Source organism: Polynucleobacter sp. MWH-UH2A, from assembly GCF_018687195.1.
Lineage (GTDB): Bacteria > Pseudomonadota > Gammaproteobacteria > Burkholderiales > Burkholderiaceae > Polynucleobacter.
The window spans coordinates 917,276-1,032,618 of record NZ_CP061321.1 but is presented as its reverse complement, the minus strand read 5'-3'; the positions used below and the strand labels follow the sequence as shown (position 1 = coordinate 1,032,618).

111 protein-coding genes and 8 tRNA genes (2 of these 119 running past the window's edge) are annotated in these 115,343 nt (G+C 45.1%); 49 read left to right on the top strand and 70 right to left on the bottom strand.

Going from position 1 to position 115,343, the window contains the following annotated elements:
• The 9 genes from ispD to IC571_RS05390 all read left to right on the top strand — a co-directional run.
• Positions 1 to 152, top strand: partial view of a 2-C-methyl-D-erythritol 4-phosphate cytidylyltransferase gene (gene ispD / locus IC571_RS05430; protein WP_215315292.1) — the final stretch only. The gene continues 595 nt to the left of window position 1, outside the view; only the last 152 of its 747 coding nucleotides appear in the window; its start codon lies off the left edge, out of view; its stop codon occupies positions 150 to 152.
• A 10-nt stretch (positions 153 to 162) separates the two neighbouring features.
• Positions 163 to 666 (top strand): 2-C-methyl-D-erythritol 2,4-cyclodiphosphate synthase, encoded by a 504-nt coding sequence (gene ispF / locus IC571_RS05425; RefSeq protein WP_215315290.1) that lies wholly within the window; start codon positions 163 to 165, stop codon positions 664 to 666.
• 79 nt (positions 667 to 745) lie between these two features.
• Positions 746 to 832 (top strand) — tRNA-Leu (locus tag IC571_RS05420).
• 57 nt (positions 833 to 889) lie between these two features.
• Entirely contained in the window at positions 890 to 2,227 is a 1,338-nt protein-coding gene (gene tig, locus IC571_RS05415) for a trigger factor (protein ID WP_215315288.1), read from the top strand.
• 25 nt (positions 2,228 to 2,252) lie between these two features.
• The gene (clpP, locus tag IC571_RS05410; protein WP_215315286.1) at positions 2,253 to 2,882 is read left to right on the top strand and encodes an ATP-dependent Clp endopeptidase proteolytic subunit ClpP; all 630 of its coding nucleotides are present in this window, start codon (positions 2,253 to 2,255) and stop codon (positions 2,880 to 2,882) included.
• Positions 2,883 to 2,916: 34 nt separating this feature from the next.
• Positions 2,917 to 4,275, top strand: a complete 1,359-nt coding sequence (gene clpX / locus IC571_RS05405) for an ATP-dependent Clp protease ATP-binding subunit ClpX (protein ID WP_215315284.1) — start codon at positions 2,917 to 2,919, stop codon at positions 4,273 to 4,275.
• Positions 4,276 to 4,464: 189 nt separating this feature from the next.
• Positions 4,465 to 6,897 carry an endopeptidase La gene (gene lon, locus IC571_RS05400; protein WP_215315282.1) on the top strand — a complete coding sequence of 811 codons (2,433 nt, stop codon included), beginning with the start codon at positions 4,465 to 4,467 and terminating at the stop codon, positions 6,895 to 6,897.
• A 111-nt stretch (positions 6,898 to 7,008) separates the two neighbouring features.
• Positions 7,009 to 7,084, top strand: a tRNA-Val gene (locus tag IC571_RS05395).
• Between the two features lie 109 nt (positions 7,085 to 7,193).
• On the top strand, positions 7,194 to 8,657 hold the full coding sequence (locus IC571_RS05390) for a peptidylprolyl isomerase (RefSeq protein ID WP_215315280.1): 1,464 nt from the start codon (positions 7,194 to 7,196) through the stop codon (positions 8,655 to 8,657).
• Between the two features lie 8 nt (positions 8,658 to 8,665).
• Here IC571_RS05390 and IC571_RS05385 read toward each other — a convergent pair whose 3' ends face one another.
• Entirely contained in the window at positions 8,666 to 9,322 is a 657-nt protein-coding gene (locus IC571_RS05385) for an arylesterase (RefSeq protein WP_215315278.1), read from the bottom strand.
• A gap of 2 nt (positions 9,323 to 9,324) precedes the next feature.
• Here IC571_RS05385 and IC571_RS05380 point away from each other — a divergent pair, with 2 nt between their 5' ends.
• Genes IC571_RS05380 through IC571_RS05370 form a run of 3 tightly spaced genes read left to right on the top strand, consistent with a single transcriptional unit; the run spans position 9,325 to position 14,825 of the window.
• Positions 9,325 to 9,999 carry an ABC transporter ATP-binding protein gene (locus IC571_RS05380; protein WP_215315276.1) on the top strand — a complete coding sequence of 225 codons (675 nt, stop codon included), beginning with the start codon at positions 9,325 to 9,327 and terminating at the stop codon, positions 9,997 to 9,999.
• 21 nt (positions 10,000 to 10,020) lie between these two features.
• Positions 10,021 to 14,058: a phosphoribosylformylglycinamidine synthase gene (gene purL, locus IC571_RS05375; RefSeq protein ID WP_215315275.1), complete on the top strand. Its 4,038-nt coding sequence runs from the start codon at positions 10,021 to 10,023 to the stop codon at positions 14,056 to 14,058.
• 2 nt (positions 14,059 to 14,060) lie between these two features.
• Complete coding sequence (locus IC571_RS05370; protein ID WP_251373230.1) at positions 14,061 to 14,825, top strand: spermidine synthase; 765 nt, start codon at positions 14,061 to 14,063, stop codon at positions 14,823 to 14,825.
• Positions 14,826 to 14,912: 87 nt separating this feature from the next.
• On the opposite strand, the gene IC571_RS05365 is transcribed toward IC571_RS05370, so the two are convergent.
• The 3 genes from IC571_RS05365 to IC571_RS05355 form a co-directional block, all read right to left on the bottom strand.
• A complete protein-coding gene (locus tag IC571_RS05365; RefSeq protein ID WP_215315273.1) occupies positions 14,913 to 17,498 on the bottom strand; it encodes a bifunctional aconitate hydratase 2/2-methylisocitrate dehydratase in 2,586 nt (861 codons plus the stop codon).
• A 134-nt stretch (positions 17,499 to 17,632) separates the two neighbouring features.
• On the bottom strand, positions 17,633 to 17,821 hold the full coding sequence (locus IC571_RS05360; RefSeq protein ID WP_215315271.1) for a superinfection immunity protein: 189 nt from the start codon (positions 17,819 to 17,821) through the stop codon (positions 17,633 to 17,635).
• Between the two features lie 5 nt (positions 17,822 to 17,826).
• Positions 17,827 to 18,273, bottom strand: coding sequence for a DUF2147 domain-containing protein (locus IC571_RS05355; RefSeq protein WP_251373228.1), 447 nt, complete (start codon positions 18,271 to 18,273; stop codon positions 17,827 to 17,829).
• A gap of 82 nt (positions 18,274 to 18,355) precedes the next feature.
• On the opposite strand from IC571_RS05355, the gene IC571_RS05350 reads away from it, so the two are divergent.
• From IC571_RS05350 to ftsB, 4 genes are all read left to right on the top strand, one after another.
• Positions 18,356 to 20,017 carry a CTP synthase gene (locus tag IC571_RS05350; RefSeq protein ID WP_215315269.1) on the top strand — a complete coding sequence of 554 codons (1,662 nt, stop codon included), beginning with the start codon at positions 18,356 to 18,358 and terminating at the stop codon, positions 20,015 to 20,017.
• Between the two features lies 1 nt (position 20,018).
• The gene (gene kdsA, locus IC571_RS05345) at positions 20,019 to 20,882 is read left to right on the top strand and encodes a 3-deoxy-8-phosphooctulonate synthase (RefSeq protein WP_215315267.1); all 864 of its coding nucleotides are present in this window, start codon (positions 20,019 to 20,021) and stop codon (positions 20,880 to 20,882) included.
• Positions 20,883 to 20,943: 61 nt separating this feature from the next.
• Positions 20,944 to 22,230, top strand: coding sequence for a phosphopyruvate hydratase (gene eno, locus IC571_RS05340; protein ID WP_215317759.1), 1,287 nt, complete (start codon positions 20,944 to 20,946; stop codon positions 22,228 to 22,230).
• A gap of 14 nt (positions 22,231 to 22,244) precedes the next feature.
• On the top strand, positions 22,245 to 22,550 hold the full coding sequence (ftsB, locus tag IC571_RS05335) for a cell division protein FtsB (protein ID WP_215317758.1): 306 nt from the start codon (positions 22,245 to 22,247) through the stop codon (positions 22,548 to 22,550).
• Between the two features lie 6 nt (positions 22,551 to 22,556).
• On the opposite strand, the gene IC571_RS05330 is transcribed toward ftsB, so the two are convergent.
• Positions 22,557 to 23,522 (bottom strand): Hsp33 family molecular chaperone HslO, encoded by a 966-nt coding sequence (locus tag IC571_RS05330; protein WP_215317757.1) that lies wholly within the window; start codon positions 23,520 to 23,522, stop codon positions 22,557 to 22,559.
• Positions 23,523 to 23,577: 55 nt separating this feature from the next.
• Between IC571_RS05330 and gltX the strand changes: the two genes are divergently transcribed.
• The 4 genes from gltX to IC571_RS05310 all read left to right on the top strand — a co-directional run bounded on the left by gltX (position 23,578) and on the right by IC571_RS05310 (position 25,366).
• The gene (gene gltX / locus IC571_RS05325) at positions 23,578 to 24,981 is read left to right on the top strand and encodes a glutamate--tRNA ligase (RefSeq protein WP_215317756.1); all 1,404 of its coding nucleotides are present in this window, start codon (positions 23,578 to 23,580) and stop codon (positions 24,979 to 24,981) included.
• Positions 24,982 to 25,062: 81 nt separating this feature from the next.
• Positions 25,063 to 25,138 (top strand) — tRNA-Ala (locus IC571_RS05320).
• A gap of 35 nt (positions 25,139 to 25,173) precedes the next feature.
• Positions 25,174 to 25,249 (top strand) — tRNA-Glu (locus tag IC571_RS05315).
• A gap of 40 nt (positions 25,250 to 25,289) precedes the next feature.
• Positions 25,290 to 25,366 (top strand) — tRNA-Asp (locus tag IC571_RS05310).
• Between the two features lie 55 nt (positions 25,367 to 25,421).
• On the opposite strand, the gene IC571_RS05305 is transcribed toward IC571_RS05310, so the two are convergent.
• From IC571_RS05305 to IC571_RS05295, 3 genes are all read right to left on the bottom strand, one after another.
• Positions 25,422 to 25,907 (bottom strand): hypothetical protein, encoded by a 486-nt coding sequence (locus IC571_RS05305; protein WP_215317755.1) that lies wholly within the window; start codon positions 25,905 to 25,907, stop codon positions 25,422 to 25,424.
• 16 nt (positions 25,908 to 25,923) lie between these two features.
• Positions 25,924 to 26,934, bottom strand: coding sequence for a TolC family protein (locus IC571_RS05300; RefSeq protein WP_215317754.1), 1,011 nt, complete (start codon positions 26,932 to 26,934; stop codon positions 25,924 to 25,926).
• Between the two features lie 208 nt (positions 26,935 to 27,142).
• On the bottom strand, positions 27,143 to 28,033 hold the full coding sequence (locus tag IC571_RS05295; protein WP_215317753.1) for a carboxylesterase: 891 nt from the start codon (positions 28,031 to 28,033) through the stop codon (positions 27,143 to 27,145).
• A 45-nt stretch (positions 28,034 to 28,078) separates the two neighbouring features.
• Between IC571_RS05295 and IC571_RS05290 the strand changes: the two genes are divergently transcribed.
• On the top strand, positions 28,079 to 28,528 hold the full coding sequence (locus IC571_RS05290) for a DUF4118 domain-containing protein (RefSeq protein ID WP_215317752.1): 450 nt from the start codon (positions 28,079 to 28,081) through the stop codon (positions 28,526 to 28,528).
• A gap of 62 nt (positions 28,529 to 28,590) precedes the next feature.
• The gene (locus IC571_RS05285; protein ID WP_215317751.1) at positions 28,591 to 28,836 is read left to right on the top strand and encodes a hypothetical protein; all 246 of its coding nucleotides are present in this window, start codon (positions 28,591 to 28,593) and stop codon (positions 28,834 to 28,836) included.
• 12 nt (positions 28,837 to 28,848) lie between these two features.
• On the opposite strand, the gene IC571_RS05280 is transcribed toward IC571_RS05285, so the two are convergent.
• Positions 28,849 to 29,703, bottom strand: a complete 855-nt coding sequence (locus IC571_RS05280) for a M48 family metallopeptidase (protein WP_215317750.1) — start codon at positions 29,701 to 29,703, stop codon at positions 28,849 to 28,851.
• Positions 29,704 to 29,707: 4 nt separating this feature from the next.
• Complete coding sequence (locus IC571_RS05275; RefSeq protein ID WP_215317749.1) at positions 29,708 to 30,313, bottom strand: hypothetical protein; 606 nt, start codon at positions 30,311 to 30,313, stop codon at positions 29,708 to 29,710.
• A 146-nt stretch (positions 30,314 to 30,459) separates the two neighbouring features.
• Between IC571_RS05275 and hyi the strand changes: the two genes are divergently transcribed.
• From hyi to IC571_RS05250, 5 genes are all read left to right on the top strand, one after another.
• Positions 30,460 to 31,239 carry a hydroxypyruvate isomerase gene (hyi, locus tag IC571_RS05270; protein ID WP_215317748.1) on the top strand — a complete coding sequence of 260 codons (780 nt, stop codon included), beginning with the start codon at positions 30,460 to 30,462 and terminating at the stop codon, positions 31,237 to 31,239.
• A gap of 29 nt (positions 31,240 to 31,268) precedes the next feature.
• The gene (gene glxR / locus IC571_RS05265) at positions 31,269 to 32,168 is read left to right on the top strand and encodes a 2-hydroxy-3-oxopropionate reductase (protein ID WP_215317747.1); all 900 of its coding nucleotides are present in this window, start codon (positions 31,269 to 31,271) and stop codon (positions 32,166 to 32,168) included.
• 13 nt (positions 32,169 to 32,181) lie between these two features.
• The gene (locus tag IC571_RS05260) at positions 32,182 to 32,775 is read left to right on the top strand and encodes a YqiA/YcfP family alpha/beta fold hydrolase (protein WP_215317746.1); all 594 of its coding nucleotides are present in this window, start codon (positions 32,182 to 32,184) and stop codon (positions 32,773 to 32,775) included.
• A 96-nt stretch (positions 32,776 to 32,871) separates the two neighbouring features.
• Positions 32,872 to 33,441: an HNH endonuclease gene (locus IC571_RS05255; RefSeq protein ID WP_371742901.1), complete on the top strand. Its 570-nt coding sequence runs from the start codon at positions 32,872 to 32,874 to the stop codon at positions 33,439 to 33,441.
• Between the two features lie 43 nt (positions 33,442 to 33,484).
• A complete protein-coding gene (locus IC571_RS05250; protein WP_251373517.1) occupies positions 33,485 to 34,462 on the top strand; it encodes a DUF3108 domain-containing protein in 978 nt (325 codons plus the stop codon).
• On the opposite strand, the gene IC571_RS05245 is transcribed toward IC571_RS05250, so the two are convergent.
• The 6 genes from IC571_RS05245 to mltG all read right to left on the bottom strand — a co-directional run bounded on the left by IC571_RS05245 (position 34,459) and on the right by mltG (position 39,470).
• Positions 34,459 to 34,986: an ion channel gene (locus IC571_RS05245; RefSeq protein WP_215317744.1), complete on the bottom strand. Its 528-nt coding sequence runs from the start codon at positions 34,984 to 34,986 to the stop codon at positions 34,459 to 34,461. The two genes, IC571_RS05250 and IC571_RS05245, sit on opposite strands and share 4 nt — an antisense overlap.
• 70 nt (positions 34,987 to 35,056) lie before the next feature.
• Entirely contained in the window at positions 35,057 to 35,767 is a 711-nt protein-coding gene (locus tag IC571_RS05240; RefSeq protein ID WP_215317743.1) for an ankyrin repeat domain-containing protein, read from the bottom strand.
• A 2-nt stretch (positions 35,768 to 35,769) separates the two neighbouring features.
• Positions 35,770 to 36,558, bottom strand: coding sequence for a TatD family hydrolase (locus IC571_RS05235; protein ID WP_215317742.1), 789 nt, complete (start codon positions 36,556 to 36,558; stop codon positions 35,770 to 35,772).
• Between the two features lie 43 nt (positions 36,559 to 36,601).
• Positions 36,602 to 37,750 (bottom strand): DNA polymerase III subunit delta', encoded by a 1,149-nt coding sequence (locus tag IC571_RS05230; RefSeq protein ID WP_251373515.1) that lies wholly within the window; start codon positions 37,748 to 37,750, stop codon positions 36,602 to 36,604.
• Positions 37,747 to 38,379 carry a dTMP kinase gene (gene tmk / locus IC571_RS05225; protein ID WP_215317741.1) on the bottom strand — a complete coding sequence of 211 codons (633 nt, stop codon included), beginning with the start codon at positions 38,377 to 38,379 and terminating at the stop codon, positions 37,747 to 37,749. Before tmk ends, IC571_RS05230 begins: the two co-directional genes overlap by 4 nt.
• A gap of 23 nt (positions 38,380 to 38,402) precedes the next feature.
• Positions 38,403 to 39,470 (bottom strand): endolytic transglycosylase MltG, encoded by a 1,068-nt coding sequence (gene mltG / locus IC571_RS05220; protein WP_215317740.1) that lies wholly within the window; start codon positions 39,468 to 39,470, stop codon positions 38,403 to 38,405.
• Positions 39,471 to 39,490: 20 nt separating this feature from the next.
• Between mltG and IC571_RS05215 the strand changes: the two genes are divergently transcribed.
• Both IC571_RS05215 and IC571_RS05210 read left to right on the top strand, forming a co-directional pair.
• Positions 39,491 to 40,495 (top strand): folate-binding protein YgfZ, encoded by a 1,005-nt coding sequence (locus tag IC571_RS05215; RefSeq protein WP_215317739.1) that lies wholly within the window; start codon positions 39,491 to 39,493, stop codon positions 40,493 to 40,495.
• 17 nt (positions 40,496 to 40,512) lie between these two features.
• Positions 40,513 to 41,370 (top strand): NRDE family protein, encoded by an 858-nt coding sequence (locus IC571_RS05210; protein ID WP_215317738.1) that lies wholly within the window; start codon positions 40,513 to 40,515, stop codon positions 41,368 to 41,370.
• 16 nt (positions 41,371 to 41,386) lie between these two features.
• Here IC571_RS05210 and IC571_RS05205 read toward each other — a convergent pair whose 3' ends face one another.
• Positions 41,387 to 41,869: a PaaI family thioesterase gene (locus IC571_RS05205; RefSeq protein WP_215317737.1), complete on the bottom strand. Its 483-nt coding sequence runs from the start codon at positions 41,867 to 41,869 to the stop codon at positions 41,387 to 41,389.
• 54 nt (positions 41,870 to 41,923) lie between these two features.
• Here IC571_RS05205 and IC571_RS05200 point away from each other — a divergent pair, with 54 nt between their 5' ends.
• The 5 genes from IC571_RS05200 to IC571_RS05180 all read left to right on the top strand — a co-directional run bounded on the left by IC571_RS05200 (position 41,924) and on the right by IC571_RS05180 (position 45,553).
• Positions 41,924 to 43,390, top strand: coding sequence for a YdiU family protein (locus IC571_RS05200; protein ID WP_215317736.1), 1,467 nt, complete (start codon positions 41,924 to 41,926; stop codon positions 43,388 to 43,390).
• Positions 43,391 to 43,421: 31 nt separating this feature from the next.
• Positions 43,422 to 43,835, top strand: a complete 414-nt coding sequence (gene msrB / locus IC571_RS05195) for a peptide-methionine (R)-S-oxide reductase MsrB (protein ID WP_215317735.1) — start codon at positions 43,422 to 43,424, stop codon at positions 43,833 to 43,835.
• A gap of 35 nt (positions 43,836 to 43,870) precedes the next feature.
• Positions 43,871 to 44,419, top strand: coding sequence for a septation protein A (locus IC571_RS05190; protein WP_215317734.1), 549 nt, complete (start codon positions 43,871 to 43,873; stop codon positions 44,417 to 44,419).
• Positions 44,416 to 44,700, top strand: coding sequence for a BolA family transcriptional regulator (locus IC571_RS05185; RefSeq protein ID WP_215317733.1), 285 nt, complete (start codon positions 44,416 to 44,418; stop codon positions 44,698 to 44,700). The genes IC571_RS05190 and IC571_RS05185 overlap by 4 nt, the downstream gene beginning before the upstream one ends.
• 61 nt (positions 44,701 to 44,761) lie before the next feature.
• The gene (locus tag IC571_RS05180; RefSeq protein WP_215317732.1) at positions 44,762 to 45,553 is read left to right on the top strand and encodes a peptidylprolyl isomerase; all 792 of its coding nucleotides are present in this window, start codon (positions 44,762 to 44,764) and stop codon (positions 45,551 to 45,553) included.
• Between the two features lie 15 nt (positions 45,554 to 45,568).
• Here the strand turns inward: IC571_RS05180 and IC571_RS05175 are convergent, their stop codons facing one another.
• The 4 genes from IC571_RS05175 to IC571_RS05160 form a co-directional block, all read right to left on the bottom strand.
• Positions 45,569 to 46,732, bottom strand: a complete 1,164-nt coding sequence (locus IC571_RS05175; protein WP_215317731.1) for an MFS transporter — start codon at positions 46,730 to 46,732, stop codon at positions 45,569 to 45,571.
• 14 nt (positions 46,733 to 46,746) lie between these two features.
• Positions 46,747 to 47,862 carry a chorismate synthase gene (gene aroC, locus IC571_RS05170; RefSeq protein ID WP_215317730.1) on the bottom strand — a complete coding sequence of 372 codons (1,116 nt, stop codon included), beginning with the start codon at positions 47,860 to 47,862 and terminating at the stop codon, positions 46,747 to 46,749.
• 43 nt (positions 47,863 to 47,905) lie between these two features.
• A complete protein-coding gene (locus IC571_RS05165) occupies positions 47,906 to 48,361 on the bottom strand; it encodes a CBS domain-containing protein (RefSeq protein ID WP_215317729.1) in 456 nt (151 codons plus the stop codon).
• Positions 48,362 to 48,439: 78 nt separating this feature from the next.
• Positions 48,440 to 49,288 carry a YhjD/YihY/BrkB family envelope integrity protein gene (locus tag IC571_RS05160; RefSeq protein ID WP_215317728.1) on the bottom strand — a complete coding sequence of 283 codons (849 nt, stop codon included), beginning with the start codon at positions 49,286 to 49,288 and terminating at the stop codon, positions 48,440 to 48,442.
• Between the two features lie 19 nt (positions 49,289 to 49,307).
• On the opposite strand from IC571_RS05160, the gene wrbA reads away from it, so the two are divergent.
• From wrbA to IC571_RS05140, 4 genes are all read left to right on the top strand, one after another.
• Complete coding sequence (gene wrbA, locus IC571_RS05155; RefSeq protein WP_215317727.1) at positions 49,308 to 49,907, top strand: NAD(P)H:quinone oxidoreductase; 600 nt, start codon at positions 49,308 to 49,310, stop codon at positions 49,905 to 49,907.
• Positions 49,907 to 50,305, top strand: a complete 399-nt coding sequence (locus IC571_RS05150; protein WP_215317726.1) for a DUF2069 domain-containing protein — start codon at positions 49,907 to 49,909, stop codon at positions 50,303 to 50,305. Before wrbA ends, IC571_RS05150 begins: the two co-directional genes overlap by 1 nt.
• Positions 50,295 to 51,713, top strand: a complete 1,419-nt coding sequence (locus IC571_RS05145; RefSeq protein WP_215317725.1) for an FAD-binding oxidoreductase — start codon at positions 50,295 to 50,297, stop codon at positions 51,711 to 51,713. The genes IC571_RS05150 and IC571_RS05145 overlap by 11 nt, the downstream gene beginning before the upstream one ends.
• Before the next feature lie 90 nt (positions 51,714 to 51,803).
• On the top strand, positions 51,804 to 51,989 hold the full coding sequence (locus tag IC571_RS05140; protein ID WP_015420997.1) for a hypothetical protein: 186 nt from the start codon (positions 51,804 to 51,806) through the stop codon (positions 51,987 to 51,989).
• A 74-nt stretch (positions 51,990 to 52,063) separates the two neighbouring features.
• On the opposite strand, the gene IC571_RS05135 is transcribed toward IC571_RS05140, so the two are convergent.
• From IC571_RS05135 to IC571_RS05095, 9 genes are all read right to left on the bottom strand, one after another.
• Positions 52,064 to 52,960, bottom strand: a complete 897-nt coding sequence (locus tag IC571_RS05135) for an alpha/beta fold hydrolase (protein ID WP_215317724.1) — start codon at positions 52,958 to 52,960, stop codon at positions 52,064 to 52,066.
• Positions 52,961 to 52,994: 34 nt separating this feature from the next.
• Positions 52,995 to 53,678 carry a DUF3313 domain-containing protein gene (locus IC571_RS05130; RefSeq protein ID WP_215317723.1) on the bottom strand — a complete coding sequence of 228 codons (684 nt, stop codon included), beginning with the start codon at positions 53,676 to 53,678 and terminating at the stop codon, positions 52,995 to 52,997.
• A gap of 22 nt (positions 53,679 to 53,700) precedes the next feature.
• Positions 53,701 to 54,090 (bottom strand): hypothetical protein, encoded by a 390-nt coding sequence (locus IC571_RS05125; RefSeq protein WP_215317722.1) that lies wholly within the window; start codon positions 54,088 to 54,090, stop codon positions 53,701 to 53,703.
• Positions 54,091 to 54,094: 4 nt separating this feature from the next.
• Positions 54,095 to 54,829 (bottom strand): amino acid ABC transporter ATP-binding protein, encoded by a 735-nt coding sequence (locus IC571_RS05120; RefSeq protein WP_215317721.1) that lies wholly within the window; start codon positions 54,827 to 54,829, stop codon positions 54,095 to 54,097.
• A gap of 39 nt (positions 54,830 to 54,868) precedes the next feature.
• Positions 54,869 to 55,537 (bottom strand): amino acid ABC transporter permease, encoded by a 669-nt coding sequence (locus IC571_RS05115; protein WP_215317720.1) that lies wholly within the window; start codon positions 55,535 to 55,537, stop codon positions 54,869 to 54,871.
• 31 nt (positions 55,538 to 55,568) lie between these two features.
• Positions 55,569 to 56,351, bottom strand: a complete 783-nt coding sequence (locus tag IC571_RS05110; RefSeq protein ID WP_215317719.1) for an amino acid ABC transporter permease — start codon at positions 56,349 to 56,351, stop codon at positions 55,569 to 55,571.
• A 51-nt stretch (positions 56,352 to 56,402) separates the two neighbouring features.
• Entirely contained in the window at positions 56,403 to 57,317 is a 915-nt protein-coding gene (locus IC571_RS05105) for an amino acid ABC transporter substrate-binding protein (RefSeq protein ID WP_371742900.1), read from the bottom strand.
• A gap of 149 nt (positions 57,318 to 57,466) precedes the next feature.
• Positions 57,467 to 57,543: transfer RNA gene (locus IC571_RS05100), tRNA-Arg, on the bottom strand.
• A 38-nt stretch (positions 57,544 to 57,581) separates the two neighbouring features.
• Positions 57,582 to 57,658 (bottom strand) — tRNA-Pro (locus tag IC571_RS05095).
• Positions 57,659 to 57,718: 60 nt separating this feature from the next.
• On the opposite strand from IC571_RS05095, the gene IC571_RS05090 reads away from it, so the two are divergent.
• Complete coding sequence (locus tag IC571_RS05090) at positions 57,719 to 58,087, top strand: hypothetical protein (RefSeq protein ID WP_215317718.1); 369 nt, start codon at positions 57,719 to 57,721, stop codon at positions 58,085 to 58,087.
• Positions 58,088 to 58,166: 79 nt separating this feature from the next.
• Positions 58,167 to 60,254, top strand: coding sequence for a TonB-dependent receptor (locus IC571_RS05085; RefSeq protein WP_215317717.1), 2,088 nt, complete (start codon positions 58,167 to 58,169; stop codon positions 60,252 to 60,254).
• Positions 60,255 to 60,257: 3 nt separating this feature from the next.
• On the opposite strand, the gene IC571_RS05080 is transcribed toward IC571_RS05085, so the two are convergent.
• From IC571_RS05080 to IC571_RS05060, 5 genes are all read right to left on the bottom strand, one after another.
• Positions 60,258 to 61,682 (bottom strand): alkaline phosphatase, encoded by a 1,425-nt coding sequence (locus IC571_RS05080; RefSeq protein ID WP_215317716.1) that lies wholly within the window; start codon positions 61,680 to 61,682, stop codon positions 60,258 to 60,260.
• Positions 61,683 to 61,728: 46 nt separating this feature from the next.
• On the bottom strand, positions 61,729 to 63,072 hold the full coding sequence (gene glmM / locus IC571_RS05075) for a phosphoglucosamine mutase (protein ID WP_215317715.1): 1,344 nt from the start codon (positions 63,070 to 63,072) through the stop codon (positions 61,729 to 61,731).
• 53 nt (positions 63,073 to 63,125) lie between these two features.
• Positions 63,126 to 63,983, bottom strand: coding sequence for a dihydropteroate synthase (folP, locus tag IC571_RS05070; RefSeq protein ID WP_251373513.1), 858 nt, complete (start codon positions 63,981 to 63,983; stop codon positions 63,126 to 63,128).
• Positions 63,984 to 64,001: 18 nt separating this feature from the next.
• Entirely contained in the window at positions 64,002 to 65,879 is a 1,878-nt protein-coding gene (gene ftsH / locus IC571_RS05065; protein WP_215317714.1) for an ATP-dependent zinc metalloprotease FtsH, read from the bottom strand.
• A 147-nt stretch (positions 65,880 to 66,026) separates the two neighbouring features.
• Positions 66,027 to 66,701 carry an RlmE family RNA methyltransferase gene (locus IC571_RS05060; RefSeq protein ID WP_215317713.1) on the bottom strand — a complete coding sequence of 225 codons (675 nt, stop codon included), beginning with the start codon at positions 66,699 to 66,701 and terminating at the stop codon, positions 66,027 to 66,029.
• 126 nt (positions 66,702 to 66,827) lie between these two features.
• On the opposite strand from IC571_RS05060, the gene IC571_RS05055 reads away from it, so the two are divergent.
• A complete protein-coding gene (locus tag IC571_RS05055; protein ID WP_215317712.1) occupies positions 66,828 to 67,412 on the top strand; it encodes a YhbY family RNA-binding protein in 585 nt (194 codons plus the stop codon).
• Between the two features lie 27 nt (positions 67,413 to 67,439).
• On the opposite strand, the gene IC571_RS05050 is transcribed toward IC571_RS05055, so the two are convergent.
• The 7 genes from IC571_RS05050 to gloB all read right to left on the bottom strand — a co-directional run bounded on the left by IC571_RS05050 (position 67,440) and on the right by gloB (position 77,258).
• Positions 67,440 to 67,913, bottom strand: coding sequence for a DUF4149 domain-containing protein (locus tag IC571_RS05050; RefSeq protein WP_215317711.1), 474 nt, complete (start codon positions 67,911 to 67,913; stop codon positions 67,440 to 67,442).
• Entirely contained in the window at positions 67,913 to 68,389 is a 477-nt protein-coding gene (gene greA, locus IC571_RS05045) for a transcription elongation factor GreA (RefSeq protein WP_215317710.1), read from the bottom strand. Before greA ends, IC571_RS05050 begins: the two co-directional genes overlap by 1 nt.
• Positions 68,390 to 68,444: 55 nt before the next feature.
• The gene (gene carB, locus IC571_RS05040; protein ID WP_215317709.1) at positions 68,445 to 71,708 is read right to left on the bottom strand and encodes a carbamoyl-phosphate synthase large subunit; all 3,264 of its coding nucleotides are present in this window, start codon (positions 71,706 to 71,708) and stop codon (positions 68,445 to 68,447) included.
• Positions 71,708 to 72,895, bottom strand: a complete 1,188-nt coding sequence (gene carA, locus IC571_RS05035; RefSeq protein WP_215317815.1) for a glutamine-hydrolyzing carbamoyl-phosphate synthase small subunit — start codon at positions 72,893 to 72,895, stop codon at positions 71,708 to 71,710. Before carA ends, carB begins: the two co-directional genes overlap by 1 nt.
• A 232-nt stretch (positions 72,896 to 73,127) precedes the next feature.
• Entirely contained in the window at positions 73,128 to 75,011 is a 1,884-nt protein-coding gene (locus tag IC571_RS05030; RefSeq protein ID WP_215317708.1) for a propionate--CoA ligase, read from the bottom strand.
• 28 nt (positions 75,012 to 75,039) lie between these two features.
• Complete coding sequence (locus IC571_RS05025) at positions 75,040 to 76,455, bottom strand: transglycosylase SLT domain-containing protein (RefSeq protein WP_215317707.1); 1,416 nt, start codon at positions 76,453 to 76,455, stop codon at positions 75,040 to 75,042.
• A complete protein-coding gene (gene gloB, locus IC571_RS05020) occupies positions 76,455 to 77,258 on the bottom strand; it encodes a hydroxyacylglutathione hydrolase (protein WP_215317706.1) in 804 nt (267 codons plus the stop codon). The genes IC571_RS05025 and gloB overlap by 1 nt, the downstream gene beginning before the upstream one ends.
• Positions 77,259 to 77,265: 7 nt before the next feature.
• Here gloB and IC571_RS05015 point away from each other — a divergent pair, with 7 nt between their 5' ends.
• The 5 genes from IC571_RS05015 (at position 77,266) to dnaQ (ending at position 83,783) form a co-directional block, all read left to right on the top strand.
• Entirely contained in the window at positions 77,266 to 78,084 is an 819-nt protein-coding gene (locus IC571_RS05015) for a class I SAM-dependent methyltransferase (protein ID WP_215317705.1), read from the top strand.
• A 26-nt stretch (positions 78,085 to 78,110) separates the two neighbouring features.
• Positions 78,111 to 78,557 carry a ribonuclease HI gene (gene rnhA, locus IC571_RS05010; protein ID WP_215317704.1) on the top strand — a complete coding sequence of 149 codons (447 nt, stop codon included), beginning with the start codon at positions 78,111 to 78,113 and terminating at the stop codon, positions 78,555 to 78,557.
• Positions 78,558 to 78,667: 110 nt separating this feature from the next.
• On the top strand, positions 78,668 to 79,975 hold the full coding sequence (locus IC571_RS05005) for an efflux RND transporter periplasmic adaptor subunit (RefSeq protein ID WP_215317703.1): 1,308 nt from the start codon (positions 78,668 to 78,670) through the stop codon (positions 79,973 to 79,975).
• Positions 79,972 to 83,070 (top strand): efflux RND transporter permease subunit, encoded by a 3,099-nt coding sequence (locus IC571_RS05000; protein WP_215317702.1) that lies wholly within the window; start codon positions 79,972 to 79,974, stop codon positions 83,068 to 83,070. Before IC571_RS05005 ends, IC571_RS05000 begins: the two co-directional genes overlap by 4 nt.
• Positions 83,070 to 83,783, top strand: coding sequence for a DNA polymerase III subunit epsilon (gene dnaQ / locus IC571_RS04995; RefSeq protein ID WP_215317701.1), 714 nt, complete (start codon positions 83,070 to 83,072; stop codon positions 83,781 to 83,783). Before IC571_RS05000 ends, dnaQ begins: the two co-directional genes overlap by 1 nt.
• Here dnaQ and IC571_RS04990 read toward each other — a convergent pair.
• The 3 genes from IC571_RS04990 to IC571_RS04980 are packed head-to-tail and all read right to left on the bottom strand — an operon-like array spanning position 83,776 to position 87,675.
• Complete coding sequence (locus IC571_RS04990; protein WP_215317700.1) at positions 83,776 to 85,842, bottom strand: glycosyltransferase family 41 protein; 2,067 nt, start codon at positions 85,840 to 85,842, stop codon at positions 83,776 to 83,778. The genes dnaQ and IC571_RS04990 overlap by 8 nt on opposite strands.
• Before the next feature lie 18 nt (positions 85,843 to 85,860).
• On the bottom strand, positions 85,861 to 86,952 hold the full coding sequence (locus tag IC571_RS04985) for a tartrate dehydrogenase (RefSeq protein WP_305848878.1): 1,092 nt from the start codon (positions 86,950 to 86,952) through the stop codon (positions 85,861 to 85,863).
• Positions 86,953 to 87,012: 60 nt separating this feature from the next.
• Entirely contained in the window at positions 87,013 to 87,675 is a 663-nt protein-coding gene (locus IC571_RS04980; protein WP_215317699.1) for a SprT family zinc-dependent metalloprotease, read from the bottom strand.
• 104 nt (positions 87,676 to 87,779) lie between these two features.
• Here IC571_RS04980 and IC571_RS04975 point away from each other — a divergent pair, with 104 nt between their 5' ends.
• The gene (locus tag IC571_RS04975) at positions 87,780 to 89,090 is read left to right on the top strand and encodes an amidase (protein WP_215317698.1); all 1,311 of its coding nucleotides are present in this window, start codon (positions 87,780 to 87,782) and stop codon (positions 89,088 to 89,090) included.
• Between the two features lie 6 nt (positions 89,091 to 89,096).
• On the opposite strand, the gene IC571_RS04970 is transcribed toward IC571_RS04975, so the two are convergent.
• The gene (locus IC571_RS04970) at positions 89,097 to 90,029 is read right to left on the bottom strand and encodes a Bug family tripartite tricarboxylate transporter substrate binding protein (RefSeq protein ID WP_371742910.1); all 933 of its coding nucleotides are present in this window, start codon (positions 90,027 to 90,029) and stop codon (positions 89,097 to 89,099) included.
• 71 nt (positions 90,030 to 90,100) lie between these two features.
• Positions 90,101 to 91,222, bottom strand: a complete 1,122-nt coding sequence (locus IC571_RS04965; protein WP_215317696.1) for an NADH:flavin oxidoreductase/NADH oxidase — start codon at positions 91,220 to 91,222, stop codon at positions 90,101 to 90,103.
• Between the two features lie 154 nt (positions 91,223 to 91,376).
• Between IC571_RS04965 and IC571_RS04960 the strand changes: the two genes are divergently transcribed.
• Positions 91,377 to 92,897, top strand: coding sequence for a CoA-acylating methylmalonate-semialdehyde dehydrogenase (locus IC571_RS04960; protein ID WP_215317695.1), 1,521 nt, complete (start codon positions 91,377 to 91,379; stop codon positions 92,895 to 92,897).
• Positions 92,898 to 92,982: 85 nt separating this feature from the next.
• On the opposite strand, the gene IC571_RS04955 is transcribed toward IC571_RS04960, so the two are convergent.
• The 22 genes from IC571_RS04955 to rpsO all read right to left on the bottom strand — a co-directional run bounded on the left by IC571_RS04955 (position 92,983) and on the right by rpsO (position 113,942).
• Entirely contained in the window at positions 92,983 to 93,471 is a 489-nt protein-coding gene (locus IC571_RS04955; RefSeq protein WP_215317694.1) for a DUF1178 family protein, read from the bottom strand.
• A gap of 76 nt (positions 93,472 to 93,547) precedes the next feature.
• Entirely contained in the window at positions 93,548 to 94,147 is a 600-nt protein-coding gene (locus IC571_RS04950) for an NUDIX domain-containing protein (protein WP_215317693.1), read from the bottom strand.
• Between the two features lie 159 nt (positions 94,148 to 94,306).
• Complete coding sequence (gene nuoN, locus IC571_RS04945; protein ID WP_215317692.1) at positions 94,307 to 95,806, bottom strand: NADH-quinone oxidoreductase subunit NuoN; 1,500 nt, start codon at positions 95,804 to 95,806, stop codon at positions 94,307 to 94,309.
• Positions 95,807 to 95,816: 10 nt separating this feature from the next.
• Positions 95,817 to 97,283 carry an NADH-quinone oxidoreductase subunit M gene (locus tag IC571_RS04940; RefSeq protein ID WP_215317691.1) on the bottom strand — a complete coding sequence of 489 codons (1,467 nt, stop codon included), beginning with the start codon at positions 97,281 to 97,283 and terminating at the stop codon, positions 95,817 to 95,819.
• Positions 97,284 to 97,307: 24 nt separating this feature from the next.
• Complete coding sequence (gene nuoL, locus IC571_RS04935; RefSeq protein ID WP_215317690.1) at positions 97,308 to 99,362, bottom strand: NADH-quinone oxidoreductase subunit L; 2,055 nt, start codon at positions 99,360 to 99,362, stop codon at positions 97,308 to 97,310.
• Between the two features lie 2 nt (positions 99,363 to 99,364).
• Complete coding sequence (nuoK, locus tag IC571_RS04930) at positions 99,365 to 99,673, bottom strand: NADH-quinone oxidoreductase subunit NuoK (protein ID WP_114638655.1); 309 nt, start codon at positions 99,671 to 99,673, stop codon at positions 99,365 to 99,367.
• On the bottom strand, positions 99,670 to 100,317 hold the full coding sequence (locus tag IC571_RS04925; protein WP_215317689.1) for an NADH-quinone oxidoreductase subunit J: 648 nt from the start codon (positions 100,315 to 100,317) through the stop codon (positions 99,670 to 99,672). The genes nuoK and IC571_RS04925 overlap by 4 nt, the downstream gene beginning before the upstream one ends.
• A 21-nt stretch (positions 100,318 to 100,338) precedes the next feature.
• A complete protein-coding gene (gene nuoI / locus IC571_RS04920; RefSeq protein ID WP_215317688.1) occupies positions 100,339 to 100,830 on the bottom strand; it encodes an NADH-quinone oxidoreductase subunit NuoI in 492 nt (163 codons plus the stop codon).
• An 11-nt stretch (positions 100,831 to 100,841) separates the two neighbouring features.
• Positions 100,842 to 101,915 (bottom strand): NADH-quinone oxidoreductase subunit NuoH, encoded by a 1,074-nt coding sequence (nuoH, locus tag IC571_RS04915; protein WP_215317687.1) that lies wholly within the window; start codon positions 101,913 to 101,915, stop codon positions 100,842 to 100,844.
• A gap of 8 nt (positions 101,916 to 101,923) precedes the next feature.
• Positions 101,924 to 104,236, bottom strand: a complete 2,313-nt coding sequence (nuoG, locus tag IC571_RS04910; RefSeq protein ID WP_215317686.1) for an NADH-quinone oxidoreductase subunit NuoG — start codon at positions 104,234 to 104,236, stop codon at positions 101,924 to 101,926.
• A 31-nt stretch (positions 104,237 to 104,267) separates the two neighbouring features.
• Complete coding sequence (nuoF, locus tag IC571_RS04905; protein ID WP_215317685.1) at positions 104,268 to 105,566, bottom strand: NADH-quinone oxidoreductase subunit NuoF; 1,299 nt, start codon at positions 105,564 to 105,566, stop codon at positions 104,268 to 104,270.
• Positions 105,563 to 106,069 (bottom strand): NADH-quinone oxidoreductase subunit NuoE, encoded by a 507-nt coding sequence (nuoE, locus tag IC571_RS04900; protein ID WP_215317684.1) that lies wholly within the window; start codon positions 106,067 to 106,069, stop codon positions 105,563 to 105,565. The genes nuoF and nuoE overlap by 4 nt, the downstream gene beginning before the upstream one ends.
• 23 nt (positions 106,070 to 106,092) lie before the next feature.
• Positions 106,093 to 107,346, bottom strand: a complete 1,254-nt coding sequence (locus tag IC571_RS04895; RefSeq protein WP_215317683.1) for an NADH-quinone oxidoreductase subunit D — start codon at positions 107,344 to 107,346, stop codon at positions 106,093 to 106,095.
• A 3-nt stretch (positions 107,347 to 107,349) separates the two neighbouring features.
• A complete protein-coding gene (locus IC571_RS04890) occupies positions 107,350 to 107,949 on the bottom strand; it encodes an NADH-quinone oxidoreductase subunit C (RefSeq protein ID WP_173955647.1) in 600 nt (199 codons plus the stop codon).
• A 3-nt stretch (positions 107,950 to 107,952) separates the two neighbouring features.
• Positions 107,953 to 108,435 carry an NADH-quinone oxidoreductase subunit B family protein gene (locus IC571_RS04885; protein WP_011902891.1) on the bottom strand — a complete coding sequence of 161 codons (483 nt, stop codon included), beginning with the start codon at positions 108,433 to 108,435 and terminating at the stop codon, positions 107,953 to 107,955.
• A gap of 5 nt (positions 108,436 to 108,440) precedes the next feature.
• Positions 108,441 to 108,800 (bottom strand): NADH-quinone oxidoreductase subunit A, encoded by a 360-nt coding sequence (locus IC571_RS04880; RefSeq protein ID WP_068948474.1) that lies wholly within the window; start codon positions 108,798 to 108,800, stop codon positions 108,441 to 108,443.
• Positions 108,801 to 108,907: 107 nt separating this feature from the next.
• Positions 108,908 to 108,992 (bottom strand) — tRNA-Leu (locus IC571_RS04875).
• 85 nt (positions 108,993 to 109,077) lie between these two features.
• Complete coding sequence (secG, locus tag IC571_RS04870; RefSeq protein ID WP_215317682.1) at positions 109,078 to 109,422, bottom strand: preprotein translocase subunit SecG; 345 nt, start codon at positions 109,420 to 109,422, stop codon at positions 109,078 to 109,080.
• Between the two features lie 20 nt (positions 109,423 to 109,442).
• Positions 109,443 to 110,201 (bottom strand): triose-phosphate isomerase, encoded by a 759-nt coding sequence (gene tpiA / locus IC571_RS04865; protein ID WP_215317681.1) that lies wholly within the window; start codon positions 110,199 to 110,201, stop codon positions 109,443 to 109,445.
• Between the two features lie 17 nt (positions 110,202 to 110,218).
• On the bottom strand, positions 110,219 to 111,217 hold the full coding sequence (locus IC571_RS04860; protein ID WP_215317680.1) for an NAD(P)H-quinone oxidoreductase: 999 nt from the start codon (positions 111,215 to 111,217) through the stop codon (positions 110,219 to 110,221).
• A gap of 32 nt (positions 111,218 to 111,249) precedes the next feature.
• Positions 111,250 to 113,403 carry a polyribonucleotide nucleotidyltransferase gene (gene pnp, locus IC571_RS04855; RefSeq protein WP_215317679.1) on the bottom strand — a complete coding sequence of 718 codons (2,154 nt, stop codon included), beginning with the start codon at positions 113,401 to 113,403 and terminating at the stop codon, positions 111,250 to 111,252.
• A 269-nt stretch (positions 113,404 to 113,672) separates the two neighbouring features.
• Positions 113,673 to 113,942: a 30S ribosomal protein S15 gene (rpsO, locus tag IC571_RS04850; protein WP_068323724.1), complete on the bottom strand. Its 270-nt coding sequence runs from the start codon at positions 113,940 to 113,942 to the stop codon at positions 113,673 to 113,675.
• Positions 113,943 to 114,167: 225 nt separating this feature from the next.
• On the opposite strand from rpsO, the gene IC571_RS04845 reads away from it, so the two are divergent.
• On the top strand, positions 114,168 to 114,764 hold the full coding sequence (locus IC571_RS04845; protein ID WP_215317678.1) for a hypothetical protein: 597 nt from the start codon (positions 114,168 to 114,170) through the stop codon (positions 114,762 to 114,764).
• A 21-nt stretch (positions 114,765 to 114,785) separates the two neighbouring features.
• Here the strand turns inward: IC571_RS04845 and IC571_RS04840 are convergent, their stop codons facing one another.
• Positions 114,786 to 115,343 carry the final stretch of a 2-isopropylmalate synthase gene (locus IC571_RS04840; RefSeq protein ID WP_215317677.1) on the bottom strand. Its footprint extends 990 nt past the window's final position, so 558 of the gene's 1,548 nt are visible here — the last part of the coding sequence; the start codon falls outside the window, past its right edge — the gene reads right to left on this strand; it ends in the stop codon at positions 114,786 to 114,788.

Genomic DNA, 115,343 nt, shown 5'->3' with positions numbered 1-115,343 from the left:
AGGAGGCCATTCGTCAAGAGTCTGATGTGACGGATGAGGCGAGCGCGATGGAGCTAGCTGGCGAGAAACCGTTGTTGATTGAGGGCGCAACCCGAAATTTCAAAGTGACGCACCCCGCAGATTGGGATCTCATGCAACTCTTATTGAGCTAAGCTATTTGATATGACGCAAACAAATATTCACATTCCCCAATTTCGTATTGGTCAGGGTTATGACGTTCATGCCTTGGTTGCTGGCCGTAAGTTAATTTTAGGTGGCATTCACATCCCTTATGAAAAAGGTTTGCTAGGTCACTCTGATGCCGATGCCTTATTGCATGCATTAACCGATGCTTTATTGGGGGCTGCGGGTCTCAATGATATTGGCCAATTATTCCCGGATGATGACCCTCAATTTAAAGATATGGATAGCCGGATTTTATTGAGAGCCGCTTTGCAAAAAGTGCAAGCGGCTGGCTACCATGTGGGCAATGTTGATGCCACCATCATTTGCCAAAAGCCAAAACTAGCGGGATATTTGCCTGAAATGCTTCGAAATATCGCTACTGACTTGGCCGTAACTCCCAGCCATATCAACCTCAAGGCTAAAACTAACGAATCCCTAGGGCATTTGGGGCGGGGTGAGGGTATCGCCGTCCATGCGGTGGCTTTGCTCTATAAGGCCTAAAACCGTCTCTAAAACCCTAAACATTGTAGAATTACGGTCTTTAGAGTGAAGTTTAAGCTTGGCAGTGTTTGCGGAATTCGCGAGGATGGCGAAATTGGTAGACGCACCAGGTTTAGGTCCTGACGCCAGAAATGGTGTGGGGGTTCGAGTCCCCCTCCTCGCACCACAAGATTACTACTTGGCTTGGACTTCATATTTCCTGATCTTCAATTAAGAGACGAGAATGGCTGTGCAGATAGAAAATTTAGGTTCTTTAGACCGCAAGATGACTTTGGAGTTTGCTCGCGCTGATTTGGCAAAAGCACGCGAAGCAAGATTGGCTAAAGTTGGTAAGACCATGAAAATGGCTGGCTTTCGTCCAGGTAAAGTTCCTAAGAACATGGTTGAAAAGCAGTATGGTATGCAAGTTGATTTTGAACTTCAGTTCGACAAAGCATCTGAACTCTTTTTTGAGCACAGCAAAAAAGAAGGCATTGCGTTAGCAGGTCAACCACGCCTTGAGCCTAAAAGTGAGTTAGATGCCGACACGATTGTGTTTGACGCTTTCTTCGAAGTATTGCCCGAGGTGAAGATTGGTGATTTCAGCAAAGCGGAAGTAGCTAAGTACACAACTGAAATTGGCGACGCTGAAATTGATCGTGCGCTCGATGTATTGCGTAAGCAGCAAGTTCACTATCATCCACGTGGCGAAGCAGGTCCTCATGGTGATGGCGGAGCAAATACGGCCGCACAAAACGGTGACCAGGTGGTGATTGATTTCGTAGGCAAAATTGATGGCGTTGAGTTTGCAGGCGGTAAAGCAGAAAACTTTGAATATGTTTTAGGCGAAGGACGCATGCTTCCGGAATTTGAAGCGGCCACTTTAGGGCTAAAGGCTGGCGAGAGCAAATCATTCCCATTGAGTTTTCCAGCCGACTATCACGGCAAGGATGTTGCAGGCAAAACAGCCGAGTTCACCATTACAGTGAAATCTGTCAACTGGGCACATTTGCCAGCAGTTGATGATGCATTTGCACTCTCTTTAGGTGTTGCTGAAGGTGGCGTTGCTAAGATGCGCGAAGAAGTTAAACAGAATTTAGATCGCGAAGTAAAACGTCGCATCACTTCTTTATTAAAAAATGATGTGATGGATAAACTCAACGAATTATGCGAGTTAGATGTTCCTAAATCTTTGGTGTCGTCTGAACAAGAGCGTTTGGTTGAAGGTGCCCGCCAAGACCTTATGCAGCGCGGTGTTCCAAATGCAAAAGACGCACCAATCCCACCGGAGATTTTTGCTGAACAAGCACTGAAGCGTGTGCGTTTGGGCTTAATTTTGGGTGATTTAGTAAAGCAAAACAACTTGGCGGCTACGGCAGACCAAATTAAGGCAGAAATTGATGAGCAAGCTGCAACTTACGAAGATCCAAAAGAAGTGGTACGTTGGTTCTATAGCAATCCAAGTCGTTTAAAAGATATTGAGAACTTGGTGCTTGAAGACAACGTCATTAAGCATTTCACATCACTTGCCAAGGTAAATGAAAAAGCAATTAGCTTCGAAGAATTAAGCAAGCTAAACTAATTCAATTATTAAAAAGGGGTCTTAAATGAGTCAAAGCCATTTACAAGCTGAAAGTCTAGAGCCAAAAGGTCTGGGTTTGGTTCCGATGGTTATTGAGACCTCTGGTCGTGGTGAGCGTGCTTACGATATCTACTCACGTCTTTTGCGTGAGCGCGTTGTGTTCTTGGTCGGGGAAGTTAACGATCAGACAGCCAATCTTGTTATTGCCCAATTATTGTTTTTGGAAAGCGAAAATCCAGACAAAGATATTTCTTTGTACATTAATTCACCTGGCGGCTCGGTTTCTGCGGGTTTAGCTATCTATGACACCATGCAGTTTATTAAGCCGCATGTGAGCACCTTGTGTATGGGCATGGCTGCAAGCATGGGTGCTTTTTTATTGTGCGCAGGTGAAAAAGGTAAGCGCTTTGCATTACCAAATTCACGAGTAATGATTCACCAGCCATTGGGTGGTGCACGTGGTCAAGCTTCCGATATTGAAATTCAAGCTCGTGAAATTTTGTATTTGCGTGAGCGCCTCAACAAAATTTTGGCTGATCGCACTGGTCAATCAATTGAAACCATTGCTAAAGATACAGATCGCGATAACTTCATGTCTGCTGAACAAGCTCGTGAATATGGTTTGATCGATACGGTTATCGAAAAGCGTCCTTAAGCAAATCTATTTAAATACTCTTTGGGTAAATACATTGAGCGATACAACAGCAAATTCTGGCGATAAGGTACTGTATTGCTCTTTCTGCGGCAAGAGTCAGCACGAGGTAAAAAAGCTGATTGCCGGTCCATCTGTATTTATCTGTGATGAGTGCATTGATCTTTGCACCGATATTATTCAAGAAGAAATTGCTAAGCTTCCTAAAGAAGAGGGCGATGATTCTTTGCCTACGCCACATCAAATTCGTGAGAACTTAGATCAATACGTCATTGGTCAGGATCAGGCGAAAAAGACCTTGGCTGTAGCTGTGTACAACCATTACAAGCGTTTGCAGTATTTGCCAAAGCCGAAAAAAGAGAAGTTGGATAAAGATGGCAAGCCTGTGGAGGCAACCGATAAAAAAGAATCTAAGGCACCTGCAAAAGCAATCGTTGATGGCGTTGAGTTAGCAAAGAGCAATATTCTGTTGATTGGACCTACGGGCTCTGGTAAGACGTTGTTAGCCCAAACATTAGCTCGTATGCTGGATGTTCCCTTTGTGATGGCTGATGCAACGACCTTAACTGAAGCTGGTTATGTTGGTGAGGATGTAGAGAACATCATCCAAAAATTACTACAAGCTTGTGATTACAACGTAGAGAAAGCCCAGCGTGGCATTGTTTACATTGATGAGATTGATAAGATTTCACGTAAATCAGATAATCCATCCATTACCCGTGACGTATCAGGTGAGGGAGTTCAACAGGCTTTATTGAAATTGGTTGAGGGCACCATGGCATCGGTGCCACCTCAAGGTGGACGCAAACATCCTAACCAAGATTTTCTGCAGGTTGACACCACTAATATTCTTTTCATCTGTGGTGGTGCATTTGATGGCTTAGAAAAGGTCATTCAACAACGTACCGCTAAGACGGGTATTGGTTTCAATGCAACCGTTCCTGGTAAAGATGACCGCGGTGTAAGCGATCTATTGCTAGAAGTTGAGCCAGAAGACTTGATCAAGTTCGGCTTAATTCCAGAGTTGATTGGTCGCTTGCCAGTGGTGGCCACTTTGGCACAACTGGATGAGGCAGCATTAATTGCCATTTTGACCGAGCCAAAAAATGCACTGGTAAAGCAATATCAAGCCCTTTTGACCATGGAAGGCTCTGAGCTCGAGGTGCGCCGCGAAGCCCTCTCTGCAATCGCGAAGAAGGCTATTGCGCGCAAAACAGGCGCTCGCGGCCTAAGATCTATCCTAGAAGGTTCTTTAATGGATGTGATGTACGACCTGCCTTCTTTAAAGAATGTTCAAAAAGTCGTTATTGATGAATCTTGCATTGCTGAAGGTGGAAAGCCACTTTTGGTCTATAAGCAGGACTTAGAGCAGCCTGATTTAAGCAAAAAAGCTTAAATTCTTAGGGTTTTCGCTATTTTTTGGGCATTTTTGCCCATTTTTCGCACTTTTTTCCCTTGAATTTCTAAAACTACTACCCATATAGGTAGTATGCTACTCAAGAATATTGTCTCTATTTAGTGGTTCAGCAACATAAAAATACTAGATAGGACGCTTGAGGATTAATTACTTGGAGGAATTGCCTTTATGCCTGGCCACTTATTACTACCCTCTGAACCGATTCAATTGCCATTGCTCCCATTAAGGGATGTCGTGGTGTTTCCTCATATGGTGATTCCACTCTTCGTGGGACGTCCAAAATCCATCAAAGCGCTTGAAGCTGCCATGGAGACTGGAAAAAATGTTCTGTTGGTAGCTCAAAAAACTGCTGCTAAAGATGAGCCGGGAATTGAAGACCTCTATGAGGTTGGTTGTATTGCCAATATTTTGCAGATGCTGAAATTGCCAGATGGAACTGTAAAGGTTCTTGTTGAAGGCGTGCAGCGTGCTGAAGTAAGTCAAATTGAAGATAGTCTTGGATATTTCAATTGCGAAGCTACTCCTACTGCGATCAACGCAGTTGATGCGCATGAGACAGAAGCCTTGCGTCGTGCCATCATGGCGCAGTTCGATCAATATGTGAAGCTAAATAAGAAAGTGCCTCAAGAGATTCTCTCTTCTTTAGGTGGTATTGATGACCCAAGCCGTTTAGCAGACACTATCTGTGCACATTTGCCGGTTAAGCTTGAGCAAAAGCAGAAATTGCTTGAGATGACAGATGTCGTTGCGCGTCTCGAAAGTCTCTTGGCAGACCTTGAAAGCGAAATCGATATCCTTCAAGTGGAGAAGCGCATCCGTGGTCGTGTAAAACGCCAGATGGAAAAGAGTCAGCGCGAGTACTACTTGAATGAACAGGTCAAAGCCATTCAAAAAGAGTTGGGAGAAGGTGAAGAGGGCGCAGATCTTGAGGAGCTAGAGAAGCGCATTAAAGCTGCTCGTATGCCTAAGGAAGCACTTAAAAAGGCCGAGTCTGAGCTTAAGAAACTAAAGTTAATGTCACCAATGTCTGCAGAGGCCACCGTGATACGTAACTTTATTGATACGCTCGTTAATCTTCCATGGAAGAAAAAGACCAAGATCAATAACGATCTGTCTAATGCCGAAAAGGTATTAGATGAAGATCATTATGGTTTAGATAAAGTTAAAGAGCGCATCTTGGAATATCTCGCGGTCCAACAACGAGTTGATCGCGTTAAAGCTCCAATCCTTTGCTTGGTTGGGCCTCCTGGTGTAGGTAAGACCTCTTTGGGTCAATCCATCGCGCGAGCAACTAACCGCAAGTTTGTGCGCATGGCCTTAGGTGGTGTGCGAGATGAATCTGAAATTCGTGGTCACCGTCGAACCTACATTGGGTCTATGCCTGGCAAGATTTTGACTAGCCTTACAAAAGTAGGCGTCCGCAATCCATTATTCCTTTTGGATGAAGTTGATAAGATGGGTATGGACTTCCGCGGAGACCCTGCTAGTGCTTTGCTGGAAGTATTAGATCCTGAGCAGAATCACACTTTCCAAGATCACTATGTTGAGGTGGATTTTGACTTATCAGATGTGATGTTTGTAGCGACCTCGAATTCATTAAATATTCCTGGTCCATTACTGGATCGTCTGGAGATTATTCGTCTAGCGGGCTATACAGAGGATGAAAAGACAAGCATTGCTGTTAATTATTTAATTCCAAAACAAATCAAAAATAATGGTTTGAAGAAGGATGAGTTAAAGATTGAAGACAGTGCTGTACGCAATATGATTCGCTACTACACGCGCGAAGCTGGCGTACGTTCTTTAGAGAGAGAAATCAGCAAGATCTGCCGTAAGGTAGTGAAGTTACTGCTGTTGAAGAAAGAAGCTGCTCCAGTGGTTGTTAATGCTGAAAATTTGGAGAAGTTCTTGTCGGTACGCATGTTTGACTTCGGTTTAGCAGGCAAAGAGAACCAAGTAGGGCAAGTTACAGGACTTGCGTGGACTGAGGTCGGTGGCGATCTTTTGACGATCGAGGCTGCTGTGATGCCAGGTAAGGGTGTGATCACTAGAACGGGTTCGATTGGCGATGTCATGAAGGAGTCTGTTGAAGCTGCTCGTACAGTGGTTCGTTCACGAGCAAGAAGACTTGGCATCGAAGATGAATCATTTGAGAAGAAAGATATCCACATTCACTTCCCAGATGGTGCTACCCCTAAAGACGGTCCGTCAGCAGGTATTGCGATCACTACAGCTTTGGTTTCAGTTTTCACAGGAATACCGATTCGATCTGATGTAGCTATGACGGGTGAAATTACCTTACGTGGCGAAGTTCTGCCTATCGGTGGCTTGAAGGAAAAATTGCTGGCTGCGCATCGTGGTGGAATCAAATTGGCCTTGATCCCCGAGGAAAACGTAAAGGATTTGATTGATATTCCAGATAACGTCAAGAATGCAATTGAAATTGTTCCTGTGCGTTGGATTGATAAGGTATTGGAACTGGCCTTGGAACGTATGCCAGAGTCGCTTCCAGAGCTCACGCCTGAGGAGTTGGCTAAGAAGGCCGCTGAAGCAAGCAAAGCTTCTGAGGCTGCCGCGTCGAGTAAAGTGCTTAAGCACTAGGCACCTATTTAGAGGATTTATGCGCCAAGCCTAGCTGTTAAACAAGCTGGGTTTGGCGGGTTTTCATCAAAAAATCCACGCTTAGGTTACAATCTCACCTGTAATGTTTTGGGGCGCTTAGCTCAGTTGGTAGAGCGTCTGCCTTACACGCAGAATGTCGGGAGTTCGAGCCTCTCAGCGCCCACCAAAATTTACCATTGAAGCCTGTTCTGGGCTTTCTCCTCTGAATCCTGATTAGCCTAGTAAAATCTCATAGTTGTGCACCTTATTGCCTAACTTTACTAGCGAAATAATTCATGTTTGATACCGTTCGTAAGCATCAAAAAATTCTTCAATTAGTTTTGATGCTGTTCATCGTCCCATCTTTTGTGATGTTTGGAATTTCCAGTTATTCCAGTTTTATGGATAAGGAAACAGACTTGGTGAAGGTAAGTGGTAAGCCTATTACCGCTCAAGAAGTGGATAACGCAGCCAAACGACAAGCTGAGAGAGTTGGAGGCAATTTACAGATTGCGCAAAGCCTGCAATTTCGTCAGGCCATATTAAATGAATTGCTCCAACAGAGAATTCTAGGTTTTGCCGTGCAAAATTTACGCTTACAGGTTGGCAAGGAAGCGCTGATTAAAAGCTTGCAGAGTATTCCGCAAATTCGTGCCTTGTATCGTCAAGACGGCAGTTTTGATGATGTTCGTTTTAAACAGTTACTCGCCAGCAATGGTTTAAATGAAGAGCAATTCTACGCAAGCCAAGCATTTGATTTGAAGATTAACCAGCTAGTGAACTCTGTTGCGCGGACTGAAATTGGCACCCCTAAATTATCTGAAATCATCTCCACGCTTTATGAAACCGAGCGTCAAGTTCAGTCTTTATCTTTTAATGCAAAGGATTATTTGAGTAAGGTAAATCCTTCACAAGAAGAGCTGCAGGCTTTTTATAACGCCAACAGTAAATTATTTGAAAGCCCTGAGTTTGTTGATGTTGAATATATTGTTTTAAAGGCTGACCCCAAGGAGGACGCCAAGGCATTTAGCGAGAAGGCAGATCAATTTGCGAATATGACCTATGACCAATCTGACAGCTTGAAGCCGGCTGCCGATAAGCTGAAATTAACAGTTCAAAGTCAAAAGGGCATGACGCGCTCTGGTCCATCTGGCGTATCCAAAGACCATCCTTTGGCAAATCCCAAAGTAGTTCAAGCTCTTTTTGGTGATGAAGCGCTTAAAAACAAAAGGAATACTGAAGCCGTTCAAACTGCACCTGGTGTATTTGTATCGGCACGCGTTGTTACTTTTCATCCGGCGCAAATACTCCCGTATAAAGATGTTGCAAGCGAAGTAAAGCGACAAGTTAGTCAGCGTGCGGCAGAAAAATTGGCTGTTGCTGCAGCTGCTGAGAAGTATTCTGCACTCGAAAAAGACCCAAAAAATGCGTCTGGATTTACTGCGCCAGTCTGGGTATCTCGCAACAAGCCTAACAATTTAGTTGGTTTGGCCATGGACGATGTAATGTCTATTAACCCTGATAAATTCCCTGCCGTGGTTTCAGTAAATAATCCTGGTGTGGGAGCAACACTGTATCGGGTTGATCAAGTTCGTCAGCCGAGTGGAGCGGATGCCAAAGTGCATAAGGCTCAAGCCCAACAAATACAGGCTTTAGCAGCTCAGTCTGAGTTTGCTGGATTCATGGCTTACTGGCGCGATGCAGCTGGCGTAAAAGTGATTAACCCACTTAAGCCTATGTCTAGTAGCTCCGGAAGCTAATCTAGTTGTTACTTTCGCAGTAATAGTGATTGATATGGGGCCATAGCGCCCCATACGTTTTTTAAAAGGATGGGTTGAGCATCCACATTCGGGTGAATATTGTCTGACTGAAATAACTCCTTATGCTGAGCAACACCCTCTAAAAAGAATGGCAGTAATTGAACGGCTTCCTGCGAGGCTAATGCTGGGTACAGATCTTTAAATTGCTTGGCATATTGTTGACCGTAGTTTGGTGGGATTTGCATTCCAAATAAAAGGACTTTTGCGCCTGATTTTTTTGAGAGGAGAATCATTTTGCGCAAATTCTCCTTGGTTTGTTCTATCGTTAGACCGCGCAGAGTATCATTTCCACCCAACTCTAAAAATACAATCGATGGTTTTTTCGCTTGCAAGAGAGAAGGCAGTCTTGTTAAGCCACCTGAGCTAGTCTCACCACTAATGCTGGCATTAAACACAGACCAGGGACTCTCGTTTTTGCGCAGATCCTGTTCGAGAAGCCTGACCCAGCCAGTTCCTCGTGGCAAGCCATATTCAGCAGAAAGGCTATCCCCCATGATCAGAATGGTGGGGTTGGCATGCACCCAAGAGCTTAGGATAAATAACAGGCAAAATAGACCAATTAAGGTACATTTTTCAATTAGTTTGGTTATCTGTTTTTGATGCATACATGAATATTTCTGCTAAAGCCCTTATTGCCAATCAACTTGGTAAAGCAGTTTTATCAAGCGATGGTGTTCTGCCTATTTTGCACGACATTAACTTTGCCGTTAATCATGGCGAAAGTGTAGCCATTACCGGAGCCTCTGGCTCTGGAAAAAGCACCTTACTTGGTTTGATGGCTGGCTTAGATCTACCCAGCTCAGGACATATTTCATTAATGGGTCAAAATCTGAATGAGCTGGATGAAGACGGTAGGGCAAAGTTACGCGGCACCCATGTAGGATTTGTATTTCAGTCATTTCAATTGCTATCCCATCTGACGGCTTTAGAGAATGTTGCCTTACCGGCCCAAATGCAAGGCCTTCAAAACGCCATTCCTGAAGCGCAAGCTTGCCTTGAAAAGGTGGGGCTTGAGAGTCGCTTCTCTCATTTTCCCAAGACGCTTTCGGGGGGTGAGCAACAGCGTGTAGCGCTTGCAAGAGCCTTTATATGTAAACCCAAGATTTTATTTGCTGACGAGCCTACTGGAAGCCTGGATGAAGTCAGTGGTAAGCGGGTAATTGACCTCCTTTTTGACTTAAACCAGGCAAACCAATCCACCTTAATTCTGGTTACCCATGATCCCGCCTTGGCCGGCAGGTGCCAGCGCCAAATTCACCTCCAGGGCGGTCGTTTAGCGTAGGTAAAACCTTATAATCTAGGGATGTCCTTTTTTCACTTTTTGCCTGGCGCCACTGCGCTTTCTGCCTTCCGTCAACAACGTCTCTTAGCATCCTTGAAAGCTCAAGGAGTGGAGCTTGAAGCTATTGAAGCGCAGTTTCTGCACTTCATTTGGTCTGAGCAAAAGATCGGCTTGGATAAGGAAGAGGTCCTTAAGAATTTGCTGACCTATGGGCAAGCTTTTGCCTCTGAAATTTCTGCAGGCAAATCCTGGTTTGGAAAGGGATCTGGCGATATTCAAGGCGCGATTGTTGTACCCCGTTTTGGCACCGTATCACCTTGGGCTAGTAAGGCTACTGACATAGCTCAACAATGCGGTCTAGATATTTTGCGTATTGAACGTGGCATTCAATTTGCATGGAAGTCCAAAAAAACTCTAAACCCTGAACAACATCAACTCGTTTTAGCTGCGATTCACGATCGTATGACAGAGTCGGTGATTGAAGAGGTTGAATCTGCAAATCAGCTCTATCAAACATTGGATGATCGTCCTTTGTCTCGTATACCAGTCTTGAAAGAAGGTAGAGCAGCATTGGATAAGGCTAATCAAGAGCTTGGTTTGGCATTGTCAGGTGATGAAATATCTTATCTTGCTGAAAACTTTGTGCGCCTCAATCGCAATCCTAGTGATGTAGAGTTGATGATGTTTGCGCAGGCCAATAGTGAGCACTGCCGACACAAGATTTTTAATTCCAGCTGGACTATTGATGGCGAGGATCAAGACAAATCCTTATTTGCCATGATTCGAAATACCCATCAATTGCAACCAGAGGGCACGATTGTTGCTTATTCAGATAACTCGGCAATCATGGCTGGTTGTGAAGCGGAAACTTGGGCTCCTCAAGGTAACGATCATCATTATGTGAGAGATACTCGTTTAGTTCATACCTTAATGAAAGTTGAGACGCACAATCATCCAACTGCGATTGCGCCATTTCCTGGCGCTTCAACTGGAGCGGGTGGTGAGATTCGTGATGAAGGCGCTACGGGAATTGGTGGGCGCCCCAAAGCAGGATTGACTGGCTTTTCTGTCTCTAACTTGAATATTCCGGGCACCAATCTCCCATGGGAAAAAGAGCAGTACGGTAAACCAGAACGTATTGCAACGCCATTGCAAATCATGACTGAAGGCCCTCTGGGCGGTGCTGCATTTAATAATGAATTTGGTCGACCCATTCTTGGTGGTTATTTCCGTGTATTTGAACAAACCCTTGGTGGTTTGCGTCGTGGCTATCACAAGCCCATCATGATTGCTGGCGGCATCGGCAGTATTGACGCCATTCATACGCACAAAAAAGAGATTCAATCTGGCCATTTACTGATTCAGCTTGGAGGTCCTGGCATGCGCATTGGTATGGGCGGTGCAACTGGTAGCTCTGTTGCTACTGGCACCAATACCGCAGATCTGGATTTTGATTCTGTCCAACGCGGTAACCCAGAAATGGAGCGTCGCGCTCAAGAAGTCATTAATGCCTGTCGTGCATTGGGTGATCAAAACCCAATTGTGTCCATTCATGACGTTGGTGCTGGTGGATTATCGAATGCTTTCCCTGAATTGGCTGATGGCGCAGGGCTAGGCGCCCAATTCAAGTTACGCAGCGTACCGCTTGAGGAGAGCGGTATGAGTCCAGCGGAGATCTGGTGTAATGAGTCTCAAGAGCGCTATGTATTGGCAATCGACGCTAAAGACTTAGAGTTATTTAAGTCATTTTGCGAGCGGGAGCGCTGCCCATTTGCGGTAGTTGGAGAGGCAACCCAAGAGCGTCAGTTGCGACTCTTGGATTCTAAGCAGGCTTCTGGATCAGACGATGCCTTACCGATTGATATGCCAATGGAAGTGCTGCTTGGTAAGCCTCCACGCATGCATCGCGACGTAAAGCGTGATTTGCAATCTTTTTCGGAGCTGGATGTCACCGATGCTGATTTAGCTCAATCAATTGCCTGGGTTCTTCAGCAACCAACAGTAGCAAGCAAATCATTCTTAATTACGATTGGCGATCGCACTGTAGGCGGCTTAAATGCTCGTGATCAGTTTGTTGGTCCATGGCAAGTTCCTGTAGCGGACTGTGCCGTCACTATGATGGATTACAAAGGCTATTGCGGTGAAGCAATGTCGATGGGTGAACGCACCCCGGTTGCGGTTATCGATGCTCCGGCAGCAGCTCGTATGGCTGTCGGCGAGTCAATTACCAACTTATTGGCTGCTGATATTGCAAACCTAGAAGGCGTCAAGCTGTCTGCAAACTGGATGGCCGCCTGTGGTTCGCCCGGTGAAGATGCAAAACTGTATGACTCAGTAAAAGCAGTTGGCATGGAGCTTTGTCCAGCCCTTGGAATTTCCATTCCAGTGGGTAAGGATTCCTTATCGATGGCAACCGAGTGGAAAGAAGGTAATGAGGCTAAGAAAGTGGTCGCGCCAGTTTCCTTGATCATTTCTGCATTTGCATCTGTAGGTGATGTTCGCAAAACGACAACACCATTGCTTAAACTGAACAACCCAGATGGCTCTCCCTTAGAAACTGAATTGGTTTTGATTGATTTGGGCCGTGGTAAAAACCGGATGGCCGGCAGCATTTTGTCTCAAGTCTTAAATCAATCTGGCGATACTGCCCCCGATCTTGATCACCCGGAAGACCTTAAGAATTTAGCTTCAGCCATCATTGAACTTCGTAAAGAGAATCGATTGCTTGCCTATCATGATCGTTCTGATGGCGGATTACTGGCTTGTGTAGCGGAAATGGCTTTTGCATCCCATACTGGCATTTCGATTAATGTCGACATGATTGCGGTTGATGTAGGGCAAGAACCTGATCATGGAGATGCCAAGAATTGGGCACAACAAGTTTCTGGTCGACGTCATGAGCAGACTATGTGCGCCTTATTTAACGAAGAGCTCGGCGCTGTTATTCAAGTTCGTAGAGATGATCGTGATGCGGTATTCACTACATTACGTAAGCTTAACTTAAGTGCATTTAGCCATGTCATTGGCAAACCCAACGCCAATGGTCGTATTGAAATCTGGCGTGATGCAAAGAGTATCTTTGCTGAACCACGTGAAGTACTGCAAAAGATGTGGACTAATACGAGCTATCAAATTGCCCGTATGCGCGATAACCCAGCATGTGCGGATTCTGAATTTGCGCTGTTAGACAATCTTGCAGACCCTGGCATGTCTCCCAAATTAAGTTTTGATATTGCAGATGATATTTCTGCGCCATTTATCAATAAGAATGCAAAACCCAAGGTAGCCATCTTGCGAGAGCAAGGAGTGAATTCCCATGTGGAAATGGCCTATGCCGTTCATTGGGCAGGCTTTGATAGTTACGATGTCCATATGTCAGACCTCTTAAGTGGTAAAGCAAGGCTGGATGACTTCCGAGGTTTGATTGCCTGTGGCGGATTTAGTTATGGCGACGTTCTCGGGGCCGGAGAAGGTTGGGCAAAAACCATTTTGTTTAACCAGCAATTACGCGATCAATTTATCAACTTCTTTAACCGACAAGATAGTTTTGCTTTGGGTGTCTGTAACGGATGCCAAATGATGAGCAATCTTTCAGGAATTATTCCGGGTGCTGAAGCTTGGCCAAAATTTACCCGTAACCAATCTGAGCAATATGAAGCTCGCTTAGTAATGGCTGAAGTATTGACCTCTCCATCGATCTTTACTCGAGGAATGGAAGGCAGTCAGTTACCAATCGCAATTGCCCATGGCGAAGGATTCGCTAATTTTAGCCAGCAAGGCAATTTGGCCCAGATCCAAAATCAAGGCTTGGCTGCACTTCGCTTTGTTGATCATGCGGGTAAGCCAACTGAAGTGTATCCAATGAATCCCAATGGGTCACCTCGCGGCTTAACTGGCGTTACTACCCCTGATGGACGATTTACGGTCATGATGCCTCATCCTGAGCGGGTCTTCCGGACTGCCCAAATGAGTTGGTGTCCACCAGAATGGTTGAATACGCCTGACGGCGCTAGTCCTTGGATGCGTTTGTTCCGCAATGCACGCGTTTGGGCTAATTAAATATGCTCGCAATGGAGCCTGTAACGTTTTCTGAAAGTGGCGGTATTCGGTATTTGCATTTTGGAACAGATTTAATTCAAGGTGCAATGCGCATTCGTGATCCCGATGAAATTTATCTAGAGTACAACCAGCAGATGATGGCTTGGCTTTTGTTTCTTGAGACAAAGCCCGGAATGAGGGTTGCCCAACTCGGGCTTGGTACAGGTGCGCTCACTAAGTTTCAACATCGCTATTGCCCAGCAGTAAAAACAACGGTAGTGGAATTGAATCCTGCAGTGATTGTCTCTGCACGCTCCATGTTCTCAACCCCGGATGACGATCGTAGACTTGAAACATTACAGACTGACGCCAAAGTCTTTGTCAAATCCACTAGTCATAAGAATCAGTTTGATGCTGTGCAGGTTGATTTATATGACGCCATATGCGATGGGCCGGCAGCTAGCTCGCTTGATTTCTATAAAGGCTGCTTCAATATTCTCAAAAGTCCTGGCGTAATGACAGTAAACCTTTTTTCACGGCATAAAAGTTTTGACGTCAACCTAAAAAATATCTGTGAAGCCTTCGATGATAGGGTATTGCTGTTCCCTGAGTCGCATGATTGCAATGTGGTGGCTATGGCATTTAAAGGTCCAAAGTTAGAGGTCGAATGGAAAGATGTTGCCAAGCGTGCCAAATTAATAATGGAAAAAACCGGTTTACCAACAAAAGATTGGGCGCCTGGTCTTAGCCGTGCCAACGCTCGTCAAGAGGGCAAGCTCAGTATTTAAATGGTGCCTATAAGCCACGGTAAATAAAAAGGCGATCATTAGATCGCCTTTTTAATGTCTGCCCGAAAAACGTTGGGCTAGAGACTCTTAAACGCTAACAGTATCCGCAACTTCACTAAATGACTTGATCTTGTCAAAGTTCATATAGCGATAGACTTCAGCTGATTTCGCATTGAGTGACTCTACTTGCTCAAGGTATTCCTTAGGTGTCGGTAAGCGACCCAAGAGGGCAGCAACAGATGCTAATTCAGCTGAGGCTAAAAATACTCGTGTATCAATGCCGAGACGATTTGGGAAGTTACGTGTAGATGTTGAAACCGCGGTAGAGCCTTTGCGAATCTGCGCTTGATTGCCCATGCAAAGTGAGCACCCTGGGGTTTCCATACGAGCGCCAGTGCGGCCCAAAATACCGTAATAACCTTCTTCGGTGAGAACCATTTGATCCATCTTGGTAGGAGGCGCAATCCACAAGCGAGTTGGGATATCGGATTTACCTTCAAGCACTTTACCGGCAGCACGGAAGTGGCCAATGTTAGTCATGCAAGAGCCAATGAATACCTCATCAATTTTCTCACCAGCAACTTCAGAGAGGAATTTCACATCATCTGGGTCATTAGGGCAGGCCAAGATTGGCTCTTTGATATCGTTCATATCAATTTCAATGATCTCGGCATAGTCTGCATTCGCATCAGCCTTGAGCAATTCAGGTTTAGCAATCCATGCCTCCATTGCCTTGATGCGACGACCCAAAGTGCGCTTATCTTCATAACCATTGGCAATCATCCACTTCATCAATGTGATATTAGATTGCATGTATTCGATAATTGGCTCTTTGTTCAATTGAACTGCACAACCACCTGCAGAGCGTTCTGCAGAAGCATCAGAAAGCTCAAATGCTTGCTCAACCTTCAGATCGGGCAGACCTTCGATTTCTAAAATACGGCCAGAGAAAATATTTTTCTTGCCTTGTTTCTCAACGGTCAACAAGCCTTTCTTAATTGCGTAGAGAGGAATAGCGTTTACCAAGTCGCGCAATGTAATTCCAGGCTGCATCTTTCCTTTAAAGCGAACCAATACTGACTCAGGCATATCCAATGGCATGACACCAGTTGCTGCGGCAAAGGCAACTAAGCCTGAACCAGCAGGGAAGGAGATGCCGATTGGGAAGCGTGTGTGACTATCGCCACCAGTTCCGCAGGTATCCGGTAGGAGCAAGCGATTAAGCCAGCTATGAATAACACCATCACCTGGGCGCAATGCAACGCCACCACGATTAGTCATAAATGCTGGCAATTCATGGTGAGTGCGAATATCGACTGGTTTTGGATACGCAGATGTGTGGCAGAAGGATTGCATTACTAAATCTGCTGAGAATCCTAAGCAGGCCAAATCCTTCAACTCATCGCGAGTCATTGGGCCAGTTGTATCTTGAGAGCCCACAGTAGTCATATGCGGCTCGCAGTAAGTGCCCGGGCGAACGCCTTGTCCCTCTGGCAAGCCACAAGCACGACCAACCATCTTTTGCGCCAAGCTGAAACCTTTTTTATTGTCAGGAGGGCTTACTGGTACACGGAATTCAGTAGAAGCAGGTAAACCGAGGGCGGCACGTGCCTTTGCAGTTAAGCCACGACCAACGATTAATGGAATACGGCCACCAGCACGTACTTCATCAAAAATCACTGGAGACTTCAGAGAAAAAGTGGCGATTTCTTTACCATCTTTAAATGCTTTGCCTTCGTATGGACGCAATTCGATTTCATCGCCCATATTCATTTGAGATACATCTAATTCGATTGGCAATGCGCCAGCATCTTCCATGGTATTAAAGAAGATAGGAGCAATCTTGGTGCCCAAGCAAACACCACCAAAACGTTTATTAGGAACAAATGGGATATCTTCACCAGTCCACCACAACACAGAGTTAGTTGCGGATTTACGAGAAGAGCCTGTACCGACTACGTCACCAACGTAAGCGATCAAATTCCCTTTCTTTTGCAAAGCCTCGATTTGCTTCATCGGGCCGCGCACACCAGCTTCATCTGGTTCGATACCGGCACGAGGATTCTTGAGCATGACCGTTGCATGCAAGGGGATATCTGGACGACTCCAAGCATCAGGTGCTGGGGAGAGATCGTCAGTATTAGTCTCACCGGTAACCTTAAATACAGTCAGCTTCATGCTTTCTGGAACAGCGGGGCGGCTGGTAAACCACTCAGCGTCAGCCCAACTCTGCAATACAGCCTTGGCATTTGCATTGCCTTTTTCAGCAAGTTCCTGAACATCATGGAAGTAATCAAACATCAACAAGGTTTTCTTGAGGGCGGCAGCCGCAGCAGCGCCACATTCAGCATCAGATAGAAGCTCAACCAATGGTTTGATGTTGTAGCCACCAAGCATTGTGCCTAGTAACTCTGTTGCTTTAATACGTGTAATTAATGGCGACTTTTCTGTACCTTTGGCTACTGCATCTAAGAACTCAGCCTTGACCTTTGCGGCTTCATCGACACCTGCTGGAACGCGATTGGCAATAAGCTCAACTAGCTCGGCTTCTTTGCCTGCCGGAGGGCTCTTGAGTAACTTAACTAATTCAGCTACTTGATCTTTGGTAAGTGGAAGAGCGGGAATGCCGAGGGTGGCACGTTCTGCAACTTGGGCGTTATAGGCGTCTAACATGGTGGTTCCTATGCGGTAAAAGTGATCAATAGAAAGGCCAAAAGGGTATTTTTACCCAATTGAGGCCATTATAGTTGCTAATTTAAGTCTTATATAAGAGTTTAAACCCTAAGCATTTTTAGGGAAAAGCTGCCTTAAACAATGCCTTCCTCTTTCAGGGCCCAAACCAAGGCTACAACCCAGCCAATTAGGGACCAGCCCAAAAACAAGTTTAAGGCAAATATGGCTCCTGTATTAGCCCGTTTCTTATTGAATGCAACAGCAAAAGGCAGGAAATAAAAGAGGGATAGGATCGTGACTAGGACGGCAAATAGCAGGCGCATAGACTCTATTTCTCGCGAACCCATGTTTGAGTTCTGCCTAATAGGGGTATGCCTATATAAGCCCTGAGATCCAATTTAGATCCCTGGTCCTTTAATTTCATTTCTGCGCGATAGATTTCACCGTCGTCCGGGTCCAGAATATGTCCACCAGAGTAGCTTTCACCCTGTTTTTTAAGGTCAGAAAGGATTTCCATCCCCAGAATTGACTTATCCTTTCTGGAATCGGTGCATTTTTCACAAGTCGGGGATCCTGATGTATCCAGCACCTTGGTAATAACGCCTGAAAAAACTCCATTTTTTTCACTGATTTGGACTAAGGCGGCTGGTTGATTTGTTTCATCATCAAAGGTTTTCCATGTGCCCACAATCGAGTCCATGGTCTGCGCCAATGCAACACCCCCCAAACCAATCAGAGCGGAAAAAAGGAGGAGGGAAGCCGTTTTTTTCATCATATAAATACATATTACCCCGTTTTAAAACCAATAATTACCCACGTCTATCGTTATAATTACTTTTTCCAACAGAGCTTAAGCGATGACCAAATACGTTTTTGTCACTGGTGGTGTGGTTTCTTCTTTAGGGAAAGGAATCGCAGCTGCCTCGCTTGCCGCGATTCTCGAATCCCGCGGCCTGAAAGTCACCCTCCTAAAATTAGACCCCTATATCAACGTTGACCCGGGCACAATGAGCCCACTGCAACACGGTGAAGTTTTCGTTACCGAAGATGGCGCTGAAACCGATTTAGATTTAGGGCACTACGAGCGCTTTGTTTCCGCAAAGATGCGTAAGAGCAATAACTTCACTACAGGTCAGATTTATGAATCTGTCATTAGTAAAGAGCGTCGTGGTGAGTATTTAGGGAAAACCGTTCAAGTTATTCCACATATTACTAACGAGATTCAGGCTTTTATTGAGCGTGGTGCAAAAGCAAGCCATGATGGCAAGGCAGATATCGCCATTTGCGAAATTGGTGGAACGGTCGGTGATATTGAATCACTCCCATTCCTGGAGGCGGCTAGACAGATGAGCCTGCGTCTACCGGCACATAGCTGCGCATTCGTGCACTTGACGCTAGTCCCTTATATCAATAGCGCTGGAGAATTAAAGACTAAACCAACGCAACACTCTGTTCAGAAGTTAAGGGAAATTGGCATTATGCCGACGGTGTTGCTCTGTCGTGCGGATCGCCCAATACCAGATGACGAGCGTGCAAAAATTTCTCTTTTCTCAAATGTAAGAGAAGAGGCTGTTATCTCTGTTTGGGATGTCGATACCATCTACAAGATTCCTGAAATGCTTTATTCCCAGGGTATGGATGATCTCATCTGCCGTGAGTTAGAGCTAAATGCTAAACCTGCCGATCTTTCCGTTTGGGCAAACTTAGTCTATGAGCTTGCCAATCCAAAACACGAAGTCACCATTGGCATGGTTGGAAAGTATGTTGAACTCACAGAGTCTTATAAGTCTCTGATCGAGGCGTTGCGCCATGCTGGCATCCATACACATACAAAAGTAAACATCAACTACATTGATTCCGAGCAAATTGAGAAGGATGGGGTGGGGTGCCTGAAGGACTTAGATGCAATTTTGGTTCCCGGCGGCTTTGGCAAGCGTGGTACAGAAGGCAAGATCTCTGCCATTCGGTATGCACGTGAGAATCATGTCCCTTACTTAGGTATCTGCCTGGGCATGCAATTAGCGGTCATTGAGTTTGCTCGTCATGTTGCCAATATTGCTAAAGCAAATAGCACTGAGTTTGATGCTGAAACAGATAGTCCGGTGGTTGCCTTAATTACTGAATGGCTAGATCGTGAAGGTCGTGTTGAAAAGCGCACTAATGATTCTGATTTGGGTGGAACAATGCGTCTTGGCTCGCAGCGCTGTCCAATCAAGCCAAATACACTTGCCAATCGAATTTATGGTGCTGAAGTGAATGAGCGTCATCGCCATCGCTACGAAGTAAATAATATTTACGTGCCAAAACTTGAACAATCTGGCTTGGTCATCTCTGCAAGAACACCAAATGAATCATTGCCCGAGATGATGGAGTTGCCTGAATCCATGCATCCATGGTTCTTTGGCGTTCAATTCCATCCCGAGTTCACATCTACGCCTCGCGATGGCCACCCCCTCTTTTCAGCATTTATTAATGCGGCACTTGTTCATCAAGATGCCGCACTGAAACAGGTAGCCTGAGATGAGCGCTTTCAAGCTTTGTGGATATAACGTTGGCTTAGATCAACGTTTTTTCCTAATTGCCGGTACTTGTGTAATTGAGTCAGAGCAGTCTGCTATTGATGTTGCGGGACAGCTAAAGGAAATTACATCCTCTCTCAATATCCCATTCATTTATAAATCTTCTTTTGATAAAGCGAATCGTTCATCCGGAAATTCATTTCGCGGGCTGGGAATGGATAAGGGCCTCGAGATACTTGCGAAAGTCAAAAAGCAGATTGGTGTTCCCGTCTTAACTGATGTTCATGATATTGCCGAGATCACACCAGTCGCAGAAGTGGTGGATGTTCTTCAAACACCTGCATTTCTATGTAGACAAACTGACTTCATTCGCGCCTGTGCGCAAAGTGGTAAGCCAGTCAATTTCAAAAAAGGGCAATTTTTGTCCCCCCATGAAATGCTCAATGTAATTGATAAGGCAAGAGCTGCGGCGGCCGAGAAAAATCTTCCTGATCAATTCATGGTTTGTGAGCGAGGCGCATCATTTGGATACAACAACCTGGTATCTGACATGCGCAGTCTTGCGATTCTGCGCGAATCCAATGCACCAGTTGTATTTGATGCTACTCATTCAGTTCAGCTGCCCGGCGGACAAGGGAGCTCTAGTGGCGGCCAACGAGAATTCGTGCCTGTATTAGCTCGTGCAGCTGTTGCAGTTGGCATTAGCGGTTTGTTTATGGAAACCCATCCCGATCCTACTAAAGCACTTTCGGACGGTCCAAACGCGGTACCACTCAAACACATGAAGGAATTACTAGAGTCCTTGCTGTCGATTGATCAGGTAGTGAAATCCAGCAATTCATTTTTAGAAAATAGTTTCAAGTAGTTAATTCGAATAATTACGTTTATTAGATACCCAATTTCATATTGTTTTAAGGAGAAGGTGCATGAGCGCCATTGTTGACATCATTGGTAGAGAAGTTCTAGATTCACGCGGCAACCCAACAGTGGAGTGTGATGTATTGCTGGAGTCAGGGGTAATGGGTCGCGCAGCTGTACCTTCAGGTGCATCTACTGGTTCACGCGAAGCAATTGAATTACGGGACGGTGACAAATCACGCTATTTAGGTAAAGGTGTTTTAAAGGCTGTTCAAAATATCAATGTGGAAATTGCGGAAACCATCCTTGGATTGGATGCCAGTGAACAAGCATTCCTAGATAAAACCTTAATTGATTTAGATGGGACTCACAATAAGGCACGCCTTGGCGCTAACGCCACTCTCGCGGTATCAATGGCTGTTGCTAGAGCCGCTGCAGAAGAAGCTGGCTTGCCTTTGTATCGTTATTTCGGTGGTTCGGGCGGCATGCAATTACCCGTTCCTATGATGAATATTGTGAATGGCGGTGCGCACGCAAATAACAGTTTAGATATTCAAGAGTTTATGGTGATGCCAGTAGGTGCTGAGAGCTTCCGCGATGCACTCCGCTGTGGCGCTGAGATTTTCCATGAGCTTAAAAAGATTATCGGCTCACAAGGCATGCCAACGACTGTCGGTGATGAAGGTGGTTTTGCTCCAAACTTCAAGAGCAATCATGAGTGCTTGCAAACCATTATGAAGGCAATCGAAGGCGCAGGATATCAGGCCGGAGAAGATGTTGTGCTGGCACTCGATTGTGCGGCTAGCGAGTTTTATAAAGATGGTAAGTATCATTTATCTGGTGAAGGCTTGCAGCTAAACTCTAGCGAATTCTCCGACTATTTAGGCACATTAGCTGACCAATTCCCAATCGTGTCGATTGAAGATGGCATGCATGAAAGTGATTGGGATGGCTGGGCTGATATCACCAAGAAGCTTGGCAAAAAGATTCAGTTGGTTGGGGATGATCTTTTTGTAACCAATACGCGTATTTTGAAAGAAGGAATTGAGAAGGGTATTGCTAATTCCATTCTGATCAAAATCAATCAGATCGGTACATTAACCGAGACTTTTGCTGCGATTGAAATGGCGAAACGTGCGAATTACACCGCAGTTATCTCACATCGCTCTGGCGAAACGGAAGATAGCACTATCGCAGATATTGCAGTAGGTACCAATGCTGGCCAAATCAAGACGGGCTCACTATCTCGCTCTGATCGTATTGCTAAGTACAACCAACTGCTGCGCATCGAAGACGATTTAGGGGATGTGGCGACTTATCCAGGTAAGTCTGTTTTTTATAACCTCAGCCGCTAATACACTCGTTATTTATGCGTATTGTCATCTACTCCATGCTGGTATTGCTAATAGCAATCCAGTTTCCGCTTTGGCTCGGTAAGGGTGGATGGCTAAAAGTTTATGAAATGGAGAAGCAAGTAGAGCTTCAAGAGGCTAAAAATAGCCTCTTGGCTCTTCGTAATGCCAAGCTTGCTGGCGATGTCAAAGATCTAAAAGATGGAACTCGTGCGATTGAAGAGCGCGCGCGAGTAGAGCATGGTCTCATCAAAGAAGGTGAGTTTTTCGTACAAATTTTGCCTGCAGATAAATCTAGCTCTACACCTGCCACAAAACAATAGCTCGATCTAATGGCCCTTTGATGGGGGCCTTGTGGCGTCGCTTAATAAGTCTGTTTTAAAGACCTGAAGGCAATCAACCGCATCAAAGCGATATGGTTTTGCGCAAAAATCACAAATGGTCTCAACGGAACCACGTTCTTCGAGAATCCCTTGCACCTCATCTTCGCCAAGCATTCTGAGTACATCTGCCACTTTGTTGCGCGAGCAGGTGCAGGCAAATCGTATCGGTCGCACCGGGAAGCTTCTAACGCCATATTCCATGGACTCCTCCAGGAATAGTCGTCTTAAGATGGTTTGAGGTGGCAAAGTAAGTAATTCGTCATGGGTGATGGTCTCTCCAAGCGTCTGAATGCGAGACCAGCCTTCTGCTGCTAGTTGCGGGTCAAGATGGGCATGTCCACCTGAATCAGGCAAGCGTTGTAATAGTAAACCACCAACATTCGTATCATTTGAGCTCAGCCAAATTCGTGTATCTAATTGCTCAGAATTTTGCATATAAAGCGCGATTGCTTCAGCAGCATTTGCAACTGGTTTTAGCACATCGCCGTCATATTCTTGAAGGGCAACAATTCCTTGGTAGGGTGCTTGCCCTGGCTCTCGATCAGCAGGATCTAAAGTAATGACTAGTCGCCCAGAATTGCTGGCATCTAATAGCTCACCTAGGGTAGCTTTATCGTTAATTTGAGATACATCAACAGACAGCTTTACGGTAGCACGCATGCTGAGATCGGATTTGCACTCAACTACTAGAAGCTGAATTGGACCCTTACTTTGGGCCTGAATTATTAGGGTGCCATCAAATTTGAGGCTAGCGCTAAGTAGGGTGGCGGCAGCAACGAAATCACCGAGAATTTTACGTACTGCAGGGGGGTCATTGCGACGCTCAAGGACGGCTTGCCAGGCAGAGCCGATAGAAACAATTTCCCCTCGAACTGGGGCGCCATCACAAATAAATACAAGAAGCTCATTCATGAGTGAAAGTATCCACTTTTTTTGAAATTGCCGTTCAATATGCCGACCTGAGATAATGCGGTTTATGCATATTCGTACACGCTTTGCCCCCAGTCCCACGGGCTTTATACATTTGGGAAACCTTCGTAGCGCACTTTACCCGTGGGCATTTGCTCGTCATAACAAGGGTGACTTCATTCTACGAATCGAAGATACCGACTTAGAGCGATCTTCTCAAGAAGCCGTTGATGTGATTATCGAGGGTATGGCCTGGTTGGGCATGGATATTGATGAAGGTCCTATTTATCAAATGCAGCGGATTGATCGCTATCGTGAAGTGATCAAGCAAATGCTAGATGCAGGATTAGCTTATCCCTGTTACATGAGCGAAGAAGAATTGAACCGTCTTCGCGATCAGCAAATGGCAAATAAGGAAAAGCCACGTTACAACGGCTTATGGAGGCCTGAGTCAGGAAAAACATTGCCGGCCATACCCGATGGCGTATTGCCAGTCATTCGCTTTAGAAATCCCATTGGAGGATCAGTTATCTGGAATGATGCAGTGAAGGGTCAAATTGAAATCTCTAATGATGAGTTGGATGACCTTATTATTGCCAGGCCAGACGGAACGCCTACTTATAACTTCTGCGTTGTTGTAGACGACCTTGATATGAAGATTACACATGTCATCAGAGGTGATGATCATGTAAACAACACACCAAGACAAATCAACATCATGAAAGCGCTTGGTGGCACACCGCCAATCTATGCCCATTTGCCAACAGTCCTCAATGATGCCGGTGAAAAGATGAGCAAGCGTAATGGTGCAATGAGCGTGCGTGATTACCAGAAAGCTGGTTATTTACCGGAAGCAATCTTGAACTACTTAGCTAGATTAGGTTGGTCTCATGGCGATGCTGAAGTGTTTACTAAGGAGCAATTTGTAGGCTGGTTTGACCTTGAAAGTCTTGGCCGATCCCCTGCACAGCACAACCCTGAGAAATTACTTTGGCTAAATCATCAATATATTCAAAATGCAGATGCAGCGAAGTTAGCGGAAGTAACAAAGCCATTTGCTCACGAGTTGGGAATTGATACCGAACATGGGCCAGACTTTGTTCAAGTTGTTGGGTTGCTAAAAGATAGAGCGAACACTTTGATTGAAATTGCAGAGGGCTCAAAACTTTTTTATCTGCCAGCACCGCAACTAACATCCGAACAAATTGCAGAAAATATTCCTGAGGCAATCAAACCTGCATTGAATGATTTGATTGAGGCGATTAAAACTGCAGAGCCAAGCAAGGAGTCTTATGGCGCTGCATTTAAACAGGTATTAGCTAAGCATCAACTCAAAATGCCCGCACTTGCGATGCCCGTTCGTTATGGCTTATTTGCCACCACCCAAACGCCAGCAATTGATGCTGTCTTGGTTGTATTGGGGAAGGAAGAGGTGGTAAATAGGCTCTCCAGGCTTGTCTAGTGGGTAATTTGCGCAGTTGCACAAAAATAGGCTAAAATCTTGGATTGTTTTGATTCTCTTGTGGTTTTATTGCGAGATTTCGGGGGTATAGCTCAGCTGGGAGAGCGCTTGCATGGCATGCAAGAGGTCAGCGGTTCGATCCCGCTTATCTCCACCAAGATTTCAGAACAAAAGACGTACAAAGTAGTCTAGGTCCCCATCGTCTAGAGGCCTAGGACATCACCCTTTCACGGTGAGTACGGGGGTTCGAATCCCCCTGGGGACGCCAAATTTTTTGGCTCATGTAGTTGCAGTACCTGATGTTATTTGGAGCGGTAGTTCAGTTGGTTAGAATATCTGCCTGTCACGCAGAGGGTCGCGGGTTCGAGTCCCGTCCGTTCCGCCAAATTCATATTAAAAAGCCTCCCAAGTGGAGGCTTTTTATTTAATAGCTCCAGATATTATTGCGACGTTGGTGAGGTGCTCGCAAAGTTATTGCTATCCGTAGGGCCGCCTGGTTTTGTAGACTGATTGGTTGATTTGTCATAACTTCCTGATATTGAGTTGGCCGAGGGTTTAACAGCAACAGTTTGAGTTGTAGTTTTGTTTGCAGTAGCAGGAGTGGACGTAGAAGTAGTTGCGGGTGATGAGACTACCTTGGTCGAACTTGTGCTTGTGGTGGATGCAACAGAGCTGGGGCTAACGACGGGTCTTGCTGTTGCAGCAATGGTTGCCGATGTTTTTGCTGCTGCCGCAGCCGCAGCTGCTTTTGCTGCTGCCGCAGCCGCAGCTGCTTTTGCTGCTGCCGCAGCCGCAGCTGCTTTTGCTGCTGCTTGTTGTTGAGCTAAAGTCTGGGATTCCGCAGCCAATACTGAAAAACTCATGGCTGCAAATGAAATTGCCGACAGAAAAGCAACTTTCTTAAAGAAACTATCAATTGATTTCATTTGCTACCTTTCTGTTTCAATTCAGGCTCGGGACTTCAAAATTGCCGCCCAATCGTTCCAATAGTATCAGCGTTTTCGCATGAATGGCTCTAGCCTCTATCAGATCTCCTTCGGCCTCTCGATACCTTAAAATGCTTGATATACCACCATTTTTTTGGCTAATTGCCTGTTTAAAGGCTAAATTCGCATTTTTTAATCGTTCCTGAGCTGACTCATATTGCAAATAAGTTTGGTTAATCTCAGTCAGTATCTTAGTTTTTGTAGAGCTTAAGTTAATTTCATGCTCTGTAACGGTGTTGGATGCAACCAAAACATCAGAATTGTCTACAAAGCCATTGCCTAGAGGTACCGTCAAAATAAAACTAAACGATTTCTGGGATCCATATCCTATTCCACTCGATGTATAGGGCGGCGTTTCAGTGTAGTAAACACCTGGCATAAAGTCGATATTTCGATTTGCTTGCACCAACTCCAAATTCGCGGATGCAGATTCAATGGATGCTCTATTGGTGGATACATCCGGCCTTTTTTCAAGAGCATGCACTACTAGCTCGCTAACGTTAAATTTCTTAGGCGCAATATTGAGGTTGCCAACAGGGAGTGGAAGGGCCTTATCGGTCTCGCCCAAGTAATTTAGCAATCCGTATGAAAAGAACTTCAAATCATTATTGAGAACTTTTTGAGCTGAAATAAATTCATCCTTGAATCTAGTTGCGTCGCCAGTTTTAATGGAATTTAATTGCTCAATTGCCCCTTGGTAGGATTGCCAAAGTAATTTAGTGCGCAAGGCATCAATGTAATTAAAAATCGCTTGTGTTTCTACGGATCGCGATTCATTCACCATTTCAGCAAGTTGTCGATTGGCCTCAGCTTTCGCATACGCTTCTCGAGCCGAACGTTTACCCCATCCCTCAATAGTTACGGTCGCCCCAAATGTATTCGAAGAGGGATTGGTATAGCCAATGTATGGTTGTTGTGTATAGATACTTCCTTTTGAATAGGTCAGCAGGGGACTTAGATGTGGCATGCCAGCCTGCTTTGCGACAGCCGATGCAGAATCTGAGTTCAGTTTTTTAACCTTAATGTTCGAATTTCTTTCATTCAATTCACTCAGGTAGGAGGGAAGTGTTATTGCTTGAAAGTTTGTGCCCTGTGTTTTAAATGGGGGCAAATTTTGACCGTTTGCAACAGAATAAAATGTTGCAAAACAAAAACCGATTATCAGACTTGAAAGTTTATATGACACGTTGATTAGTCAATCGGTTTTTAATAATTAAATTCGGAGTGTTGTAATTTAGAGTCTTTGCCAAAGTTGATCTCTCATTACATTGCGCGATGAAGTTAATTACTTCATTAGCAACAATTTCTCTTTCATTATCTACGGTAATCATGTGATACGAATTACCAAGCCAAATAACTCTTCTGGTTTCAGATGAAATTCCATGAAGGATAAGATCTGGATTTTTTGGTGACGCAGTCTCATCATCAATTGCATGAATAATTAATGTATTAGCCGTGATCTCGCCTAATGATTTTTTTGCATCTTTGATTAATTGGAGTGATTGATAAAGATGCTTGGCAGGCAAATGGGCGGCCCCTAACTCGCTAACATTATTAGCTAGTACGGCCTTTCGGATATGACGCCTTAATTCTTTATTCTTTACACCAAATGGCTCTGATTCCTTGTAATGCCAATTTCGTATTCCAATCTTATATATGAGGGAAAGAAAAGGGTAGTACCAGGGAACTGACCATCCATCAAAAAACAGCACTGGCGACAAAAGACATAAGCTTTGAATTTTCTGATTCCTGCTAGCAACAGAAATTGCTAAGGTTGCCCCCATGCTGAGGCCCACGAGCGAGATAGCCTCATGACTTTCCTGCAAATCCGTTACCAATTGATCTACAAACTCAATCCATTCTGGGTAATCAGTTAGGGCGGTATGCGCCGAATAACCGGGTATTTTAGGAATTACATAGGTTAAATCAGATTGCTGCAACAAGCGAGGAATTGCACCCATCTCTAGAGCTGACCCACAAAGGCCTGGAAGCAAAACTACTGTATGCCCCGTTTTACCTTGATAGAATGATTCGAATTGTTCTTTTTTACTTGATAAATCGCTCATACGGGTGCTTAAATTGGCCCATTTAATAAGACTTCATTATTACCCATGAAAATACTAAATTCGAGACGGTGGGCAAAAAGTGGCGCTGAAGCCTACTTCTTTGCAGTATTCGGGGTTTTTGTTGCATTTTGCATACGTTTTAGCTTGCACGGGTTTTTGCAGGCCAATATTCCCATGACATTTTTTATCCTAAATACTATTGTCATCGCTCTTTTTTATGGCTATGTGCCCAGTATCTTGACAATTGTTTTGTCGGTTCCTTTGGCCTTCTTTTTCTTTGTCCCACCATTTGACTCATTTGATGTGCCGACCCCGCAGGACGGATTTGTCTTTGCTTCTTATATCCTCATTGCCTTGATAGCCGTTGGAATTGTTGAATGGCTTCAACGCGAGCGTTACAAAGCCGACCTTACGAGTAGAGTAAGCAACAGCAATTTCCAGTTGCTTAGCGAGGCTAGTAGTGCAATCAAAAGGGCAAAAAACCAAATTTCTTAAGAATATTGCATATTTTGTGCCGTATTAATGCAAATCCCTGTGAACTATGTCAGAATGCTGTAATGCACAAAATTTCAGCAATCCTGATTTCTCTATTGGTAGCTATGCCGGCCTATTCGGCAGGGTTGGGATTTAATCCGTTTGACGCCAAATCTCCAACATCCGCTACTGGGAGCGTTAAACCAAACCCAACTGCACCTGCACCTGCAGCTCCAGTGGCACCAAAGACTACACCTATCCCACCAGCAGCCCCTGCCAGTCAAACTAGCCAAGCTCCAAATCCTGCTGGCGCGCAGAACAAAAAATAATTAGAAACTCAACTACTTCTTTTGTTTTTGGATGAATTGATTTGTATTTTGATTATTTGCAGCTAAATATAACGGCTCTACAGCCGGCATTAGCTCTCTAAGCTGTTCTATCCTGGTATCGCCAGAAGGGTGGGTAGATAAGAACTCAAACTTACCTTTACCCTCTGTAGCTTTATTCATCTTCTGCCAAACGCTAATAGCGGCCCTAGGGTTATATCCCGCTCTGGCCGCAAGCTCCAATCCAATGGCATCCGCTTCTGATTCATTTTGGCGTGAATTTGGCAAGACAAGAATATATTGAGCCGCTTGATTGGCGGCACTAACGGCGGACCCGTAAGGCCCTGCAACTGCCATCGCAATATTCGCAACTGCGCTTTGAGCCATGGCTTGTGACAAACGCTCTCGACCATGCTCTCTTAGAGCATGGGCAATTTCATGCCCCATGATGGCGGCGATTTCATCATCATTCAGATTTAATTTTTCTATTAAACCGGTATAAAAAGTAATCTTCCCGCCGGGGGCGCAAGTTGCGTTGAGTATCGGCGCATCAATCAGAACAAGCTGCCAATTCCACTGTTGTGTGTCATCTCGAAAAACGCTTGTTTGAGAAATCAAACGATTCGAAATGGCTTTGAGTCTGTCATAAGCTGGCCCAGATGTAACGAGTATATTTTTTTCTTTAGCCTTTTGATTCTGCTCGTTATAACTAACAGCAGAAAGGCGATCAACTTCAGATGCTGATACCGCCAAGAATTGTGATCGATTAATACCAACTGCTCCTGACCTTGTTGAATTTGCGCAGGCCAGAAGCAGGGTAGATAGGGTTAAACTAATTAATACCTTACAGCAAACAACCAATAACCGCATTCAATTACTTCTTAGGCGCAGTAATCGAGGCAGCCATAGCGTCGTAATAGATCACCTTCACTTGCTCGCCAACATTGACGTCAGCTAACAGGGCAGGATTTTTAACCGTTACAGTCGTGATTTTTCCGCTAGGCCCTTTAACAGACACTAGCTTTTTTTCACGATTCACTTCAACGATATCGGCAACGATGGTTGTTTTATTTGCGATCGTTTCAGATGGCTTTTCATTTGCCTTTGAGCTTGTGACTGTGTTGGTCTCCACCTTGCTACGCACACCATCACTTTTTGTTTTTATCAACTCAATGGCAACTGCAAGTTGATAATTCACATTAAGGTGATCGCCTTTTTTAATCTGATTGAAATTAGTAATTTCAGGACCTGCAACAAACTTAGATTCACCTTCTTTATTCTTAAAGGTGATAGTGCGGGTCTTTTTATCAACCTTAACAACATCGCCTTCATATAGGGAGTAACTATTGTCGACGACAGCAGCATCAATCACCATTGGCTTGCTGGCTGCAGGAGTTGCATTCGGTTGCGCAACAACCAAAGTTGAGATAGTCGATGCCGCTATAAGCCCTAAGGAGGCTTTGATCAATTGAATATTCATTCTGTTCCTTATAAGTAAACGATCTTGCTCACAATATTAGCGCAATTTTATTCAAAAACAGTGATTACGGACCTTTATTTAGGCTCAGGATGAATATCTCTATCTTTGTTAAGATTCTTGCTTAATCTGTATATCAAAGGGACCCAATGCCACAGTTTGCCGCCAATCTCACCATGCTTTTTAATGAAGTTCCATTTTTGGAGCGCTTTGAAAAGGCGGAAAAGGCAGGCTTTCAGGCTGTTGAGTTCCTTTTTCCTTATGCGCATTCCGCTCAAGAGATTAAAGATCAACTGAGCAAAAACCATTTGCATTTAGTGCTGCATAATTTGCCAGCTGGGGACTGGGATGCTGGTGAACGAGGTATTGCCTGTCACCCAGATCGGGTTGAAGAGTTTCGCAAAGGAATTGCAAAGGCGATTGAATATGCCAAGACCCTTGGTGTAAGCCAGCTAAATTGCTTGGCAGGAAAAACTCCTGATGGCGTTAAGCCCGAGCTTGTGCGCGCTACCTTTATTGAAAATCTACGCTTTGCCGCCTCAGAATTAAAGAAGGTAAATTTACGCTTGCTAATCGAGCCAATCAATACCTACGACATTCCCGGATTCTATTTATCTAGAACTGCTCAAGCGATAGAAATCATGGATGATGTGGGTGCGGATAACCTGTATTTGCAATACGATATTTATCATGCTCAACGCATGGAAGGCGAGCTAGCAAATACTATTCAAAAATATCTGCCACGTATTGCCCACATTCAACTTGCTGACAATCCCGGTCGCAATGAACCAGGCACTGGCGAGATTAACTATCGTTACCTCTTCGCGTATCTCGACCGCATGGGCTACAAGGGATGGATTGGCTGCGAATACAAGCCCGCAACTACCACTGAAGCAGGTCTTGGCTGGACAAAACAACTTACTTCTTAATATATAAAACACCTACAGTCGGAGACGTCATGAGTAATCAATTAAAACTAGGATTTATTGGCCTTGGCATTATGGGGGCGCCAATGGCAAGCCATCTTGTAAATGCTGGACATGCTGTCTTCATTAACACGCGCAGCAAAGTTCCTGAGTTGCTAGCGAAATCCAATGCAAAACAGTGCTCAAGTCCAAAAGAAGTTGCACAGAATGCGGACATCATTTTCACAATGGTCCCCGATACACCAGATGTTGAAAAAGTTCTGTTTGGAGACAATGGTGTGGCTGCTGGATTGAGCAAGGGGAAGGTTGTTGTGGATATGAGCTCTATTTCCCCAATCGCCACTAAAGAGTTTGCTAAAAAAATCAATGCGCTTGGCTGTGATTATCTCGATGCACCCGTATCTGGCGGAGAGGTAGGCGCAAAGAATGCGACCTTATCGATCATGGTAGGAGGTGATGAGGGCGTTTTCAATAGGGTCAAACCTATTTTTGATCTGATGGGAAAGAATATCAATTTAGTTGGCGGTAATGGCGATGGACAAACGGCAAAAGTTGCCAATCAAATTATTGTTGCCCTTAATATTGAGGCAGTCGCTGAAGCGTTGTTATTTGCTTCCAAAGCAGGTGCTGATCCAACTAAAGTTCGCCAAGCTTTAATGGGTGGTTTTGCTGGTTCAAAAATCTTAGAGGTTCATGGTGAGCGCATGGTAAAGCGCACCTTTGACCCAGGTTTTCGTATTGAGCTTCATCAAAAGGATCTTAATTTGGCTCTTAATAGCGCTAAGTCACTTGGCGTATCTTTACCGAATACCGCTACAGCGCAAGAACTATTTAACTCTTGTTCAGCACATGGTGGAAAAGGGTGGGACCACTCTGCAATGGTTAAGGCCCTAGAAATGATGGCGAATTTCGAAGTGGGGCAGAAGTCTTAATTGAAGTGTACTTATGAGTAAAACATTATTAGTTTATTTGCACGGATTTCGCTCGTCGCCTCGCTCTAGTAAGGCAGTAATGACAGGCGAGGGAATTAATGCCATATCAACCTTAGACAATCCCATTCAATGGTATTGCCCGCAATTGCTTGCTTCACCAAAAGAAAGCATGGCGATGGTTGAAAAACAGATTCAGGAATCTGGTGCTGATCAAATGGTGGTGGTGGGCTCCTCACTGGGCGGATTTTATGCAAATTACCTCGCTGAAAAATATAATTGCAAGGCAGTTCTTTTAAATCCAGCAGTGCGGGCTGCCAGAGAACTGGCACCCCATGTTGGCATGATGACCGCTTATGACAGTGATGAGCCTTTTGATTTTCGCTCTGAATATATCGACGAGCTCAAAGCATTGCAGGTAGAAAAGATTACCAATCCATCCCGTTACTTTTTAATTGCCGCAAAGGGCGACGAGCTTTTGGATTGGCAAGAAATGGTTCACTTTTATCCTGGCGCAAAACACTTGGTACTGGATGGCAGTGACCATGGAATTGCCGACTATGCGGACCACCTTCCGCGGGTTCTGGAATTTATCTCAACCCAGCCTTAGCTCTTTCTTGATTGCTTTTTGCTTATTCGGTAATATGAGCAAAATGACCGTTTTCACTTTCATATAGATAGGGTGGCGGCCTGGAAAGGAGAGATTGTGCTGAGCATCTTGAAATTAGACGCTGGTGGAATTCCCCAAGGCTGGGTGAATGCAGAAGAAGCTACTAAGCATTATGCAGAGAGCAGCGTTCTTTGGACTTTAGGTGATCCCATCATGCGAATGCGTGGCGGCATCTCTCGCAGTAGCGGCACACAATCTATTATTGAACTCCATTCCATCATTGCTGTTAAAGGCAGCTCCAAAATTAATCTTTTCGATGTAGTTCCGGTAATTACTAAACACAAACTTTTCAAACGTGATCGGGGGCTCTGCGCATATTGCGGTGACTCCATTCATGAGAGTGGCGCGGAAGCAGAGCACATTATTCCAAATAGTAGGGGTGGAAAATACTCTTGGATGAATCTAGTTATTTCCTGTAGACCATGCAACCAGCGGAAAGGCAATCGAACGCCCGAACAAGCGGGAATGAGTCTGCTGTATACGCCTTATTTGCCTAGCCTTTATGAGGACATGATTCTGAAAGGACGCAATATCTTGGCGGATCAAATGGACTTTTTAGCTGCTAATCTCCCAAAAAATAGTCGTCTACTTGAAGCTCTGATTTAGAGCCGATTCTTTGCTAGTATCGCAGTCCAGCATGAATGTTTTTATGAGTACATCCCTTCGCAATCATTCCTTGCGCATTTTCTCGATTGCTTTGCTCTTATCCATATTGGGTCACTTCATTTTATTTTTCGGATTACCCTTCATTACCTTTGGAGGAAATCCAGATCCCTCAGAAGATTTAATCATCAGATCAGAATTAAAAACCGAACCTCCGAAACAAATCCAAATAGCCAAAGCCCCAAAACAAAACCCCCCAAAAACGAATAGAGCTAGTAGCTTAGAGAATGACTCATCACTAAGCTCGAACACGCAATCTGGATCACTAAATCAACCCGGTGTTCTGTTCAAACTCCCAGAATCCGGGACCCTTTATTACGACTCCTTTGTTGATGGGCAGAAGTTGCAAACTGGTGAGATTGATTGGGTTGTAGATGGCAATTCTTATCGCCTTCATATCAACATACCGTATGCATTTGTGGGTCCGTTCGTCTTTGAATCTAGAGGAGCTGTTGATTTATTTGGAATCGCTCCCGCTATATATTGGACGCAACGTGGTACTAAGGCGCCACGCTATTCACGCTTTGATCGAGATGGTAGTGGAGGAGGGCAGATGTTTTTTTCTGAGAAACCGGAATTCACACCTAGCATTGTTCCTGGTACCCAGGATCGCTTTAGCCTCATGTTTCAGTTGGCATCATTACTTAATGGGGACGCCAAAATAGACGATCCAGGCACGATTCGTTCTATACCAGTGGTCGATTACAACACGCTAGATCAATGGCATTTCAAAAGCTACGGTGAAGCAAACAACGAAGATATACCCAGTCTAGGTAAGTCCGTTAATCGGCATTATGCATTAATGCAAAGAGAAAATGATCCTTATAAACGCCAAGTAGATATATGGCTGGCTAAGGATCTTGAATGGCTTCCTGGTCGCATTCGTTCTCTAGAAGCAAATGGACGAATACTTGAGTTGGTCTTTAAGCAAAAGAATCCGGTGGCGACCAATCGGCAACTCTAGAATCCTGAGCCTGACTTTGGGTTCTGATTCTGACGGTTATGGCCCAATAATGCGCCCATCATGGTGTAAAGAGCTGCACCCGACATCGATACCGCAAATATCCCTGAAAAGGAAATAATGATGGGCAATATTCGCCATTGCTCGGTGAGTTTATAGTCGCCATAACCAACGGTTGTATACATTTCACCGGCAAAGTAAAAAGTCTGCGGATTGGTAGGAAATACCTTAAGTGCGACACAAATATAGGCCCAAACAACGATTTCGGCTAAATGAATTGCGATTACTAGCAAGATTGCAATGAAATACGACAGAAAACTAGCGCCATAGATCCGGCGTCTTGTCATGACATCATCAATGGCGTGAAATGCTCCAGCAATACCTAACACTGCTATTGCATGGATTGCCAGCATCAGGCAAGCCAACATCACCACAACCCAGATCTGCCCATTGCCCATATCCAAATTGATTTCGTTGAACAGGGTAGCAAAGCTTGGAAGGTCTGTATTTTGAATAAAGCTAAACATGGTCATTGGCTAGAGGTATTCCGACATAAATATCTTATTTGACATAATAATGATTATACGCAAATATTATTTATGAGGATTTCGTAGAGAGTTGCTTCTGAGGTCCAGGATATGGCTGTTTGTATAGCTTTTGCCAGCGTGATTTGAGTCCATCAGCAATCCAAGGTTTGTCGTAGATTTCGGCGATATCAATTGCTGAGAATCCTTGAGTATTGCGCAATCGAATATCTGCGCCATTTTCCAATAGGAAACGAATGAGATCCTCATTACCTGACTGAACGGCCATCATCAAGGGTGTTGTCCCATTTAACGCGTTGGAGTCGACTACAGCACCGTTTGCCACCAGGAACTTGGCGACATCTAGATTCCCCTTGGCACAAGCATAATGCAATGGAGTCCAGCCGATATGATCTATGCGAGCCTTGTTCTGTAAGACGAGAGTTTTCACTATAGGCAAGTCTCCCTCAATTGAAGCCATCATGAGAGGTGTTTCGCCATACTTATTTGACAAATCAACGTCAATATTGCGATTCTGAAGCAATAACTCAGTCACTTTGGTAGACCTATCTTTGATGGCCAAAACAAGCATAGGATTACCCTTTGCATCAACTGTATTTGGGCTAACACCTTTAGAAATAAGGGTTTTGACCTCAGAAACGTCATCAAACCTAGCCGCCTTAGCAAAATCTTCAGCCTGATCATTTGTTTGTGCGCCTATTTGAAAGCTGGAAATGGCAATAAGGAGTCCAAAACACAGGGATTTATTTCTAAGTAAATACATTATTAAAGGCTTCCATCTATATGAAAACATTGATTAAAATTAATTGAAGTTTGCTCTGCAAGTGTCTCCACTGAAACCCCCTTTAGATCTGCTACAAATTCACCCACTTTTGATACCCAAGCGGGTTCATTCGTTTTGCCGCGATGCGGAATGGGCGCCAAATAAGGAGAATCCGTTTCAATCAGCATTCGATCTAGAGGGATCTGCCTGCAGGTCTCCTGGAGGTCTTTCGCACTCTTAAATGTCACTATTCCCGAGAAAGAGATATAAAAACCTAATTCCATAGCTTGTTTAGCTACCTCATAACTTTCGGTGAAGCAATGCATTACCCCGCCGATTTGATCGGCGCCCTCTTCTTTCATGATCTTGATGGTGTCAACTGAAGCTGAGCGTGTATGAATGATTAATGGCTTTTTTGTTCTTCGTGCGGCCTGAATATGGGTTCTGAATCGGTCTCGCTGCCAATTCATGGATTCGTAGCTTCGATCACCCATACGATAGTAATCAAGGCCTGTTTCGCCTATGGCAACGATTTTTGGATGTTTGGACGCGGTTTCCACCAAAAACTCTAACGTAGGCTCAGGGGTATCTTCGTAATCAGGGTGTACACCAACTGAAGCATAAAGATTCACATTCTCTTGAGCCAGCTTCAACACATTGGGAAAGTCCGGAATATCTACAGAAACACAAAGCGCGTGGCTCACCTGAGCAGATTTCATATTCGCCAAAACCTCAGGTAGACGATTTTTAAACTCTGGAAAATCGAGGTGGCAATGGGAATCAATAAACATAGACTCTCATTTTAGACGGTATGGGGGTAATTCAGGATTCTGCTTAGGCTTCAAAAACTTGCTGATATTGGGAGAGCAAGGCCTCCAATTGGACGCGGGCAGCCAGTGGATGGTTTTCGGATCTTCTTGATTGGACAAGTGATTTCCAAAATTGAAGAAGTTTGAGAGTTTGCGCCGTTTGCGAGAGGCCCTTAAGCGTATTTATGTGCTTTGGATAGTATCGAGGCACCCCGCCTTCAATCACGATTTGTAAATCAGAAACCCAGCGCTGCATAGTTGCCAACAAAAATGCATACTGAGCTTTATGAACTTTCTCTGCCGTTTCAAGCCAATTGATTCGAGCACCTTGTGCCATTGACTGAAGCAGTATTCTGGATGCGGCAATGGACATAGTGAGTTCATCTTTTTCATCTTTGTTGTGTCTTGCAATCAAAGACTCAAGCACCGCATAGGGTGCCCCACCCTGCTCGTTGTAAATCGCCTCAACATCACCATCAGCTACCTTGATTTCAGGGATGGCGCCTAATTGAGTTTTCAGCCAAGCTAAGCCCTCAGCTTGATCGGGCCTTGGGGCACTTAATAGCCTGCAGCGTGATCGAATAGTGGGCAGAACGCGATCCACTCTATCGGCCAGCAAGATGAATATCGTTTTTTCGGGTGGCTCCTCTAGTGATTTAAGAAGCGTATTGGCCGAATCAGAACGAAGCATCTCCAGGGGGTATATCAAAATGACTCGGTTTCCGCCTCGATGAGACCCTATAGAGAGACTCTCTATAGCGCTGCGTGTCTCTTCTATGGAAATATTCTTCCTCTCTTTTTTCTCGCTGGGCTCTGCATCGTCCTCGCCTCGAGAAGTGCGGGACTTTTTAGCGGGTTCATCAGATTCGTAATCCGCTTGTGGGAGTAATTTACGATGGGTTTCGGGGACTAAAGGCGTAAAGTCAGGATGATTTCCCGTGCTAAACCAGTGACACCCATCGCATTGATTGCAGGGCTTTTCTGCTGAATACGGGGATTCGCATAGCAATGCCTTGGCAAGCTCTACAGCGAATGCAAATTTACCAACACCTGATTGCCCATGTATCAAAATGGCATTCGGAAAACGCTCAAAATCTAAGCTACACCACAGTGTTTTGAGCCATGGCGCAATATTGCTCTCATGCTGCTCTGGAGGAAACATCAAATCGTTCATTTCAACTCTATATCCAGGCGCTCCAAGCCGTTCCATATAGCCTCGGGAGTCTGGGTCGCATCCACTAAATGAAATCTCTTGGGATTTTCATTGGCGCGCCTCAAATACTCCTGACGAACCTTATCAAAAAAATTTAAATCCATTTTTTCAAATTTATCCGGCGCACGAACTTTTGAGCGTCGGGCTTCCGCAACCTCACCAGGCAAATCAAACAATATGGTTAAATTTGGCTGCAGTAGCGAGCCATCTGCTTGGCCCTGAACCCAGCGCTCAAGGTCATTCAATTTGGCGATGCTTAACCCACGCCCCCCTCCTTGATATGCAAAGCTGGCGTCAGTAAAGCGGTCAGAGATCACTATTTTTCCTGCTTTTAATGCTGGTTCAATAATCTGCGCAATATGCTCACGTCTTGCCGCAAACATAAGTAATGCTTCTGTTTCGATATTCATGGGTGCATCAAGCAACAAACTTCGTAATTGCTCACCTAGAGCTGTCCCACCAGGCTCGCGCGTGACAACTACTTCTCGATCAGGGTATCGATCTTGCATTAGCTTGCAAAAGCGATCGATGTGCGTGCTTTTTCCGGCACCATCAATGCCTTCAAAACTAATGAAATATCCAGGATTCATATCAGTTAACTAAATGTAATTGGCTAATTTGGTTCGAGAGCTGGTTTTCGTTGATAACGATCAACCGCAGATTCGTGCTCGTTCAGTGTTTCAGAAAAGTGGCTACTGCCATCACCTTTGGCCACAAAATACAAAGCCTTACTTTGTGCGGGGTGAGCACTAGCTAAAAGCGACTCTTTGCTTGGCATGGCAATAGGGGTTGGTGGTAAACCTTTACGCATATAGGTATTGTAGGGATTATCTTTGCGCAAATCTGCTTTCCGAAGGTTTCCATCAAAACGGGAGCCAATGCCATAGATCACTGTTGGGTCAGTCTGGAGCATCATTCCCTGCTTAAGTCTGTTTATGAATACGGCAGCAACTAAACCACGATCGCTAGATTTTCCAGTCTCCTTTTCAACAATGGACGATAGGATCAATAGATCATAAGGGTTCTTTAAAGGGAGGTCGGGCGCCCTTTGTTCCCATGCTTGGTCTAGCTGCTTTTGCAAAGCCTGAGAGGCGCGCTGATAGATGGTGATATCGGTCTCATCCGGATCAAATAGATAGGTGTCGGGGTAAAAAATACCTTCATCACTTGGAAAATTCAGATTTAAACTTTGCAGTAGCGCTTTTGAGCTAAGACCTTTTGTTTGGTGAATTAATGCAGGATGTGAATCAATTAACGCCCGCAATTGCCATATGGTCATCCCTGGAATAATGGCAATACTTTCTCGAACTCGATCACCACGTGCAAACTGCAGCAATATTTTTCCTAAGCTAGCGCCTGTTGGCAATAAGTAGGTGCCAGGTTTTAATTTCGAACCGACAAAAATGGCGCGTGCGCTAATCTGAAACTGAATAGTTGTAAGTAGAAGCCCCTGTTCTTTTAACTGCTGAGAAATGCTTGCCAAGCTAGAGTGGGGTGAAATCTTTACGCGGTAAACAAGTTTATTGTCCACATTAGAAAGACTGGGCACTACCGGCCACATAAAAATGGCCGCATAGAGAACAGCCACCAAGCCTACTAAAACTGATAAGTATGGAAGCGGTCCACGACCCGAGGACTTTTTTTGCCTAAAAAGGATTCCCCTCTGAATTTTTTTGCGCATCAGGCTATGATAAAAGGAAGATGACAAACTCTAGCCAAAATGTTCCATTACAAAGAAACCCTGGTGATTTTGGGTTTTGTCCTTTGCATCAGTGGGGATTAATCTTTATTGAAGGACCTGACGCGGCGAGTTTTTTGCAGAATCAGTTGACGAATTCGGTATTGGGATTAAAACGCACCCTTTCTCCTGAAATTGCGCGCACGCCATCATCTGTTCGACTGGCGGGATATTGCAGCCCAAAAGGAAGATTACTAGCTAGTGCTTGGCTTGCATTGGTTCCACGAGATAGCGCATCAGATGATCGCTTTGCTTTATTTATCTCAAATGATATTGCCGCGGGTATTGCCAAACGTTTGGCTATGTATGTTTTACGATCCAAAGTTAAAGTCACTGACGCCTCACATGATTGGTCAGTCTTGGGTTTTTGCTCTATTACCAATCAAGTAAATTCATTAACGCTCGAAGAAAATCAAATTGGACTTCAAATGCCCGATGTTGAGGTTCACAATCAAATGTATGGACGAGTTTTGATTGCACAAGCTCAACCATCTGGAGCAATGGAAGATCAAGACAGGGTACTTTCTACATGGAATGATCTTGAGGTTTTGAGCGCTATCCCCAGGATCGTGCAAACAACTCAAGAACAATTTGTACCGCAAATGATCAATTTAGAATCGGTTGCAGGCGTGGACTTTAAGAAGGGTTGCTATCCAGGTCAAGAAATTGTGGCCCGTAGCCAATACCGAGGCGTCATTAAACGTCGACTGAGCTTGGCTCATGTACCGACCGATCAACTAAATGGCGCCTCTTTTGATCCTGGCGTAGAGCTATTTCATAGCGAGGATACCAGCCAGCCAGCTGGAATGGTGGTTCTTTCTTCGCATGCTGCTTTTGTCGAGGACCGCATAGACCTGCAAATTGAGTGCAAATCAGAAGCGCTTGAGCATGGGGAAATACGACTAGGAAGTATAGATGGGCCTGTGTTAAAACTAGATCCATTACCCTACCCCTTGATCGAAATTTAATAAACCCCTAGAACATTATGTGCCTCATCCTATTCGCATGGAATTCTCATCCAGACTATTCTTTAGTCGTGGCTGCGAATCGCGATGAGTTCTATGAGCGTGATACCGAAGGTATTTCTTATTGGTCTGAGCATCCCCATATTCTCGCTGGAAGAGATCGCGCAGATGTATTGGGAAGTCCAGGTACTTGGTTGGGCTTTAGTAAAGCCGGTAAGTTTGCAGCTCTTACTAATGTTCGGGCTCCAAGCGAGAAAAATCCAGATGCTCGCACTAGGGGTGAACTTTCTTTAATGTATTTAACCAGCAAAGATAAGCCAGCCTCTTTTGTAGAGCAGCAATCTAAACGATTCAGTCTTTACAACGGTTTTAACTTGCTGGTGGCAGACTTAAGTGACCCCGCAAATGCAGAAATGCACTGGGTCAGTAATCGCATGCTGATGGGACAAAGTATTCGCCCTAGAAAAGTCTTTCCCAATCAGCCATTAGCACCAGGTGTTTATGGTTTATCCAATGCCATGCTCGATACTCCCTGGCCAAAGGTCAATCATCGAGTGGCCGCTTTTGCACAAGCCCTAGCGATGGACCAGGGTGAGCTTAAAAATGCCGATCAATACTTAAAAGTTCTTGCAGATACTCGCTATGCCAGTGATCATGAATTGCCTAGTACTGGCGTTAGCAAAGAGTGGGAAAAAGCTCTCTCACCTGCATTTATCAAAACACCATCTTATGGAACACGTTCGAGTACCCTGCTTCGAGTACGCAAGGATGGAAAGTTTGAAATGGTAGAGCGTCGCTTTGATGCTACTGGTACAGTTGGGCATGATGTCATTACTGGCGCCCTCAGCACTGCTCCCGACTCAAACCTCTCGGTTTAATTTTTACAATAAACCTCTAGCTTGAACGTAGGTCCTCGTTCACTACGCGTTCACCTTTGGCATTGCGAGTCGGCAGCCTTTTGATGTACTGAAATGTACCTGTCGCCATGCAACATACTTCGCCTTGATCGTTGTAAAGCTTAGCTTCGCAAAAAGCCATGGTAGCCGTTCTGCGCACGGTATCTGCTTTGACGCGCAATATTCCATTGGCGGCTTGCATAAAATTATTCTTAAGTTCGATGGTGACTACACTTCGATCACTCGGATCACCAGAGCGGGCGGCAACAGCCATAGCAACATCCATCAGGGTAAGCAAAACACCACCATGAGCAACAGCCCAGGTATTGGTATGTTCTGGCTTGAGTGCCAGCAGAATTTCACCCTTGCCCATTTCAGCGCTAAGAAAGCGTACCCCCAGAAGTTTTAAAAAGGGGACGTTTAATTCCTCACCTAAATTCGCTAGTTGAGTTTGGGGATTGATTTGGACTTGTTTGTTCATCCAAAGATTTTAGGGTCTTTAGCACCGTTTTGGGAAGTCACCTAGAATATCTTCATGGCATTTACCTTGAGTGGCGATGACGCCTGTCAAATAACACCCCCTAGTCCTATTCCCAATCCATATTGGGTTGCTTTTTCATCTTCTGCGGCTAAATTGATTGGCCTTGAGATTGGCTCTAATGAGCTCCCTGCTGATGCCACATGGCTTGAGGTTTGTGCCGGCAATGCATTGAGCTCCACATCCCATCAATTCACACAACCCTTATCAACTGTATATAGTGGCCATCAATTCGGAGTGTGGGCAGGACAATTGGGTGATGGGCGAGCGATCTTGTTGGGAGAAATCCAAGGTCAGGAATTGCAACTCAAGGGTGCTGGAAAAACACGCTATTCCAGAATGGGCGATGGACGTGCAGTTCTTCGCTCCTCAATACGCGAGTTTTTATGTAGCGAGGCAATGTACTCATTGGGAATACCCACCACACGAGCTCTCTCTGTTGTAGGCTCTGAAATGCCGGTGCGTCGTGAAATCATGGAAACAGCAGCCGTATGCACTCGCCTAGCACCAAGCTTTTTACGCATTGGCCACTTTGAACACTTTGCATCACTACAAAATACATCCCGCCTAGCAGAGCTGGCAAACCTCCTAATTCAGGATCACTATTCTGAATGCCAAAACGCATCTAATCCTTATTTAGAATTATTTAAGCAAATATGTCAGCGCAATGCAAAGTTGGTGGCGCAATGGCAGGCTGTGGGATTTTGTCATGGGGTGCTGAATAGCGACAATATCAGCGCCATCGGTCTAACCATGGATTACGGACCATTTGGCTTCATGGATCAATTTCAAATTGATCATATTTGCAATCATAGCGATCAAGGCGGTCGATATGCATATCATCGCCAGCCACAGATCATGCATTGGAATATGGCCTGCCTAGCGAGCGCTTTTCTGCCTTTGCTTGAGCTATCTAATGATGCCAGTGAAGCGCAATCGCTCTTGCGTGAAGCGCTGGAGGAATTCCCTGTGGCCTATGCAAGTGCCTGGCAATCTCTATTCAGGCAAAAGATCGGCTTGATGACAGAGGACGATGGGGACATCCGACTGATTGAGCGCTTACTCCAAGCCATGCATGATTCCAAAGTGGATTTCACTTATTTCTTTAGACAATTAAGCCAAACTCGCCAGAACCAGGATATACAAACAATATGTCTGAGAGATCATTTCATAGATCGATCGTCTATTGATCAATGGTTTTCCGATTACATCAACCGCCTTAAATCTGAAAATAGTGATGATGGTGAAAGGCGGAAGCTCATGAACGCAGCAAACCCAAAATATATCTTGAGAAATCATTTGGCCCAAGCTGCTATCGACAAGGCTAAGCAACATGACTTCTCAGAAGTGAAGAGATTACTTGAAATACTCAGTAGGCCATATGATGAGCAGCCAGAATATGAGACTTATGCTATGCCCCCACCCCCAGATTTAGAGAAAGTGGAAGTTAGCTGTTCCTCCTAAATAGGTGTTAAGCAATCCTTGAGAGTTATCCATGAAAAAGACAGATCCTGAATATAAGCAAATATTGACTGATATTGAATATCGCGTGACACGTGAGGCCGCCACTGAGCGACCTTTTACCGGTAAATATTGGGACCATTGGACTCAGGGCAAGTATTCATGTGTTTGTTGCGGAACCCCTCTTTTTTTGTCGAGCACCAAATTTGACGCTGGTTGTGGATGGCCAAGCTATAACGCCCCTCAAGAAGAATCCGTCATTAAAGAAATTCGGGATACCTCGCATGGCATGATTCGCACCGAGGTGAGATGCGCCAATTGTGATGCCCACCTTGGACACGTTTTCGATGATGGACCCCTGCCAACAGGCCTACGCTACTGCATCAATTCTGCTTCGCTTAACTTTGAGCCGAGTGATAATGCACAGAATGCTCACAAACCTGATTAACCCGCAATAAAGACGTCCAACTAGATAATCTATTCATGAAATTTTTATTCGACCTATTCCCTATCATTCTCTTCTTTATTGCCTTTAAGTTTGGTGATATCTACACAGCAACCATCGTGGCAATGGTGGCCACTATCGGACAAATTCTTTGGGTCTACTATCGACACCGAAAAATTGATGCTATGCAATGGGTAAGTCTGGTCATGATCATTGTCTTTGGTAGCTTAACGATTTTTTTGCATGACAAAACATATATTCAACTAAAGCCCACCGCTCTTTACTGGCTATTCTCTGGCGCCCTGTTGATTAGCGCTCAATTTTTTAATAAGAACTGGATTCAAGTGCTGATGGGAAAGCAAGTCACGCTAAAAGCAGAACGCTCGCATTCTGTATGGCATCGGCTGAACCTTGCTTGGTCTGCATTCTTTTTTGTCATGGGCGCACTAAATCTATACATTGCATTTGAATATTCCGAAGATACGTGGGTTAACTTCAAACTATTTGGTAGCACGGGCTTGCTAATAGTATTCGTAATTGCACAAGGTGTTTGGCTGTCAAAGCATATGGAGCATTCAGAATCATGAACACCAATGAAGAGCGCATAAAGTTATTCAAGCTGGATCTTGAAAAAGCCTTCTCAATCCATCGATTGACTATTGAGGATGAGAGTCACCTGCACGCCGGTCATGCTGGTGCAGCTAGTGGTGGCGGTCACTTCAAGCTGAGTATAGTAGCCCCTGAATTTGATTCCCTCTCATCTGTGGCACGCCATAGAGCCATTTATGCCGCTTTGAATCGCCATATTCCCAAGGAAATCCATGCTTTAACTATCTCCGCCTTGACACCTCAAGAAGCGGGCCTCTAGGCTGCTTTACACTTCCTGTATTAACTACTTAATCGCTTAATCACTCAATCTCTCGGTCACCATGTTAAAAAATCGTCATATTCTCACTATTGCAGCTCTAGTCGCCCTCGCTTCCACATCCGCATTCTCACAAAATGCCGCCATTGTGAATGGCAAATCGATCCCCAAGGCTCAGCTTGATAAATTGGTTCAGAAATCTGGTCAGCCTGACAACCCACAGGTTCGTGATCAAGCCCGTGAAATGCTCGTTACTAAAGAGCTCATTTTGCAAGAGGCGGATAAGCGTGGTGTAATTCAAAAAGAATCCGTGCGCGAACAATTAGAGCAATCGCGAGTGGGTATTTTGGTTGCCGCAGTCTTTGAAGATTATGTTGAAAAAGAAGGTGTTACTGAGGCTGAACTAAAGGCTGCTTATGATTCCGTCAAGGATCAATACACTGGCAAGGAATACCATGTCGAGCATATCTTGGTAGAAAAAGAAGCTGATGCGAAATCCATCATTGCGCAGCTGAAAGCAGGCGGAAATTTTGAGGATATCGCGAAAGCCAAATCAAAAGACCCAGGCTCCGCACCCAATGGCGGTGATTTGGGTTGGGTTACCGAAAAATCGCTTGTGCCAGAGTTTTCAAAATCAATGGTGCAGCTCAAAAATGGGCAAGTTACCGATAAACCAGTTAAATCTCAATTTGGTTGGCACATTATCAAAATGGTTGATTCCCGAGATATGAAAGCGCCTAGCTTCGATGATCTCAAGGCGGAACTAAAACAAATGATTGCCTCAGACCAAAACTGGCAAAAAGCCAAGTTCGCAGAAATGATGCAGAAGCTTCGCTCAAAAGCAAAAATTCAATAAGCCAGTCGATCGTAATTATGTTTTTCTAGGCGGGTATCGGCGAGGACGCAATTTTTGAATCGCCATACCTGCTAAGCCGCAAGCTAACGCAGACATCACAAAAACATCTCTTGGCTGAAACAGATCCCATATCCAGCCTGCACATAACCCACCAATAGTCCCGCCTAGTCCGTACGAGACGGTCGCCATAATTGCCTGACCTCTTGCCTGCAAGGGTCCCGTAAACCAGCGTTGCAAAAGTTTAGTTGCAGCGCTGTGGTGCGCGGCAAACGTACCGGCATGCATCAGTTGAGCAATAATCAGAACCAAGGTTGTTGGGAAAAAAGCGATCAAAGCAAATCGCACTACCCCTACACCAAAGGCACCTTGAAGAATGATCTCTGAATCAATTCGACTGAGCATCTTATTTTGGAAATAGAAAAAGAGAACTTCAGCAGCAACACCTAAAGCCCAAAATAAGCCAATCTGAAATTTATCGTAGCCAAGATTGGCTAGGTAGAGAGAATAAAAAACATATAAAGAGGCATGAGCAAAAATCATAAAAAATCCAGATACCAAAAACCAACGTACATCAGGATTTAGTAACACCGCAAATAACTCACCCTTCACCATTTTGCGTCGTTCCATTTTTGGCTCGTGAAGACAAAAAGTAATTGCCGCAAGAGCAAAAAGAATCACTGTGCCAACATAGGGATAAAGCTCAATTCCTTTGCGTTGAAATAACTCACCGGCTATGAGCACCATCGTAATAAAGCCAATAGAACCCCATAATCTAAGGCGTCCGTAGCGTTTATCAAATGAATTGTCCTTGTAGAGCGCATGAATTGTTGCCGTCTCACCCAAAGGCATTTGACTGCTCAAAATAGTGTGCAACACAAACATCCATACGAAGAAGCCAATATAGGTTTGCAAATAAAAAATACATAAAAACACTAAGGCTGCTAAACAAGCGCATACACGAATGATGCCGATACGATTCGATAAGTAATCCGATAGCCAACCCCAGTTAAATGGACCCACAATACGGGTGATTTGTAGCATTGACATCAATGCCGCAATTTCAATGACATTGAAGCCGCGTTCTAAAAAGAACAAGCTTGCATATGGGGATACCAAGCCTACATAAGCGAAATATAAAAAGAAAAAGGACCCGAAGGCCCAGCGAAGTACCGGCGTCATTTATATGAAATCAATTAATCGCGCTTTGTTCCAGGTCTCGCAGCAGGAATCGGCTTGAGATTCAATTTGACATCGCCACATTGCGCACGGTGACGTAATGCATGATCCATTAATACTAGAGCAAGCATAGCCTCAGCAATAGGCGTTGCACGAATACCAACGCAAGGATCATGACGACCCTTGGTCTGAACGGTTATAGGATTTCCCTGTAAATCAATCGATTGCTTGGGACTCATAATGCTAGAGGTTGGCTTAATTGCTATGGATACGCGCAAATCTTGCCCGCTGCTAATCCCGCCCAAGGTTCCGCCTGCATTGTTTGAGGCAAAACCATCGGTGAACAATTCATCGCCATGTTCACTGCCTTTTTGGGATGCAGAGGCAAAGCCCGCGCCAATCTCAACGCCTTTAACCGCATTGATGCCCATCATAGCGTGCGCAATATCAGCGTCTAACTTGTCGAATAAGGGCTCACCCAGTCCCACGGGAATATTGCGTGCCCTCACCTCAATACGTGCCCCACAAGAATCCCCTGCTTTGCGTAGCTCGTCCATGTACGCCTCTAGCTGAGGAATGATTTCTGAATTGGCGACAAAAAAAGGATTTGCTTCAATTTGAGAAGCATCTTTAAAAGGAACTTCAATTTCACCAAGCTGACTCATGTAGCCATAAAACTCAGTGCCATATTGTTCGCGCAACCATTTTTTTGCAATAGCAGCAGCGGCAACAACCGGCGCAGTTAATCGCGCAGAAGATCTGCCGCCACCACGAGGATCTCTCAAGCCATACTTATGGTGGTAAGCATAGTCAGCATGACCCGGACGAAATGTCTGCAATATGTCGCCATAATCTTGGCTACGTTGATCTGTATTGCGAATAAGCAACCCAATTGGTGCGCCTGTAGTCTTACCTTCAAAAACACCGGAAAGTATCTCTACCTTATCCTCTTCCTTGCGTTGGGTCACGTGGCGAGAGGTGCCAGGCTTGCGACGATCCAGATCAATCTGTAGATCCGCCTCACTCAATGACATGCCTGGAGGGCAACCATCTACCACAGCCCCAATTGCAGGGCCATGCGACTCGCCAAACGTAGTAACGGTAAAGAGAAGACCTAGAGTATTTCCTGACATTCCAACATTATGTCATTTGTCAGAAATATTAGGCTAGAAAGCCTTAATTTGTCGTTTTTTCTGCGTCTTCAGGCCAGTCACGAATATAGGCCTTGAGCATGGTGTTTTCAAAATCTTGCGCCTCAACTACAGATTTTGCGACGTCATAGAATGAGATTACGCCCATTAACATTTTCTGATCCATCACCGGTAAGTAACGGGCATGATCAACTAACATCATGCGACGCACCTCATCGATTTCAGTCTCCATGTTACAAGTCAGCGGTTTTTGATTCATGACAGAACGCACTTGCAATCCATCCAACTTTCCATGGTGCTTTGCTAAAGCGGCGATCACCTCACGAAAAGTTAAGATGCCCACGAGCTTGTCGTACTCCATGACAACTAGAGAGCCAATGTCATGTTCGCTCATCACAAGTACTGCAGTTTGCAATGCAGTCTCAGGCGCAACCGTAAACAAGGTGCTGCCTTTAACGCGCAAGATGTCACGAACTTTCATTTTGTCTCCGAGTGCGGTGGATATATAGGCTCAATATAGACCCAAGCATTAACCGAATCAAGGCTTTAGAGCTCCGTTTTAGTAACGAATAACCCTAATGATGCCACTTCGTATACTAGGAAGGTTGGCTACCAATACGGCTCCAGCCAGGGTGATCCACCATGTCAGATAGATCCAAAGCAATGCCAATGGGAAAATCGCAAAGGCTCCATACACCGTCTTGTAGAAGGCGGTGTGAGTCAAGAATACGGCAAAGGCGAATTTCATGAGTTCAAAACTAATAGCAGCAAAGAACGCCCCTGTTATAGCATCCTTCCATAGAATCTGGGAGTATGGCAATATCTTGTACACAACGGCAAATACTAGGATTGCCAAAATAATCGGCGCAATCGTAGCAATCAAACTGAATCCAACTGATAGCGCTTCAGTCCAACCTTCGGTTGCGCTGAATAATGCGCCACTTAAGTAAATGCCTGCACCCAGTAGGATGGGCCCAAGAAATGTTGCCGCTGAATAAATGACTACCTTTTTTAATAAAGGTCGGCTGCGGTGCACTTTAAAAATTTGGTTAAATGCCTTTTCAATGACAGACAAGGTCATGATGGCAGTAACAAATAAACCAGCAATACCTAAAAGCGTGAGCCCCCTTGCTTGAGCTGAGAACTGGTCCAAGTAGATAAACACCTGCTGATTAATGCCCCCTGGCATATAGGTATCTAGCAACCAAGTTTTAAAGGCATTCTTAACCTGAATCACTCTAGGTAGGTAACCAATCAAAATCGTCGCAATGGTTATCATGGGAACCAAGGAAAGAATCGTGGTGTAGGCTAGACTTGCGGCAATTTGATTGAGTTTTTGGTCACGATTTCCCTCCCAGATCTCTTTTGCAAGAGAAAGCCATAATTGGGGGTTACGAATTAGACGCATCGCCGTATCATAAAAGACTATGAACCAACATGACATTTTAGTTTTGTACTACTCTCGCTATGGCGCCACTAAGGTACTAGCTCGCCTCATAGCAGAGGGAATTGAGAGCATTCCCGGGGTAAATGCCAGAATCAGAACAGTTCCTTCGGTATCTACTGTGTGCGAGGTTTCAGAACCCTCTGTGCCATCCGAAGGCGCCCCTTATGTTGAGTATTCAGACCTAAAGGAATGTATTGGTCTAGCACTTGGATCCCCTACTCGTTTTGGAAACATGGCGTCACCCATGAAATACTTTTGGGATGGAAGCTCCTCTGAATGGTTAAATGGATCCTTGATTGGTAAGCCGGCCTGTGTTTTTACTAGCACTGGCAGCATGCATGGTGGACAAGAAACTACCTTGTTAACCATGATGATTCCCTTGTTACACCACGGCATGATGGTATTGGGTCTCCCCTACAGCGAGCCAGAACTCATGTCTTCCACTACGGGCGGCAGTCCATACGGCGTCACCCATCACGCTCACGCAGATGGCCGTGCACCTATCAGCCCTGATGAAGCTAAGCTGGCAAAAGCCCAAGGCAAACGTCTCGCACTGACAGCCTTAAAACTCATTAAATAATGCACAAACTCCTTGCCAATAAAAATCCCTATCAATTGCTTGCAGTAGCTGCATTTGTGGACCTCTTTATTTTGTGCGTAGTCTGGGAATGGTTTATCTCTCCGCTTCGGCCTGGCGGCTCATGGCTCATCTTGAAGGGCATTCCCTTGTTGTTTGCAATTCCAGGTTTATGGAAAGGCAAGGTCTACACCATGCAGTGGGCATCGATGTTGATATTGCTCTACGCCACCGAAGGTTTGGTTCGAATTCTAGAAAGTGGTGCGAATTTTTGGCTTGCTTTGTTAGAAACACTCCTTGCTACTATCGCCTTCGTTTGTCTGCTGATTTACTTAAAGCCAATCAAGAAGGCAGCGAAAAGCTTGGCAAAACAAAATAAGGATTGTCCTCATGACAGATAAATTCCTTGAGGCGCTGACGCAAATCATCGACCAACAATACGTATTAACAAAAGATCTCGATAAAGAACCCTACCTAACGGATTGGCGCAAACGTTATACCGGTAAAGCACTGGCTGTTGTTTTACCTCGCACCTCTACAGAGATTGCCAAGATCGTCCAGCTTTGCGCCAGTCATGGTATTTGCATTGTTCCTCAAGGTGGCCACACTGGTTTTTGCGGGGGCGCAACGCCTGATCAAAGCGGCAATCAAATTGTTTTGAATTTCAAGCGCATGAACTCCATTCTTGAAATTGATGAGGCAAACCAAACCATTACCCTTGAGGCTGGTTGCATACTGCAAAACATTCAAGAAGCAACTGCGGCAAAAGGATTTTTATTTCCATTAAGTCTAGGAGCTGAGGGAAGCTGCATGATCGGTGGAAATTTAGCCACCAATGCTGGTGGCACCAATGTGTTGCGCTACGGCAATACTCGTGACCTTTGCCTAGGGCTTGAGGTTGTTACCGCTAAAGGTGAAATCTGGAATGGTCTAAAGGGGCTACGCAAGGACAACACAGGCTATGACCTTCGTGATCTTTTTGTGGGTTCAGAAGGTACCTTAGGAATCATCACAGCAGCTGTAATGAAACTGTATCCACTACCGATTTCACAATGGACCACATTGGTAGCAGTCGATGACATCCACTCCACAATCGCGCTACTCAACCTATTCCAAAAGCGCGCTACCTCGCTCTTAACGGGGTTCGAGATGATGACTCATGAGTCGCTCTTGCTAACTGAAAAACACTTCCCGCAAATGGCAAACCCTCTTAAAGGGAATCCACCTTACACCGTATTGATTGAATTGTCGGATCATGAGAGTGAAGCCCATGTTCGTCAACTTTTAGAGGATATCTTGCAGGAGGCATTTGAATCTGGGTTGATTTCAGATGCGGTGATTGCTAGCAATCTATCTCAAGCGAATGCGTTTTGGCACATGCGAGAACATATCACCCTCGCTCAAGCCGAGGAAGGCGCCAACTTAAAACATGACATCACTATCCCACTCTCCTCTTTAGATGAGTTTATGAGCGAAACAGATGCCTTAATTAAGTCCCGATATCCTGGCGTGCGTATTATCAATTTTGGTCATTTGGGTGACGGGAACTTACACTACAACATTGCTGCCCCCGAGGGTGCTGAGCCTAAGAGCTTCAACCAATTAAATGAAAAACCCATCCATGAGTTGGTTTATGCGCAAGTCGAACGCTATCGAGGCTCTATATCCGCTGAACATGGGGTCGGACAGCTCAAATTAGAGGGTTTACGGGCCCATAAAGGTGAAGTTGCTCATGAACTCATGAAAAGCTTAAAACGAGCTCTAGACCCTCAAAATCTTCTTAACCCCCATAAAGTGGTTTCAATTTAAGGGGTCCCACTCCAATTTTTGAGATTTTTTTGCATTTCCTGTCATCTCAGCCGCTTTTTGGGGCGTTAGAGAGTCATGGAGGTGACAAATATGTCAACAAGACTTAAACGTTGGGCCCGTGCAATTCAACAGATCGATCTGTCTAAGAGGACGCCTGAGGTCGCAATTGGGTATTTAGACAGCAAATACCGCGATATTGCTTGGCGCTACATCCGTATTTTGGGATTTGAGCGCACCATTAGTTTTATGGCCAGCAACAACTTTCACCCAGAATAAGCTTACCTAATCTGTAAAAAAATAACCTAAATAACTGATTTATTTAGGTTATTTCATTTTTGGAATCCAATACCTTAGGCAAAAAATGCTTTTGCCTCTTGGGCTAGTAGCTCTGGTAACTCTTCCGGAATGTAATGCCCACAAGCCGCCGGCTTACCCGTCACTTCCGCTTGAGAGATAGCCTGCCAATCGGATACAGGATTAAAACACTGATTTACCAGCCCATGCTCGCCCCAAAGCAAGCGAAGAGGCATTTGAAGCTTCTTACCAGCCTGTCTATCTGAGCGATCATGAATAAGATCAATGGATGCAGCGGCACGGTAATCCTCACACATCGCATGCATACTTTGTGGGTTGCTAGCACCAGAGAGGTATTCAGCCCAGCGATCAGGTGAAAAAATGCCTGTCCCCGCATGACGGCCCATGTGATTCTTAAGCCAGTACTCTGGGTTTGCTCCAATCATGGTTTCAGGCACAGGCTCAGGCTGAATTAAGAAGAACCAATGCCAATATCCCTTTGCAAATGCCATTGAGGTGTTGTCATACATCGTTAATGTGGGTGAAATATCCAAGAGCATGAGCTTACGAACACTCTGCGGAAAATCCATTGCGAGTCGATGAGAAACCCTCGCGCCACGATCATGCCCCAAGACGAAAAATTGCTCATGTCCTAATGCTGCCATCACAGCATGTTGGTCACGCGCCATGGATCTTTTGGAATAAGTAGAGTGATCTGCCTTGCCATGAGGTTTAGAGGAAGCTCCGTACCCACGAAGATCGGCGGCAACTACGGTAAAAGATTTTGAAAGTTCTGGGGCAACTTGATGCCATATTGCTTTCGTCTGAGGAAAGCCATGCAAGAGTAGCAAAGCAGGCCCGCTTCCACCAACCAAGCAGGCTATTTCAATAGGACCATCATCTGACGGAACGGTAATTAGTTTTTGCTCAAAACCTGGAAAAGTAACCGTCATAACTAGGGAGAGTCTCGAAGAATGAAATTCAATATTATTTATTTGGTAGCGTTGCGTTGGCAGAAACTTCCATTGCAACACGCACTACTTTCTTAGCCATTTCTATAAAAGAATCAACTGAGCCAGATGCAGTTCTAAAAGACTCTCCTTGAACTGTAACCAAGCCTTCACCCAACAATTCTTTAGATTGGCTATCCGTAATTTTGCTTTCAACTAGTAGCGCGGGTGTTTTGGAATTCACGCCACCTGCGTAGGTAGCCGCACTAACGGCCAGTCCAATGGGTGTGAAATTCCATGGCTGCAAGCTATCGGTTGAACTCTCAGCACCAGTGATGCCTACAGTAAAGCGAGCAACTCCAGGACCGGGGCTGGTGACAATCTTAATATTTCCACGTGCGTTCACTGCCGCGACCATGGAGTCTTGGAGGGCGATTTGCGCCTGAGAAATAGCCTCAGGACTAATTTCTTTAGTTGCACTCTGATTTAAGTAGATTGGATCCAAGATGACTGCCGTATAACTTGTTGGATTTATTCCTGGTTTGCGGTATCTCCAGATGCGTGTATCTTTATGACTAATGTTCACCGGTTGAAGCAAAGCGTAATTTGGCAAAAAGCCAGATTGCGGTATTGGCTCAGAGGCTAGCTTAGGTGTATTGCTGCATCCCAATAGAAAGCTGATTAAGAGAGCTGTAAAGGTTAGAGCAAAATATTTACGCATTATGTTTAGCATTCAAGCGATATTAATTAGGAGATGGACAAGGCAATATACCGCCCGTCTTTTTATGTAGACTTGGTTTGCAATCTGTTGGCGAACTTAACTGATTCGTCTGATTGATCTGATTAGGCTGTTTTGGAGGAGGCGTATTACCACCTTCGGATGTTGAAGCAGATGAACTTGGGGCAATAGCAGCGGTAACTGCAACTACTTGGGCTGGTCTTGTGGGCTCTACTAGACCAATAGATTGATAAAAAGCTTTATCAGAACCTGGGCATGGCATTAATGTGCCCGTCTTAGGATTCACAATATCCTTGCATTGTGGGTTGGCCTCTAATCGAGCCTCTAACTTGGCTGCTGAGCAGGCAGTAATGCAAAGACTAAGAATAGCTATGGCACTGCGCCGAATATTCAAAGCACTATCCCGCCAAAATCTTTGACAGGAAATCTTTAGCGCGATCAGAGCGCGCATCTGGGTTGCCAAAAAACTCTTCTTTAGGGCAATCTTCAATTATGCGACCTTGATCCATGAAAATTACCCGGTTACTTACCTTCCGTGCAAAACCCATCTCATGAGTAACGCAACACATGGTCATGCCTTCATTAGCCAACTTCACCATGACATCCAATACCTCGCCGACCATTTCAGGATCTAACGCAGAGGTTGGCTCATCAAACAGCATCACAATCGGATCCATACTTAAAGCACGAGCAATCGCAACGCGTTGTTGCTGACCGCCAGATAGCTGTCCTGGAAATTTGTCTTTGTGCGCAATCAAACCAACGCGCTCTAGGTATTTCAGACCATGTGTTTTGGCTGCATCAGCAGAGCGACCCAAAACTTTCATTTGCGCTAGCGTCAAATTTTCTGTAATGCTGAGGTGTGGAAAGAGTTCAAAGTGCTGAAACACCATCCCTACTCTTGCCCGCAATTTGGGTAAATTGGTTTTTGGATCATGCAAAGGTGTGCCGTCAACAATAATTTGGCCAGCCTGAAACGGCTCCAAAGCATTAATCGTTTTAATCAGAGTAGATTTTCCGGATCCCGAAGGTCCACAAATCACAACCACCTCACCTTTATTGATTGAGGTGCTGCAATCCGTTAAGACCTGAAAGTCACCGTACCACTTCGAAACGTTTTGGAGTTCAATCATGATGAATTATTGAGTCTTATTTAAAAAAATTGGCGAGTATTAGCGAATGATGGCTACTTTGGATTGCACCTTGCGGACAATCTTTGAAAGTGAAAAGCAAATAATGAAGTATGTAAACGCAGCCAGAATATAGGTCTCAATCGGACGACCATAATTTTTACCAGCAATCTCGAACCCCTTCAGTAGATCGTAAGCGCCGATGGCATAGACTAAAGAAGTATCTTGAAACAAAATAATGGTTTGCGTCATAAAGACAGGAATCATGTTTCTGAATGCTTGTGGCAAAACAATGAAGCGCATATTTTGACCATATGTCATCCCTAGGGCTTGCGCAGCATAACCCTGACCTTTGGGAACAGACTGAATACCCGCGCGCACAATCTCAGAGAAGAATGCGCCCTCAAAAGCGATAAAGGTAATTGTTGCTGATAAATCGGCACCTATCGGGCGACCAATCAACATCGGAATTAACAGGAAGAACCACAGAATCACCATAACCAATGGAATGGATCGCATGGTATTGACGTAGATGGTTGCTGGGTAAGCCATAGAGGGTTTACCAGATAAACGCATTAAGGCTAAAAATGTGCCAAATAGAATTCCGCCAACAGTTGCAATAACAGTTAACTGAACACTGAAGAGCAAACCCTTCAAAATATAGCTGGTGAAAAGCTCCCAGTTGTAGAAACTTAAGTCTAAGCTCAGCATGCTGACACCATTTGATTGGTTGACTTGATCATTAATGAGCCGCCACTTCAGAATTACCAACAATAAATCCCGGAATACGAGAACGCTTTTCTATATAAGCCATCACACGGTTTACAGCGAACGCAGATAGTGCATAGAGCAAGGTAACCGCCAAATAAATCTCTACTCCATGAGAAGTTTCTTCTTGTGCTTGCATTGCGAAAAGTGTTAGCTCAGGCACAGATACCGCGAAAGCTACAGAAGAATTCTTGATCAGATTCATGCTTTCCGAAGTAAGCGGAGGAATCACAATCCTTAATGCCATAGGCAAGATCACATAGCGATAGGATTGAAATGTAGTTAGACCCAAGGCTGTGGCAGCAGACTTTTGACCAGAAGGTAAAGACTGTATGCCTGCTCTGACCTGCTCTGCAATACGGGCAGAGGTAAAAAATCCCAAGGCAATACTCACTAATAAATAGGAAGGAAAAGCTTTGAGGACGGGAATAAATGCCGGTACAACGTGATACCAGAGGAAAACCTGTACTAGGATGGGAATGTTTCTAAATAACTCTACCCACGCCGTTGAGAAGCGGACTAAGAATCTATTAAATTTATTCTCAGGAGGCAAGGTACGTAAGGTGCCCATTAGTGCCCCAAGAAGCAAGGCAAGAATAAGACCTAGGGCCGCAACCGCCAAGGTCCAGCCCCAAGCCTTCATTAGCCAATCTAAATAGCTCGGATCAGGATTTTTGCCAAAGGCAAACAAGGCCGAAAAACAGTGTTCAACAGGCTCTTGGTCGAGCGTGCCCTTGCAAAATATTCCTAAATCCATGATTCCAATCGCATCAAGGTGAAATAACTTTTAAAAAATTGATGGTTGAAATTACTTCTTGTTGTAATCCTCTGCCGGCTTGTCATTCAAATTCGCCCAAGCATTTTTGGTTGCTGGAGATAACTCGAGACCAACAACGATATTTTTTGGAGGAATCGGAGACAAGAACCATTTGTTCCAAAGTTTTGGCATATTGCCGTTAGCAACAATTTTGGCAATTGATGCATCCACCGCGGCTCTAAATTCAGGATCATCCTTGCGGACCATAATTGCAATCGGCTCAGTACTCAACACTTCACCAACAATCTTGTAATCTTTTGGATTTTTGGAGTTGGCAATATTGCCGGCCAAAATAGAACCATCCATCACAAAGGCGTCTGCACGGCCTGACTCTAGCAAGAGGAAGCTATCAGCGTGATCCTTGCCAAATACCTCATCAAAATTAACGCCATTCGCTCTCTCATGCTTACGGAGCAATTGAACAGACGTCGTTCCTGTGGTGGTCGCCACTTTCTTGCCATTTAAATCGGCAATCGACTTAATGCCAGAATTTGCTTTAACAGCAATGCGTACCTCTTCAACATAAAGGGTATATGCAAAGCCAACATCTTTTGCGCGTGCTGTGTTGTTGGTTGTGGTACCGCACTCAATATCAACAGTTCCGTTCTGTACTAGCGGAACACGGTTTTGAGAAGTCACAGGCTGGTAGTTGATACGCAAGGTATTCATGCCTAGCTTGTCTTTGATATCACCCAAAATCATGCGGCAAATCTCAACGTGGTAGCCATCGAAACGACTATCGCCAGTGGTGTAGGACATCGGAATAGATGATTCACGAACACCCATGGTGACAGCACCAGTAGATTTCATTTTGTCCAAGGTTTGACTTGCTGCTTGAGCATTAATACTTGAAAGCAATAAACCCGTTGCAATCAGACCTGCCTTAACCATTGAAATGCGCTTCATTGAGCTTCTCCTTTAATTACCGTACTTATATATTTGGTGATGTAGATACACCTGCATTTATAGCAAATTTATCGGCTAATTCGGCATTTTTGCATGAATTTAGCGGGTTTCTACCAGCGGTAGAGAATAAAACAGCAATAAGGGAAATTTGGCCTGCCCAGCAGGAGTCGAACCTGCGACCTACGGCTTAGAAGGCCGTTGCTCTATCCAGCTGAGCTATGGGCAGATATTGGCTGGGTCTATATCAGAACTAAATAGAGAAAGTGGTCGGAGTACAAGGATTCGAACCTTGGACCCCCTGCTCCCAAAGCAGGTGCGCTACCAGGCTGCGCTACACTCCGACGGAACCGATATTCTACACCGACAGGGCTATTTCAGGCAAATCCTGTAATATTCGGCACATGATTGCCCATTTTTCCAGCAGATTAAATCAGCAAATAAACGCTACGCTTGTAGCGGTATTGCTGTCATTTTGCATGCTGGGAACTCATTGGGTTGGCCTTAGCCACAACGTCTCTCATTTGGGCTTCGCAAAACAAACGATTTGCGATTCTGCGGAAGTTGAATGCAAGCCCGCTGTTCAACACAGCTCCGAAGCCTGCCATTTATTTGATGCCTTAACTCTGGCTGGCTGTATTCCTCCAAGTCTTCACTTGGGATCATTAGCAAGCAATATTCAACTCGTCATTTTTCAGTGGTCGGCTACCCAAATTGATGCGCCCTCTCTGGTCGCCTATCAATCACAAGCACCCCCTTCTTTCATCCTCTAGATATTAGGCTTATGCCAGGTGATTTATCTGGCATGAATTGTTTATTAATCGTCAATTCCTTGGCGAATGTGGATGAAGTATGCATCTCCAGCAGTATCGAAAATGTTTACATGTAGCAGCGCTGATCCTGTCATTCTTGATCAGCGCTAGCGCTTGGTCACAAAATGATCTTGATGCATCAATCCAACTGAATGTGAGTGGCTCACGTGATGATGGTCATGGGTTCCTATCACCCAATAAAGTCCTTACCGGTGATGAGCTGCAAAATAAACTGGGGAACACGCTAGGGTCAACCCTTGCCAATGAGTTGGGAGTTTCAGCCACTGGTTATGGGGCGGGAGCCTCCAGGCCAGTCATCCGTGGACTTGAGGGCGCCCGCGTACAGATCTTGCAAAATGGTTTATCGGTTGGGGATGTGTCTAGCATCTCCCCGGATCATGCCGTTGCGAATCCCATGCAAAACACCCATCAGATCGAAATATTGCGTGGTGCCGCTGCATTAATGTACGGTTCTGGCTCTAGCGGTGGTTTAGTCAATGTCTTGAATGATCGAATTGTGACTTCATTGCCCGATGCTCTATCGGGAGCAATTAATACAAGTTATGAAACTGCAAACCAAGGAAAAACTGGCAATATTGAATTAGATGCACCCGCTGGACCTTTAGCCTTGCATCTTGACTCTACTATTAGCAACTCCAATAACTATCAAATTCCAGGTTATGCAGAACAAGGCGGACCAAATGCGAATTGGGCAATTAATCCAGGTAGCCCTGTAAATATTCCTTACAGCGGAAAACTTCCGTTCTCATTTAGCAATCAAAATAGCTTAGGACTTGGTGCCTCCTACATCCGTACAGATGGGTATACCGGGGTTTCTTTAGAGAGAATGAATCATAACTACGGCACGCCGACTGCTGAAGGTGGCTTTATTCAGCAATCTCAAAATCGGTATGACCTTGCCCATCAAACCAATGATCCATTTGATGGATTTTCATCTCTCAAATTCAGTGCGGCCAATACCAACTACCAACATACTGAATTTAACAATAACGGTGTTGCATCAACTCAATGGAATAACACTGCCACTGAAGCGCGACTAGAACTAGCGCATAAGCAATGGTTTGGATCCAAAGGTGTAGTTGGTGCGCAAGTAACTGGCGCAACGCTCAATGCTTTGGATTTATCTACCAATAACTATGTCATCGTTCCACAAACCAAGTCCAATGCCAGCGCCCTATTTTGGGTAGAGGAAGGCCGTTACGGTGCATTAAAAACCAACCTTGGCGCTCGCTATAGCTATGCCTCACAAAACCCTAACTCGGCTACACAGTTTCCTAGCCCAAATTCACAAGGAATACCGAATACGTATATTCCTCCAGCTATTCAGAATCGGCAATTCAATTTATTCTCCTACTCGGCTGGCGGACATTATGACATTGCTAAAGGATATGGTCTTGGTTTGGCGTATACCGTTTCCCAGCGGGCACCAACCCCTCAAGAGCTATATTCATATGGACCCCATGATTCAACGGCAACTTTTGATATTGGCAACTCCAATTTGGGCACAGAAACTTCGCACAATATTGAATTGAGTCTTCAGAAGACCATAGGCGATATACGTAGCAAGGTCAGTATTTATCGAAATCAATTTACGAATTACATCTATGGTTTCTATACAGGTTCATCTAGTACCGTGTATGAAAATTTTTCTGTTGTACAGGCATCGCAAGCGAATGCCAATATTCGTGGTGCAGAGGGGGAACTATCTTATAACTGGAATCAAGCTGGTATTGGGAGCCGTATTTTTGGAGATGTCTCACAAGGAAGTTTTAATGCTGGCGGGAATTTACCCCTGCAACCCGCTCCACGCTTGGGGGCTGAAATGGCCTATCAACGCAATGGCTGGCTCACTAGCGCTACCTATATTTATAGCTATCAACAGAATCGCTTAGCAAACTGGGAAATCAGCCCCACACCCAGCTATAACCTGCTCAATGCAAATCTCTCTTATACAGAGCGAATTGGGAAAATCAACTGGACGGGCTACCTTGCCTTAAAGAATTTACTGAATGAAGACATTCGCTACGCAACCTCTCCCATGGCCGTAAGACTCTATGCACCACAACCTGGCAGAAGCGTCATGATGGGAGTGAGGGCTGCCTTCTAGGTCTTACTTCCCAGAAATAAGACGACGTAGTTTCAGGGCAAATCTCGTATTGTCATCATAAGCTCGGAATATGTTTGATCCAGGCCCAATGGCGGCGACCGTAATGGGTGCAGGAGTATGGCCAGAAGTACCCCAATAAAAACCCGTTTGCCGTGCAATTGCTAAGCCGAGAATATTGGCTGGCAAATAATTTGAGTTGGGATACAACTGACCTTGATTGATTATTTTCTCTCTAAGGTCGTCCTCTAACACGAGCCCAGGAAAGCTTTCTTCGAGCAATGTAGTGAGGAAGGCGTTTAATTCAAATTTACTAGCCCCCTGCTTCATTTTGGACTTCAACTGGGTGGAGAATTCGTTTAAAGACATCTTGAATTGCTCAATCAACTTCAGTTGTTGAATATCGACATTCAGATAATTTGCGCTACCTGCCGCCCCTAGATTTTTACGGCCATAGCTTGGTGAAAAGCCTCCAGTTTCATGATCGCCGGTAACAATAACTAAGGTTCTTGGGTATTGCTTCTGAAAATCTAGGGCAACTTTAACTGCATCGTCAAATGCCCAAAGGTCGCGCATGAGTGAGGCAACATCATTATTGTGGCCGGCCGAATCTGAATTTTCAGTTTCAACAAATAGGACAAAACCTTTATTGCTTTTAGACTCTCGATTAAGAACGCGTAGCCCGGCATCCAGCATCTGAGATATGTTTGGCGACTCCTTTGGGTTGCGCTCAATTTCATAATCGATGTCTTCGTTAGCAAATAATCCCAACACCTTTGTCTTATTGATCTTCTTTAGATCGTCTGGAGAATGAATGTATTGATAGCCTTTATCCTCAAAGGCTTGAATTACATTTTTTCCATCTTTTCGCTTGCCGCCTTCAACTGTGTTTGGAAGAAAAAAGTCTGCGCCACCACCCATCAAAAGGTCTGGCTCTAGTTGTAAATATTGATCGACGATGATTTCACTATCACGTCTTGACTTTGCATGCACACTAAAAGCAGCTGGGCTAGCATCATAAACAGGGGCGGTACTAATTAGGCCGATTCGTTTGCCATTATTTTTGGCAAACTTCATGAGCGTTTCTGGCGACTTGCCATCTGGCGTTACTGAAATCGCGCCATTATTCACCTTTTGACCAATAGACATGGCGGAAGCTGCTGCAGCGGAATCCGTTACAAAGTAATTAGCAGATTCTGTTTTCATCAACTGCATGTTTCCGTGTTGCATTACAACGTCGGTAATAGCAAAAGGCTGTTGACGCAACAGTTGACTTGAATATCGACCGAATTCATATTGACTACTGGTAGTTCCATCAGCAAATAAGATGATGATATTTTGCGGGGGTTGTTGTTGATTTTGCGCTAACGCAAATGAGCTAGTGAATAGTGTAAGGACAAAGCATAAGCCAACAATAAATTTGAGTTTCATTATTGTTATCTTGTAGCGCATTGCTTAGATCCTCTATTTACGGTTTTTATGTGGTCGGCACTAAATCCGCAATACTTTTTGCTGTTCGCATGGCGACATTGGCATCTTTTGTCTCAACCATAACGCGCAGTAAAGGTTCTGTACCTGAGGCACGTATAAGCACCCTGCCTATGTCTTGAAGTTCTTGCTCTACCAGCTGAATCTGTTTCTTTAAATCCTCGTCGGACTTCCAGTCGTAGCCAGCCATATATTTCACATTCAAAAGCACTTGAGGGAAAATTGTCACTGCATCCAAGAGCTGCGACAAACTTTTTTTATTTTGGCTCATTGCGGCTAATACTTGCAGAGCGGCTATAGTGCCATCCCCTGTGGAATGCTGATCGAGACATAGCAAATGTCCGGAGCCTTCGCCACCAATAATCCAGCCCTTTTGCTTGAGCAACTCAAGAACATAGCGGTCACCCACATTAGCACGCTCAAACCCAATGCCCATATCTTTAATCGCATTTTCAATTGCCAAGTTGGTCATTAGCGTGCCGACAACGCCGCCTAATTTTTGTCCACGACTCAAGCGATCTTTGGCCAAGACATATAAAAGTTCATCGCCATTAAATAAACGGCCAGATGCATCCACCATTTGTAAGCGGTCTGCGTCGCCATCAAGAGCGATACCAAGGTCCGCATTTACTTCTTTGACTTTCGCGATGAGAGCGGCAGGTGCTGTAGCACCACAACCATCATTGATATTGCGACCATCTGGATTTACACCAATAGATACAACCTCTGCCCCAAGCTCATGAAATACATGGGGCGCAGTGTGATAGGCGGCGCCATTTGCACAGTCAACTACTAGTTTTAAACCCTTTAGATTAAGATCGCCGGGAAAAGTAGATTTACAAAATTCGATGTACCGTCCAGCGGCATCATCAAGTCGGAAGGCCTTGCCTAACTCTTTCGAGTTAACACAACCCATCGGTTTTTCTAGTTCCGCCTCAATGGCCAATTCAAAGTCATCAGACAACTTATCGCCATTAGCTGAAAAGAATTTAATGCCATTATCTTGATATGGGTTGTGTGATGCTGAAATGACTATTCCCGCAGACAATCGCAACGCCTTTGTAAGGTAAGCAACACCAGGTGTCGGTATAGGCCCGCATAACATCACATCGACGCCCGCTGCAGCAAACCCTGCCTCAAGTGCCGCTTCCAAGAGATAGCCAGAAACTCGAGTATCTTTGCCGATAAGTACTTTGCAGCGTTCGCCCACCTTTATGTCTTTACTTAATACCTTGCCTGCCGCATAGCCAAGGCGGGTCATGAATTCCGGAACAATCGGAAATTTGCCCACTTCGCCACGAATACCATCAGTTCCAAAGTATTGTTTTTTCATAGTGAATAATTATAAAACTTTGATAGATTTGTAAACGAGACAATTTCCTATGTTTATAAAGCTTCCCAGAGCTTTAAAGCATCGATCGTTTCAGACACATCATGTACGCGAATGATTTTGGCCCCACGATCGGCCGCCAATATCGCAGCGGCTATGCTTGGGCTAAGGCGCTGGTCTGCTTCTTTGCCAGTGATCTTACCCAGCATAGATTTACGAGAAATACCCGCAAGCACAGGGTATCCAGCTTTAGAGAACACATCAAACTTTGAAAGCATCTCTAAATTATGCTCAAGACTTTTACCAAAGCCAAAGCCAGGATCTAATGCAATCCGATCGTGACTAACTCCCCGGTTTAGTAAAAGATTGGCTCGCTCCTGCAGAAAATGCATTACCTCTACCATCACATTCTGATATTCGGGGTTGAATTGCATCGTGAGCGGATCACGTTGCATATGCATCAATACGATTCCGCAATTCGCACTCTCAAGTACAGCTTCAACTGTGCCCTCTTGGCGTAAAGCCCAAATATCATTGACGCAATCCACGCCAGCGCGAAGCGCTTGGCGCATCGTCTCTGCTTTATAGGTGTCAATTGATAGAGGTACGCCGTAATCTCGCAAGCCATCAATTACCGGCAGAACCCGATCCAGCTCTTCTTGCAGTGATACAGGTTCTGCGCCAGGTCTAGTGGATTCGCCGCCAATATCAATTAGATCCACTCCATCAGCAATCATTCTCTCAGCTTGGGCAATGGCATCTTGGACTGATCGAAACCTACCACCATCCGAAAATGAATCGGGGGTAGCATTCAAGATACCCATGACTATTGGGCGTTTGCGCTTGGTAAGGTCAAAAAGAAAACGCCCACAACGCCATGTTGTGGGCATCTCTTGAGTCCCTAATAGATCCATCTATTGCTATAAAAGGATTTAAGCTGTTGCCGGAGCGCTTCCTGCTGCAGGTCCAGCCGTGCCAGCAGAATTTCCAAACTGCGTTGCTGGTGGTGGTTTGGGTGCTCTCGGTGGGCGACCTTCCATGATGTCAGTAATCTGCTCTGCATCGATGGTTTCCCACTCTAATAGAGCGGTAACCATTGCTTCAACCTTATCGCGGTTTTGTTCCAAGATAGATTTAGCTAAAGCATATTGACTATCAATCAAAGTACGAATTTCAGCATCGACCTTCTGCTGAGTGAGTTCAGAAACTGTCTTGGTGCTATTACGCCCAAAAATACTTTCAGATTCAGTGTCAACATAAACCATGGTACCCAAGCTATCACTCATACCATAACGAGTCACCATATCGCGCGCCATTTTAGTAGCACGTTCAAAGTCATTTGAAGCGCCGGTACTCATCGAGTTAAGGAAAACCTCTTCAGCAGCGCGACCGCCAAATAAGATTGCCAATTCTTCCAGCATTCGGTCTTTGTAAAGATTAACGCGATCATGCTCTGGCAATTGCCAAGTAACACCAAGAGCCATTCCGCGAGGCATGATGGTGACTTTATGCACGGGGTCTGCTTTTGGCAGAACCTTCGCAACAACAGCGTGACCAGACTCGTGATAAGCCGTATTACGACGCTCTTCTTCACGCATTACTGCGGACTTGCGCTCAGGCCCCATATAAATCTTATCCTTAGCGTCCTCAAAGTCTTTCATATCAACCGAGCGCTTGTTTCTGCGTGCAGCAAACAAAGCTGCTTCATTAACGAGATTAGCCAAGTCGGCACCTGAAAATCCTGGGGTACCACGAGCTAATACCGCTGCGTTGACATCGGGATCGATGGGCACCTTGCGCATGTGAACCTGAAGAATTTGTTCGCGACCACGAATATCCGGCAAGCCAACATGCACTTGTCGATCAAAACGACCTGGACGCAATAAAGCTCTGTCCAATACATCAGAACGGTTTGTGGCAGCAACAACAATGACTCCACTGTTGCTCTCAAAGCCATCCATCTCAACCAACATTTGATTTAGTGTTTGCTCTCGCTCGTCATTGCCACCTCCCATACCAGCACCACGATGGCGACCTACCGCATCAATCTCATCAATAAAGATGATACAAGGGGAATTCTTCTTGGCGTTTTCAAACATATCGCGCACACGCGAAGCGCCAACACCCACAAACATCTCCACGAAATCTGAGCCAGAGATCGAGAAGAATGGAACTTTGGCCTCACCCGCAATCGCGCGTGCTAAAAGCGTTTTACCTGTACCAGGAGGGCCTACGAGCAATACACCATGCGGAATACGTCCACCCAGCTTCTGAAACTTTTGCGGATCCTTTAAGAAATCTACTAGTTCGAATACTTCTTCTTTTGCCTCATCGCAACCAGCCACGTCAGCAAAAGTCACAGTGTTACTGTTCTCATCAATCAAGCGGGCTTTTGACTTACCAAATGAAAATGCTCCGCCCTTACCGCCACCTTGCATTTGGCGCATCATGAAAAACCAAAAACCAATAATGAGTAAGGTTGGCCCAAGGTAATACAAAGCAGAAACCAGCATATTTGGTTCGTCTTCTGCTTTACCAGTAACTTGAACGCCATACTTCATCAAATCGCCGACCATCCAAATATCGCCCGGAGAAATAATGGAGTACTTGTTGCCATCCGCTGGCGTCACTTGCAAAGTACGGCCCTGAACATCGACACGCTTAACTTTGCCAGCCTTTGCGTCATCCATGAATTGGGAGTACGTGACCTGATTCTGATCCTTGGGTTTATCAAACTGTTTAAAAACAGTAAATAACACCAGGCCCACAATGAGCCACACACCGATTTTTTGAAACATATTGCTGTTCAAAGTGAGTCCTTTTCTGGATTGAACCAGGAGTTAAAGCGAATCGCTACCTAAGTATTTGATTCTACTACCAGCCTTTTTCAAGGGCTTTAGCGATATTTATTTAATAAACCCATGTAATTCAGGGGGTTATTTACCAGATTATGGGGATTATTTGGGCGGCTTTAGATTTCGCCCCAAAAGAAAGATCTCCGAGGATCGAGCCCTTGAAGCTTTTGGCTTTCTTGAGGCGACAGACTTGAAGACCTTTTTGAAGGATTCCACAATTTGACTATATCCACTACCGTTAAAACATTTAATCAGTAATGCACCATCTGGCTTTAGGTGTGCAAACGCAAAATCTAAGGCGATCTCTGCCAAAAAAGCCATCCTCGCCGCATCTGCCACCCCAACACCGGATAAGTTAGGCGCCATATCGGACAGCACGAGATCAACCTTGCCGCCAGCAGATTTAGGTAGCAAGGCCTCCAATGCAGCCAAGCCTTCATCTTCGCGAAAGTCAGCTTGAATAAAATTCACATCTGCGATTTCTTCCATTGGCAAAATATCGATCGCAATGATCTGACCATCTGGCTTGCCTGACTCAATTGCGGGATTGCTTTTACCAAGCTCGGTTAAGCGATTGCGGACATACTGCGACCAACTTCCAGGTGCGCTACCTAAATCAACAATGGTCATGCCTGCCTTGATAAGGTGATCTTCCTCATCAATCTCACTCAGCTTGTATACCGCTCTAGCGCGATAGCCCTCTTTTTGAGCCATCTTCACATACGGGTCTGTTAAATGGTCTTGTAACCAGCTTTTATTAAATTTATTCTTTGCCACAACATAATCACTTTCAGCCTCTATTTTCCCTGTTTCGAAGCTCTAAAGCAAAAGGAATCTCATTAAAAACCGCCAATTTCAGCCTTAAGAGAGCCACTTTAAGCTCAATGCTCTATCATCGAGTCCATGACTGCACTCACGATTACCCCAGCACAACGCAAATCTCTAAAAGCTGACGCCCACGGCCTAAACCCTGTAGTGATGGTTGGTGGCGACGGATTAACACCGGCCGTAATTAAAGAGGCTAAATCAGCAATTAATCACCACGGTTTAATCAAAATCCGCGTGTTTGGCGATGATCGAGAAGCGCGTATCGCAATCTATGATGAACTATGCGATAGGCTTGATGCAGCTCCAGTTCAACATATCGGTAAATTACTGGTTCTGTGGAAGCCAAAGGATGTAGTTGAGGAAGCGTACTTGAATCTCAATAGATCCAGCAAACAAACCAAAAAGAGACTTCAAGATCCTCGCAGCCAAATACGAAAGGGCTCTGCAGGTCAGTCCGCCTCAAGCAGAAAATCACCATTTGAACGCGCTGCAGCTGCTAAATCATCTACTCCAAAGAAGCGAGTTCTGCGTTCAGAAGCAGCAGAATCAAAAATTGGTTGGTCATCTCCAGGCTACCGAAAAGCAAGTCCTGCTCCTGCACCAATTAAGAAGCGTAAGGTGCGCATGAGTAGCACCAAGAAAAAATCGCTAGGGTCTTAATACTTCAAATTAGCAAATCAAACGTCGCTAGTCGACGTTTTTTGTTGAGCGCCATACCAGCAAGAGCCCTAGGATGGTTTGGATAATAAATATCACGCTTGATACACTGTGCAAGACACGAAATACATCCGCGTTGTTGGTATCACGCACGGATAAGCCTAGTTGCAAAGCTTGGTCACGCAAACCATTCATCCAAGGAATCAGAATGAATGCAGCCGCTACGGCACAGGCCAACATACACAATAAAATCCAGCGAATCCATCGATACTGTGGCCTGCCCAATTTAACCAAATGATTGGCCATCACCATCAAGAAGCCACAAACCCCAACGCTCATGTAAGCAGTCGTTTTAAATAGATTGGCGGCGATCACACCAGCCACCTGTCGATCACCAATAGTCATAAACAAAATGGGTACAACTAAAAAGCCAATCGCAATATAGGCACCTACCCAAAGCCCAGAAATTACCGTAAATAATCGCTGGATTTGGGTGAGCTTCATTAAATGTATTTGACGGCTAAGATTTCAACTTCGCGATTGCCGCCTGGAGCTTGAACTGCTACAACATCACCCTCTTCCTTGCTGATCAATGCACGAGCAATTGGTGAGCTAATCGAAATTTTATTCGCTGCAATGTCCGCTTCATCATCACCAACAATTTGATAGGTGAATTTAGTCCCATCTTCAAGATCTTCTAGATCAACGGTGGCGCCAAATACAACCCGACCTGAGACATCCAAGCTAGCCGGATCAATAACTTGTGCAGCCGATAATTTGCCCTCAAGCTCTTGAATGCGCCCTTCTATAAAGCCCTGCTTTTCTTTGGCAGCATCATATTCGGCATTCTCTGAGAGATCTCCCTGCGCGCGTGCCTCTGCAATCGCATTAATAACGGCTGGGCGTTCTACATGTTTTAGGTGGTGCAACTCCTCTTTCAGGAGTTCAGCACCACGCTTAGTAATTGGAATTGTGCTCATACAACTAACCTAACTTAAAAAAGGCGCAAAGCGCGCCTAGATAATTAATTTTAGATTAAATAAGCGCTCCATGTAAATTCTGTAGTGAATAAACCTCTAATGAGTCTTTGCTTCCATTCTGCGAAGCCAGTAATCCATCCATCACCGCCCTAGCAGCACTAATCGTTGTGTAATACGTCACGCCATTTGCTTGAGCGCTAGTGCGGATTGAACGAGAGTCTGCAATTGCAGTGCGGGTCTCATCGACAGTAGTAAATACCAAGGAAATCTCACCATTCTTAATAAAATCAACAATGTGTGGACGCCCATCCTTCACCTTATTCACCAATTTCACTGGCAATCCGGCGGCTTCAATAGCAGCAGCCGTACCTTTCGTAGCAACCATTGGGAAGCCTAATTGATGTAGAAGTTTGGCCACTTCAACCGCCTTAGGCTTATCACTATCTTTTACCGTTAAGAGTACAGTACCGCTCTTTGGTAATTTAATAAACGCGCCTAATTGAGATTTAAATAGGGCTTCACCGAAAGTTTTACCCACACCCATCACTTCACCAGTGGAGCGCATCTCAGGCCCTAAGATCGGATCAATTCCTGGGAACTTATTGAATGGGAATACCGCCTCTTTGACAGAGAAGTATGGAGGCTTCACTTCAGATTGAATGCCCTGTTTATCTAAAGTCTGTCCTACCATGCAACGTGCAGCAATTTTGGCCAATTGCAAACCAGTTGCTTTTGACACAAACGGAACTGTACGTGATGCACGTGGATTTACTTCCAGAACATAGATGACATCTTTGCCATCCACATTCTGAATCGCAAACTGTACGTTCATTAATCCGATGACATTAAGGCCCTTGGCCATCGCAGCAGTTTGACGTTTGATTTCCTGAACCGTTGAATCCGATAAGGAATAAGGTGGCAATGAACATGCTGAATCGCCAGAGTGAACACCGGCTTGCTCAATATGTTCCATGACGCCACCGATAAAGACTTTACCGCCATCGCTAATGCAATCTACGTCACACTCAATCGCATCATTTAAGAAACGATCCAACAAAACTGGGGAGTCGTGAGAAACCTTAACCGCCTCACGCATATAGCGCTCTAGGTCACGGCCATCATGAACAATTTCCATTGCTCGACCGCCGAGTACATAGGATGGACGAACCACTAGTGGATAACCAATTTCTTCTGCAAGCTTTAACGCCTCATCTTCAGCGCGAGCGGTACGATTTGGCGGTTGACGCAAGCCTAGGTCATGAAGAAGCTTCTGGAAGCGCTCACGATCCTCGGCTGCATCAATCATGTCGGGTGAGGTTCCGATAATCGGAACACCGTTGCGCTCAAGATCTAAAGCCAATTTCAGAGGGGTTTGACCACCGTACTGAACAATCACCCCTTTAGGTTTCTCTTTGGCGACGATTTCCAATACATCTTCTAATGTTAAAGGCTCGAAGTACAAACGATCAGAAGTGTCGTAGTCAGTTGAAACCGTCTCGGGGTTGCAGTTAACCATAATGGTTTCATAACCGTCATCACGCATTGCCAATGCCGCATGTACGCAGCAATAATCAAACTCAATACCTTGACCAATTCGGTTAGGACCGCCGCCTAAGACCATAATCTTTTGCTTATCAGTTGGACGTGATTCGCATTCACCATGCTCGGCCTCGTACGTAGAGTACATATAGGCTGTATTGGTTGAAAATTCTGCGGCACAGGTATCTACACGCTTATAGACAGGAACTACCTTTAAACGATGGCGTGCTGAACGAACAGAAGAAGCATCAACTCCAAGTAATTTAGCCAAACGTCTATCAGAGAAGCCTTTTTGCTTCACAAAACGGAGTTCTGCTGCAGCAAGACTATCGACCTTGCGCTGCTTCAACTCAGCCTCAATGGTGATCAGCTCTTCAATCTGCTCGAGGAACCAAGGGTCAATTTTGGTTTCGCTATAAACCTCATCCAGGCCCATCCCCATGCGGAATGCGTCTGCGAGATACCAGATACGATCAGGACCTGGCTCATTGATCTCATTAATGATGTCATCAAGATCAGTTGAAACTTCGTCCAAGCCATCAACGCCGACCTCGAGACCACGCAAAGCCTTTTGGAATGACTCTTGGAAAGTACGGCCAATCGCCATAACCTCGCCAACAGACTTCATCTGCGTAGTTAAGCGTGAGTCGGCCTGCGGAAATTTTTCAAATGCGAAACGAGGAATCTTCGTTACAACATAGTCGATAGATGGCTCAAAAGATGCAGGTGTTGCACCGCCAGTAATGTCGTTCTTTAATTCATCGAGTGTGTATCCAACAGCAAGCTTGGCAGCAATCTTTGCAATTGGGAAGCCAGTGGCTTTAGAGGCTAAAGCAGATGAACGTGAAACACGTGGATTCATTTCAATCACAATCATGCGCCCATCTACGGGGTTGATTGAGAACTGAACGTTAGAGCCACCGGTATCAACACCAATCTCACGCAGAACCGCAATCGATGCATTTCGCATTAATTGATACTCTTTATCCGTGAGAGTTTGTGCAGGCGCAACCGTAATCGAATCGCCTGTGTGAACACCCATCGGATCTAAGTTTTCAATGGAGCACACAATAATGCAGTTATCGTTACGATCACGTACCACTTCCATTTCAAATTCTTTCCAACCAAGAAGTGACTCTTCAATCAGGAGCTCACGGGTTGGAGATAAATCTAGACCTCGTTTGCATATCTCTTCGAATTCTTCGCGGTTATACGCAATACCACCGCCTGAACCACCCATCGTGAATGAGGGACGAATGACCACTGGGAAACCAGAACTACCTGTTTCCTGTTGAATGCGCTGCTGCACTTCATGCGCTTCATCCATGGAATGGGCAATACCAGACTTTGCAGAACCCAGTCCAATCTTAGTCATGGCATCTTTGAACTTTTGACGATCTTCCGCCTTATCAATCGCCTCTGGTGAGGCGCCAATCAGTTCGCAACCATATTTCTTCAACACGCCGTTGCGATGTAAATCTAATGCGCAATTTAAGGCCGTTTGTCCGCCCATCGTTGGCAATATGGCATCCGGTTTTTCTGTTGCAATAATGCGCTCGACTACCTCCCAAGTAATCGGCTCAATGTAGGTGACATCTGCCATTTCAGGATCAGTCATGATGGTTGCAGGATTACTGTTGACCAAAATAACTTTGTAACCTTCGTCACGTAATGCTTTACATGCTTGCGCACCTGAATAGTCAAATTCACAAGCCTGACCAATCACAATCGGTCCTGCACCAATAATCAGAATGCTCTTGATGTCGCTACGCTTAGGCATTATTTGCCCTCCTTCTTGCTGGCAGCATTCATGAGCTCCACAAAACGATCAAATAAATAGGCAATATCATGAGGTCCCGGCGAAGCCTCAGGGTGACCTTGGAAACACAGTGCTGGCTTATCCTTCCATGCCAGACCCTGCAAAGAACCATCAAACAGAGATACATGGGTCACACGCACATTATTTGGCAATGTATTTGCATCCACTGCAAAACCATGATTCTGAGAAGTAATGGCCACACGGCCGGTATCTAAATCTTTAACAGGATGGTTAGCGCCATGATGACCAAACTTCATTTTCAAGGTCTTTGCGCCGGCAGCTAAACCCATAATCTGATGACCTAAACAGATGCCAAAGGTTGGAATACCTTTTTCAATAATCTCTTTAGCTGCAGCAATCGCGTAATCACATGGGCCGGGATCGCCAGGGCCGTTTGAGAAAAACACCCCGTCTGGATTCATAGCCAATACATCTGCTGCAGAAGTTTGTGCTGGAACTACGGTTAGTTCACATCCACGCTCAGTGAGCATGCGCAAAATATTTCGCTTAACGCCAAAGTCATAAGCCACCACCTTCTTTACAGGCTTTGAGGTATCGAGCGATTTATAGGCAGGCTTGCCATTCGGTCCACTGAGTTCCCATTCTGCTTCTCGCCATTCATAAGGTTTCTGAGTTGTCACCACCTTTGCTAGGTCCAGACCAGACATTCCAGGGAAGGCTTTTGCCAGTTCTAAGGCTTTTGCAGTCAAGGATTCATAGCTATCACCCAATTTGCCAGCAACAACTGCCCCAGACTGAGCGCCTTTGTCACGCAGGATTCGAGTGAGCTTACGAGTATCGATTCCAGAAATGCCAACCACACTTGCATCTGTTAAATAGGCGTCTAGACTCATTTCAGAGCGAAAATTGGATACGCGCTTAGGCAAATCTTTAATGACCAATCCTGCTGCATGAATTTGGTCGGATTCCGCATCTTGGGCATTTACACCAACATTGCCAATATGTGGGTATGTCAAAGTCACAATTTGTCTTGAATAACTGGGGTCAGTGATGATCTCTTGGTAACCAGTTAAGGCGGTATTAAAAACGACTTCGCCAGCAGTTTCGCCTGAGGCGCCAATACTAAAACCGGGAAAGATAGTGCCGTCGGCTAAAGCCAACACGGCAGGAGGAAAAGAAGGAAGCAAGGGTGACAAACTATCTCCAGTCCCTGCTCCATCCGACGCTCAACACCCCAAAAAGACCAACCCGGGGCTGTGTATGCGGGAGGTGAGTGTCTTTAAGCGCTAGGGTATTTAATTAGTTTCGAACCTTGCAATGATACCAGTTTTGCGTTCTAAGCCCTTGAATCCCCAGCCAAATAGGCTTTGCGACCTATTCTCCCTAGACCTTCGATCTAGGGAGTCATAAAAAGCCCTACTAAGCAGCAGCCTTTTGGTCGATGATGGTCTTAATTTGAGCCAAGACGTTTTGGTCTTCCATGGTGCTAATGTCACCAGGATCACGCCCTTCAGCCACAGCCTGTAACGCACGACGAACAATCTTGCCTGATCGCGTTTTTGGCAAAGCAGTTACAACATAAACATGGCTTGGTCTAGCGATGGCACCCAATTGGCCGTCAACTGTTTTCATGCACTCTTTTTCTAAATTTTCTGCCTTTGAAGCATCTTTTGGAATAACGAATGCGATAGCTGCCTGGCCCTTCAATTTATCTTCCACACCAACAACCGCAACTTCGGAAATATTCGGATGACTAGAAATGCTTTCCTCAATTTCACGAGTGCCAAGACGGTGACCTGCAACGTTAATCACGTCATCAGTACGACCCAGAATGAAGAAGTAACCATCTTTATCTTTAATGCCCCAGTCAAATGTTGAGTAGATCAACTTACCAGGAATCGTCTCCCAATAAGTACTAATGAAACGCTTGTCATCACCCCAGACCGTTTGCATACATCCTGGAGGCAATGGACCTTCAATGGCGATCACACCCTTCTGATCAGCGCCCAATTCTTCAGAGGTAGCATCATCCAACAACTTCATGTTGTAGCCAAAGGACGGAACGCCTGGTGAACCGAATTTATGAGGCATAACCTCAACACCACGCTGAATCGCAAGCATAGGCCAACCGGTTTCAGTTTGCCAATAGTTATCCACAATCGGCTTCTTAATCGCATCATGAATCCAACTTGCCGTTGGTTCATCCAAAGGCTCTCCCGCCAAGAACAATGCACGCAAGCTAGAAAGGTCATGCTTTGTTAAGAATGCTGGGTCTTGTTTCTTTAGAACACGAACAGCAGTTGGCGCTGAGAACATCACAGAAACATTGTATTTAGCTACAAGTTCCCACCAAATACCCGCATCTGGACGTAATGGCGTGCCTTCATACATGATGGTTGCCATGCCATTGAGTAATGGGCCATAAATAATGTAGCTATGACCAACAACCCAACCAATGTCGGATGTAGTGAACATTGTTTCGCCAGCTTTGCCACAGAAGATGTGGTTCATAGTTGACATCAAAGCCACGGCATAACCACCGGTATCACGTTGAACGCCCTTAGGCTTACCAGTTGTACCTGATGTGTACAGAATGTACGAAGGATGAGTAGCGTCAACCCACTCAACTGGCACCAAATCATTGAGATGCTTTTGTCTTTCGGTAGCGTAATCTAAATCTCTACCAGCCACAGTTGTGAACTCAGAGAGGCCGCGGTTCACAATCAACACCTTCTCTGGCTTGTATGTGGCTAATGTGATCGCTTCATCCAATAGGGGCTTGTAAGGTACCGCTTTACCACCGCGCATACCAGCTTCAGCGGTCACTACCATCTTCGGCTTTGCATCATCAATACGAGTAGCCAAGCTATGTGAAGCAAAGCCACCGAATACCACTGAGTGAATAGCACCAATACGTGCACATGCGAGCATAGCAAAACATGCCTCCGCAATCATTGGCATGTAGATCAATACACGATCGCCCTTTTGAATGCCGTTGGCTTTGTATATTGCTGCCATACGATTTACTTCTTCGTATAGCTCTTTAAATGTATAAGCCTTTTCTTGGTTTGTCTCTGTAGAGACTGCAACAAGGGCTAATTGATCGGGGTTGGATTTGTAGTGGCGATCAACTGCGTTGTAGCAAAGATTGGTTAGGCCACCCTCAAACCATTTTGCAAATGGAGGGTTGTTGTAATTTAAAACTTTATCAAATGGCTTTTCCCAATGTATTAATTTGGCCTGCTCACCCCAAAATCCGTCTGGGTCTTTAATTGAGCGTTCATGGTGTGCTTTATAGGACATGGTCAACCTAATCAAAAAGTTTCAAAAATTACTGGTTTTTATTCCCCCCTTTAGCAGCATTACTTGTTGAATTGGCTTTTAAAGTAGGTGAACTACCATTTTTCGCAGATTTTGCAAGCCCTGTCGATGCGGATTTATGCTGAGAAACCGTGCTTTTCCCAGAAGAATTACCCTTATTTGGTGTACTTAGGGCGCACTTACCTGACTTAGAAGCTTTGGTTCCCTTGGCTGGCTTAGGGCATTTTGGTGCTGGTGGAGGTGGTTTTTCTAGACTGAGGCTGGCGTTATCCGCCATTGCAGATGAGACATCGCCGGCTCTACCATTGGTTTTGGGAATGATGATGGTGGAACCGGCTTTGATCCGCATTCCCCTTGGAATTCCATTCACCTGTCTTAAAGAGTCGGCATCTACCCCCAGACCTTTTGCAACTAAATCCACACTCTCCGTTTTGGAGACCTTCACAGCAGTCCAAGTGGATAAAGGTTTATTAAAGAGCTTGAGATTCGCCTGAAAAATTTCTGCATGTCCAAATGGCAAAAGAATTTGCTGATTCGCATTACTTAATATGACTGGCTTATTAAAAGATGGGTTCAGACTATGAAATTCATCTTCAGGAATCTCAGCTAATTTAATCGCCAACGCTACGTCAATATCGCTATCAACATCGATTGCCACAAAATAAGGATGGTTTTCTAGCTGCGGCAACATTATGCCGTACGCCTCGGGATCCATCACGATTTGACGGTAAGCCATCAACTTGGGAACATACATGCGCGTCTCTCGCGGCATGGTCAGACTCCCGTAATCTATCGGCAAGCCGGCAGCCTGATTACGTTTTTGTGCTTTAAGCACATTACCTGCACCCCAGTTATAAGCGGCCAGGGCCAATTCCCAACTTCCAAATTGATTGTTTAAGCGCTGGAGGTAATCCAATGCCGCATCTGTTGATTGCAATACATCTCGTCGCTCATCTCGAAATACGTTTTGCGTTAACTGAAAATCTTTTCCTGTTGCCGGCATGAATTGCCAGAGGCCTACTGCTTTGGCGCTGGATTTTGCATTTGTCACGAATGCACTTTCAACGAATGGCAACAATGCAATTTCGGTGGGCATATTACGCGCATTCACTTCTTGAACTATATAAAAGAGATAGCGCGAAGAACGAGCCATGGAACGATTCACATAGTCAGGCCGCGCACTTAACGAACGCACCTGCTCTATTTCTAGAGGACTATTCATCGGCTCCATCTGAAAGCCATCCCGAATCCGTAGCCATAAATTATCTGATGGCGCATAGACCTTGCTAACAGATTGGGTCTTCAGATTTACACGAGTGGCTTTCCTGGATCCGCCTTTGGTTGGCGTATCAGATGACCAATCGCCCGTGCTGGCACAACCAGAGAGCAAGGCTACAACTGTAATAGACGCATAAAAAAAGCGCATTAAAACTGATCTTTCCAGGCACGAATGACGGCGAGCACATGCGCAGAATCAGGAAGTCTTGCTTGACCAGACCTTGCATTCGCCGACTGAATAACCTCAGCTTGATCACATCTCATAAACGGATTGACTTGAAGCTCTTGCCCAATTGTGGTTGGCAATGTGGGAATGTTTTTATCCCTAAGATCTTTTACGCGTTCTGACCATGAAAGAAGATTCACATTGTTTGGTTCTACTGCCAACGCAAATCGAATATTAGATAAAGTATATTCATGAGTGCAGTACACCAAAGTATTTTTTGGCAAGCTCTTAAACTTCTCAAGGGATTGCGACATCTGGGTTGGCGTCCCCTCAAACAATCGACCGCACCCAGAGGCAAACAAGGTATCACCACAAAATAGCATAGGCTCAACGACATTTGCCTGCATGTTAGCAAAATAGGCGATGTGACTTAAGGTGTGTCCAGGAACTTCAAGAACTTTGAGGGTGATTCTAGGTGCAGAGATTTCTAGCGCGTCACCTTCTTTAACCAGATGAGTTCGACCAGGGATATTGTCGCCACGGGGGCCATATACCGGAATATCTGCACCCAATACGTCGAGCAACTTCAAAATACCGCCAACGTGGTCGGCATGATGATGGGTAATCAGAATCGCTTTTAATTTGAGACCTGAACCAGCCAAATACTCTAAAACTGGGACAGCATCACCTGGATCTACCACTAGGGCAGATTTTCCATCATGGATACACCAGATATAGTTATCATCAAACGCCGGAATTGGCCAAACTTGCAATAAAGTATTCATAAAGGCGATGATACCAACCCCACCCATTCCTCTGCAGAGCAGCGCACCCCCATGGAGCTCTTGGGAAAAATGGCTGCAATCCCCGCCCGGTCGCTATGTATTAGGCTGGGAACAGCGCTGCCTAGATCAAATAGTAGCGGATGTATTTGGGTTTCATGCAGTTCAAATCGGCCTTCCCCAACTCAATGCGCTACGAGAAAACCGCATGCCCATGCATGCCCTATTAACTCATTCCAATGACAATCGAGAATTGATTACAAAATTTAATTGGCACCCTATTGAAGGCAGCGCCTCGGAAATGCCTTTTGCTAACGAGAGCATTGATCTGCTTGTTCTGCCCCACGTATTGGAGTTTGCTGCTGATCCCCACCAGATTCTGCGTGAAGTAGATCGCGTGTTGCGCCCAGAAGGGCGCGTAGTGATTTCTGGATTTAATCCCGCCAGCCTCTGGGGTGCAAAACAATATCTCAGTCGCTTAATTGGCAATCCCTATCTTCCAAGGGATGGTCAATTTATTAGTCTGATCAGGATTAAGGACTGGTTACAGCTCCTCAATTACTCACTAGATCGCGGTCATTTTGGTTGTTATAAATTCCCTTTGCAAAGTGAGTCTGCTATGGGCCGCATGGACTTTTTAGAGCCTATGGGAAACCGTTGGTGGCCTATATTTGGGGCTGTTTTTCTAGTATCAGCCATCAAGCGGCACCAAGGTATGCGGCTAATTGGACAAGTTCAAAAGGCACGCATCCCTAGTCTCACACAATTGAGCCCTGCTGCTGAACGCAATAAACTGTCTAGTATTCAGAATACTTCCACCAAACGCTAATTTCATTTCGCGATTAACTAAACTCAATGAGCAATCAACCACACATCATCATATATACCGACGGAGCGTGCAAAGGCAACCCCGGCCCGGGTGGTTGGGGTGCGGTATTGAAATCGGGCGCACATGAAAAGCATCTACATGGCGGCGAAAAACAGACCACGAATAATCGGATGGAACTCAGTGCGGTGATTTTTGCTTTACAAGCCCTTAAACAACGAAGCTCAGTTGAGCTCTGGACTGACTCCCAATATGTCCAAAAGGGAGTTACCGAATGGCTTGAGGGCTGGAAAAAAAGAGGCTGGAAAACCGCCAGCAAGGATCCCGTAAAAAATGCGGATTTATGGCAAGAGCTGGATGCCCTCCTTCCTGATCATGAGATCTCCTGGCATTGGGTACGGGGCCACAATGGCCACCCGGGAAACGAGCTAGCAGATCAACTGGCCAATAAGGGCGCGGAAGGTTACCTCCCTTAGCGTAAAAGCCTCTTTTTAGGGCGTTTTTGGCACTCTTATGAGAGAATGGGCAAGCTTTAAAGTGCCCTCAAAGGGTGTTTAATTCATATAAAACAAAGAAATACGAGACTGTGTCAAAAATTGAATCTTCTCTTGATCGTTTGCTCGTCAAACTAGGTGAACTAAAAAATATTGCCAAAGGTCGCTTATGCGCGCTTTGGGGTAAAGCTTCTCCACAGGTAGGCAAGCTCAAAAAACTCGATCTGCCCACCATTAAGACTTTTGTAATTCAATACAAGTGGCGAATTTTAATAGTCCTCATTGTTGTATACGCAGGCTCTAAAGCTTTTGATTACTTTTTCCCAGCTGCTGATAAAGCAGGTGGTCCAGTTACCGTTACAACGCTAGTTGTCGAGAAAAAAGATATTCCACTCATTATTGAAGCGACCGGAACGATTGTTTCTAATAGCATTGTTGATATTCGTCCGATGGTTACAAATACGGTCGCCAAGGTCAATGTAAAAGACGGTCAAGAAGTCAAAGCCGGTGATTTGCTATTTACCTTAGATGATCGAAATGACAAAGCCAATTATGAAAAGCTCAAAGCGTTAGCGGATGATGCACATAAGCAATACCTGCGCGCCAAAGAATTAGTAGCCAAAAATTTCATTTCCAAAGCCGGTCTTGAAACTTCTCATGCCAACGCCAAGTCTGCCGAAGCAGCTGCTAAGGCAGCTGAAGTTCAACTATCCTTTGATTACATTAAATCGCCAATTGATGGGCGTGCTGGCATAGTCAATGTATTCCCCGGCTCTTTGGTACAAGCTAGCAACGTAGTAACGACAGCAACAAGCTCAACAGCTACTTCGAGTGTTGGCGCAATGGTGACTATTACCCAACTGAATCCGATTAACGTTCAATTCGTTATTCCTGAAAAAGATATTCCAACTATTTTGGAGAATCAACTGGACGGCGAACCACTCAAAGTCAAAGTAACCGTGGGCGATAGCAGCAAAAAAACCTACGAAGGCACCGTACTGGTTGTTGATAACCAGGTTGATCCCTCCATTGCTGCAGTTAGAGTAAAAGCCCAAATCCCCAACGAAGGCTTGACTTTGCTCCCAGGTCAATTTGCGCGTGTTTCATTGGTGGCCAGTGATCTAAAGGATGCACTCTCCGTCCCATCTCAGGCTGTAGTCATTAATCCTCGCGGTAAATTTGTATTTACCTTGGATAAAGATGGTAAAGCCAGCATGATCCCGATTAAAGTCATCTATGAATACCAGGGATCTTCTGTTATTACCGGCATTCAGGCTGGCGACAAGGTGGTTGTAGAAGGTAAGCAGAACTTGCGTCCTGGTGGCAAAACTCGTGAATCAAAGAACACAACAAGCCCAGCAGCACAGCCAGCACCAACATCTCCTGTAGATAAAAAATGACCTTATCTGAGTTATGTATACGCCGCCCCGTGATGACGGTGCTGCTCTCCATTGCAACCGTCATTGCTGGCACTGTCGCCTATCTCAAAATTCCGGTTGCGGCTCTTCCGAGCTTTAACTCCCCAATCATCTCAGTCAGCGCTTCACTACCAGGAGCATCACCTGAGAATATGGCGTCCTCCGTTGCACTGCCTTTAGAAAAAGAGTTTTCAACCATTGATGGTATTTCGGTTATTAGCTCTACCAACTTCCTAGGTAGCACCAGCATTACCTTGGAATTTAACAATGATCGTGATATCGATAAAGCAGCGGTAGACGTTCAAGCTGCATTGTTGCGTGCACAGAAGCGCTTGCCAATTGAAATGACGATTCCACCGTCATATCGCAAAGTAAACCCTGCGGACACTCCAGTATTAATTGTTCGCTTGAGCTCGCCCTCGGTCAATCTATCCGATTTAAATGCCTTTGCAGAAAATCTGCTCTCTCCCAATATTTCTACGATTAGCGGGGTTGCTCAAGTTCTAGTCTATGGCGCCAAACGTTACGCAGTTCGCGTACGAATTCATCCGGACGCCCTAGCGAATCGTAATCTCACCATGGATGATGTGGCTGTTGCCATCAACAAAGCCAACTCTAATAGTCCAGTGGGTGTGTTAGACGGCCCCCGTCAATCCATCACCATCTACGCCAATCCCCAACTAGTTCGCCCTGAAGAATTCGGCAACCTCATTATTAGCCAAAAAAATGGTTTGCCCATTTACCTTAAAGATGTCGCAGACGTCATGGAGAGCTATGAGGATGTTAAAACGCTAGCCTCTGCAAATGGTGAGCGCTCTATTGCTATAGCGATCTTGCGACAGCCTAGCGCAAATACAGTTGAGGTAGTCAAGTCAGTCAAAGAATTGCTCCCTCAGTTGCAAAAACAAATGCCGGAATCAATCAAGTTGCAATTTGTAAACGATAGATCTCTTTCGATTATTGAGGCGATTCATGATGTGAATTACACGCTGGCATTGACTGTCTTACTGGTCGTGCTAGTAATTTTCTTATTTCTCAAGCACGTTTCCGCTACCGTCATTCCTTCAATTAGTCTGCCAATTTCCTTGATTGGCGCCTTCTTCTTACTGTATTTCTTGGGCTACAGCTTGGATAACATTTCCTTGCTGGGTATCACCTTAGCAGTTGGCTTGGTGGTCGATGATGCGATTGTGGTGCTAGAAAACATCATGCGTTATGTGGAAGAAGGCATGGACCCCCTAAAGGCCTCCCTCAAAGGCAGCAAAGAGGTTGGCTTCACGATTATTTCTATCTCGATTTCGCTTGTAGCGGTGTTCATCCCCCTCTTCTTTATGGCTGGCCCTATAGGCCTACTCTTTAGAGAATTCGCAGTTGTAGTTTCGCTATCGATTTTGGTTTCAGCGATTGTTTCTCTCACTGTTGTTCCAATGCTATGCAGCCGCTTCTTACCAAAGCCTGGTCAGCACGCAAAAGAATATGAGATCAATAAGAAATTTGATCGTGTGTTTGATTGGATGCTCAAAACTTACATTCATTACTTAGATCTAGCATTAGCGAATCGCAAGAAAGTCTTATGGGGTGCAGCATCGACTTTTGTAATTACGGTTGTGTTATTTATTAATAGCCCCAAAGGCTTCTTTCCTGAAGAAGATATTGGTCAGATCCTGGCAACGACAGAGGCCTCTGAGGATATCTCCTTTAAGGCAATGCTCGCGCTACAAGATAAAGCGGCTGAACTGGTAAGCACTGATCCCAATGTTGCTAGCTCTATCTCCGTTGTAGGTGGTGGCGCAAGTTCGGGAACCAATACTGGCCGCATCTTCATCCTGCTTAAGGACAAGGCAGATCGCCAGAAGATGTCAAAAGTCATGGAAGGATTGCGGGCAAAGTTCAAAGAGATACCAGGTTTGCAGGTTTATATGCGACCCGTTCAAAATTTACAGCTAGGTGGCAAGAGCAGCAAATCTCGTTATCAGTTTATTTTGCAAAGTGTTGGCTTTGATGGCGTCAATGAATGGGCGGACAAGCTCATGCAAAAAATGCGTGCCGACCCGATGTTCAGAGACGTTACTAGCGACTCGCAGCTCAAGGGTTTGAATGTCAAGATTGATATCAATCGTGAAAAAGCGGCTAGCGCTGGTGTATCGATTGCGGATATCCGTACTGCCTTATATACCGCCTATGGTGAGAAACAGGTTTCCACCATCTATACACCTGTGAATACCTACTACGTCATTCTTGAAGCGTCTGAAGATGATCGTCAATTCGAAACAGATCTGAACAAAATTTTTGTGCGGGGTCGCGCTACCGATAAACTCATTCCCTTGTCGAGTCTAGCCACCTTTAATCGCACCATTGGACCAACAGCAGTTAACCACCAAGGCCAAATTCCGGCGGTAACACTATCTTTTAACTTAGCGCCCGATGTCTTTTTGGGCGATGCGACCAAAAAGATTGAGCAATACACCAAGCAGATTGATCTGCCACCTTCCATCATTACTAGCTATGGTGGTGATGCAGCAGTATTTAAGAGCAATCAATCGGGTCAATTGATTTTGATCTTTGCTGCCCTGGGTGTGATTTATATCCTCCTGGGCGTGCTGTATGAGAGTTACATTCATCCATTGACTATTTTGGCTGGATTACCATCAGCAGCAATCGGCGCAATCCTTTCCTTAAGGCTCTTCGGATTTGAATTAACCATCGTTGCATCTATCGGTATCTTGCTCTTGATCGGTATCGTGAAAAAGAATGCGATTTTGATGATCGACTTCGCATTAGATGCGCAACGCAACCAAAATATGACGCCCGAGAAGGCAATTCGCGAGGCTTGTATTTTGCGTTTCAGACCCATCATGATGACCACATTTGCCGCACTAATGGGTGCCCTGCCTATTGCATTGGGAATCGGGGCTGGCGCTGAACTACGTCAACCTCTTGGTATCAGTGTTGCGGGAGGCCTCATCTTCTCTCAGTTTGTGACTCTGATCATTACTCCTGTCATCTACCTTTATTTAGATAAATATGCTGGTAATGGTCCAATGGACATACCTGCTTCCGTGCTTGAGGGAACCTAATGCGCCAAGTCATCCTAGATACCGAAACAACTGGGTTGAGTCATGCAACCGGCGATCGCATTATTGAAATTGGCTGCGTTGAAGTAATCGATCGCAGACTCACTGAGCGTACATTTCATTACTACATTAATCCGGAACGTGATATTGATGCTGGCGCTTTTGCTGTGCACGGCCTTTCAAGAGAGTTTCTTTCTGATAAGCCCTTGTTTGCCAATATCGTAGAAGAGCTTATTGAGTTCGTGGATGGCGCAGAGATTGTGATTCATAACGCAGCCTTCGACTTAGGGTTTCTGGATAGTGAATTCGCCCTTTTAAAGCGTCCGCCATTTCGAGGCTTAGCCTCAAAAATTACCGACACGCTACTCGATGCGCGTCAAATGTTTCCAGGCAAAAGAAACTCTTTAGACGCGCTATGCGATCGCTTTTCCATTAGCAATGAACATCGAACCTTGCACGGAGCGCTCTTAGACGCCCAGTTGCTGGCAAAGGTGTATATCGCCATGACAAGAGGTCAGGAAGACCTCTCAATCGATTTAATCGACTACACAGCAAACGACGACGAAACAGAAACTACTTCTAAGGCATTACCCACCAAGCTAAAACTAATTGCTGCAAGTTACGATGAAATGGAACAGCATGAAAAGATTCTGGCGGAAATTGCTAAGTCCAGCAAAAAAGACCCTGTCTGGAGTCCAACAAGCTCCGCTAGCTAGACTGCGAAGTTAGGTTTAAAAAGAGTTGCTCGAGGTCTTGAACGTATTGCTTTGAATTAAATAGCGGTGCCGTAAAGCGATTTGCCTCGAGTTGACTACGAATTTCACTTAGATACTCTGGTTTAGTAGCCAACTCTAAAGCCTTTTGATAGTAATCTTCATTTGACTGCACAATTAACTCTGGCATACCGGCAGCGTTTAATTGGCTGGCTGCGACCCTTCCAGCAAAAGTATCGCCAATCACCGTTAATACTGGTACGCCTGCCCATAAGGCATCTGCAGCAGTCGCGTGGGCGTTGTAATGAGGGGTATCCAGGAATAAATCAGCCAGACGCAAACGACTTAAATGGTCTTTTCTTTCCGGGACTCGGGTAGCAAACACCAAGCGATTTGGGTCTATGCCTCTTGCTTCAGCCTGAGCTCGAAGATTTTGAACTACTTTGTCAGAAGTTTTAGAAAGCCACAAAACACTTTCGGGTACCGACTCTAATAAACGCATCCAGATATCGAAAATTTCTGGATTAATCTTGTAAGGGTTGTTGAAGCAGGAAAAGATAAAACCAGATTCCGGCAAGCCCTGACTTGCTCTACTAGGCAATTCCCCAAACGTGTCAGGATGAATGCTGGTATCTAGCGGAAAAAATGAATGCGGTAAACGCAGTATTTTCTCTGTGAAAAAAGGTTCATGATTTGGACTGATGGCAATAGCATCCGCAACTAAACCATCATAGAAATCCGATCCCGAGGTTCCTGCATAGCCCAAGTAATTCAATTGAAAAGGGGCAATTTTTCTAGAAAATAAACCCGTTCTGGCGCCTGAAGTATGTCCATTTAGGTCAATAGCGATATCAATATTTTGTTCTAAGACTAAATTTCTAGCATCGACATCGTTCATGCCAAATAGGTCATAAGATTCATCGAATTGATCCAATAAAGATCTTTCAACCTCATCTCCTGATTTGCTATTTAAGAAAAATCCAACAATCTCATACCGAGAACGATCATGATGCTGAATGAGGTTCTGCATCAAAATTCCAACTGGGTGATTTTTAAAGTCTGAAGAGAAATACCCGATCTTCATTTTCTGCTTATTTTCATCAGCCTTATTCAAGGACTCACTGAATGATGGATGTTTTGGATAACGATCAGCAATAAATATTTGGGCGCACCGCTTTTGCAAATCCAGATCAGCGGGAGTCTGTAGCAATGCGAATGGAATTGTTGCTGGAGTATCGCGAGCTACTAGATCAAGCATATTCTTAACAGATGGCTCTTTATCATCCCATATGCATGAAGTCAACTTGGCAGATAGCAATTGCCCCATCAAGTAAGGATGCAAGGGCTTTAGGGCGTATGCCTTTTGGTAGCTTTCATAAGCTTCTTCGCCCATCTTCAGCTCTAGCAATGCATTCCCATGATTAGACCAAGCTTCGGCATAGTTTGGATTTAGAGATAATGCACGCTCATGTGCGGATGCCGCCTCTGCAAATCGTCCAAGACTAAATAAAGCATTGCCATAGTTAGTCCATGCCTCGGGATAATTTGGATTCAGCTCCAGAGACTTCTGATACGAAACTAAAGCTTCGGCATTAAAACTTAACTCAGCTAATAAATTGCCACGATTGGACCAAACTAGGAAGTAATCGGGCTGCAGCTCAATAGCACGGTCATAAAGCGAAAAAGCCTTATCAAAATCTTTACTTTTCGCATAGGAAGTGCCCATATCAGTCAAGAGTTGGGCATTGTTGGGAACTAAGCGATTGAGCTTTTCATATGTCTTCGCCGCATCTGCAAAAAGATTGGCGCCATGTTGAGCCTTAGCAAGGTTATTCAGTAATTCAGGATTCTTGGAATCTAATACAGAGGCCTTGGAGAAGGGCTCTACAGACTCAGCCACCCTTCCCTGTATGGCCATGGAAAGACCTTGAACCTGGAGGGCTACAAGGTCTTTGGGGTTGATGCGCAAAATAGAACGAGCAAGTCGCTCTGCCGATTCAAGACGCTGCCCCTGAAACTCCTGCATCATTTGCTGGAGCAAAGGAGCATATGGCTGTGCCATACCTAATCCAAAAAGAAATTAGATAGCTGCCGCAATGGCTTTACCAAGATCATCTGTTTTGGCGGTGCCACCAAGATCAGGCGTCAATGGAGCATGTGATGGTCCAGCAGACAAGACTTTTTCAATAGCAGAGAAAATAGCGTTGCCAGCTTCTGGGTAACCCAAGTGTTCCAGCATCATCGCACCACTCCAAATCTGTCCAATAGGATTGGCAATCATCTTGCCGAAAATATCTGGGGCTGAACCGTGAACTGGTTCAAAGAGTGAAGGAAATTTACCTTCTGGATTAATGCTTCCAGATGGGGCAACCGCGATAGTGCCAGTACAAGCAGGACCCAAGTCTGAAAGAATATCGCCAAACAAGTTACTCGCAACAACCACATCAAAACGATCTGGATTCATCACAAAATGAGCAGCTAAAATATCAATGTGATATTTATCTGTTCTCACATCCTCAAATTTCTTTGCCATATCCTCTACACGCTCATCCCAATACGGCATTGTGATTGCAATTCCGTTCGATTTAGTGGCTGATGTGAGATGCTTCTTTGGACGACTTTGAGCAAGATCAAAAGCAAACTGCAAGATACGATCTACACCTTGTCTTGTGAAAATCGATTCTTGAATCACGAACTCACGATCAGTATCGGGGAACATTTTTCCACCAACGCTGGAGTACTCGCCTTCGGTATTTTCACGAACGACGAAGAAATCAATATCACCTGGCTTGCGATTCGCTAGCGGGCATGGCACACCTGGCAATAGACGCACTGGACGTAAATTAACGTACTGATCAAATCCACGGCGGAACTGAATCAAGCTGCCCCACAATGAAACGTGATCAGGCAAGATATTTGGCATACCCACAGCGCCAAAGAAAATGGCGTCGTACTTCATCAAAGTATCAAACCAGTCATCCGGTAGCATTTTGCCGTGCTTTAAATAGTAATCACAGCTAGCAAAATCAAAGTGATCGAATTGCATACCAATACCAAACTTACGGTTTGCTGCCTCTAAAGCGCGCACGCCTTCTGGAATCACTTCCTTACCAATACCATCACCTGGAATAACAGCGATCTTGGGATTTTTGAATATTTTCTTTGCGTTCATGGGTCAATAGTCTCAAATAGTGATTTTTATGGGTTGAAGGTTCAATTTTAGCTTTTTTGACTAGCTAATTGCCCGACGAATCTCATCGGGAGCGGCCTTTCCGCCCTTCCCAATGCTCTCAGAATCATGTTCTGTCGTATTTTCAATTGTTTCTGGAGCGGCTTCCAGCATGCGGATATTGTCTTTAGGGCAGATTGGCGCCCCATAACTGGCCCATTTCTTCAATAATGTGACCTCATAACCACATTGCCCGCATTTGGCCTTACTTCTACTGGCATTGCTAGGCCTCGGTGGCGGAAAGACAATCGCATTATGGGGGTATGGGCCTAGCTCCTGACTAATCATCATCAGCTTTACTGTGAGTTCTTCTGTAGCATGCGCCATTCTGGCTGGACCCTCTAAGCCCACTGTTTGCGCAATACCCTTGAAATCCTCGCCGTGTCCGCTGAAGCAATCATCCACCGCATGACAGAGCTCGTGCACCAAGGTGTCTAGCAACTGCACTGGTTCATCCAGCTTTGGTGATATAAAAATCTCATTCACACCACCCCCAGATCGCTCACGAGGCCAGCATTGCCCCAAAGTGGTTCTTGGGCTACTAGATGCAGGGAATCCACAGGAAACTCTCACAGGAGGAATTGCATATCCCGCTTTAGAAAAAATGGGTTCTAAGTGCTTAACGGCATCCTCTAGCCAGGCTTCGCGTACTGAATGTTGCTTCATTATTAGATATAAATTGTCGGGGTTAAGGGAGTAACAAATCGGAAACCGAATCAGAAACTAAATCGAAAATTGCGATCATACGCCACCAAAAGTAGAATACCTGAATGAAAGATCTTGAAAGCCTGAGCGCATCCCAGGCGGCCAAAAAATTAGCCAAACGGGAAATTAAAGCAACTGACTTGTTGCTTGCCTGCCTAGATCGAATTGGGCAGCGTGAGAGCGCACTTAAGGCCTGGGTCAGCCTAGGCAAAGAAAACGCCCTAGCCCGCGCCAAAGCTCTAGACAAGGGTGCCATTAAAGGTCTATTGCATGGGCTACCCATTGGCGTAAAAGACTTATTTCACACCCACGATCTACCCACCAGTTATGGGTCTCCCATCTACGCTAGCAATTACCCCAGCGCCGATGCGGTATCTGTAGCGCTCATGCGCCAATCTGGAGGCATCATTCTCGGAAAAACCGTAACCACTGAATTTGCCTCTTTTAAAAGCGGTCCAAGCACCAATCCCCACCACCCTCAACATACACCTGGTGGATCTTCCAGTGGTTCCGCTGCTGCGGTTGCGGATTTTATGATTCCGCTAGCTACTGGCAGTCAAACTGCCGGCTCAATTATTCGCCCAGCTTCATTTTGTGGGGTTGTGGGCTACAAACCAAGCTACGGGAAAATTAGCACCGCAGGGGTCAAGAGTCTAGCTCCATCACTTGATACTTTAGGTTGCTTTGGTCGAACTGTAGAAGATGTAGCACTTGGGGTAGCAGCGATGAGTGGCGATCATGATCTTGCCAAAGTCATTGATCTTCACAACAAACCACGCATTGGGATTTGCAAAACGCCTGAATGGCAGTATGCCAGTTCAGAAACCCGTGGAGCAGTTGCATTAGCTCGCTTTAGCGCAGAAGCATTTGCTAAGGGCCATATATTAGATATTGAACTCCCTGCAGAACTTCAACCTATAACCCAAATACAAACGCGCATCATGCTTAGCGAAATGTCGCGTAGTCTTGCTTTTGAACGAATGCAATTTCCTAAGAAGCTCAGTGCGATGATTGCATCTCAGATTGATCAGGGCGCAGCAATTCCATACAGTCAGTACAAGCGTGACTTAGACCAAACCAATATCGCCAGAAGAGTAATGCAAAGTCTCTTTGATGAAAGCGTCGATTTAATCATTGCGCCAAGCGCCATTGGGGAAGCGCCTTTACTTAAGGATGGAACTGGCGACCCCTTATTTTGTCGGTCATGGACCTTGCTGGGACTTCCTTGCATCAATCTCAATATCTCCACTGGCCCGAATGGCCTACCAATTGGAGTGCAACTCATTGCCGCTTACGGGCAAGATCAATTTTTATTAAGTGCGGCAAGAGCGCTTGCGCTGGCATTACCTGATCCCGTGTTACGGGATCAGGCTTAACTCATATTAATCTAAGGTAATGTTGGCTGATTTAATTACCTTATTCCAGTAAGGCAACTCTTTCTTGACAAGCGCTTCCGTAGCCGCAGGATTTTGATAGCGTAATTCAACACCAGCCGCATCGGCACGTTCTTTCACCTCTGGCAAGGCTAGACTCTTCTTTACCGAGTCAGTTAGCTTAGCAACAATCGGTGCCGGAGTGCCAGCCGGTGCAAATAATCCAACCCAAGATTCCAATTGAAAAGATGGTAGACCCGCTTCAGCCGTGGTGGGCACATTAGGCATTCCAGGATGGCGATTCTTACCAGTAACTGCCAAGCCTTTTAACTTACCGCTTTGAATATGCTGCATCAATGATGGTGGAGTAGAAATAAATACCTGCACCTGTCCAGCCAAAACATCCTGAATAGCGGGGCCAGATCCCTTGTAAGGAACGTGGACCATATCTACACCGGTAGTCTGCTTAAACATCTCAGTACCAATATGCGATACCGAACCATTACCCTGTGAGGCGTAATTTAATTTGCCTGGGTTAGCCTTTGCATAAGCAATAAACTCTTTGAGGTTATTCACTGGAACAGATGGATGCACTGCAATGACATTGGTAGATACCGTGAGTAGCGCAATCGGAGAGTAGTCTTTAACCGGATCCCAAGGCAACTTATCCATTAACGCAGGATTACCAACGTGATACCCAGAATAAGAAATTAACAAGGTATAGCCGTCTGGTTTTGCTTTGGCAACATATTGATAAGCAGTGTTACCGCTAGCACCAGGCTTGTTATCCACCACAACTGGCTGTCCAATAACACGGGTAAGCGGCTCGCTTAACAGGCGAGCCGAAGTATCCACTAAACCCCCGGGTGGATTTGGCACCACTAAGACGATGGGTCTATCTGGGAACGTCTGGGCATTAGCAAAATTCAGCATTGCCAACATACCAAGAAACATCAATTTTGTTATCACTAAAAATTTACTCATTTGATCTCCATGGAAATTCATATAACTATTTAGCGCTGCCCTACTTTGACATCACCGAAAACGGATTGCGCTTCACGGGGCAAACAGCGCCAGTAGCGTTCATTTGCTTTGACGGTAGCACCAAGTGCAGCAGCAGCCTCCCACCCCCAACGTGGCTTATACAAAAACGCACGGGCTAAGGCGATTAAATCCGCATCACCGGCTTGCAAAATAGCTTCGGCCTGCTCTGGTTCAGTAATGAGTCCAACTGTCATCGTCGGCAAACCAGATTGATCTCTAACAATCTTCGCAAACGGCACTTGATAATTTGGACCAATAGCAATTTTTTGTTTTGGTGAAATACCGCCAGAAGAAATATGCACAAAGTCACAACCCAGTGGTTTGAGACGTTTAGCAAACTCAGCGGTTTCTTCTGGAGTCCAACCACCTTCGATCCAATCACTAGCTGAAATACGAATACCTAAAACGCCTTTATAAGCTTTACGGACAGCAGCAAATATCTCCAGCGGAAAACGGATTCGATTTTCAAAAGAGCCACCATAAGTATCAGTACGTTGGTTAGCAATCGGTGATAAAAATTGATGCAGTAAATATCCATGTGCACCATGTAACTCAATACCATCAATGCCAATACGATCGGCACGCTGAGCCGCTTTAACAAAGGCATCAATGAGCGAACTTAATTCCTGAGCAGAAAGTTCGTGGGGCATACGCTCGCCATCTAACTGAGAAATTGCCGATGGTGCCAAAGTTTCCCAACCTCCTTTATCTACAGAAAGAAGCTGTCCGCCATCCCAAGGAGTAGCGCTAGATGCTTTACGCCCTGCATGTGCCAACTGAATAAAAACTGGGGTAGCGGGCGCCAGCTTTCTGGCACGACTCAATTTATCTTGCAATGCAGCTTCGGTTTTGTCATCCCACAAACCCAAACACGCGGGTGTAATGCGTCCCTCTGGAGTAACACCAGTAGCCTCAATAATGAATAAGCCTGCGCCACTATTGAGTAGATTTCCCCAATGCATTAGATGCCAATCTGTCGCCTCGCCATTAACGGCAGAGTATTGGCACATTGGTGCCACCACTATGCGATTTGCCAAGGTTAAAGGGCCACGCGGGGATCCTAGGGTGTAATTAGAGAAAAGAAGGCTCATGGGTATTAAAAGTCTAAATATGGGGTCAGAATACGAAATTCGCCGTAAAGCGATAAAATAACAAAAAAGAATAAACGAGACAGAAAAGTCCTGCAGATCCTTGGTCTGAATGGCTTTTTTACCCAAAAAACCCTATTAATTACTAAAAATCACTATGAATGCACCGCAAGCCTTTGAATCAAAAGAAGATATTGGCCACTATGTAGGCGGCTCCGTCGTTAACCCAAAAGACGGTCGTTTTGCAGATGTCTACAACCCCGCCAAAGGAGCCGTTGCTCGCAAAGTTGCTTTAGCCAGCCGCAAAGAAGTGGATGCTGCAGTAGCCGTAGCGCAAAAGGCATTCGAAAGTTGGAGCCAAACAAGCCCTCTCAGACGCGCACGCATCCTTTTCAAGTACCTCGAACTACTCAACGCAAACCGTGATGAATTGGCAGCAATGATTACTGCTGAGCATGGCAAAGTATTTACCGATGCTCAAGGTGAAGTGACGCGCGGCATTGAAATCCTCGAATTCGCAACAGGCATTCCCGAGCTCCTTAAAGGCGACTACACCGAACAAGTTTCGACTGATATTGATAACTGGGTAATGCGCCAACCATTGGGTGTTGTTGCTGGCATCACTCCATTTAACTTCCCTGTCATGGTTCCCATGTGGATGTTCCCAATGGCAATCGCATGCGGCAACACCTTCATCCTCAAACCCAGCCCAACTGATCCATCTGCATCGCTCTTTATGGCTAAGCTACTTAAAGAAGCAGGCTTACCAGATGGCGTATTCAATGTGGTTCAGGGCGATAAAGAAGCAGTTGATGCTTTGATCGAGAACCCAGATGTGAAGGCAATTAGCTTTGTTGGATCCACTCCAATTGCAAACTACATCTATGAGCGCTGCGCTCATTTTGGTAAACGTTCCCAAGCACTTGGTGGCGCAAAGAACCATATGGTCATCATGCCTGATGCGGATATTGATAAAGCAATTGATGCCTTAGTTGGTGCAGCCTACGGTTCTGCTGGTGAACGCTGCATGGCGATTTCGGTAGCTGTATTGGTAGGTGATGTTGCTGAAAAAATCATGCCGAAATTGATTGAGCGGACCAAAACGCTGAAGGTCAAAAATGGCATGGAACTTGATGCTGAGATGGGTCCTATCGTTACCAAGGCGGCTCTTGAGCGTATTACTGGCTATATTGAAAGTGGCGTAGCTTCTGGTGCAAAACTATTGGTAGATGGCCGTGGCTTCAAGGTTCCTGGCAATGAAAGCGGCTTTTTCTTGGGTGGAACCTTGTTTGACAATGTCACCCCAGATATGAAAATCTATCTCGAAGAAATCTTTGGACCAGTACTCTCCTGCTTACGCGTAGCTAACTTTACAGAAGCCCTGAATCTAGTTAACTCATGCGAATTCGGCAATGGTGTTGCCTGCTTTACCAGTGATGGCAATATCGCCCGTGAATTTGCACGTCGTGTACAAGTTGGCATGGTTGGTATCAACGTACCTATTCCAGTTCCAATGGCATGGCACGGCTTTGGTGGCTGGAAGAAATCCCTCTTTGGCGACATGCATGCTTATGGCAAAGAAGGTGTTCGCTTCTATACCAAGCAAAAGAGCGTGATGCAGCGTTGGCCTGAAAGTATTGCCAAGGGCGCCGAGTTTGTAATGCCAACCTCTAAATAACAGGCTTCGCTTCTAACCATAGAAGCGAAGGGCAATAAAAAATGGCGATCTACGGATCGCCATTTTCTTTCGGAAACAGATGCAATTACTGCAGAGTATTTTTAAAAGCAGGAATAATCGGCACAGCCATGACCTCAATTCCCTCTTCCCTCAAGGACTCAGCTTCATCCAAGGTGGTTTGCCCACGAATACTTCGCTCAGGAGCCTCCTTGTAATGAATCTTTCTGGCTTCTTCGGCAAATGCTGTACCAACATCCTCTGATTTACCCATCAGCTCTCGCATGCCTTTTAAGAAGGCCGCCTGAACCTGAGCTTCAAGTTGAGAATGGTCATTACCAGTTAAGGCAACGACTTCACCCGCCCCAGAATCAGGCTTTATATCTTCAGAATTAGCAACTACTACAGAAGAAGATTTAGCAATATGCGGGGCTGAAGGCATGCGGGTAATTTCAGTGCTATCACATACAGGGCAGGCGAGCATACACTTGTCTTGCTGAGCAAGACAATCCTCTTCCGAGGCAAACCATCCTTCAAAACGATGATCTAGGGGGCAAGCTAGGTTGTAGACTTTCATAAGAGCTAAATGGGGACAAAAGTGCCAAATTCAATACCCCTATTTTAATAGGATTCGAGATGACCCTATTAATACCCTATGAAAGCACTTGAGCCTGAACCAGTCCCCGGCGATAGCGGTCCAGCCAGTATGCAGAAATGGTGGTTTTTACATCTGTTATCTCGCCTGACTCAACCCATCCAAGCAACTGCTCTAAAGGTGCCGCAAACACATCCAAGAACTCTTCATCATCTAAACGACTTTTACCCGGCACCAAATCTTCCGCAAGATAAATATCAATCAGCTCCGTGGAATAGGAAATTACCGGATGAATACGTCTTATATAGCTCCATTTCTTAGCGGTATAACCCGTCTCTTCCTCCAGCTCACGTTGTGCACACAAGAGATGGCCTTCACTTGGTTCTAGCTTTCCAGCGGGGATCTCAATACAAGCTTTTGCAATGGGATAACGATATTGGCGCTCTAGCAATATTCTGCCGTCATCCAATATTGCGACAACTGCTACTGCACCAGGATGCGTTAGATACTCTCGCAATGCAGTATTGCCATCAGGCAGACGCACTTGATCACGCTTCATATTTAAAAAGATGCCGCCATAAACATCTTCTCCATTAATGCGATCTTCACGCAAATGCGCATCACCGCCAGGCAAATCCTCAAATGTTTTTTCAGTCATCTCGTTTTGCTAAATCGTATAGTCCAAGTGATCAGTATTAATACATTTCATCATCACAGCATAGCAAGACTCTATGTCGCGATTATGTTGGATTAATGGTAACGAATTGCAAATAATAAAGGCCCCCTCAGGAGCCTTTATTGATCAATGCAACATGCATTATGAGCCAAGCAAGGTGCGACGCATTGCATCCAGACAAATACTCATCAGAGTTGCTGGAACCATGCCTATAGCAAGCACTAAAATCGCATTGAGACTTAATACCCCTTTAGCGAAACCAGAACCAGAAACGCTGTGCTCATGAGCCGGCTCATCAAAGTACATTACCTTAACGACTCTGAGGTAGTAGAAAGCGCCAATCAGGGAAGCGATTACAGCAATAATCGCTAAGAAAGTATGTTCTGCATCAACTAATGCCTCTAGTACACCCAATTTAGCTGCAAAGCCAACAGTTGGTGGAATACCTGCTAATGAGAACATCATGACCAAGCCAATAAAGGCAAACCATGGATGCTTCTTATTTAATCCCTTGAGGCCTTCCAATGTTTCGCAGTCATACCCTTTACGAGATAACACCATCAGGAGACCGAAGGTACCCAATGTAGTTAAAACATAAGTAATCGCATAAAACATCGATGCGCTAAATGCATGATCGTCAAATACAGACAACATACCAAGCAAGACAAATCCCATTTGCGCAATTGCTGAATAAGCTAACATGCGCTTCACATTGGTTTGTGCGATGGCTGTCACGTTGCCCACAACTAATGAAAGAATCGCCAAGAGAACCAACATAGGCTGCCAGTCGCCCATTAATGGCAACAAGGTATTTACCAATAGTCTGAATAGCAATGCAAAAGCGGCCAACTTAGGTGCTGCGGCAATCATTAGCGTAACCGCTGTTGGTGCACCTTGATATACATCAGGAACCCACATATGAAATGGCACTACACCCAGCTTGAATGCCAGACCAGCAACGATAAAGACTAAACCAAATGCCATTACTAAGTGATTAACGCGTGGGTCTGCAACTGTTTTAAAGATCTCAATAAGATCCAAAGAACCAGTTACACCATAGAGCATAGACATACCGTATAACAAGAACCCAGAAGCAAGAGCGCCCAAGATGAAATACTTGATGCCCGCTTCTACACTCTTCTCACTGCTGTGACGCATTGCCACCAATGCATACATTGGCAAAGCCATCAACTCTAAACCGAGATAGAGAGTTAGTAAATTTGCGCCGGAAATTAAAACAAACTGACCTAACAAAGCCAATAAGATCAGAACAATAAAGTCAGGACGGAATAAAGCGCGATCTGATAGATATTGTTTTGAGTAAATCAAGCTTACAAACACTGCTCCGCATGAACAAGCCTTGAGCAAGTTAGATAGTGAGTCAGATTGGAATAATCCATTCATTGCCACCAAGGAAACATCACTCAAGCGGCCGATGAAAGCCAAAAAGAGATAAGCCAAAAGGATTAATGAGAAAAAGTAGACAAAGCCTACGCCACGTGGCGTATGAAATATATCTTGCTCCACGCCTGGTACAGACTTCACTTTTTCACGTACAAAAACGCTAGCTACCAGCAATACGCAAGTAGCAAGTAGTAGAACCAGTTCAGGCAGGACGGCGTATAGGTCGAATGCTTGCATTTGCTTTTACTCAGAGTTTGCTAACAGCAACGTGCTGCAGCAGATTAATTACGGCTGGATGAATGATGTCTGTAAACGGCTTTGGATAAACACCCATGCCAATAACGCAGACCGTTAATACAGTCATCATGAAATATTCGCGAGCATTGAGATCTTTCAACTCTTCAACGTGCGCATTATGAATGGCACCAAAGAATACGCGCTTCACCATCCACAAGGAATAAGCGGCGCCTAAGATCAATGCTGTTGCTGCGAGAATACCGATCACAAAGTCATAATCCACGGCAGCCAAAATCACCATAAATTCACCAACGAAACCAGAGGTGGCTGGCAATCCGCAATTCGCCATTGCCATGAGAACAGCAAATGCAGTAAATGCTGGCATACGATGCACAACACCACCGTAATCAGCGATTTGACGGGTATGCATGCGATCGTAGAGAACTCCGATAGATAGGAACATCGCTCCAGCTACAAAGCCATGCGAAATCATTTGCACGATGCCACCCTCAATGCCCAGAGGACTAAAGAGGAAGAAGCCAAGAGTAACAAAGCCCATATGCGCAACTGAAGAATACGCAACGAGTTTTTTCATGTCCTTTTGCACCAGCGCTACTGCACCAACATAGATAACTGCGACTAGTGACAAGAAAATGACAAATGGGCCTAAGTACTGACTTGCGTCTGGTGCAATCGGCAATGAGAAACGTAAGAATCCATATGCGCCAAGCTTCAACATAATGGCCGCCAAAACTACAGAACCGCCAGTTGGAGCCTCTACGTGAACATCTGGCAACCAAGTGTGCAAAGGCCACATTGGAACTTTGACAGCAAAGGCCATAAAGAATGCGGCAAATAACAAAATTTGCTCAACAATATCTAGGCGCGCATTTTGCCAAGCCAAAATATCAAAGGTATTTGTGACGTTATAGAGATACAACATCGCAACCAAGGTCAACAAGGAACCTAACAGCGTATACAAGAAGAACTTGAATGCGGCATAAATGCGGTTGTGACCACCCCATACACCAATGATGATGTACATCGGAATCAACGTTGCCTCAAAAAATACATAGAACAGCAGCGCATCTAAAGCAGCAAATACTCCAATCATCAGTCCAGAGAGAATCATGAACGATGCCATGTATTGTGAAACTTTGGTATCAATAACTTCCCAAGCGGCGATCACAACAAAAATGTTGATGAAAGCGGTCAATACGATGAACCATACTGAAATACCATCAATACCGAGGTAATAATTGATGTCGTAGCGCGGTATCCAGCTAATCTTTTCCACAAACTGCATGCCAGGATTAGCAATATCAAAATTGATAACCAATGGTAGGGTTGCAATAAATCCGATGATAGAGCCAACGAGCGCTAACCAACGCACTCCAGCTGATGGCTTTTCAGACCCATAAAACAAAATAATGAGTCCAAAAATAATTGGGGTCCAGATGGCGTAAGAAAGAATCATATTGGCTACTTAAATAACAAAGGCCTAGCGAACAAAAGGCAGGTAAGCATACAAAACCCAGGCTAGTAATACCGCTAAGCCCGCAATCATTGCGAAAGCATAGTGATATACATAACCGGATTGCAGATGACGAATAACTCCAGCAAAGCGCCCTACTGTGTGTGCGCTGCCGTTTACCAAGAAGCCATCAATGACTTTTTGATCACCACGATGCCAAAGAATCCCGCCAATCCAAATGAGTCCCTTAGCAAATACCGCTTGATTGAAATCATCTAAGTAGTACTTGTTATCAAATAGCTTTTTGATCGGCGCAAATGTCTGAGCAAACTTAGTAGGCAAGCTAGGAGCCCACAAATAGCCAATTGCAGCAGCCAGTACACCCAGCACAACCAAGCCCAATACAGGCGATGTAAAAGCATGAATTGCCATGGCAACTGGACCATGGAACTCTTCAGTAAGCTCTTTCATTACAGGGTGACGAGCTAAATCAATAAAGATGGAGTCGCCAAAATAAGTGCCAAACAACAATGGAGTGATGGTGTAGAAACCAATAATCACTGATGGGATAGCCAATAGAATTAATGGCAAAGTGACAACCAATGGTGACTCATGTGGTTTCTGGCCAGGCGCCAAACCATGATGAGTGTGATCGTCGCCCTGCTCCGCATGGTCATGATGGTGATCATGAGAATCTGCATGCCCCCAACGAGCCTTACCATGGAACACCCAGAAATAGAGACGGAATGAATATAAAGCTGTAACGAATACGCTCGCCATTACCGCGAAGTAAGCAAAGCCTGATCCAGGAATATGGCTTGCCGCGACCGCTTCAATAATCGAGTCTTTTGAATAAAAGCCCGAGAAAAACGGCGTACCAATCAAAGCCAAGTTACCAACTAGCATCATGAGGCATGTAATAGGCATGTATTTCCACAAGCCACCCATTTTGCGCATGTCCTGCTCATGGTGCATGCCCAAAATCACACTACCTGCAGCAAGGAATAATAAGGCCTTGAAGAACGCATGCGTCATCAAATGAAATATCGCTACCGGATAAGCAGAAACGCCAAGCGCAACTGTCATGTAACCCAACTGCGAAAGCGTGGAATACGCAACAACGCGCTTGATATCGTTTTGCACGATTCCTAAGAACCCCATAAACAGCGCCGTGATAGAACCAATTACCAAGATGAAGCTCAGAGCAACATCTGAAAGCTCAAACAATGGAGACATACGTGACACCATAAAGATGCCGGCTGTAACCATGGTTGCCGCGTGAATCAAAGCAGAAATTGGTGTTGGACCTTCCATCGAGTCAGGCAACCAAACATGTAATGGAAATTGTGCTGATTTGCCCATTGCACCAATGAACAAACAGATACAGGCAACAGTCAATAGATTCCAGCTAGTGCCAGGCAGAGTCTGTGCTGCTAATGCCGTATTTTGAGAAAAAATGACGTCATATTGCATGGAGCCTGTGCTCGCCAGCAATAAGCCAATGCCCAAGATAAATCCGAAGTCACCAACGCGATTCACCAAGAAAGCTTTCATATTGGCAAACACGGCTGATTGACGTTCAAAGTAAAAACCAATCAATAAATAGGAAACGACACCCACTGCTTCCCAACCGAAGAAGAGTTGCAATAAGTTATTGCTCATCACCAACATCAACATGGCAAAAGTGAACAAGGAGATATAGGAGAAGAAACGGTTGTACCCTTCTTCGCCATGCATGTAACCAATCGTATAAATATGCACCATCAGTGACACAAAGGTCACCACGCACATCATGGTTGCAGTCAATGGATCAATCAAAAAGCCAATATCCAAATTGAGTTCACCCAACTGCATCCAGTGATAAACAGTGCCGTTGAAGTAGAAGCCATCCATCACTTGGGCCAATACATTGCATGACAAAGCAAATGCAATCGCTACACCCAAAATAGTCACAAACTGGCAGGCACCATGACCAATTCGGTTACCGCCCAATTTAGTGCCAAAGAAACCAGCAATCATGGAGCCAAACAATGGCGCCAATGGAATTGCGCAGAGAACAGGAATAGTTAAGGTCAATTGCATGACTAGCCCTTTAGGTGGTCAAGATCTTCGGCATTAATCGTGTCTACCTTACGGAAGAGCACTACTAAGATTGCCAAGCCGATCGCCGCTTCAGCAGCAGCCACAGTCAAAATAAAGAATACGAATACCTGGCCAGCCATATCCCCCAAATAATGAGAGAAGGCAACAAAATTCATATTGACCGAGAGAAGCATCAATTCAATGGCCATCAATAAAACGATGACATTTTTACGATTCAAGAAAATACCAATTACGCTGGTAGCAAATAGAATAGCGCTGAGCACTAAGTAGTGAGCAAGGGTGATAGTCATTTCTTCTCCCCTCTAGCATCTTGCTTGGCATTCATTTCCGCATCCATTTTGACAATTCTCATTCGATCAGCCGCAACGACATTGACCTGTTCATGAATGTTTTGTGATTTGGAGTCTTTACGGTTACGCAATGTAAGAGCTACCGCAGCAATGATAGCTACCAGCAAAATCACCCCAGCAACCTCAAATGCATAGACATAGTCACCAAAAATAAGCATGCCTAAGGCTTGTGTATTGCTTGCCATAGCCTCTTCAGGCATTAACTGAACCGGTGCATTGGTGCCAATAAAGCTTCGAATAATGACAATGGAAAGCTCTAGGACAATGACAGCACCCATCAAGAATGCAATTGGTAGGAATTTCTTGAAATCGCGACGTAAGTGCTCAAGATCAAGATCCAACATCATCACCACAAAGAGGAACAGCACCATGACAGCGCCAACATAAACCAAGATCAAAGCCAAACTCAAAAATTCAGCCTTGAGTAGCATCCAGATTCCAGAGGCACAGAAAAATGCAAGAACCAAAAATAAGGCTGCATGAACAGGATTGCGAGCAGTAATCACGCGCAATGCCGAAATCACTAGCAAACCAGCGAAGCCATAAAAGAACATGGCAAATAAAGTAGATGGATCGAATGTCATAGTTTCTTTTGCTCGACTCGATTAACGATAAGGCGCATCAATAGCGCGGTTAGCGGCAATATCTTTTTCATACTTATCGCCTACAGCCAAAAGCATTTCTTTTGTGAAGTACAAATCGCCGCGCTTATCGCCAAAATATTCAAAAATATTGGTTTCAACAATAGCGTCTACTGGACAAGCTTCTTCACAGAATCCACAGAAAATACACTTGGTTAAATCTATGTCATAACGAGTTGTGCGACGGGTACCATCATCGCGCTCTGCTGTTTCGATGGTAATAGCATAGGCTGGACATACTGCTTCACAGAGCTTGCAACCAATGCAACGCTCTTCACCGTTTTCATAACGACGCAATGCATGTAAACCGCGAAAGCGATTAGACAATGGCGTCTTTTCATCAGGGTATTGGACCGTGATTTTGGGTTTAAAGAGATAACGACCGGTAATCGACATACCAGTCAAGATGTCTTTCAACATCAAGCTATCGAGGAATTGGGAAATTTTCTTAAACATGATTGATCAACTTATTTCCAAATATTCCATGGGGATACCACCCATGCGCCGATAACCACCACCCAGAATACTGAGATCGGAATGAAGATCTTCCAGCCCAAACGCATAATTTGATCATAGCGATAACGTGGTAATGTCGCGCGCAACCAAATAACGCAAGATAACAAGAAGAACGTTTTGCCAAATAACCAGAAGAATCCTGGAATGTCACGCAATATGGGCAAATCAACAATCGGCAGCCATCCACCCAAGAACATGATTGAGGCAACCGCAGCAATCAAAATCATGTTGGCATATTCAGCCAAGAAGAACATGGCAAATGACATGCCAGAGTATTCAACCATATGGCCTGCAACAATCTCTGACTCTCCCTCAACCACGTCAAATGGATGACGGTTTGTTTCAGCTACGCCAGAAATAAAGTAGATCAAGAACATCGGCAACAATGGCAACCAATTCCACGACAAGAAGTTAAGACCCATTTGAGCAAAGTAGCCTTGCTCTTGAGACTCCACAATCGCGCTCAAATTTAAAGAGCCGGATGTCAGCAATACAGTAACCAATGCAAAGCCCATCGCAATTTCATAAGAAATCATTTGCGCTGATGCACGCATTGCACCGAGAAATGGGTACTTAGAGTTGGATGACCAACCAGCCAAGATGACGCCATAAACACCAATTGATGAAATAGCCATGATGTATAGGAGACCTGCATTGACATCGGCCAACATCATCTTCGCCTGGAATGGAATCACTGCCCAAGCAGCAAATGCTGGAGCAATCACCATTACCGGTGCAATGAAATATAAAACCATACTGGCCTGCGCAGGAGAAATAATCTCCTTCATCAACAGCTTTAATGCGTCAGCGATTGGTTGTAATAAACCTAGAGGACCAACTCGATTTGGCCCAAGACGAATATGCATCCAGCCAATTAATTTGCGTTCCCACAAAGTTAAATAAGCAACGCATCCGAACATTGGCAAAACAATAATCACAATTCGAACCAAAGCCCAAACCAATGGCCATAAAGACCCAAAAATTGCTTCGCCTTGAGTAGTAACGAGGTTTAAGAAATTTTCCATCTCGTTCCTTATGCCTTAGTCACAGTGATAGGACCAAACATGGATCCCAATTTTGCACTTGCAGCCGTTCCCGCTGAAACTCGAACGGTATTTGCCGCTAAATTCACCTCTAGTGTTGCCGGCATATCCACAGAATGACTTCCCTGCGCGACACGCACTGCATCACCCTCTTTAAGACCAAGGTCTGTAAATAGCTTTTGACCTAAACCAACTTGATTGCCGCGTTTTGCATCCCTAGTGAGTTGCAAAGCTGATGCGCGACGAACAATGAGATCGCCAGCGTAAATATTGATATCAGCCAAACGCTCCAACCCAGAGGATTGTTGTACGCCTGCAGAAATTGAATTACTAGAACTTTGGTTGCTCAAGCGTGTGCAATAGTTATCGCCTAATGCCTCACCCGTCACTTCTTCTGGCAAGTTATAAAGGAATCCTTCGAGACCCAATAAACCGCCAAGCACTCGCAATACTTTCCATGCTGGACGTGAATCACCCAATGGTTTTACAGAAGGCTGAATAGTTTGCGCTCTACCTTCGACATTTACAAATGTGGAAACTGTCTCAGTAAATGGTGTGATTGGCAAAATGACATCAGCAACCTCCATTAAGCCCTCAGACTTAAACGGAGTTAATGCAATCACTGTATTTGCTTTAGACAAAGCAGCGCGAGCCTGCTCTGGATTTGGCAAATCAGAATTTGGCTCAATATTCATCAGTAGCACTGCACGGCGGTCGCCTGACAATACAGACCCCACACCAGCACCATTCGCATTGACTAAAGAAGCGCCAACAGCATTACCACCTACAGGCAAGAAACCTAGAGTAGCACCAGTTTGTGCAGCAATAAATTGCGCCAGCACATGGAGATCAGATGCATGTGGATGAGCAATGGCAGCAGAGCCAATGAGCACAGCAGTACTAGTGCCTGACAATAAGCTATCAGCCATTTTTTGTGCTGCCGCTGAAATTATTACAGTAGGAGTGCCAGCTGGAACGGAGGCAGACTTCGCTTTTGCAACAGCTTGCGCCACCTCTGCCAATGCGTTTAACCAAGCGCTTGGAGCGGTAGCAATATTAGTAGCAGGAATTAACCAATCATCACCGCCAGCATCAATACGTGAAACTTGAAGACCGCGCTTAGCAGCTGTGCGTAAACGAGCAGCAATAACGGGCTGGTCTTTGCGCAAGAAGCTTCCAATAATGAGCGCACGATCTAGTTCACTTAACTTGGCCACAGGCATACCCAACCAAGGCGCTGATGCTGCACCAGCAACATTGGTTTGGCATAAACGGGTTTCAACTTGATTGGAGACTAAACCGCGAACTATCTTTTGTAAGAGATGCAACTCTTCTGTGCTTGAAATAGGATGAGCTAATGCACCAATCGATTCAGCACCGCTTTCCGAGGAAATAGTCTTCAATGAGTGGGCTACATAATCTAATGCAGACTGCCAATCCGTTTCAAGCCACTGACCGCCCTGCTTGACCATTGGCGTTGTCACTCGATCAGCGCTATTGAGGCCTTCATATGCAAAGCGATCGCGATCACTAATCCAGCATTCATTGATTGCTTCATTTTCTAGAGCAACCACGCGCATCACTTTGTTATTTTTTGTTTGAACTGTTGTGTTAGCGCCAAGACTATCATGCGGACTTACTGAACGCTTGCGTCCCAACTCCCAAGTACGAGCTTCATAACGGAACGGCTTGCTTGTTAACGCACCAACTGGACACAAATCAATCATGTTTCCAGAAAGCTCTGAATCCACGGTTTGACCAACAAAAGTTGTGATCTCTGAATGCTCACCACGATTGATCATGCCAAGCTCCATAACACCAGCAACTTCCTGACCAAAACGAACACAACGTGTACAGTGAATACAACGGCTCATCTCCTGCATGGAGATCAATGGACCTACATTCTTATGAAAGACCACACGCTTTTCTTCTTCATAGCGTGAGGTGGATTTACCGTAACCTACTGCTAAATCCTGTAATTGACACTCACCACCCTGGTCGCAAATTGGGCAATCCAATGGATGATTGATCAGCAAGAATTCCATCACTGAGCGCTGTGCTTCAACTGCTTTGGCAGAGTGCGTGAATACCTTCATGCCTTGAGTCACTGGTGTTGCACAAGCAGGCAGTGGTTTTGGTGCTTTTTCAACTTCCACTAAACACATACGGCAGTTAGCGGCAATTGATAACTTCTTGTGATAGCAGAAATGCGGCACGTATGTTCCCAACTTGCTCGCGGCGTGCATCACCATCGAACCTTGCGGAACTTCTACCGTCTTACCATCTAATTCGATTTCAACCATGCTCACTTTTAGGTGTCCCGTACTCAATAACTTATAAAGGTTTCGCAGAATCTAAGCAGCGCTTGTGTTCTACGTGATACGCAAATTCATCCATATAATGCTTCAACATGCCACGCACTGGCATGGCGGCAGCATCGCCCAATGCACAAATCGTGCGGCCCTGAATATTGGCAGCAACATCATTGAGCAAATCTAAATCCTCTGGGCGTCCTTGGCCATGTTCAATGCGATGAACAATGCGCCACAACCAACCTGTACCTTCGCGGCATGGTGTGCACTGACCACAAGATTCCTCATGATAGAAGTAAGACAAACGCTCCAATGCACGAACCATGCAACGTGTTTCATTCATTACAATCACTGCGCCTGAACCCAACATGGATCCCGCCTTAGCAATGCTGTCGTAATCCATCGTCAAATCCATCATTTGAGCCCCAGGAATTACCGGAGCAGATGAACCACCTGGAATAACCGCTTTAATTGCCTTGCCATCTCGCATACCACCAGCCAACTTTAAGAGCTCGGCAAAAGGTGTGCCTAATGGAATCTCGTAATTACCTGGATGCGCTACGTCACCAGATACCGAGAAAATCTTTGTGCCGCCATTATTTGGCTTGCCAAGATCCAAGTAGGCTTGGCCACCAATCGCCAAGATAAATGGCACGGCTGCAAATGTTTCTGTATTGTTAATCGTCGTTGGTTTGCCATACAAACCAAAGCTTGCAGGAAATGGTGGCTTAAAGCGTGGTTGACCTTTTTTACCTTCCAAGGATTCAAGTAATGCAGTTTCTTCGCCACAAATGTAGGCGCCCCAACCTGGAGCAGCGTGCAATTGGAATGAGAAATCACTGCCTAAAATTTTGTCGCCCAAATATCCTGCAGCACGAGCTTCTTCCAAAGCCTCCTCGAAGCGTGAATACACTTCCCAGATTTCGCCATGGATGTAGTTATAGCCAGCGCTAATACCCATGGTGTATGCACCAATAATCATGCCTTCGATAAGGGCATGCGGGTTATAACGCATGATGTCGCGATCTTTGAATGTACCTGGCTCGCCTTCGTCACTATTACAAACCAAATACTTTTGGCCTGGGAACTGACGAGGCATAAAACTCCACTTCAACCCTGTTGGGAAGCCTGCGCCTCCACGTCCACGCAAGGAAGAAGCCTTCAACTCAGCGATGATGGCATCAGGAGCAACTTTGTCATTGATTAAACGACGCAATTGTTGATAGCCACCGCGACTTTCGTAATCTTTTAAGCGCCAGTTATTGCCATTCAATCCAGCAAGGATCAAAGGCTTAATGTGACGATCGTGCAAACTGGTCATGCCGCTTTCCCTTCTGCACGTAGCTCGTTTAATAGAGCATCAATCTTTTCTTTACTCATAAAGCTGCACATACGCTTGTCATTCACCAACATGACTGGTGAATCACCGCAAGCACCCATGCACTCACCCTCTTTAAGAGTAAACATACCGCATGGAGTTGTTTCGTTAAAGCCAATGCCTAAAGATTCTTTTAAGTACGTGGCAGCTGTTTCACCATGAGTTAACTGGCATGGCAAGTTTGTGCAGATTACCAATTTGTACTTACCAATCGGTTTGGTGTTGTACATGTTGTAGAAAGTTGCCACTTCTTCTACAGCAATCGTTGGCATTTCTAAAATTTGAGCAACCGTCGCAATGACTTCAGGCGATACCCAACCTACTTCAGTTTGAGCAGCAATCAATGAAGCCATCACCGCGGACTGTTTTTGCTCTGGCGGATATTTCGCGACATTGCGGGCAATGTCTGCCAGCGTTTTATCGGATAGTTGAAGAGTTGTTGTCATTAAATAATCCTTGGCGCGCTTTATTAGCGGTCAATCTCCCCGAACACAATATCTTGCGTACCAATAATGGTTACAGCATCAGCTAGCATATGCCCACGAGACATCTCGTCCATGGCCGACAAATGCACAAATCCTGGTGCACGAATCTTCATGCGGTATGGCTTATTGGCACCATCAGAAATCAAATAAATGCCAAACTCACCCTTAGGATGCTCTACTGCGGAATACGCCTCACCGTCTGGAACATGAATTCCTTCGGTAAAGAGTTTGAAATGGTGAATCAATTCTTCCATATTGGTTTTCATATCCACGCGTTTTGGTGGAGAAACCTTATGGTTATCGCTCATCACAGAACCTGGGTTAGCCTTTAACCAAGCTACGCACTGCTTGATGATGCGATTCGACTGACGCATTTCTTCCATGCGAACCAAATAACGATCGTAAGAATCGCCATTCACCCCAACTGGAATATCAAAATCAAGACGGTCATAGACCTCGTAAGGTTGCTTCTTACGCAAATCCCATTCAATACCTGAGCCGCGCAACATCGGGCCCGTAAAGCCCAACTGCAAAGCACGCTCGGGCGTAACAACGCCAATGTTCACGAGACGCTGCTTCCAAATGCGGTTATCAGTAAGTAAATTGCAATACTCGTCAACGTTTGCATCAAAGCCATTAGAGAACTGCTCAATGAAATCAAGCAATGTACCGCTACGATTTTCATTTAAACGTTTTAATGCCGATGCACTACGAATCTTGGACTTGTTGTACTGTGCCATTTGATCTGGCAAGTCGCGATATACGCCACCTGGACGATAGTAAGCAGCATGCATGCGAGCACCTGATACTGCCTCGTACATATCAAAAATATCTTCACGATCACGGAATGCATACAAGAACACTGCCATTGCGCCAACGTCTAATCCGTGACAACCAATCCAAAGCAAATGATTCAACAAGCGTGTGAGCTCGTCATACATGACACGAATATATTGCGCACGCAGTGGAACATCAACTTGCAATAATTTTTCAATTGCCATGACGTACGCATGCTCATTGGACATCATGGATACATAATCCAAACGATCCATGTATGGAACGTTCTGAATCCAAGTGCGTGTCTCAGCTAATTTTTCAGTAGCGCGATGCAACAGACCAATATGTGGGTCAGCGCGCTGAATGACCTCGCCATCGAGCTCGAGAACAAGACGTAATACGCCGTGTGCCGCAGGATGCTGAGGTCCAAAATTGAGGGTGTAGTTCTTAATCTGTGCCATGACTTAAGCCTGACCTCCATACTGCTCTTCACGAACAATGCGTGGAGTAATTTCGCGTGCTTCAATCGTTACTGGCTGATAAACAACGCGCTTTAACTCAGGGTCATAACGCATTTCTACATTGCCGCTGATTGGGAAATCTTTTCTAAATGGATGGCCAATAAAGCCATAGTCAGTCAAGATACGACGTAAGTCATCGTGGCCTTCAAAAATAATTCCGTAGAGGTCAAATGCTTCACGCTCGAACCAGTTTGCAGAGTTCCAAACAGGAGTAATTGATGCAACTAATGGATAGCTATCATCTGGTGCAAAAACACGTACGCGCAAACGCCAGTTATGCTCTAAGGACAATAAGTGACTGACAACGCCAAAACGTTGACCGCTCCATGCACCATCACGATAGTCTTGGTAATCAACGCCGCATAAATCTATCAATTGCTCAAACGCTAATGAGGGATCATCGCGGAGCATTAAGGCAGACTCAAAATAAGTATCTGCTTTTACTGTGACAGTCACTTCGCCAAGAGCAATCTCTACAGACTGAATACGCTGACCTAAAACTTTTTCTAGGTTAGCGGCTAATTGAACTAAACGATCTGACATGCTTTAAGCCTTCCGCGCAATAGTGCTAGTGCGAGCGATCTTGGATTGCAATTGAATAATTCCATAGATCAACGCTTCTGCAGTTGGAGGGCAACCAGGAACATAAATGTCGACTGGAACAATGCGGTCACAACCGCGTACAACTGAATAGGAGTTATGGTAGTAGCCGCCGCCATTTGCGCATGAACCCATGGAGATTACCCAGCGTGGTTCAGGCATTTGATCGTAAACCTTACGCAAAGCAGGTGCCATTTTGTTGCATAGAGTGCCAGCAACAATCATCAGGTCTGATTGACGCGGTGACGGGCGGAAAACCACGCCAAAACGATCTAAGTCATAACGGGAAGCGCCTGCATGCATCATTTCAACTGCGCAACAAGCAAGACCAAAGGTCATTGGCCACAAAGAGCCATTGCGAGTCCAGTTAATCAGTTGATCAGCTGTTGTAGTAACAAAACCTTCTTTTAGAACGCCTTCTAATGCCATATCGATCACTCCCAGTCGAGAGCGCCCTTTTTCCAGATATATACAAATCCCACAATGAATTCCAAAAGGAAGATCACCATAGAGGCGTAGCCAAACCAACCCAGATCACGCAATGCAACACCCCAAGGAAAGAGGAATGCAGTTTCAAGGTCAAACAAAATAAAGAGAATGGCAATGAGGTAATAGCGCACGTCGAACTTCATACGCGCATCTTCGAAAGCTTCAAATCCGCACTCATATGGCGATAATTTTTCAGCATCAGGCTTCGAAGGAGCCAGAATTTTTCCAAGGAACATGGGCACTAATCCAACCCCAATTCCTACGAGGATGAAAAGCAGAACAGGAAAGTAATTAGCGAGATTCAAAATAGCCCTGTGTTCGTCTAGTAAACCTTTAAAAACGGCAAATTATTCATTATTCCACTGTAAGCTCTATTGATTTAGAGCAAAAACCCTTACAGATACTGCATTTTTGGTGCCGACGGCGAGACTCGAACTCGCACAGCCTAAGCCACTACCCCCTCAAGATAGCGTGTCTACCAATTTCACCACGTCGGCATCTTGCAAAACCCATCAATTCTACTGCATTGCACCACTAAACACCCCCAAATAGGGGCAAGAAAAGCGGTAAAAGACTACATATTTACTTTGGAACGGCTGGCTTACTCGGGTCTTGAGCAGGGGCCACCGGCACTACTGGGGTAGCAACTGGAGCTACAGTTCCAGAGAGGACGCCAGGATTTACTTCTTTCTTATTCCCAATCCAAGTAATACCAATAGTGGCGATAAAAAACACCGCTGCAAAAATGGCAGTTGTGTGAGACAGAAAATTGGCTGACCCACTGGCGCCAAATAAGCTGCCAGAAGCACCTGATCCAAAAGCAGCACCCATATCGGCGCCCTTACCCTGCTGCAAGAGAACTAACAAAATAACAGCCAATGCTGAAATTACCTGCAACACGATCAATAAAGTCTTAAACCATTCCACAACTTTTCTCCAATAAAAAACTATGCTCTACAGATGGCTAGAAAATCTTGAGGATCTAAAGATGCGCCCCCAACCAATCCGCCATCAATATCCGGCATGGCAAACAACTCAACAGCATTGTCCGGTTTAACGCTGCCTCCATACAAAATTCCAACATGAGATGCGACATCTTCATCAAACTCAGCCAACTGAAGACGAATGTGACGGTGCATATCTTGCGCAATTTGTGCACTAGCTACCTTGCCAGTGCCAATTGCCCAAACGGGCTCATACGCAATCAGACAGTCCGCTAAACGATCCTGTAATACGTTCACTTGCTTTGCAATTTGTCCACAAACAACTTCCTCGGCCCTTCCAGAATTACGCTCATCCAGGGTTTCACCAACGCAAATGATGGGCGTAATGCCGTTATCAAGCGCTTGTAGAGCCTTGGCGGCAACTGTCTCATCAACCTCATGATGCATTTGACGACGCTCAGAGTGTCCAACAATCACATAATGACACCCCATCTCTTTCAGCATGCTTGCACCAGTTTCACCGGTGTACGCGCCAGAAGATTGCGCAGAAACATCTTGAGCGCCCAAGCTTAAAAATGCGATGGAGTGCCCTTGGATCAAATCAGCACATTGCTGCAAATATGGAGACGGTGGGCAAACTACAAATTTACGACCTGCAGGCATACCACTTTCCATGCCATGAGCAACTACTTTGATCCAGTCTTGATTACTTGCAAGACTGCCATTCATTTTCCAGTTGCCAACGATGATAAGTGGACGCATAAGAATAATTTCGTTACTTATACCGTCAAAACAATTTTGCCAACATGCTCAGACGACTCCATCAAACGATGTGCATCTGCCGCTTGGTCCAATGTAAAGGTCTTGTAGATTGCTGGCTTTAACTTGCCCGCATTGAGCAAGGGCCAAACATGATCATGCAACTGCTTGGTGATTTGCTTCTTAAATGAAACAGGACGTGGACGTAAAGTCGATCCAGTAATAGTAAGGCGGCGACGCAAAATCTGATTGGTACTCACTTCAGCCTTTGATCCACCCTGAATGGCAATAATCACAATACGGCCATCATCAGCCAAACAATCAATCTCACGTTGGACGTAAGCACCCGTAACCATATCCAGAATGACATTGACGCCCTTGCCATCTGTGGCTTTTTTTACCTCTTCAACAAAGTCTTGGGTTTTGTAATTGATTGCAAGATCGGCGCCTAGCTTTAAACAAGCAGCACACTTTTCATCAGTACCAGCGGTAACGAACACCTTGTGACCCATCGCCTTTGCAAGCAATATCGCTGTCACACCAATACCGCTTGAACCACCCTGCACTAACAAAGTCTCACCATCAGATAACTCGCCACGCATAAAGACATTGCTCCACACGGTATAGAAAGTTTCTGGCAAGGCAGCAGCCTCTTGATCACTAAAGCCCGTTGGGTATGGTAAACACTGCGCAACTGGCGCGGTGCATAAATCCGCATAACCGCCACCCTGCACTAAGGCACAAACCTTATCACCAACCTTGAGGCCAAATGCATTATCGGCATGTGATAAATCACCGCCAATAATTTCACCTGCAACTTCTAAGCCTGGAATATCGGAAGCACCAGCAGGAACTGGGTAATGCCCTTTACGCTGTAAAACATCAGGTCGATTAATACCTGCTGCTAATACTTTAATTAAGATCTCGCCAGATCCCGCAGACGGAACCACAGGATCAGGACGAGTGGTTGGCACCAACATTTCTGGCGTACCAAATTCTTTGATCTCAATAACGCGCATGAACAATCCTTGCTGGTGATCTCAATCAGAGCTTAAGCAGTTTCGCCAGTTGGGGCAGCATCAGTCGCACCTGCTAAAGGCGCAATACTACCGCCTTCATCAGCCATAGCAGCCTTGAGTGATAAACGTAAACGACCACGCTCATCAGCAGCAAGCAACTTCACGCGAACAATCTGACCTTCTTGCAAATAATCTTTTACTTCTTTTACACGCTCATTTGAAATTTCAGAGATGTGCAATAGACCATCTTTGCCAGGAAGAATGTTTACAAGTGCGCCAAATTCAAGCAGCTTAACCACTGGGCCTTCATAGATCTTGCCTACTTCAGCTTCAGCAGTAATGCCTTCGATGCGAGATTTCGCTTCTGCTAAACCATCCGCATTTGTAGAGGCAATGGTCACAGTACCATCGTCTTGAATATCAATGCTGCAACCAGTTTCTTTAGTCAAAGCCTGGATAGTTGCACCACCCTTGCCGATAACTTCACGAATCTTGTCTGGATGAATCTTGAATGACACCATGCGTGGAGCATGTGCTGACAATTCGGTGCGCACAGAACCCATTGCTTCTTGCATCTTGCTCAAGATATGCAAACGGCCTTCTTTAGCCTGAGCTAATGCAACCTGCATGATCTCTTTAGTAATACCTTGTACTTTGATATCCATCTGCAATGCAGTAATACCATTGGCTGTACCGGCCACCTTGAAGTCCATATCACCTAAGTGATCTTCGTCACCCAAGATATCTGTTAGAACTGCAAAACGATTGCCATCCAAAATCAAGCCCATTGCAACACCAGCAACGTGTGCCTTGACTGGAACGCCAGCATCCATCATTGCCAAGCAGCCACCGCAAACAGAAGCCATGGATGAAGAACCGTTAGATTCGGTAATCTCAGAAACCACGCGGATGCTGTATGCAAAGTCTTCTGGGCTTGGCAATACCGGAATCAATGCACGCTTTGCCAAACGGCCGTGACCAATTTCACGACGCTTAGGGCTACCTACGCGGCCAGTTTCGCCAGTAGCAAATGGAGGCATGTTGTAGTGGAACATGAAACGATCGCGGTATTCACCTTCGAGTGCGTCAATGATCTGCTCATCACGTGCTGTACCCAAAGTAGCAACAACGAGAGCCTGAGTTTCACCACGAGTAAACAATGCTGAACCGTGAGTGCGTGGCAATACGCCATTGCGAATCTCAATCGGACGAACAGTACGGGTATCGCGGCCATCAATACGTGGCTCGCCATTTAAAATCTGGCTACGAACAATCTTAGCTTCGATTTCAAACAAGATATTGCCAACAGCAACATCATCCACCTCACCTTCTTCAGCCAACTTCGCCAATACCTCTTTGGTGATGGCCTTAAGTTTGTCAGAGCGTGCGCCCTTTTGACGAATTTGATAAGCCTCACGTAATGGGCCTTCAGCCAATGCTGAAACCTTAGCAATCAATGGCTCATCTTTAGGAGCGGCTTGCCAATCCCACTCTGGTTTACCTGCTTCACGAACCAAATCATTAATCGCGTTGATAGCAGTTTGCATTTGATCGTGACCATATACAACCGCACCCAACATCACTTCTTCAGAAAGCTGGTTCGCTTCAGATTCCACCATCAATACAGCAGCTTGTGTACCAGCAACGATTAAATCGAGTTCACTAGTAGCTTGCTCTGAACGAGTTGGGTTCAATAAATATTGACCATTAGTGTAGCCTACGCGAGCTGCGCCAACTGGACCGCTAAATGGAATACCAGAAACAGCCAATGCTGCAGATGCTGCGATCAATGCAGGAATATCAGATGGCACGTCTGGGTTGATAGACAACACATGAACTACCACCTGAACTTCGTTGTAGAAGCCTTCTGGGAACAATGGACGAATCGGGCGATCTATCAAACGGGAGATTAATGTCTCGCCTTCAGATGGACGACCTTCGCGACGGAAGAAGCCGCCAGGGATCTTGCCCGCAGCATAAGTCTTCTCAAGATAGTCAACTGTTAATGGGAAAAAGTCTTGGCCTGGCTTAGCTGTCTTAGAGGCAACGACTGTACCCATAACAACTGTGTCATCCACGTTAACGATAACCGCACCACCAGCTTGACGAGCAATCTCGCCTGTTTCCATAGTAACTTGATGGTTGCCCCACTGAAAACTCTTCACTGCTTTTTTAAACATACTCATTTTTGATTCTCTCCAAAATATTCACGTAATACTCACATGAGCAATACGTTTGCCGTGAGATAAAGCAGCGTCACGACAACACTGGAGCGATTGAAGATTTCAAGGGATGCCATTCCAGGGAGACTCTGTTAACTACTCAGAAGCTCATTGGAATGACACGATCCCCTACACAAATAATCTAAAAGCGCTCAAAAAACATGCCACCTTCTTAAGACTGATTCAATCAAGAAACAACCCTAAGTGAGATGGCATTGCAATACCGATAAGAATTACTTACGGAGACCTAATTTCTCGATCAATGCGCGATAGCGATCCAGATCTTTGCCTTTGAGGTAATCCAAGAGGCGACGGCGACGTGAAACCATCTTCAACAAACCGCGACGGCTGTGATGGTCTTTAGCGTTAGCCTTGAAATGGGGGGTTAATTCATTGATGCGGGCTGTTAGCAATGAAACTTGAACTTCAGGGCTACCCGTATCATTTGCGCTGCGCGCGTTTTCTTTGACGATTTCCGCCGTTTTGATATCAGCAACTGCCATTTTTAATACTCCTTACTTGCGAACACTTGAGCTCTCACCCAATTTGTGTCGTGCCTAATTAAACAAAATACTTCAATAAAAACAAAAAAGCTTTATAAATCAAAGCCCTCGAATTGTAGCAGATGGAAGTCAAATCAAGGGATTTGCCCCGTAAATATTGGTATTCTTAGTTAAATGACTTGTCATAAATTTAAAAAATATATATTAATCAAAGAGTTACAAAATATGAAGTCCATTTTGCCCGTATTTGCATTCTCACTACTAGTAAGTTTTTGCCTCGCTCCCACAGCATTTGCACAATTTCCAAATGTATTTGGACCGGATAAAACAGCAGCACAGCAGCGGCAAGAAATCCTCAAGAAAAGTGATGACACGCTGAAACAACTCTATGCAGCTCAACCCAAAACTAAAGAATTAATTGAAAAATCGGTAGGCTATGCCACCTTTAGCAACTTTGGAATGAAAATTTTGATTGCTGGCGGCGGCACTGGATCTGGCGTCGTGATCAATAAGCTTAGCTCAAAACCCGTATTTATGAATATGGCTGAAGTTCAAGCTGGTCTTGGCATGGGAATTAAATCTTTTCAAAATATTTTTATATTCCAAACTGAAGATGCATTAAATAACTTTGTAAATTCAGGGTGGACCTTTGGCGGTCAAGTAACTGCCTCAGCTAAATATGACAAGGATGGGAATGCCTACCAAGATGGCACTATCGTCGCCCCTGGAATCATCATGTTTCAACTAACAGACTCAGGCCTTGCCGCTGAAATCACCGGCAAGGGAACAAAGTACTACAAAGACACTACGCTCAACAAGTAGATGCAAATCAGATGGCGCCTATCATGGCGTCATCTGCGCATTTAATTTTGCCTGGCTTGGGTCATGCAGCTTATTTAAAGCAGACAAATACGCCTTTGCAGAAGCCGCAATGATGTCTGGATCAGTACCCACACCATTCACAATTCGACCGCCTTTAGATAAACGCACGGTGACCTCGCCTTGTGACTGAGTGCCTGAAGTGATTGCATTGACTGAGTACAACAATTGCTCGGCCCCACTCTTCGCAATTTCTTCGATCGCATTCAAGCTAGCATCAACCGGGCCATTGCCCTCTGCCTCAGAACTCAATTCTTTATCGCCCATGCGGAAAGTAATACGAGACTTCGGACGCTCGCCTGTTTCTGAATGTTGGCTCAAGGAAATGAATTGAAAATACTCACCCTCTTCTGCAGCTGCAGCATCAGACATGATGGCGATGATGTCTTCATCAAAAATCTCTGCCTTTTGATCAGCTAATGCCTTAAAGCGAGTGAATGCCTCATTCAAATCCGCTTCTGCCTCTACGGCAATACCCAACTCTTGTAAGCGTTGCTTAAATGCGTTGCGGCCAGATAATTT

Excerpts from the sequence above, each read along its gene's own strand:
- ispF (WP_215315290.1), top strand. The coding sequence starts at position 163 with ATGACGCAAACAAATATTCACATTCCCCAATTTCGTATTGGTCAGGGT.
- tig (WP_215315288.1), top strand. The coding sequence starts at position 890 with ATGGCTGTGCAGATAGAAAATTTAGGTTCTTTAGACCGCAAGATGACT.
- clpP (WP_215315286.1), top strand. The coding sequence starts at position 2,253 with ATGAGTCAAAGCCATTTACAAGCTGAAAGTCTAGAGCCAAAAGGTCTG.
- lon (WP_215315282.1), top strand. The coding sequence starts at position 4,465 with ATGCCTGGCCACTTATTACTACCCTCTGAACCGATTCAATTGCCATTG.
- IC571_RS05390 (WP_215315280.1), top strand. The coding sequence starts at position 7,194 with ATGTTTGATACCGTTCGTAAGCATCAAAAAATTCTTCAATTAGTTTTG.
- IC571_RS05385 (WP_215315278.1), bottom strand. The coding sequence starts at position 9,322 with ATGCATCAAAAACAGATAACCAAACTAATTGAAAAATGTACCTTAATT.
- IC571_RS05380 (WP_215315276.1), top strand. The coding sequence starts at position 9,325 with ATGAATATTTCTGCTAAAGCCCTTATTGCCAATCAACTTGGTAAAGCA.
- purL (WP_215315275.1), top strand. The coding sequence starts at position 10,021 with ATGTCCTTTTTTCACTTTTTGCCTGGCGCCACTGCGCTTTCTGCCTTC.
- IC571_RS05370 (WP_251373230.1), top strand. The coding sequence starts at position 14,061 with ATGCTCGCAATGGAGCCTGTAACGTTTTCTGAAAGTGGCGGTATTCGG.
- IC571_RS05365 (WP_215315273.1), bottom strand. The coding sequence starts at position 17,498 with ATGTTAGACGCCTATAACGCCCAAGTTGCAGAACGTGCCACCCTCGGC.
- IC571_RS05360 (WP_215315271.1), bottom strand. The coding sequence starts at position 17,821 with ATGCGCCTGCTATTTGCCGTCCTAGTCACGATCCTATCCCTCTTTTAT.
- IC571_RS05355 (WP_251373228.1), bottom strand. The coding sequence starts at position 18,273 with ATGATGAAAAAAACGGCTTCCCTCCTCCTTTTTTCCGCTCTGATTGGT.
- IC571_RS05350 (WP_215315269.1), top strand. The coding sequence starts at position 18,356 with ATGACCAAATACGTTTTTGTCACTGGTGGTGTGGTTTCTTCTTTAGGG.
- kdsA (WP_215315267.1), top strand. The coding sequence starts at position 20,019 with ATGAGCGCTTTCAAGCTTTGTGGATATAACGTTGGCTTAGATCAACGT.
- eno (WP_215317759.1), top strand. The coding sequence starts at position 20,944 with ATGAGCGCCATTGTTGACATCATTGGTAGAGAAGTTCTAGATTCACGC.
- ftsB (WP_215317758.1), top strand. The coding sequence starts at position 22,245 with ATGCGTATTGTCATCTACTCCATGCTGGTATTGCTAATAGCAATCCAG.
- IC571_RS05330 (WP_215317757.1), bottom strand. The coding sequence starts at position 23,522 with ATGAATGAGCTTCTTGTATTTATTTGTGATGGCGCCCCAGTTCGAGGG.
- gltX (WP_215317756.1), top strand. The coding sequence starts at position 23,578 with ATGCGGTTTATGCATATTCGTACACGCTTTGCCCCCAGTCCCACGGGC.
- IC571_RS05305 (WP_215317755.1), bottom strand. The coding sequence starts at position 25,907 with ATGAAATCAATTGATAGTTTCTTTAAGAAAGTTGCTTTTCTGTCGGCA.
- IC571_RS05300 (WP_215317754.1), bottom strand. The coding sequence starts at position 26,934 with ATGCCACATCTAAGTCCCCTGCTGACCTATTCAAAAGGAAGTATCTAT.
- IC571_RS05295 (WP_215317753.1), bottom strand. The coding sequence starts at position 28,033 with ATGAGCGATTTATCAAGTAAAAAAGAACAATTCGAATCATTCTATCAA.
- IC571_RS05290 (WP_215317752.1), top strand. The coding sequence starts at position 28,079 with ATGAAAATACTAAATTCGAGACGGTGGGCAAAAAGTGGCGCTGAAGCC.
- IC571_RS05285 (WP_215317751.1), top strand. The coding sequence starts at position 28,591 with ATGCACAAAATTTCAGCAATCCTGATTTCTCTATTGGTAGCTATGCCG.
- IC571_RS05280 (WP_215317750.1), bottom strand. The coding sequence starts at position 29,703 with ATGCGGTTATTGGTTGTTTGCTGTAAGGTATTAATTAGTTTAACCCTA.
- IC571_RS05275 (WP_215317749.1), bottom strand. The coding sequence starts at position 30,313 with ATGAATATTCAATTGATCAAAGCCTCCTTAGGGCTTATAGCGGCATCG.
- hyi (WP_215317748.1), top strand. The coding sequence starts at position 30,460 with ATGCCACAGTTTGCCGCCAATCTCACCATGCTTTTTAATGAAGTTCCA.
- glxR (WP_215317747.1), top strand. The coding sequence starts at position 31,269 with ATGAGTAATCAATTAAAACTAGGATTTATTGGCCTTGGCATTATGGGG.
- IC571_RS05260 (WP_215317746.1), top strand. The coding sequence starts at position 32,182 with ATGAGTAAAACATTATTAGTTTATTTGCACGGATTTCGCTCGTCGCCT.
- IC571_RS05250 (WP_251373517.1), top strand. The coding sequence starts at position 33,485 with ATGAGTACATCCCTTCGCAATCATTCCTTGCGCATTTTCTCGATTGCT.
- IC571_RS05245 (WP_215317744.1), bottom strand. The coding sequence starts at position 34,986 with ATGTTTAGCTTTATTCAAAATACAGACCTTCCAAGCTTTGCTACCCTG.
- IC571_RS05240 (WP_215317743.1), bottom strand. The coding sequence starts at position 35,767 with ATGTATTTACTTAGAAATAAATCCCTGTGTTTTGGACTCCTTATTGCC.
- IC571_RS05235 (WP_215317742.1), bottom strand. The coding sequence starts at position 36,558 with ATGTTTATTGATTCCCATTGCCACCTCGATTTTCCAGAGTTTAAAAAT.
- IC571_RS05230 (WP_251373515.1), bottom strand. The coding sequence starts at position 37,750 with ATGAACGATTTGATGTTTCCTCCAGAGCAGCATGAGAGCAATATTGCG.
- tmk (WP_215317741.1), bottom strand. The coding sequence starts at position 38,379 with ATGAATCCTGGATATTTCATTAGTTTTGAAGGCATTGATGGTGCCGGA.
- mltG (WP_215317740.1), bottom strand. The coding sequence starts at position 39,470 with ATGCGCAAAAAAATTCAGAGGGGAATCCTTTTTAGGCAAAAAAAGTCC.
- IC571_RS05215 (WP_215317739.1), top strand. The coding sequence starts at position 39,491 with ATGACAAACTCTAGCCAAAATGTTCCATTACAAAGAAACCCTGGTGAT.
- IC571_RS05210 (WP_215317738.1), top strand. The coding sequence starts at position 40,513 with ATGTGCCTCATCCTATTCGCATGGAATTCTCATCCAGACTATTCTTTA.
- IC571_RS05205 (WP_215317737.1), bottom strand. The coding sequence starts at position 41,869 with ATGAACAAACAAGTCCAAATCAATCCCCAAACTCAACTAGCGAATTTA.
- IC571_RS05200 (WP_215317736.1), top strand. The coding sequence starts at position 41,924 with ATGGCATTTACCTTGAGTGGCGATGACGCCTGTCAAATAACACCCCCT.
- msrB (WP_215317735.1), top strand. The coding sequence starts at position 43,422 with ATGAAAAAGACAGATCCTGAATATAAGCAAATATTGACTGATATTGAA.
- IC571_RS05190 (WP_215317734.1), top strand. The coding sequence starts at position 43,871 with ATGAAATTTTTATTCGACCTATTCCCTATCATTCTCTTCTTTATTGCC.
- IC571_RS05185 (WP_215317733.1), top strand. The coding sequence starts at position 44,416 with ATGAACACCAATGAAGAGCGCATAAAGTTATTCAAGCTGGATCTTGAA.
- IC571_RS05180 (WP_215317732.1), top strand. The coding sequence starts at position 44,762 with ATGTTAAAAAATCGTCATATTCTCACTATTGCAGCTCTAGTCGCCCTC.
- IC571_RS05175 (WP_215317731.1), bottom strand. The coding sequence starts at position 46,732 with ATGACGCCGGTACTTCGCTGGGCCTTCGGGTCCTTTTTCTTTTTATAT.
- aroC (WP_215317730.1), bottom strand. The coding sequence starts at position 47,862 with ATGTCAGGAAATACTCTAGGTCTTCTCTTTACCGTTACTACGTTTGGC.
- IC571_RS05165 (WP_215317729.1), bottom strand. The coding sequence starts at position 48,361 with ATGAAAGTTCGTGACATCTTGCGCGTTAAAGGCAGCACCTTGTTTACG.
- IC571_RS05160 (WP_215317728.1), bottom strand. The coding sequence starts at position 49,288 with ATGCGTCTAATTCGTAACCCCCAATTATGGCTTTCTCTTGCAAAAGAG.
- wrbA (WP_215317727.1), top strand. The coding sequence starts at position 49,308 with ATGAACCAACATGACATTTTAGTTTTGTACTACTCTCGCTATGGCGCC.
- IC571_RS05150 (WP_215317726.1), top strand. The coding sequence starts at position 49,907 with ATGCACAAACTCCTTGCCAATAAAAATCCCTATCAATTGCTTGCAGTA.
- IC571_RS05145 (WP_215317725.1), top strand. The coding sequence starts at position 50,295 with ATGACAGATAAATTCCTTGAGGCGCTGACGCAAATCATCGACCAACAA.
- IC571_RS05140 (WP_015420997.1), top strand. The coding sequence starts at position 51,804 with ATGTCAACAAGACTTAAACGTTGGGCCCGTGCAATTCAACAGATCGAT.
- IC571_RS05135 (WP_215317724.1), bottom strand. The coding sequence starts at position 52,960 with ATGACGGTTACTTTTCCAGGTTTTGAGCAAAAACTAATTACCGTTCCG.
- IC571_RS05130 (WP_215317723.1), bottom strand. The coding sequence starts at position 53,678 with ATGCGTAAATATTTTGCTCTAACCTTTACAGCTCTCTTAATCAGCTTT.
- IC571_RS05120 (WP_215317721.1), bottom strand. The coding sequence starts at position 54,829 with ATGATTGAACTCCAAAACGTTTCGAAGTGGTACGGTGACTTTCAGGTC.
- IC571_RS05115 (WP_215317720.1), bottom strand. The coding sequence starts at position 55,537 with ATGCTGAGCTTAGACTTAAGTTTCTACAACTGGGAGCTTTTCACCAGC.
- IC571_RS05110 (WP_215317719.1), bottom strand. The coding sequence starts at position 56,351 with ATGGATTTAGGAATATTTTGCAAGGGCACGCTCGACCAAGAGCCTGTT.
- IC571_RS05105 (WP_371742900.1), bottom strand. The coding sequence starts at position 57,317 with ATGAAGCGCATTTCAATGGTTAAGGCAGGTCTGATTGCAACGGGTTTA.
- IC571_RS05090 (WP_215317718.1), top strand. The coding sequence starts at position 57,719 with ATGATTGCCCATTTTTCCAGCAGATTAAATCAGCAAATAAACGCTACG.
- IC571_RS05085 (WP_215317717.1), top strand. The coding sequence starts at position 58,167 with ATGCATCTCCAGCAGTATCGAAAATGTTTACATGTAGCAGCGCTGATC.
- IC571_RS05080 (WP_215317716.1), bottom strand. The coding sequence starts at position 61,682 with ATGAAACTCAAATTTATTGTTGGCTTATGCTTTGTCCTTACACTATTC.
- glmM (WP_215317715.1), bottom strand. The coding sequence starts at position 63,072 with ATGAAAAAACAATACTTTGGAACTGATGGTATTCGTGGCGAAGTGGGC.
- folP (WP_251373513.1), bottom strand. The coding sequence starts at position 63,983 with ATGGATCTATTAGGGACTCAAGAGATGCCCACAACATGGCGTTGTGGG.
- IC571_RS05055 (WP_215317712.1), top strand. The coding sequence starts at position 66,828 with ATGACTGCACTCACGATTACCCCAGCACAACGCAAATCTCTAAAAGCT.
- IC571_RS05050 (WP_215317711.1), bottom strand. The coding sequence starts at position 67,913 with ATGAAGCTCACCCAAATCCAGCGATTATTTACGGTAATTTCTGGGCTT.
- greA (WP_215317710.1), bottom strand. The coding sequence starts at position 68,389 with ATGAGCACAATTCCAATTACTAAGCGTGGTGCTGAACTCCTGAAAGAG.
- carB (WP_215317709.1), bottom strand. The coding sequence starts at position 71,708 with ATGCCTAAGCGTAGCGACATCAAGAGCATTCTGATTATTGGTGCAGGA.
- IC571_RS05030 (WP_215317708.1), bottom strand. The coding sequence starts at position 75,011 with ATGTCCTATAAAGCACACCATGAACGCTCAATTAAAGACCCAGACGGA.
- IC571_RS05025 (WP_215317707.1), bottom strand. The coding sequence starts at position 76,455 with ATGCGCTTTTTTTATGCGTCTATTACAGTTGTAGCCTTGCTCTCTGGT.
- gloB (WP_215317706.1), bottom strand. The coding sequence starts at position 77,258 with ATGAATACTTTATTGCAAGTTTGGCCAATTCCGGCGTTTGATGATAAC.
- IC571_RS05015 (WP_215317705.1), top strand. The coding sequence starts at position 77,266 with ATGATACCAACCCCACCCATTCCTCTGCAGAGCAGCGCACCCCCATGG.
- rnhA (WP_215317704.1), top strand. The coding sequence starts at position 78,111 with ATGAGCAATCAACCACACATCATCATATATACCGACGGAGCGTGCAAA.
- IC571_RS05000 (WP_215317702.1), top strand. The coding sequence starts at position 79,972 with ATGACCTTATCTGAGTTATGTATACGCCGCCCCGTGATGACGGTGCTG.
- dnaQ (WP_215317701.1), top strand. The coding sequence starts at position 83,070 with ATGCGCCAAGTCATCCTAGATACCGAAACAACTGGGTTGAGTCATGCA.
- IC571_RS04990 (WP_215317700.1), bottom strand. The coding sequence starts at position 85,842 with ATGGCACAGCCATATGCTCCTTTGCTCCAGCAAATGATGCAGGAGTTT.
- IC571_RS04985 (WP_305848878.1), bottom strand. The coding sequence starts at position 86,952 with ATGAACGCAAAGAAAATATTCAAAAATCCCAAGATCGCTGTTATTCCA.
- IC571_RS04980 (WP_215317699.1), bottom strand. The coding sequence starts at position 87,675 with ATGAAGCAACATTCAGTACGCGAAGCCTGGCTAGAGGATGCCGTTAAG.
- IC571_RS04975 (WP_215317698.1), top strand. The coding sequence starts at position 87,780 with ATGAAAGATCTTGAAAGCCTGAGCGCATCCCAGGCGGCCAAAAAATTA.
- IC571_RS04970 (WP_371742910.1), bottom strand. The coding sequence starts at position 90,029 with ATGTTGGCAATGCTGAATTTTGCTAATGCCCAGACGTTCCCAGATAGA.
- IC571_RS04965 (WP_215317696.1), bottom strand. The coding sequence starts at position 91,222 with ATGAGCCTTCTTTTCTCTAATTACACCCTAGGATCCCCGCGTGGCCCT.
- IC571_RS04960 (WP_215317695.1), top strand. The coding sequence starts at position 91,377 with ATGAATGCACCGCAAGCCTTTGAATCAAAAGAAGATATTGGCCACTAT.
- IC571_RS04955 (WP_215317694.1), bottom strand. The coding sequence starts at position 93,471 with ATGAAAGTCTACAACCTAGCTTGCCCCCTAGATCATCGTTTTGAAGGA.
- IC571_RS04950 (WP_215317693.1), bottom strand. The coding sequence starts at position 94,147 with ATGACTGAAAAAACATTTGAGGATTTGCCTGGCGGTGATGCGCATTTG.
- nuoN (WP_215317692.1), bottom strand. The coding sequence starts at position 95,806 with ATGCAAGCATTCGACCTATACGCCGTCCTGCCTGAACTGGTTCTACTA.
- IC571_RS04940 (WP_215317691.1), bottom strand. The coding sequence starts at position 97,283 with ATGATTCTTTCTTACGCCATCTGGACCCCAATTATTTTTGGACTCATT.
- nuoL (WP_215317690.1), bottom strand. The coding sequence starts at position 99,362 with ATGCAATTGACCTTAACTATTCCTGTTCTCTGCGCAATTCCATTGGCG.
- nuoK (WP_114638655.1), bottom strand. The coding sequence starts at position 99,673 with ATGACTATCACCCTTGCTCACTACTTAGTGCTCAGCGCTATTCTATTT.
- IC571_RS04925 (WP_215317689.1), bottom strand. The coding sequence starts at position 100,317 with ATGACATTCGATCCATCTACTTTATTTGCCATGTTCTTTTATGGCTTC.
- nuoI (WP_215317688.1), bottom strand. The coding sequence starts at position 100,830 with ATGTTTAAGAAAATTTCCCAATTCCTCGATAGCTTGATGTTGAAAGAC.
- nuoH (WP_215317687.1), bottom strand. The coding sequence starts at position 101,915 with ATGGAAAATTTCTTAAACCTCGTTACTACTCAAGGCGAAGCAATTTTT.
- nuoG (WP_215317686.1), bottom strand. The coding sequence starts at position 104,236 with ATGGTTGAAATCGAATTAGATGGTAAGACGGTAGAAGTTCCGCAAGGT.
- nuoF (WP_215317685.1), bottom strand. The coding sequence starts at position 105,566 with ATGACCAGTTTGCACGATCGTCACATTAAGCCTTTGATCCTTGCTGGA.
- nuoE (WP_215317684.1), bottom strand. The coding sequence starts at position 106,069 with ATGACAACAACTCTTCAACTATCCGATAAAACGCTGGCAGACATTGCC.
- IC571_RS04895 (WP_215317683.1), bottom strand. The coding sequence starts at position 107,346 with ATGGCACAGATTAAGAACTACACCCTCAATTTTGGACCTCAGCATCCT.
- IC571_RS04890 (WP_173955647.1), bottom strand. The coding sequence starts at position 107,949 with ATGTCAGATCGTTTAGTTCAATTAGCCGCTAACCTAGAAAAAGTTTTA.
- IC571_RS04885 (WP_011902891.1), bottom strand. The coding sequence starts at position 108,435 with ATGGCATTAGAAGGCGTTCTAAAAGAAGGTTTTGTTACTACAACAGCT.
- tpiA (WP_215317681.1), bottom strand. The coding sequence starts at position 110,201 with ATGCGTCCACTTATCATCGTTGGCAACTGGAAAATGAATGGCAGTCTT.
- IC571_RS04860 (WP_215317680.1), bottom strand. The coding sequence starts at position 111,217 with ATGCGCGTTATTGAGATCAAAGAATTTGGTACGCCAGAAATGTTGGTG.
- pnp (WP_215317679.1), bottom strand. The coding sequence starts at position 113,403 with ATGAGTATGTTTAAAAAAGCAGTGAAGAGTTTTCAGTGGGGCAACCAT.
- rpsO (WP_068323724.1), bottom strand. The coding sequence starts at position 113,942 with ATGGCAGTTGCTGATATCAAAACGGCGGAAATCGTCAAAGAAAACGCG.
- IC571_RS04845 (WP_215317678.1), top strand. The coding sequence starts at position 114,168 with ATGAAGTCCATTTTGCCCGTATTTGCATTCTCACTACTAGTAAGTTTT.